Origin of the sequence: Tsukamurella sp. 1534, from assembly GCF_000312385.1 — a bacterium.
Lineage (GTDB): Bacteria > Actinomycetota > Actinomycetes > Mycobacteriales > Mycobacteriaceae > Tsukamurella.
The window spans coordinates 1,060,892-1,175,816 of sequence record NZ_HE997627.1 but is presented as its reverse complement, the minus strand read 5'-3'; the positions used below and the strand labels follow the sequence as shown (position 1 = coordinate 1,175,816).

The 114,925-nt window shown below is 71.4% G+C and carries 97 protein-coding genes, 4 tRNA genes and 1 pseudogene (2 of these 102 cut by a window edge); 46 read left to right on the top strand and 56 right to left on the bottom strand.

Going from position 1 to position 114,925, the window contains the following annotated elements:
- The 5 genes from BN39_RS17955 to BN39_RS17935 all read left to right on the top strand — a co-directional run.
- Positions 1-491: part of a PLP-dependent aminotransferase family protein coding region (locus tag BN39_RS17955; protein WP_192814871.1), annotated on the top strand (this coding region is incomplete at its 5' end). 451 nt of the annotated region lie to the left of the window's left edge; the window shows 491 of its 942 annotated nt.
- A gap of 231 nt (positions 492-722) precedes the next feature.
- A complete protein-coding gene (locus BN39_RS17950) occupies positions 723-2,765 on the top strand; it encodes an FAD-dependent oxidoreductase (RefSeq protein WP_019203830.1) in 2,043 nt (680 codons plus the stop codon).
- A 221-nt stretch (positions 2,766-2,986) separates the two neighbouring features.
- Positions 2,987-3,346: a bifunctional 3-phenylpropionate/cinnamic acid dioxygenase ferredoxin subunit gene (locus tag BN39_RS17945; protein WP_019203829.1), complete on the top strand. Its 360-nt coding sequence runs from the start codon at positions 2,987-2,989 to the stop codon at positions 3,344-3,346.
- Positions 3,343-4,500, top strand: a complete 1,158-nt coding sequence (locus BN39_RS17940) for an NAD(P)/FAD-dependent oxidoreductase (RefSeq protein WP_019203828.1) — start codon at positions 3,343-3,345, stop codon at positions 4,498-4,500. The genes BN39_RS17945 and BN39_RS17940 overlap by 4 nt, the downstream gene beginning before the upstream one ends.
- 52 nt (positions 4,501-4,552) lie before the next feature.
- Complete coding sequence (locus tag BN39_RS17935) at positions 4,553-5,677, top strand: aromatic ring-hydroxylating dioxygenase subunit alpha (RefSeq protein WP_019203827.1); 1,125 nt, start codon at positions 4,553-4,555, stop codon at positions 5,675-5,677.
- On the opposite strand, the gene BN39_RS17930 is transcribed toward BN39_RS17935, so the two are convergent.
- The 5 genes from BN39_RS17930 to BN39_RS17910 form a co-directional block, all read right to left on the bottom strand.
- Positions 5,674-6,495: an IclR family transcriptional regulator gene (locus tag BN39_RS17930; RefSeq protein WP_019203826.1), complete on the bottom strand. Its 822-nt coding sequence runs from the start codon at positions 6,493-6,495 to the stop codon at positions 5,674-5,676. The two genes, BN39_RS17935 and BN39_RS17930, sit on opposite strands and share 4 nt — an antisense overlap.
- A 98-nt stretch (positions 6,496-6,593) precedes the next feature.
- Positions 6,594-7,241 carry a sarcosine oxidase subunit gamma gene (locus BN39_RS22405; protein ID WP_019203825.1) on the bottom strand — a complete coding sequence of 216 codons (648 nt, stop codon included), beginning with the start codon at positions 7,239-7,241 and terminating at the stop codon, positions 6,594-6,596.
- Positions 7,234-10,041, bottom strand: coding sequence for a 2Fe-2S iron-sulfur cluster-binding protein (locus tag BN39_RS17920; protein ID WP_019203824.1), 2,808 nt, complete (start codon positions 10,039-10,041; stop codon positions 7,234-7,236). The genes BN39_RS22405 and BN39_RS17920 overlap by 8 nt, the downstream gene beginning before the upstream one ends.
- Positions 10,038-10,316 carry a sarcosine oxidase subunit delta gene (locus BN39_RS17915; protein ID WP_019203823.1) on the bottom strand — a complete coding sequence of 93 codons (279 nt, stop codon included), beginning with the start codon at positions 10,314-10,316 and terminating at the stop codon, positions 10,038-10,040. The genes BN39_RS17920 and BN39_RS17915 overlap by 4 nt, the downstream gene beginning before the upstream one ends.
- Positions 10,317-10,326: 10 nt before the next feature.
- Complete coding sequence (locus BN39_RS17910; protein ID WP_019203822.1) at positions 10,327-11,559, bottom strand: sarcosine oxidase subunit beta family protein; 1,233 nt, start codon at positions 11,557-11,559, stop codon at positions 10,327-10,329.
- Between the two features lie 157 nt (positions 11,560-11,716).
- Between BN39_RS17910 and BN39_RS17905 the strand changes: the two genes are divergently transcribed.
- Positions 11,717-12,409, top strand: coding sequence for a GntR family transcriptional regulator (locus BN39_RS17905; protein WP_019203821.1), 693 nt, complete (start codon positions 11,717-11,719; stop codon positions 12,407-12,409).
- Positions 12,410-12,525: 116 nt separating this feature from the next.
- On the top strand, positions 12,526-13,317 hold the full coding sequence (locus tag BN39_RS17900) for a 5'-nucleotidase, lipoprotein e(P4) family (protein ID WP_051159042.1): 792 nt from the start codon (positions 12,526-12,528) through the stop codon (positions 13,315-13,317).
- 76 nt (positions 13,318-13,393) lie between these two features.
- Here the strand turns inward: BN39_RS17900 and BN39_RS17895 are convergent, their stop codons facing one another.
- From BN39_RS17895 to BN39_RS17875, 5 genes are all read right to left on the bottom strand, one after another.
- On the bottom strand, positions 13,394-14,119 hold the full coding sequence (locus BN39_RS17895; RefSeq protein WP_019203819.1) for an MBL fold metallo-hydrolase: 726 nt from the start codon (positions 14,117-14,119) through the stop codon (positions 13,394-13,396).
- Positions 14,116-16,323: a 1,4-alpha-glucan branching protein GlgB gene (gene glgB / locus BN39_RS17890; protein WP_019203818.1), complete on the bottom strand. Its 2,208-nt coding sequence runs from the start codon at positions 16,321-16,323 to the stop codon at positions 14,116-14,118. Before glgB ends, BN39_RS17895 begins: the two co-directional genes overlap by 4 nt.
- Complete coding sequence (locus BN39_RS17885) at positions 16,323-18,323, bottom strand: maltotransferase domain-containing protein (protein WP_019203817.1); 2,001 nt, start codon at positions 18,321-18,323, stop codon at positions 16,323-16,325. Before BN39_RS17885 ends, glgB begins: the two co-directional genes overlap by 1 nt.
- A 117-nt stretch (positions 18,324-18,440) precedes the next feature.
- Complete coding sequence (locus tag BN39_RS17880; protein WP_051159041.1) at positions 18,441-20,507, bottom strand: ATP-dependent DNA helicase; 2,067 nt, start codon at positions 20,505-20,507, stop codon at positions 18,441-18,443.
- Between the two features lie 54 nt (positions 20,508-20,561).
- The gene (locus tag BN39_RS17875) at positions 20,562-21,203 is read right to left on the bottom strand and encodes a GntR family transcriptional regulator (protein ID WP_040768642.1); all 642 of its coding nucleotides are present in this window, start codon (positions 21,201-21,203) and stop codon (positions 20,562-20,564) included.
- 104 nt (positions 21,204-21,307) lie between these two features.
- Between BN39_RS17875 and BN39_RS17870 the strand changes: the two genes are divergently transcribed.
- Complete coding sequence (locus BN39_RS17870) at positions 21,308-22,555, top strand: MFS transporter (RefSeq protein WP_019203814.1); 1,248 nt, start codon at positions 21,308-21,310, stop codon at positions 22,553-22,555.
- On the opposite strand, the gene BN39_RS17865 is transcribed toward BN39_RS17870, so the two are convergent.
- A complete protein-coding gene (locus BN39_RS17865) occupies positions 22,542-23,417 on the bottom strand; it encodes a LysR family transcriptional regulator (protein WP_019203813.1) in 876 nt (291 codons plus the stop codon). The two genes, BN39_RS17870 and BN39_RS17865, sit on opposite strands and share 14 nt — an antisense overlap.
- Before the next feature lie 70 nt (positions 23,418-23,487).
- On the opposite strand from BN39_RS17865, the gene BN39_RS17860 reads away from it, so the two are divergent.
- From BN39_RS17860 to BN39_RS17850, 3 genes are read left to right on the top strand one after another with little or no spacing between them, the layout of a single operon-like run.
- Positions 23,488-23,847 carry a nuclear transport factor 2 family protein gene (locus tag BN39_RS17860; protein WP_019203812.1) on the top strand — a complete coding sequence of 120 codons (360 nt, stop codon included), beginning with the start codon at positions 23,488-23,490 and terminating at the stop codon, positions 23,845-23,847.
- A 20-nt stretch (positions 23,848-23,867) separates the two neighbouring features.
- The gene (locus tag BN39_RS22400) at positions 23,868-24,536 is read left to right on the top strand and encodes a hypothetical protein (protein ID WP_019203811.1); all 669 of its coding nucleotides are present in this window, start codon (positions 23,868-23,870) and stop codon (positions 24,534-24,536) included.
- Positions 24,537-24,580: 44 nt separating this feature from the next.
- Positions 24,581-25,747 (top strand): oxygenase MpaB family protein, encoded by a 1,167-nt coding sequence (locus tag BN39_RS17850; protein ID WP_019203810.1) that lies wholly within the window; start codon positions 24,581-24,583, stop codon positions 25,745-25,747.
- A gap of 34 nt (positions 25,748-25,781) precedes the next feature.
- Here the strand turns inward: BN39_RS17850 and BN39_RS17845 are convergent, their stop codons facing one another.
- The 12 genes from BN39_RS17845 to BN39_RS17790 all read right to left on the bottom strand — a co-directional run bounded on the left by BN39_RS17845 (position 25,782) and on the right by BN39_RS17790 (position 36,610).
- The gene (locus BN39_RS17845; RefSeq protein ID WP_019203809.1) at positions 25,782-26,918 is read right to left on the bottom strand and encodes a glycerate kinase; all 1,137 of its coding nucleotides are present in this window, start codon (positions 26,916-26,918) and stop codon (positions 25,782-25,784) included.
- 8 nt (positions 26,919-26,926) lie between these two features.
- Positions 26,927-28,747, bottom strand: coding sequence for a glyoxylate carboligase (gene gcl / locus BN39_RS17840; protein WP_040768199.1), 1,821 nt, complete (start codon positions 28,745-28,747; stop codon positions 26,927-26,929).
- Positions 28,748-28,771: 24 nt separating this feature from the next.
- On the bottom strand, positions 28,772-29,653 hold the full coding sequence (locus BN39_RS17835; protein WP_019203807.1) for a 2-hydroxy-3-oxopropionate reductase: 882 nt from the start codon (positions 29,651-29,653) through the stop codon (positions 28,772-28,774).
- Positions 29,654-30,484 carry a hydroxypyruvate isomerase family protein gene (locus BN39_RS17830; protein WP_019203806.1) on the bottom strand — a complete coding sequence of 277 codons (831 nt, stop codon included), beginning with the start codon at positions 30,482-30,484 and terminating at the stop codon, positions 29,654-29,656.
- 165 nt (positions 30,485-30,649) lie between these two features.
- Positions 30,650-32,041 (bottom strand): nucleobase:cation symporter-2 family protein, encoded by a 1,392-nt coding sequence (locus tag BN39_RS17825; protein ID WP_019203805.1) that lies wholly within the window; start codon positions 32,039-32,041, stop codon positions 30,650-30,652.
- A gap of 13 nt (positions 32,042-32,054) precedes the next feature.
- Complete coding sequence (pucL, locus tag BN39_RS17820) at positions 32,055-32,960, bottom strand: factor-independent urate hydroxylase (RefSeq protein WP_019203804.1); 906 nt, start codon at positions 32,958-32,960, stop codon at positions 32,055-32,057.
- A 5-nt stretch (positions 32,961-32,965) separates the two neighbouring features.
- A complete protein-coding gene (uraH, locus tag BN39_RS17815) occupies positions 32,966-33,310 on the bottom strand; it encodes a hydroxyisourate hydrolase (RefSeq protein ID WP_019203803.1) in 345 nt (114 codons plus the stop codon).
- Positions 33,307-33,846: a 2-oxo-4-hydroxy-4-carboxy-5-ureidoimidazoline decarboxylase gene (uraD, locus tag BN39_RS17810; RefSeq protein ID WP_019203802.1), complete on the bottom strand. Its 540-nt coding sequence runs from the start codon at positions 33,844-33,846 to the stop codon at positions 33,307-33,309. The genes uraH and uraD overlap by 4 nt, the downstream gene beginning before the upstream one ends.
- Before the next feature lie 176 nt (positions 33,847-34,022).
- The gene (locus tag BN39_RS17805) at positions 34,023-34,394 is read right to left on the bottom strand and encodes a helix-turn-helix domain-containing protein (protein WP_019203801.1); all 372 of its coding nucleotides are present in this window, start codon (positions 34,392-34,394) and stop codon (positions 34,023-34,025) included.
- Positions 34,387-34,629 carry a thiamine-binding protein gene (locus BN39_RS17800; protein ID WP_019203800.1) on the bottom strand — a complete coding sequence of 81 codons (243 nt, stop codon included), beginning with the start codon at positions 34,627-34,629 and terminating at the stop codon, positions 34,387-34,389. Before BN39_RS17800 ends, BN39_RS17805 begins: the two co-directional genes overlap by 8 nt.
- A 101-nt stretch (positions 34,630-34,730) precedes the next feature.
- On the bottom strand, positions 34,731-35,297 hold the full coding sequence (locus BN39_RS17795; RefSeq protein ID WP_019203799.1) for an isochorismatase family protein: 567 nt from the start codon (positions 35,295-35,297) through the stop codon (positions 34,731-34,733).
- Positions 35,294-36,610, bottom strand: coding sequence for a nicotinate phosphoribosyltransferase (locus BN39_RS17790; protein ID WP_040768197.1), 1,317 nt, complete (start codon positions 36,608-36,610; stop codon positions 35,294-35,296). The genes BN39_RS17795 and BN39_RS17790 overlap by 4 nt, the downstream gene beginning before the upstream one ends.
- An 18-nt stretch (positions 36,611-36,628) precedes the next feature.
- Between BN39_RS17790 and clpS the strand changes: the two genes are divergently transcribed.
- The 10 genes and pseudogenes from clpS (at position 36,629) to BN39_RS17740 (ending at position 43,533) form a co-directional block, all read left to right on the top strand.
- Complete coding sequence (clpS, locus tag BN39_RS17785) at positions 36,629-36,958, top strand: ATP-dependent Clp protease adapter ClpS (RefSeq protein WP_081586148.1); 330 nt, start codon at positions 36,629-36,631, stop codon at positions 36,956-36,958.
- Positions 36,959-37,567: a DUF2017 domain-containing protein gene (locus BN39_RS17780; protein ID WP_019203796.1), complete on the top strand. Its 609-nt coding sequence runs from the start codon at positions 36,959-36,961 to the stop codon at positions 37,565-37,567.
- A 28-nt stretch (positions 37,568-37,595) separates the two neighbouring features.
- The gene (locus BN39_RS17775) at positions 37,596-38,024 is read left to right on the top strand and encodes a Mov34/MPN/PAD-1 family protein (RefSeq protein ID WP_019203795.1); all 429 of its coding nucleotides are present in this window, start codon (positions 37,596-37,598) and stop codon (positions 38,022-38,024) included.
- The gene (locus tag BN39_RS17770) at positions 38,024-38,296 is read left to right on the top strand and encodes a MoaD/ThiS family protein (RefSeq protein WP_019203794.1); all 273 of its coding nucleotides are present in this window, start codon (positions 38,024-38,026) and stop codon (positions 38,294-38,296) included. Before BN39_RS17775 ends, BN39_RS17770 begins: the two co-directional genes overlap by 1 nt.
- 7 nt (positions 38,297-38,303) lie before the next feature.
- Positions 38,304-39,278, top strand: a complete 975-nt coding sequence (locus BN39_RS17765) for a PLP-dependent cysteine synthase family protein (protein WP_019203793.1) — start codon at positions 38,304-38,306, stop codon at positions 39,276-39,278.
- Positions 39,279-39,327: 49 nt separating this feature from the next.
- Positions 39,328-39,949, top strand: a pseudogene (locus BN39_RS17760) (rhomboid family intramembrane serine protease).
- 28 nt (positions 39,950-39,977) lie between these two features.
- Positions 39,978-40,739 carry a cyclic nucleotide-degrading phosphodiesterase gene (locus BN39_RS17755; RefSeq protein WP_040768631.1) on the top strand — a complete coding sequence of 254 codons (762 nt, stop codon included), beginning with the start codon at positions 39,978-39,980 and terminating at the stop codon, positions 40,737-40,739.
- Positions 40,740-40,840: 101 nt separating this feature from the next.
- Positions 40,841-41,623, top strand: a complete 783-nt coding sequence (rph, locus tag BN39_RS17750; RefSeq protein ID WP_019203790.1) for a ribonuclease PH — start codon at positions 40,841-40,843, stop codon at positions 41,621-41,623.
- Positions 41,620-42,252, top strand: coding sequence for a non-canonical purine NTP pyrophosphatase (locus BN39_RS17745; protein ID WP_019203789.1), 633 nt, complete (start codon positions 41,620-41,622; stop codon positions 42,250-42,252). Before rph ends, BN39_RS17745 begins: the two co-directional genes overlap by 4 nt.
- A gap of 27 nt (positions 42,253-42,279) precedes the next feature.
- Entirely contained in the window at positions 42,280-43,533 is a 1,254-nt protein-coding gene (locus BN39_RS17740; RefSeq protein WP_051159040.1) for an LCP family protein, read from the top strand.
- A 92-nt stretch (positions 43,534-43,625) separates the two neighbouring features.
- Here BN39_RS17740 and BN39_RS17735 read toward each other — a convergent pair whose 3' ends face one another.
- Both BN39_RS17735 and BN39_RS17730 read right to left on the bottom strand, forming a co-directional pair.
- The gene (locus BN39_RS17735) at positions 43,626-45,002 is read right to left on the bottom strand and encodes a hypothetical protein (protein ID WP_040768195.1); all 1,377 of its coding nucleotides are present in this window, start codon (positions 45,000-45,002) and stop codon (positions 43,626-43,628) included.
- A gap of 680 nt (positions 45,003-45,682) precedes the next feature.
- Positions 45,683-45,764: transfer RNA gene (locus BN39_RS17730), tRNA-Leu, on the bottom strand.
- A gap of 86 nt (positions 45,765-45,850) precedes the next feature.
- Here BN39_RS17730 and BN39_RS17725 point away from each other — a divergent pair.
- Together BN39_RS17725 and BN39_RS17720 are read left to right on the top strand one after the other, a co-directional pair.
- Entirely contained in the window at positions 45,851-46,330 is a 480-nt protein-coding gene (locus BN39_RS17725; protein WP_040768194.1) for a hypothetical protein, read from the top strand.
- The gene (locus BN39_RS17720) at positions 46,327-46,710 is read left to right on the top strand and encodes a DUF3817 domain-containing protein (protein WP_019203787.1); all 384 of its coding nucleotides are present in this window, start codon (positions 46,327-46,329) and stop codon (positions 46,708-46,710) included. Before BN39_RS17725 ends, BN39_RS17720 begins: the two co-directional genes overlap by 4 nt.
- Before the next feature lie 9 nt (positions 46,711-46,719).
- Here BN39_RS17720 and BN39_RS17715 read toward each other — a convergent pair whose 3' ends face one another.
- The 3 genes from BN39_RS17715 to BN39_RS17705 form a co-directional block, all read right to left on the bottom strand.
- Entirely contained in the window at positions 46,720-47,490 is a 771-nt protein-coding gene (locus tag BN39_RS17715; RefSeq protein WP_019203786.1) for an SDR family oxidoreductase, read from the bottom strand.
- Positions 47,491-47,500: 10 nt separating this feature from the next.
- Positions 47,501-48,088, bottom strand: a complete 588-nt coding sequence (locus tag BN39_RS17710; RefSeq protein ID WP_019203785.1) for a TetR/AcrR family transcriptional regulator — start codon at positions 48,086-48,088, stop codon at positions 47,501-47,503.
- Between the two features lie 106 nt (positions 48,089-48,194).
- Positions 48,195-49,970 (bottom strand): long-chain fatty acid--CoA ligase, encoded by a 1,776-nt coding sequence (locus BN39_RS17705; protein ID WP_040768627.1) that lies wholly within the window; start codon positions 49,968-49,970, stop codon positions 48,195-48,197.
- 106 nt (positions 49,971-50,076) lie between these two features.
- On the opposite strand from BN39_RS17705, the gene BN39_RS17700 reads away from it, so the two are divergent.
- Entirely contained in the window at positions 50,077-51,885 is a 1,809-nt protein-coding gene (locus BN39_RS17700; RefSeq protein ID WP_019203783.1) for a DEAD/DEAH box helicase, read from the top strand.
- A gap of 107 nt (positions 51,886-51,992) precedes the next feature.
- The gene (locus BN39_RS24020; RefSeq protein WP_019203782.1) at positions 51,993-56,228 is read left to right on the top strand and encodes an AAA domain-containing protein; all 4,236 of its coding nucleotides are present in this window, start codon (positions 51,993-51,995) and stop codon (positions 56,226-56,228) included.
- Here the strand turns inward: BN39_RS24020 and BN39_RS17690 are convergent, their stop codons facing one another.
- The 3 genes from BN39_RS17690 to BN39_RS17680 all read right to left on the bottom strand — a co-directional run bounded on the left by BN39_RS17690 (position 56,229) and on the right by BN39_RS17680 (position 58,106).
- Complete coding sequence (locus tag BN39_RS17690) at positions 56,229-57,053, bottom strand: shikimate 5-dehydrogenase (RefSeq protein ID WP_040768193.1); 825 nt, start codon at positions 57,051-57,053, stop codon at positions 56,229-56,231.
- A 70-nt stretch (positions 57,054-57,123) separates the two neighbouring features.
- Complete coding sequence (locus BN39_RS17685; protein WP_019203780.1) at positions 57,124-57,726, bottom strand: DUF3558 domain-containing protein; 603 nt, start codon at positions 57,724-57,726, stop codon at positions 57,124-57,126.
- The gene (locus BN39_RS17680) at positions 57,726-58,106 is read right to left on the bottom strand and encodes a hypothetical protein (RefSeq protein WP_019203779.1); all 381 of its coding nucleotides are present in this window, start codon (positions 58,104-58,106) and stop codon (positions 57,726-57,728) included. The genes BN39_RS17685 and BN39_RS17680 overlap by 1 nt, the downstream gene beginning before the upstream one ends.
- A 280-nt stretch (positions 58,107-58,386) precedes the next feature.
- Here BN39_RS17680 and BN39_RS23715 point away from each other — a divergent pair, with 280 nt between their 5' ends.
- Entirely contained in the window at positions 58,387-59,550 is a 1,164-nt protein-coding gene (locus BN39_RS23715; protein WP_051159039.1) for a hypothetical protein, read from the top strand.
- Here the strand turns inward: BN39_RS23715 and BN39_RS17665 are convergent.
- The gene (locus BN39_RS17665; RefSeq protein WP_019203778.1) at positions 59,525-60,337 is read right to left on the bottom strand and encodes an NAD-dependent protein deacylase; all 813 of its coding nucleotides are present in this window, start codon (positions 60,335-60,337) and stop codon (positions 59,525-59,527) included. The genes BN39_RS23715 and BN39_RS17665 overlap by 26 nt on opposite strands.
- A 330-nt stretch (positions 60,338-60,667) precedes the next feature.
- Here BN39_RS17665 and BN39_RS17660 point away from each other — a divergent pair, with 330 nt between their 5' ends.
- The 3 genes from BN39_RS17660 (at position 60,668) to BN39_RS17650 (ending at position 75,912) form a co-directional block, all read left to right on the top strand.
- Positions 60,668-69,964, top strand: a complete 9,297-nt coding sequence (locus BN39_RS17660) for a type I polyketide synthase (RefSeq protein WP_019203777.1) — start codon at positions 60,668-60,670, stop codon at positions 69,962-69,964.
- An 18-nt stretch (positions 69,965-69,982) separates the two neighbouring features.
- Positions 69,983-70,366, top strand: a complete 384-nt coding sequence (locus BN39_RS17655; protein WP_019203776.1) for a holo-ACP synthase — start codon at positions 69,983-69,985, stop codon at positions 70,364-70,366.
- 68 nt (positions 70,367-70,434) lie between these two features.
- Positions 70,435-75,912, top strand: a complete 5,478-nt coding sequence (locus tag BN39_RS17650; RefSeq protein WP_019203775.1) for a carboxyl transferase domain-containing protein — start codon at positions 70,435-70,437, stop codon at positions 75,910-75,912.
- Between the two features lie 97 nt (positions 75,913-76,009).
- On the opposite strand, the gene BN39_RS17645 is transcribed toward BN39_RS17650, so the two are convergent.
- Positions 76,010-76,450: a DUF6194 family protein gene (locus BN39_RS17645; RefSeq protein ID WP_019203774.1), complete on the bottom strand. Its 441-nt coding sequence runs from the start codon at positions 76,448-76,450 to the stop codon at positions 76,010-76,012.
- Between the two features lie 37 nt (positions 76,451-76,487).
- Here BN39_RS17645 and BN39_RS17640 point away from each other — a divergent pair, with 37 nt between their 5' ends.
- On the top strand, positions 76,488-77,252 hold the full coding sequence (locus tag BN39_RS17640) for a MerR family transcriptional regulator (RefSeq protein WP_019203773.1): 765 nt from the start codon (positions 76,488-76,490) through the stop codon (positions 77,250-77,252).
- On the opposite strand, the gene BN39_RS17635 is transcribed toward BN39_RS17640, so the two are convergent.
- The 3 genes from BN39_RS17635 to bcp all read right to left on the bottom strand — a co-directional run bounded on the left by BN39_RS17635 (position 77,245) and on the right by bcp (position 79,346).
- A complete protein-coding gene (locus tag BN39_RS17635) occupies positions 77,245-77,580 on the bottom strand; it encodes an HIT domain-containing protein (RefSeq protein ID WP_019203772.1) in 336 nt (111 codons plus the stop codon). The two genes, BN39_RS17640 and BN39_RS17635, sit on opposite strands and share 8 nt — an antisense overlap.
- 135 nt (positions 77,581-77,715) lie before the next feature.
- The gene (locus tag BN39_RS17630; RefSeq protein ID WP_019203771.1) at positions 77,716-78,861 is read right to left on the bottom strand and encodes an acyl-CoA dehydrogenase family protein; all 1,146 of its coding nucleotides are present in this window, start codon (positions 78,859-78,861) and stop codon (positions 77,716-77,718) included.
- An 11-nt stretch (positions 78,862-78,872) separates the two neighbouring features.
- Positions 78,873-79,346 carry a thioredoxin-dependent thiol peroxidase gene (bcp, locus tag BN39_RS17625; RefSeq protein ID WP_040768189.1) on the bottom strand — a complete coding sequence of 158 codons (474 nt, stop codon included), beginning with the start codon at positions 79,344-79,346 and terminating at the stop codon, positions 78,873-78,875.
- A gap of 18 nt (positions 79,347-79,364) precedes the next feature.
- Between bcp and BN39_RS17620 the strand changes: the two genes are divergently transcribed.
- A complete protein-coding gene (locus BN39_RS17620) occupies positions 79,365-79,739 on the top strand; it encodes a hypothetical protein (protein ID WP_019203769.1) in 375 nt (124 codons plus the stop codon).
- Between the two features lie 4 nt (positions 79,740-79,743).
- On the opposite strand, the gene BN39_RS17615 is transcribed toward BN39_RS17620, so the two are convergent.
- Complete coding sequence (locus BN39_RS17615) at positions 79,744-80,610, bottom strand: LysR family transcriptional regulator (RefSeq protein WP_019203768.1); 867 nt, start codon at positions 80,608-80,610, stop codon at positions 79,744-79,746.
- 123 nt (positions 80,611-80,733) lie between these two features.
- Between BN39_RS17615 and BN39_RS17610 the strand changes: the two genes are divergently transcribed.
- Positions 80,734-82,059, top strand: a complete 1,326-nt coding sequence (locus BN39_RS17610) for an NAD(P)/FAD-dependent oxidoreductase (RefSeq protein ID WP_019203767.1) — start codon at positions 80,734-80,736, stop codon at positions 82,057-82,059.
- Here the strand turns inward: BN39_RS17610 and BN39_RS17605 are convergent.
- Positions 82,000-83,220, bottom strand: coding sequence for an Ig-like domain-containing protein (locus BN39_RS17605; protein WP_040768186.1), 1,221 nt, complete (start codon positions 83,218-83,220; stop codon positions 82,000-82,002). The genes BN39_RS17610 and BN39_RS17605 overlap by 60 nt on opposite strands.
- A gap of 175 nt (positions 83,221-83,395) precedes the next feature.
- Here BN39_RS17605 and BN39_RS23710 point away from each other — a divergent pair, with 175 nt between their 5' ends.
- Positions 83,396-83,569, top strand: a complete 174-nt coding sequence (locus BN39_RS23710) for a hypothetical protein (protein ID WP_019203765.1) — start codon at positions 83,396-83,398, stop codon at positions 83,567-83,569.
- A gap of 168 nt (positions 83,570-83,737) precedes the next feature.
- Here the strand turns inward: BN39_RS23710 and BN39_RS17600 are convergent, their stop codons facing one another.
- From BN39_RS17600 to BN39_RS17590, 3 genes are all read right to left on the bottom strand, one after another.
- A complete protein-coding gene (locus BN39_RS17600) occupies positions 83,738-84,850 on the bottom strand; it encodes a GGDEF domain-containing protein (protein ID WP_159103262.1) in 1,113 nt (370 codons plus the stop codon).
- A 189-nt stretch (positions 84,851-85,039) separates the two neighbouring features.
- Positions 85,040-85,112, bottom strand: a tRNA-Lys gene (locus BN39_RS17595).
- 113 nt (positions 85,113-85,225) lie between these two features.
- Complete coding sequence (locus BN39_RS17590) at positions 85,226-86,395, bottom strand: acyl-CoA dehydrogenase family protein (protein WP_019203763.1); 1,170 nt, start codon at positions 86,393-86,395, stop codon at positions 85,226-85,228.
- Between the two features lie 72 nt (positions 86,396-86,467).
- Here BN39_RS17590 and BN39_RS17585 point away from each other — a divergent pair, with 72 nt between their 5' ends.
- Positions 86,468-86,992: a PH domain-containing protein gene (locus BN39_RS17585; protein WP_019203762.1), complete on the top strand. Its 525-nt coding sequence runs from the start codon at positions 86,468-86,470 to the stop codon at positions 86,990-86,992.
- Positions 86,979-88,490 (top strand): PH domain-containing protein, encoded by a 1,512-nt coding sequence (locus tag BN39_RS17580; protein WP_019203761.1) that lies wholly within the window; start codon positions 86,979-86,981, stop codon positions 88,488-88,490. Before BN39_RS17585 ends, BN39_RS17580 begins: the two co-directional genes overlap by 14 nt.
- On the opposite strand, the gene BN39_RS17575 is transcribed toward BN39_RS17580, so the two are convergent.
- Together BN39_RS17575 and BN39_RS17570 are read right to left on the bottom strand one after the other, a co-directional pair.
- A complete protein-coding gene (locus tag BN39_RS17575; RefSeq protein WP_019203760.1) occupies positions 88,477-88,956 on the bottom strand; it encodes a nitroreductase family deazaflavin-dependent oxidoreductase in 480 nt (159 codons plus the stop codon). The two genes, BN39_RS17580 and BN39_RS17575, sit on opposite strands and share 14 nt — an antisense overlap.
- Positions 88,957-89,015: 59 nt before the next feature.
- Positions 89,016-89,894 (bottom strand): peptidase S1, encoded by an 879-nt coding sequence (locus tag BN39_RS17570; protein ID WP_148281523.1) that lies wholly within the window; start codon positions 89,892-89,894, stop codon positions 89,016-89,018.
- 190 nt (positions 89,895-90,084) lie between these two features.
- Between BN39_RS17570 and putP the strand changes: the two genes are divergently transcribed.
- A complete protein-coding gene (gene putP, locus BN39_RS17565) occupies positions 90,085-91,584 on the top strand; it encodes a sodium/proline symporter PutP (RefSeq protein ID WP_019203758.1) in 1,500 nt (499 codons plus the stop codon).
- Positions 91,585-91,769: 185 nt separating this feature from the next.
- Here the strand turns inward: putP and BN39_RS17560 are convergent.
- Positions 91,770-91,842, bottom strand: a tRNA-His gene (locus tag BN39_RS17560).
- Positions 91,843-91,932: 90 nt separating this feature from the next.
- Complete coding sequence (orn, locus tag BN39_RS17555; RefSeq protein ID WP_019203757.1) at positions 91,933-92,532, bottom strand: oligoribonuclease; 600 nt, start codon at positions 92,530-92,532, stop codon at positions 91,933-91,935.
- Between the two features lie 33 nt (positions 92,533-92,565).
- Between orn and BN39_RS17550 the strand changes: the two genes are divergently transcribed.
- Positions 92,566-94,113 (top strand): helicase HerA-like domain-containing protein, encoded by a 1,548-nt coding sequence (locus BN39_RS17550; protein WP_019203756.1) that lies wholly within the window; start codon positions 92,566-92,568, stop codon positions 94,111-94,113.
- A 110-nt stretch (positions 94,114-94,223) separates the two neighbouring features.
- On the opposite strand, the gene cmrA is transcribed toward BN39_RS17550, so the two are convergent.
- Positions 94,224-95,030, bottom strand: coding sequence for a mycolate reductase (gene cmrA / locus BN39_RS17545; RefSeq protein WP_019203755.1), 807 nt, complete (start codon positions 95,028-95,030; stop codon positions 94,224-94,226).
- A gap of 134 nt (positions 95,031-95,164) precedes the next feature.
- Between cmrA and BN39_RS17540 the strand changes: the two genes are divergently transcribed.
- Positions 95,165-95,638, top strand: coding sequence for a DoxX family protein (locus tag BN39_RS17540; RefSeq protein ID WP_019203754.1), 474 nt, complete (start codon positions 95,165-95,167; stop codon positions 95,636-95,638).
- 50 nt (positions 95,639-95,688) lie between these two features.
- Here the strand turns inward: BN39_RS17540 and BN39_RS17535 are convergent, their stop codons facing one another.
- The 4 genes from BN39_RS17535 to BN39_RS17520 are packed head-to-tail and all read right to left on the bottom strand — an operon-like array spanning position 95,689 to position 100,168.
- The gene (locus tag BN39_RS17535) at positions 95,689-97,719 is read right to left on the bottom strand and encodes an NADPH-dependent 2,4-dienoyl-CoA reductase (RefSeq protein ID WP_019203753.1); all 2,031 of its coding nucleotides are present in this window, start codon (positions 97,717-97,719) and stop codon (positions 95,689-95,691) included.
- Between the two features lie 9 nt (positions 97,720-97,728).
- Positions 97,729-98,283 carry a PadR family transcriptional regulator gene (locus BN39_RS17530; protein WP_019203752.1) on the bottom strand — a complete coding sequence of 185 codons (555 nt, stop codon included), beginning with the start codon at positions 98,281-98,283 and terminating at the stop codon, positions 97,729-97,731.
- Between the two features lie 52 nt (positions 98,284-98,335).
- Positions 98,336-99,601 (bottom strand): oxygenase MpaB family protein, encoded by a 1,266-nt coding sequence (locus BN39_RS17525; RefSeq protein ID WP_019203751.1) that lies wholly within the window; start codon positions 99,599-99,601, stop codon positions 98,336-98,338.
- A 54-nt stretch (positions 99,602-99,655) separates the two neighbouring features.
- Positions 99,656-100,168, bottom strand: coding sequence for a hypothetical protein (locus BN39_RS17520; RefSeq protein ID WP_019203750.1), 513 nt, complete (start codon positions 100,166-100,168; stop codon positions 99,656-99,658).
- Positions 100,169-100,273: 105 nt separating this feature from the next.
- On the opposite strand from BN39_RS17520, the gene BN39_RS17515 reads away from it, so the two are divergent.
- Positions 100,274-100,347 (top strand) — tRNA-Arg (locus tag BN39_RS17515).
- A 5-nt stretch (positions 100,348-100,352) separates the two neighbouring features.
- On the opposite strand, the gene BN39_RS23985 is transcribed toward BN39_RS17515, so the two are convergent.
- Positions 100,353-100,481 carry a hypothetical protein gene (locus BN39_RS23985; RefSeq protein ID WP_256378502.1) on the bottom strand — a complete coding sequence of 43 codons (129 nt, stop codon included), beginning with the start codon at positions 100,479-100,481 and terminating at the stop codon, positions 100,353-100,355.
- A 168-nt stretch (positions 100,482-100,649) separates the two neighbouring features.
- Between BN39_RS23985 and BN39_RS17510 the strand changes: the two genes are divergently transcribed.
- From BN39_RS17510 to BN39_RS17490, 5 genes are all read left to right on the top strand, one after another.
- Positions 100,650-102,071, top strand: a complete 1,422-nt coding sequence (locus BN39_RS17510; protein ID WP_019203748.1) for a CitMHS family transporter — start codon at positions 100,650-100,652, stop codon at positions 102,069-102,071.
- A 29-nt stretch (positions 102,072-102,100) separates the two neighbouring features.
- Positions 102,101-103,732: an ATP-binding protein gene (locus BN39_RS17505; RefSeq protein ID WP_019203747.1), complete on the top strand. Its 1,632-nt coding sequence runs from the start codon at positions 102,101-102,103 to the stop codon at positions 103,730-103,732.
- Positions 103,725-104,384 carry a response regulator gene (locus BN39_RS17500; RefSeq protein WP_019203746.1) on the top strand — a complete coding sequence of 220 codons (660 nt, stop codon included), beginning with the start codon at positions 103,725-103,727 and terminating at the stop codon, positions 104,382-104,384. The genes BN39_RS17505 and BN39_RS17500 overlap by 8 nt, the downstream gene beginning before the upstream one ends.
- 55 nt (positions 104,385-104,439) lie before the next feature.
- Complete coding sequence (locus BN39_RS17495) at positions 104,440-105,624, top strand: prolyl oligopeptidase family serine peptidase (RefSeq protein ID WP_019203745.1); 1,185 nt, start codon at positions 104,440-104,442, stop codon at positions 105,622-105,624.
- A gap of 78 nt (positions 105,625-105,702) precedes the next feature.
- Complete coding sequence (locus BN39_RS17490; RefSeq protein ID WP_019203744.1) at positions 105,703-107,610, top strand: S9 family peptidase; 1,908 nt, start codon at positions 105,703-105,705, stop codon at positions 107,608-107,610.
- 12 nt (positions 107,611-107,622) lie between these two features.
- Here the strand turns inward: BN39_RS17490 and BN39_RS17485 are convergent, their stop codons facing one another.
- The 3 genes from BN39_RS17485 to BN39_RS17475 are packed head-to-tail and all read right to left on the bottom strand — an operon-like array spanning position 107,623 to position 111,697.
- Positions 107,623-108,366, bottom strand: coding sequence for a MerR family transcriptional regulator (locus tag BN39_RS17485; RefSeq protein WP_040768185.1), 744 nt, complete (start codon positions 108,364-108,366; stop codon positions 107,623-107,625).
- Complete coding sequence (locus BN39_RS17480) at positions 108,366-109,241, bottom strand: ABC transporter permease (protein ID WP_019203742.1); 876 nt, start codon at positions 109,239-109,241, stop codon at positions 108,366-108,368. Before BN39_RS17480 ends, BN39_RS17485 begins: the two co-directional genes overlap by 1 nt.
- Positions 109,238-111,697, bottom strand: coding sequence for an alpha/beta fold hydrolase (locus tag BN39_RS17475; RefSeq protein ID WP_019203741.1), 2,460 nt, complete (start codon positions 111,695-111,697; stop codon positions 109,238-109,240). The genes BN39_RS17480 and BN39_RS17475 overlap by 4 nt, the downstream gene beginning before the upstream one ends.
- Before the next feature lie 394 nt (positions 111,698-112,091).
- On the opposite strand from BN39_RS17475, the gene BN39_RS17470 reads away from it, so the two are divergent.
- Entirely contained in the window at positions 112,092-112,766 is a 675-nt protein-coding gene (locus BN39_RS17470; protein WP_019203740.1) for a slipin family protein, read from the top strand.
- Here the strand turns inward: BN39_RS17470 and BN39_RS17465 are convergent.
- Complete coding sequence (locus tag BN39_RS17465) at positions 112,747-113,151, bottom strand: MarR family winged helix-turn-helix transcriptional regulator (RefSeq protein WP_019203739.1); 405 nt, start codon at positions 113,149-113,151, stop codon at positions 112,747-112,749. The two genes, BN39_RS17470 and BN39_RS17465, sit on opposite strands and share 20 nt — an antisense overlap.
- A gap of 87 nt (positions 113,152-113,238) precedes the next feature.
- Here BN39_RS17465 and BN39_RS17460 point away from each other — a divergent pair, with 87 nt between their 5' ends.
- Positions 113,239-113,892, top strand: a complete 654-nt coding sequence (locus BN39_RS17460; RefSeq protein WP_040768612.1) for a maleylpyruvate isomerase family mycothiol-dependent enzyme — start codon at positions 113,239-113,241, stop codon at positions 113,890-113,892.
- Here the strand turns inward: BN39_RS17460 and BN39_RS17455 are convergent.
- A protein-coding gene (locus BN39_RS17455; protein WP_019203737.1) for an SfnB family sulfur acquisition oxidoreductase crosses the window boundary here: on the bottom strand, positions 113,889-114,925 show its 3' portion. Its footprint extends 151 nt past the window's final position; the window shows 1,037 of its 1,188 coding nt (coding positions 152-1,188); its start codon lies off the right edge, out of view; it ends in the stop codon at positions 113,889-113,891. The genes BN39_RS17460 and BN39_RS17455 overlap by 4 nt on opposite strands.

Below are 114,925 nucleotides of genomic sequence, written 5' to 3'. Positions count from 1 at the left end.
CCCCCGAGCGGGTCGTGTACCTGGGCACGGCGTCGAAGGCCCTCACTCCGCAGCTCCGTCTCGCCTGGGCGGTGCTGCCCGAACGGTGCCGCGGCATGCCGAACGCCGGCCACGGGTCCGGGGAGGGGGTCGACGGCACGGCGGCCGCGATGCTGGCGCACTTCATCGACTCCGGGAGCTGGGACGTGCATGTGGCGCGGGCCAGCCGGACGTACGGGGCGCGCCTCGCCGCCCTGCGCCGCGCGCTGGCGCATCACGTTCCGCGGGCGCGCGTGCTCGGCGTGGAGGCGGGCCTGCATCTCACGGTGGACCTGGGCTCCGCGCCGGCGCTCCACCGCGCCGTGGGGAACCTGGCCGCGCACGGCTACCGGGTGGCCACCGTCGCCCCGCACGAGACGGAGCGATCGGGCCGGCACGACGGTGCGCTGATGCTCTCGTTCGCGAACCTGCCGGAGACGAAGGCGGATTCGGTGGTGTCCCTGCTGCGCTGAGCGGTGCCCCCCGCGCGGGTCGGGGTGGGCGGCGCGGGGCGTCGCCGGCACGGGCCCCGCCCGTCGTCGTGGCCCGCTCGATCCGGGGTGGATCCGCCGGAATCCTTGCGCTCGGGGTGCGGCTGCAATAGTGTCGGCCACACTGATATGTCAGATGCACAGCAGAGTCTGTTCAGTCCTGACATCGGCGGCCCGCCCCGCAGGCCGCCACAGACACTCGGAGGTGATCCGATGACCGCCGGCATCGTCGACCCCCTGCGTGAGCCGTTCCGGCTGCGATACCTGACTCTGCGCAATCGCGTGGTGAGCACGTCGCACGAACCCGCGTACGCCGAGGGCGGGCTGCCGAAGGAGCGGTACCGCGCCTATCACGTCGAGAAGGCAAGGGGTGGTGTTGGTCTCACGATGGTCGGCGGCTCCGCCGTCGTCGCCCCGGACAGCCCGCCCGCCTTCGGCAATCTCGAACTCCATCGCGACGAGATCGTGCCGTGGCTGCGTGCGATGGCCGACGAGGTGCACGAGCACGGCGCCGCCATCATGTGTCAGGTCACCCACCTCGGCCGCCGGACCAGCAACTACGACGGTGACTGGCTGCCGCTGATCGCGCCGTCGCCCCTGCGCGAGCCCGCGCACCGCTCGTTCCCGAAGGTGGCCGAGCAGTGGGACCTCGACCGGATCGCGCGCGCCTACGCCGACGGCGCCGCCCGGTGCCGGGACGCCGGCCTCGACGGGATCGAACTCGAGGCGTACACCCATCTCCTGGACAGCTTCTGGTCGCCGCTGACCAATCGCGCCGGGGACCCGTACGGCGGTTCCCTCGAGGAGAGGCTGCGGTTCCCGCTGCAGGTGATCCGCGCCGTCCGCGAGAGCGTCGGCCCCGATTACATCGTGGGCATCCGGATGTCCTTCGACGAGGACGCACCGGGCGGCCTGGAACAGGACGCGGCGCTGGACGTCGCCCGCAGGCTGGTCGCGGAGGGCCTCGACTTCATCAGCGCGATCAAGGGGCACATGGCCAGCGACGAGGCGCTCTCGCGGGTGATCCCTCCGATGGGGACCCCGGTGGCGCCCCACCTGGAGCTCGCGGGCGCGGTCCGCCGGGAGCTGCGGGTGCCGGTCATGCACGCCGCCCGGATCAACGACGTCTCGACGGCCCGGCACGCGATCCGCGACGGGTACCTCGACCTGGTCGGGATGACCCGTGCGCACATCGCGGACCCGCACATCGTGGCGAAGATCGAGCGGGGCGACGAGGACCGGATCCGGCCCTGCGTCGGCGCCACCTATTGCCTCGACGAGATCTACCAGGCCCGCGACGCCAAGTGCATCCACAATCCGTCGACGGGGCGCGAGACGGCGCTGCCGCACACGGTGGACCGTGCGGTACGGGCACGGACAGCGGTGGTGGTCGGCGCCGGCGCGGCGGGCCTCGAAGCCGCGCGGGTGCTGGCCGAGCGGGGACACCGCGTCGTGGTGCTCGAAGCCGCGGACGCCGCGGGCGGGCAGCTGCTCCTGGCGTCCGCGGCTCCCCGCCGCAGGGACCTGATCGGCGTCGTCGACTGGCGGCTCGGAGAATGCGAGATCCTCGGCGTCGAGATCCGCTACGGGGTGTTCGCCGGCCCGGCCGAGGTGCTGGCCGAAGGGCCCGACGTGGTCGTGGTCGCGACCGGTGGCCTGCCGAACACCGACTTCCTGGTCGAGGGCGCCGACCTGGTCTCGGACTCGTGGGACGTGATGAGCGGATCGTTCCGGCCCTCCGGTGCGGTGCTGCTGTTCGACGACAACGGCGGGCACCCGGGGATGGACGCCGCCGAGGTCCTCGCCCTCGGCGGTGCCGATCTCGAGATCGTCACTCCGGAAAGGGTTCTCGCGCCCGATGTGGGTGGCGTGAACTATCCGGGGTATTTCCGGGTGTTCGCGGAGCACGACGTGCGGATCACGCTCAACGAGCGGCTCGTCGCCGTGCGCCGCAGCGCCGGCCGGCTCGAGGTGGACCTGTACAACGAGTACGCGCACGTCACCCGGAACCGATCCTTCGATCAGGTGGTGGTGGAGCACGGCACACTGCCGCAGGACGAGCTGTACCACGCGCTCGTGCCGGGCTCGTCGAACCTGGGCGAGGTCGATCACGCGGCTCTGCTCGCGTCGCGGCCCCAGGCGGTCGAGCGCAATCCCGGCGGCGGGTACCAGTTGTTCCGGATCGGCGACGCGGTCAGCAGTCGCAATGTGCACGCCGCCGTCTTCGACGCCTTCCGGCTCTGCCGCGTGCTCTGAGAGCCGCCGGAATCCGGCCGTGGAACGGCCCCGAACCGGAGCTACTCGTCAGTAGAAGCGAGTGGTAGAGGCGGTTTTCCGATCGATTCCGGCGTGTCGTGCGCCACCTGTTGACATCGGGAAGCGGCGTGACCCACAATTCGCCTAAGGTCGCAAACTGCGGAACTTGGTTCACATTGCGCAACACGACCGACTGTCGTCACTCCACGGAGGTCTCAGCCATGATCGAGGTCTGTCCCCTATCCGAACTCGGCCCGGGCGACGCCGTCCGCGTCGGGTCGGACCCGCCGATCGCGGTCTTCCACACCGAGGACGGCCAGGTGTTCGCGATCGACGACACGTGCAGCCACCAGGACGCGTCGCTGGCCGACGGATGGCTCGAGGGCTGCGCGGTGGAGTGCCCCCTGCACACCTCGCGGTTCGACCTGCGCTCCGGCCGGGTGGACGCGCCGCCCGCGAAGAAGCCGGTGCGCACGCACAGGGTGGAGGTCGTCGACGGGGTGATCCGCGTCGAGATGAGCACCGCGCCACCGAATCTCCCTCCGTCCATGGCGCCGCGAGAGGTGGTGGGGCGGTCATGAGGTCCGTCGCCGTCATCGGGGCGTCGCTCGCTGGGCTGTGCGCCGCCCGCGCCCTGCGGGATCAGGGGTTCGAGGGGGAGATCAGCGTGATCGGCGACGAAGTGCACCGGCCGTACGACCGGCCTCCGCTCTCGAAGGACTTCCTGCTGGGCGTCCTCGACCAGATCGACCTCGCGCTGGAGACGGACAGCGAGCCGGACGTGCGCTGGGTGTTGGGGCGCCGGGCCGTCAGGCTCGACGGTGCCACCGCCGAGATCGAGCTGGACGACGGCTCGCGTATCGCGGCGGACGGGGTGATCGTCGCGACCGGCGCGCGGGCCAGGCCGTTCGCGGGCCGCGGGCTCGCCGGCGTGCACGTGCTGCGCACCCTGGAGGACGCGCTGGCGCTCCGCGAGGAGCTTCGCCCCGGCACGCGCATGGCGGTCATCGGAGCCGGGTTCATCGGCGCCGAGGTGGCGTCGACGGCGCACAAGCGCGGGCTCGACGTCACCGTGATCGAGGCCGCGGAGGTTCCGCTCGCGGGCGCCCTCGGCGCGACCCTGGGGGCCGCGCTGGCGCGGGTCCACGAGGAGAACGGCGTGCGGCTGTCGTGCGGCACCGGCGTCGCGGAGCTCACCGGTGCCGGCCGCGTGACGGGGGTCGCCCTCACCGACGGCCGGCACATCCCCGCCGACGTGGTCGTCGTCGGCATCGGCGCCAACCCCAACGTGGAGTGGCTGCAGGGCGGGCCCGTCGAGCTGGACGACGGCGTCCGGTGCGATGCCCGCGGCGGCACCTCGGTGCCGCAGGTCGTCGCGGTCGGCGACTGTGCCTCCTGGTACGACCCGGTGCTCGGCCGCCAGCACCGCGTCGAGCACTGGACCGGCGCCATGGAACGGCCGGCGATCGCCGTCTCCACGCTGCTCAACGGCTCGTACCCGGGCATAGCCCCGGCGAAACCGCCCTACTTCTGGTCCGAGCAGTACGACAGGCGGATCCAGTTCGCGGGATACCCGCACCTCGCGGACAGCGTCGACGTCGAGCTCGGCAGCCCGGACGGGCCGAGCTTCCTCGCTGTCTACCGCCGCGAGGGCGTCGCGGTGGCCGCGCTCGGGGTGAACCGCCCACGCGAGTTCACCCGCGTCCGCCGCGGGCTCTGCCCGGTCGCGGCCTGACCGGACCACCGGCGCCGCGATCCCGGCGGCCCGCCTCACCGAGGGAGACGACGTGTCCATCATCAGCACCCCGCAGTCCAGCGTGATTCCCACGCTGGGCGGCGCCTACTACGTCGATCCGGCTGTCTTCGCCTCCGAGCAGGAGCGGATCCTCGAGGCGATGTGGTTCTGCGCCGCGCGGTCGGCCGATCTGGACCGCCCCGGCGCCTTCCGCACCGTGCAGGTCGGGCGGGAGAGCGTGATCGTGTCGCGCTCGCGCAGGGGGGAGCCCCGGGCGTTCCTCAACGTGTGCCGGCACCGCGGCGCCAGGCTGTGCACGGAGCAGTCCGGTGTGGCCGAGCGGAGATTCCAATGCCCTTACCACGCATGGACGTACGACCTGGACGGCAAGCTCATCGCCGCCCCCAACCTGACCGGGATGCCGGACATCGACCGCGTCGAGTACGGGTTGCGCGCGGTCGCGCTGCGCGAGTGGCTGGGGTACGTGTGGATCTGCCTGGCGGACGATCCGCCGTCGTTCGAGGACTCGGTGATCGGCGAGGTCGTGGACCGGCTCGGGGACGTGGACGCGTTGTCCCACTACGGGATCGACGGCCTGGCGCTCGGGAGGCGGATCGTCTACGACGTGGCGGCCAACTGGAAGCTGATCGTCGAGAACTTCATGGAGTGCTACCACTGCGCCACGATCCACCCCGAACTGACCGAGGTGCTCCCGGAGTTCGCGGACGGGTACGCCGCCCAGTACTTCGTCGGTCACGGCGCCGAGTTCGGCGCGGAGGTGGCTGGGTTCACCGTGGACGGCACGGAGGGCGTGGGCCGCCTCCCCGGGATCACCGAGGATCAGGACCGGCGCTACTACGCGATCACCGTGAAGCCGCTGGTGTTCATCAACCTCGTCCCCGATCACGTGATCTTCCACCGGATGTACCCGATGGCGGCGGATCGGACGGTCGTCGAGTGCGATTGGCTGTACCCGCCGGAGGCGGTGGAGTCGGGACGCGACCTGAGCCGTTCGGTCGAGTTGTTCCATCGCGTCAACCAGCAGGACTTCGAGGCGTGCGAGCGGTGCCAGCCCGCGATGTCCTCGCGGCTGTACCGGGACGGCGGCGTGCTGGTGCCGAGCGAACATCACATCGGGGCGTTCCACGCGTGGCTGCGGGAGCGGCTCGGCACCTAGTCCCGCGGGGGCTGCTCCCGCGCGAAATAGCCCATCCGGTGGCTGATCTCCCGTCCGGCGGTGATCACCGCGGGGGTGACCTCGGCGATCCGCTCCCGGGTGAACCGGTACACCGGTCCGGACGCGCTGAGTGCGGCCACCACGGATCCCGTGTGGTCGCGCACCGGGACCGCGACGGCGTTGAGGCCCTCTTCGAGCTCCTCGAAACTGGTGCCGTGTCCCTGTTCCTCGATCACGGCCAACTGGCCGCGGAGCAGCTTGGGGCGTGTCACCGTGTGGCCGGTGAACTTCTCGAGGGGCAGTTCCCGGATCAGTCTGTCCGCCGTCGACATGCTCTGGTGCGCCAGCAGCACCTTGCCGCTGGAGGTCGCGTGCAACGGTGTGGGGGCGCCGACCCAGTTCTGCGTCCCCACCGCGGAGGGGCCGAGCGCCTGGCACACGTTGATCGAGTACACGCCACGGATCACGGCGACGTTCACGGTCTCGCCGACCTCGGCCGCGAGGGCATCGCACACGGGCTGAGCGAGATTCGCGATGTTCTGCCGGGTGGACATGGTGGACGCGAGCCGCAGGATCCCGTGGCTGAGCCGGTACTTGCCACGGGAGTCGTTCTGCTCCACCAACTCCCGCGACTCCAATGCGCTGAGAAGCCGGAACGCCGTCGATTTGTGCACGCCGATCGCGGCCGCGACCTCGCTGACCCCCGCCTCGCCCTCGCGGGCGAGGAGCTCGAGAACGCTGATCGCCCGGTCGACGGCCTGGACGCCCCTGGGAGGGCCACCCGCCGCGCCGTCGGATCCGTTGTCGAGCTTTCCCATGGTCGTTCACTATAGGACGTGCCGCGCGCGGCACGTGCGCACCGCAGGGGCGCGGCGCCGACGCCGGACACGGCGTGATCGGGCGATCGGCGGGGCGCCTACCCGGCCCGCGCGGTGTCCGGGAACGCGAGGTGCTCGACGGCGGCGTCGGCCAGCCAGTCCAGGAGGTAGCGGGCGAAGGTCGCGCGCACGAGGATCGTGACGTCGTCCGTGGCGGTGCCTGAGCCGGATTCAGGCTCGGCTTCCGGTTCGAGTTCGGGTTCGGGTTCGGCGATGAGGATCGCGCCGGTCAGCGCGAGGGTCGTGTGCACGGCGGATCCGGGGCCGAACACGCGGGGGTGCAGGTCGATCGAGCATCCCGAGGCCAGGACGTCCCGCGCCCAGGGGGCACGCAGCCGCAGGACCGTGCGGTGCGATGTCACGTCGATCACGGCCCCCGCGTCGCCGGGAATCGCGACGGCGAGGTCCGCCGCGCACGCGCGGCCGTTCGCCGAGCGGTCGATCACCAGCCACTCGTCGGGGCCGAGCCACACCGCCACGCGGTCGCCGGAGCGCGTCGCGCGGCCCGGCCCGGGGAGCGGCGATGCCAGGGCCGCTTCTGCCGCCGGCACCGCGCCGTCCCGAGCGCGGAGCGAGACCATCGCGGCCGGGACCTCCTCCACGAGCGCCGCCGGCGCCGCGGGCAGGAGCGGAGAGACGGGGCCCAGCGCGCTCGCCGGCGCGGGCGGAGTCGGGTGGTCAGCCATCGCGGCGTTCTCCTTCGGGATCGACGAGCACGGTGCCGGTGACCTCGACCGGGACGAGGCGGTCGGCGACGGGCACGTGCAGCACCTCGCCGATCCGCTCGCGCCCTCCGCGCAGCAGCGCCAGCGCGAACGGCCGGCCGAGTGCGGCGCTGCGGTAGCTCGACGTCACGTGCCCCAGCATGGGGACGGGGGGAGGAGGGAGAACCCCGTCGGCGACGTGCTCGATGATCTGGGAGCCCTCCGGCAGAACGGTGTCCCGGTCGGTGGGCAGCAGACCGACGAACTGCTTGCGGAGGGGGTTGCGGTTCTCGACGCGGTCGAACGAGCGCTTGCCGAGGAAGTCCACCTTCTTCTTCGACACCGCCCACGACATCCCCAGGTCCTGCGGCGTCACGGTGCCGTCGGTGTCCTGGCCGATGATCGGGTAGCCCTTCTCGGCGCGCAGGACGTGCATCGCCTCGGTGCCGTACGGGGTGAGATTCAGCCCGCTGCCCGCGCCGACGATCGCGTCCCAGACCGCGAGCGCGTGCCGGCTCTCCACGTGGACCTCGTAGGCCAGTTCGCCGGAGAAGCTGACCCGGCCCAGGCGCACCGGGACGTCGACGATCGTGGCGTCCTTCCACGCCATGAATCCGAAGGCGTCGTTGCCGAGGTCGATATCGGCGATGCGGCCCAGGAGTTTCCGCGAGAGCGGGCCGACCACCGGGAACGTGGACCAGTGGTCGGTCACCGAGGTCAGGAACACCCGCAGGTGCGGCCATTCGGTCTGCAGCCACTGCTCCATCCAGTCGAGCACGGTCGCGGCGCCGCCGGTGGTGGTGAAGGCGAGGTAGTGCTCGTCGTCGATCCGCATGACCGTGCCGTCGTCGAGCACCATGCCGTCCACGCCGCACATCACGCCGTACCGGATCATGCCCGGCCTGAGCGTGCTCATCATGGTGGTGTACATCATGTCCATGAACCACGGCGCGTCCGGGCCGCGCACGTCGATCTTGCCGAGCGTGGAGCCGTCCAGGAGACCGACACCCGTTCGCACCGCGGCGCATTCGCGGAGCACCGCCGCCTCCATGTGCTCGCTCCCGACGGGGAAGTAGCGGGGGCGCTTCCACTGGCCGACGTCCTCGAACACGGCGCCCCGGGCCACGTGGCGGTCGTGGACGGCCGTGGTCCGGACCGGGTCGAACAACGCGCCCCGCGACCGGCCGGCCAGGGAAGCGAAGGCGACCGGCGTGTAGGGCGGGCGGAAGGTGGTCGTGCCGAGCTCGTCGATCGGCACGCCGAGGAGCTCGGCGGTGATACCCGAGGCGATCACCCCCGAGGTCTTGCCCTGATCGTGCGCCGTACCGATCGTGGTGTAGCGCTTGATGTGCTCCATCGACCGCAGGCCGGCCCCCACTGCCCGGCCCAGTTCGGTGACCGTCACGTCGCGCTGGACGTCCACGAAGGACGTCGCGGGGTCGGCCGCGGCGACCCGCCACAGCGTCCGCGCCGGCGCCGCGGGCGTCGCCTCTCCGAGGTCCGGTGCGTCCGTGAGGGCGCCGCGAGCGGCCTCGGCCCCGGAGCGCACGCACCCCGCGGTGTCGAGGACTCCGGCCGCGGCGCCCGCGACGGCCACGCCGGGCAGCGGGGCGCCGGGCAGGAAGGCGCCGAGCGCACCGTCGAACCGCAGTGTCCCGCGGACCTGGCTGAACAGGTGCACCGCGGGATTCCACCCGCCGCTCACGAGCACGGTGTCGCAGTCCACGGGCACTCCCGACCCCGGGCGGTCCTCCTCCTCGATCGTGGCGCCCTCGACCTCGGCGGTGCCGAGCGCCGCCACCACCACCGAGGCCGGCCGCAGGGCGATCCCGCGCTGGGTGCATCCGGTGCGGAGAGTGGGGGAGACGGCGGGACGCGCGTCGACGACGGCGACGATCTCGGCGCCCGCGTCGTGCAGTTCGAAGGCCGCGCGGTAGGCGGCGTCGTCGGTGGTGAAGACGACGGCCCGGCGGCCCACGAGCACCGCGTGGCGGTGCAGGAACTCCCGAGCGCTCGCCGCGAGCATCACGCCGGGGAGATCGTTGCCGGAGAACACGATCGGGCGTTCGTGTGCGCCGGTGGCGATCATCGTGGACGACGCCCGGATCCGCCACACCCGTTGCCGCGAGACGCGAGGGTCGGGGTCCCGGAGATGATCGGTGCGGCGTTGCAGGGCGAGCATGAAGCCGTCGTCGTAGTGCCCGAACGCGGTGGTCCGCTGCAGGTGTGTGACGTCCGGGTTCCCGTCGAGCTCCGCGGCCGCGGCGGACACCCAGTCCGTGGCCGGCCCGTCGGGCGCGGCGGTCAGCGCCCCGCCCGCCGTTGCCCGGTCGTCGACGAGGACCACCCGGTCGCCCCGGCGCGCCGCGGTGAGCGCCGCCGCCAGCCCCGCGGGGCCCGCGCCCGCCACCAGCGTGTCGCAGTGGATGTGCCGGGCGTCGTAGCGGGCCGGATCGGGTTCCGTGGTGAGGCGCCCTTGCCCGGGGAGCCCGCGCACGACGAGGCCGTCGACGAGCTCGACGGTGCTCGCGAGGAGCATCGGCTCGGGGAAGGGCCGCTCGATCTGGACCAGGCCGCCCGAGTCCTCGACCCACGCCGCCGAGATGCCGCGGGGCCGGCCCAGTTTGACGCTCGTGGCGACGGCGCGGACGCCGTTCGCGAGGAGCGCCGAGGCCACGGTGTCGCCCGGGTGGCCGCTGTACTCGGTGCCGTCGAAGGTGAAGCGGAGCGTCCTGCCCCGGTCGATGCGGCCGCCGCGCGCGGTCCGGTGCGGCGCGGTCATCGGCCGCCCGCCTGTCCGTCGCCCGGCCGGTCGACGCTCACGAACCGGTAGGTGCGGGTGTCGCGCACCGCCTCGAACCAGCGGCGGCACCCGCCGGCGTGCGACCACTGCTCGACGAATTCGCCTGCGGGGTCGGCGCGGAAGAACACGAACTCCGCCCAGCTGCGGTCGTCCAGCGCGGCGGGATCGTCGGGGTAGGCGACGCGGGCCTGCCCGCCGTAGTGGAATTCGACCTCCTCGCGGGGGCCGCACCAGGGACATTCGATGAGTTGCATGTGCGGCCTCCTAGTGGGCGACGGCGGCGGCGCCGTGCTCGTCGACGAGTGCTCCGGTGGTGAACCGCTCCAGCGAGAACGGTGCGACGAACGGGTGCGGTTCGCCGGTCGCGACGGTGTGCGCGAGGCACCATCCGATACCGGGGGTCGCCTTGAAACCGCCTGTTCCCCAGCCGCAATTGAGGTAGACGTTGTCGTACGGCGTGAATCCGACAACGGGGGAGGCGTCGGGGGTGACGTCGACGATCCCGGCCCACGAGCGCAGCAGGTGCGCGCGGGCGAAGGCGGGGAAGAGCTCGACCGCCGCGGCCATCTGCCGCTCGATGATGTGGAACGCCCCGCGTTGCCCGTACCCGACGTAGGAGTCGACGCCCGCGCCCATCACGAGCTCGCCCTTGTGCGCCTGTGAGACGTACACGTGCACCGCGTTCGACATGACGATCGTCGGGTGCACGGGTTCGAGCAGCTCGGACACCAGCGCCTGCAGCGGGTGGCTCTGCACCGGGATCCGGAATCCGAGCATGTCCGCCAGCACCGCCGAATGGCCTGCTGCGCAGAGCACGACGCGGCCCGCGTGGATGTCCCCGCGCGTGGTCCGGACCGTCGTGACGCGGTCTCCGCTGGAGGCGAATCCCGTGACCTCGCAGCCCTGGATGATGTCGGCACCCGCGCGGTCGATGCTGCGCGCCATGCCCCAGGCGACGTAGTCGTGCTTCGCGATCCCCGCCCGGGGCTGATAGGTCGCGCCGAGCACGGGGTAGCGGATGTCCTCCGAGGTGTTGACGATGGGGCAGATCTCCGCGACCCGGTCCGGGGTCACCCATTCGGCGTCGATCCCGTTGAGGCGGTTGGCCTCCACCCTTCGGACGCTGTCCCGCACGTCCTGCAGCGAGTGCGCCAGGTTGAGCACGCCGCGCCGGCTGAACAGGATGGGGTAGTCGAGGTCCTGCTCGAGGCCCTCCCACAGGCTGAGCGAGTGATCGTAGATCCGGGCGCTCTCGTCCCACAGGTAGTTGGACCTGATCAGCGTGGTGTTGCGCGCCATGTTCCCGCCGGCCAGCCACCCCTTCTCCAGGACCGCCACGTCGGTGATGCCGTGGTTCCGCGCGAGGTAGTGGGCCGTCGCGAGTCCGTGGCCGCCGCCGCCCACGATCACCACGTCGTAGGTGCGCCGGGGATCGGGCGAGTTCCACAGGAAGTCCGGGTGCTCCGGTAGGTGCGCGCCGGGGGGCTGGGCTGGCATGGGCGGCCTCTTCGTGGTGGTGGGAATGCCTGTCGCTGCTGATCCGTCAGATGGGCCATGATTGATATATCAGAACGGACATAGGATAAGCTCAGCCCGACGCACAGGTCAACGGATTCGCCGAATCCGTCCGGGGTCGCCGACGTGAGGAGCTGGGATGAGCGCGGGTGTCGAGGTCCGTCCGGAACCGGCGGGTGGGGCCACGAACGCCGACGTGGCGTACGAGCAGATCAGGGAGCGCCTGATCATGCTGGACATCCGCCCCGGCGAGCCGATCAACGACGAGCGGCTGGCCGCCGAGCTCGGGTTCGGACGCACCCCGGTGCGGGAGGCTCTCAAGCGACTCGAGCGGGACCGCCTCGTCATGGCGTACCCGCGCCGCGGCACGTTCGCCACGGGGGTGGACATCACCGACCTGGGCCACATCTCGGTGATCCGCAAGCACCTCGAGCCCGTCGCCGCGGGGCTCGCCGCCGCGGCGGCGACGGAGCGGACGCGTGCGGCGTTCGCGCTACTCGCGGACGATCTCGACTCCGCCGACCTGGGCGAGGATCGCCGCGAGATCCTGATGCGGGACGTGCGGATCCATCGCGAGGTGTACCGCGCATCGGGCAATCCCTATCTCGAGGACGTCCTGATCTGCCAGGACGCGCACGCCACCCGTATCTGGTGCCTGTTCCTCGATCGCCTGCCGCAGCTGGTGCCGCACGTGCGCGAGCACGCGGATCTCCTGCGGGCCGTCGCCGACGGTGACGTGGCGGCCGCCGAGCGGTGCGCCCTGGAGCACGTGGTCGGCTTCGAGGCCGCGATCCGCGGCGTGCTGCGCAACGAGGCCCCGGCCGGCGCGTGACCCGCCGCCGGGTTCGTGGGCTGAGAACCGCCCGTGCGCCGCACCGCGTTGTGCAAGGATTCGCCGTGCAACAGATATATCAATCCCGGTTTTTGCGGGGACGGGAGTGTGGGCGGATGCGAGGGATCAGGGCCGGGCTGGCGGCGGCGGGGGTGGTCATCGGCCTCACCGCGTGCGGCGGGGCGGCTCCTGACGGGGCGGCTCCCGGCGGGGCGGGAACGTCCGAGGCGCCGGCCGGCGGCGATTGCGCCGCGGTGCGCGAGTACGCGATGGGGCTCCGGTTCCAGCAACAGAGCGCCGAAGTGGGCGCGCTGCAACGCCAGGCGTACCGCCTGGCGACGGAGCGCCTCGACGCGGCCGTCGAGCGGGGCGGGGCCGAGAAGCCGCTCGCGGTGGTGAGCGATCTGGACGAGACCGCGATCGATAACACGCGGCTCCTGGCGAGGGACCTCGAGGACTGCCACGACTACACGGCGTGGGACACCTGGAAGGACTGGGAGAAGACGGGGAACCCCACGCTCGTCCCCGGCGCCAAGGAGTTCTTCGACCACGCGGCGTCCCGGGGCGTGGCCGTGTACTACGTCTCCGACCGGAACGAGGAGAACAAGGGGCCGACGCTCGCCACCCTGCGCGGACTGGGCCTGCCGGGTGTCGATGACGAGCACGTGCAGCTGCTGGGCCCGCCGAAGTCGGAGCGGCGGGCCGCGATCGCCGCGCACCACACGATCGCCCTCCAACTCGGCGACACGCTCGCGGATTTCGACGGCTTCTACGAGGATGCCGAGGTCCCGGCCCAGCGCGATCGGGTGTCGAGGGATCAGGCGCGATTCGGCGTCGATTGGATCGTGTTCCCCAACGCCTCCTACGGTTCGTGGCGCAAGTCCGAGCTCGCGCCGTGGCAGCCGTAGCCCGGCGCGGCCGCACCGTCGTCCGAGGAGCAGTCGTCCGGCGATTCCGCGAGCAGCGCGTCGAGCCGGGCTTCGACTAGGAGCGCGCCTGCGTCACCGCATCGGCGGGGTCCCCGTGCCACGGATCCCCGTGGCCGGGGGCCAGCACGCCGGCGTCGAGGGCCGCGATGGCGTCCAGGGTGCGCGCGGTCTCGTCGACGTCTGCACTGAACATTCCCGGGAGCAGTTGCGGCCCCGTCGAATCCGAGAGCGGATGCCCCGTCACCAGGGCGTCGCCGGTGGCCACCACCCCGCCGGGCAGGAGGTAGGCGGTGTGCCCGGAGGTGTGGCCGGGGCAGAACACGGGGACGGGCGCGCCGGGCAGGTCGAGCGGGCCGTCCGCGGCGGGGAGCGCCTGCGCGTAGGGCATCTCCACGTGCCCGAGTGCGCCCACCCGCGCCACGTCCCTGATCCACCGGAGCGTGCGCGGCCGCCACGCGGTCGCGGCCACCCGCCACGGCGCCACCTGTTCGTGCACCTCGCCGCGGGCGTGCGCCAGTTCCGCGCCGTGCGTGAACACCGGTGTGCCGTACCGCTCGTGCAGCTTCGCGGCGCCGCCCACGTGATCGATGTGCGCGTGCGTTACCAGGACCGCGCGCACGTCCTCGGGGCGCCGGCCGATCGCGGCGAGTTGCGCGATCACGCGATCCACGTCGCCCGCCCAGCCCGCGTCCACGAGCGTGACGTCCGCACCGTCGACCAGGGCGAGGGTGTTCGCGTGCGTCCCGGTGCCGAACCAGACTCCCGAATCGAGCTGGATCACGACCGGCCGTCGAAGGTGAGCCACACGGCGGAGTTCGGCCCGAGCACCACCTCGGCGGACGCGTCCCGGCCGTGCCACGACCGCGCCTCCGCGGTCACGCCGCCCATGTTGCCGGCGCCGGTGCCCGTGTACTCGGCGGAATCGGTGTTGAGGATCTCCCGCCACGCGCCCGGATACGGGAGCCCCACCCGGTACCGCTCGTGCGTGGCGCCGGAGAAGTTGTACAGGCACAGCACCACGGAACCGTCACTGCCCCAACGCAGGAAGCTCAGCACGTTGTTCTGTGAGTCGTTCGCGTCCACCCACTCGTAGCCCGACGGGGTCACGTCCTGGCTCCACAGCGCGGGGTGCGCGCGGTACGCGGCGTTGAGATCACGGGTGAGGGCCTGGATACCCGCGTGCAGCTCACTCTCCCAGCCGTCGAGGCTGTCCCAGTCCAGGCTGCGCTCCTCGGACCATTCGCGGACCTGCCCGAACTCCTGGCCCATGAACAGCAGCTGCTTGCCGGGATGCCCCCACATGTAGGCGAGCAGCGCGCGCACGCCCGACGCCTTCTGGTGCGCGTCGCCCGGCATGCGCGTCCACAGCGTGCCCTTGCCGTGCACCACCTCGTCGTGACTGATGGGCAGCACGAAGTTCTCGCTCCACGCGTACATCAGCGAGAACGTCACCTCGTGGTGGTGGAAGCTCCGGTGCACCTGGTCGCGTCCCAGATAGCCCAGGGTGTCGTGCATCCAGCCCATGTTCCACTTCATGGTGAACCCGAGGCCGCCGAGATCGGTGCGGCGGGTGACGCCCGGCCAGCTCGTGGACTCCTCGGCCACCGTGACCACGCCGGGGAAGGTCTTGTGCACGGTGGCGTTCATCTCCTGCAGGAACTCCACCGCCTCGAGGTTCTCGCGTCCGCCGTAGACGTTCGGCGTCCAGCCCCCGTCGGGGCGGGAGTAGTCGAGGTAGAGCATCGACGCCACGGCGTCCACCCGCAGGCCGTCCACGTGGAACTCGTCGAACCAGTACAGCGCGTTGGCCACGAGGAAGTTCCGCACCTCGCGCCGGCCGAAGTCGAACACGTAGGTGCCCCAGTCCAACTGCTCGCCGCGCTGGGGGTCACCGTGCTCGTAGAGCGGTGCACCGTCGAACCGGGCCAGCGCCCACGCGTCCTTGGGGAAGTGGGCGGGCACCCAGTCCACGAGCACGCCGATGCCGCGCTCGTGCAGCACGTCCACGAACTCGCGGAACTCGTCGGGCGTACCGAACCGGGACGTGGGCGCGTAGTACGAGGTCACCTGGTAGCCCCAGGAACCACCGAACGGGTGCTCCGCGACCGGCAGCAGCTCGACGTGGGTGAAACCCGTCTCGGTCACGTAGTCGCCGAGCTCCTGCGCCAGCTGCAGGTAGTCCAGCCCCTGCCGCCAGGACCCCAGGTGCACCTCGTAACAGCTCATCGGCCGATCGTTGGGAACCTGCTTGGCGCGCTCCGCGATCCACGCCGCATCGCGCCACCGGTGATGCGATTCGGTCACGATGGACGCGGTGGCCGGGGGCACCTCGGTGCGGCGCGCCATGGGGTCCGCCTTCTCGACCGGGCCGCCCGGGGTGAAGATCCGGAACTTGTAGGCGGCGCCGTCGCCGACGCCCGGGACGAACACCTCCCAGACGCCCGAGGATCCCAGGGTGCGCATGGGGTAGGACTCGCCGCCCCAGTACTCGAAGTCGCCGATCACGGTGACGCCCTGGGCGTTCGGAGCCCACACGGCGAACGAGGTACCCGTGACCTCGCCGTCGGGGGTGGTGTAGCTGCGCACGTGGGCGCCGAGCACCTCCCACAGCCGCTCGTGCCGGCCCTCCGAGATCAGGTGCTGATCCATCTCGCCCACGGTGGGCAGGAAGCGGTAGCCGTCCGCCACCACCTGGCTCCCGGTGGGGTAGAGCACCTCGTACCGGTAGTCGGCCAGGTCCGTGATCGGCACCTCGGTGCCCCACAGCGCACCGTCGAGCCGGGCCAGGGGGTGGCTCTCGCCGCCGATGACCGCGGCCACCGCGGTGGCACCGGGTTTGAGGGCGCGCAGCACCGTGCCGGTCGGGGTCGGGTGCGCACCCAGCACGGCGTGCGGATCGTGATACGTGCCCGCCAGCAGGCGCGCGGCGACGCCGGGGTCGACGGCCGCGGCGGGCGGGGTGGAACCGGTGGGGTTCTGGGTCATCATGCCTCCCGGTAGGACAGGTCCCGGCGCTTCTGCGGGCTCAGCTGGGGCAGGACGAGGATGTGCGCCACGTTGCGCCATGGTTCCAGCCGCACGAAATTGGACTGCCCCCACTGATACACCTCGCCCGACACCTCGTCACGCACGGCGAATCGTTCGTGCCAGTCCAGGCCCACCGCGGGCAGGTCCAGCCAGACGATGCCGGACTCGGCGCCGAACGGGTTGAGGTTGATCACCACGAGCACCACGTCGCCGGTCACCGGATCGTGCTTGCTGTACGCGATCAACGCGTCGTTGTCCACGTGATGGAAGTGCAGGTTGCGCAGCTGCTGCAGCGCGGGATGCCGGCGGCGGATCGTGTTGAGCGAGGTGACCCACGGCTCCAGCGATTCGCCCCGGCTCTGCGCCGCCTTGTAATCGCGCGGCCGCAGCTCGTACTTCTCCGAATCGAGGTACTCCTCGCTGCCCTCCCGCACCGGAAGGTGTTCGTAGAGCTCGTATCCGGAGTACATGCCCCAGCTCGGGGAGAGCGTGGCCGCGAGCGCGGCGCGCAGCGCGAACATGCCCGGGCCGCCGTGCTGCAGGCTCTCGTGCAGGATGTCCGGGGTGTTCACCCAGAGGTTCGGCCGGCACACGTCCGACTTCTCCGCGTGCTCCTTCGCGAACTCCTCGAGCTCCCACTTGGCCGTGCGCCACGTGAAATACGTGTAGCTCTGCGTGAACCCGGCCTTGGCGAGCCCGTACATCCGGGCGGGGCGGGTGAACGCCTCGGCGAGGAAGAGGACGTTCGGGTTGACCTTCTTGACCTCGGCGATCATCCAGTGCCAGAAGTCCGGCGGCTTGGTGTGCGGGTTGTCCACCCGGAACACCTCGACCCCGCGCTGCACCCAGAACAGAGTGACGCGCAGCAACTCCCGGTAGATGCCCACCCGGTCGTCGTCGAAGTTCACCGGGTAGATGTCCTGGTACTTCTTGGGCGGGTTCTCGGCGTACGCGATGGTGCCGTCGGGCAGCACGGTGAACCATTCCGGGTGCTCCGCGGCGTACGGGTGGTCCGGCGCGCACTGGAACGCCAGGTCGAGTGCCACCTCCATACCGAGGTCGCGGACCCGCTGCGCGAAGTAGTCGAAATCGTCCAGCGTGCCGAGTGCGGGGTGCACCGCGTCGTGGCCGCCCTCAGCGGATCCGATCGCCCACGGCGAACCCACGTCGTGCGATTCGGGGGACAGGGTGTTGTTGCGGCCCTTGCGGTTCACCGAACCGATCGGGTGGATCGGAGGAAGGTAGACGATGTCGAATCCCATGTCCGCGATGCGGGGCAGGTCCTCGGCGGCGGTGTGGAAGGTGCCGTGCACCGGGCGCCCCTCGTGGTCCCAGCCCCCCGTCGAGCGGGGGAACAGCTCGTACCAGGAGCCGAACAGCGCGCGCGTGCGGTCGACCCAGATCCGGTACGTCCTCGACTTGGTCACCAGGTCGCGCACCGGGTGCTCGTGCAGCACCCGAACCACCTCGGGATGCAGTGCGGCACCGGTCCGTTCGACCAGGCTCCGATCCGTGTCGCGGAGCGCGGCGGCCGCGGCCGCCAGCGCGGAGCGGTCCGCCTCGGGTACGCCGGGGACCGCGCGGTCCAGCAAGCGGGCGCCCACCTCGAGGTCGTTCGCCAGCTCCGCCGCGCCCTGGCCCGCGGCCAGTTTCTTCTGCACGGCGCTGCGCCACGTGCTCGCGGGATCGGACCAGCCCTCGATCCGGAGGGACCAGTAGCCCATCAGATCCGCGCTGATCAGCGCGTGGAAACGGTCCGGTTCCGCGGCGGGCGACATCCGGATCGCCGTGACCGAGCCGTCCGGCCCCGTCAGGACGACCGATGCCGCGACCGCGTCGTGCCCCTCCCGCCACACCGTGGCGGACACGGGGACGACCTCGCCGACCACTGCCTTACCGGGATATTGCCCGCACGACACCACGGGTTCGATGTCGTCGATGCCGATGCGCCCTGTCACCGGGTCAACGGTAGTCGACGTGACCCGCGCGCGGGCGGGTACGTACAGCCCCGGGCATGCTGTTCGCCGTTGGTCCTCCGGACGTTTCCGGTTGCTTCCGAACCGTTCCGGGCCCGGTCAGGTCGCGGACAGCCGCTGCAGAGCCGCGACCGCGGTGTCGCGGCTCGCCGTCTCCCAGAACGGAGGGAGGGAGGCGCGCAGGAAGCCGCCGTAGCGGGCGGTCGCGAGGCGCGAATCGAGCACGGCCACCACGCCGCGGTCCTCCGTCGACCGGAGCAGCCGGCCCACGCCCTGCGCGAGCAGCAGCGCGGCGTGCGTCGCGGCGACCGCCATGAAGCCGTTGCCGCCGCGCGATTCCACGGCCCGCTGGCGCGCCGTGAGCAGCGGATCGTCGGGGCGCGGGAAGGGGATTCGGTCGATCAGCACCAGCGACAGGGACGGCCCGGGGACGTCGACGCCCTGCCACAGGCTGAGGGTGCCGAACAGGGAGGTCGCGGGGTCCGCCGCGAAATCGCGGACCAATTGCGCGGTGTTGCCCTCGCCCTGGCAGAGGACGGGCGTGTCGATGCGCTCGCGCAGCGCCTCCGCGGCGGCCTTGGCGGCGCGGGTGGAGCTGAACAGTCCCAGTGTGCGTCCGCCTGCCGCCGTGATGAGCTCCTCGATCTCGTCGAGGAGCGCGGGCGAGGTGCCGTCGCGGCCGGGCGGCGGCAGCTTGGTCGCGACGTAGAGGATCCCGGACCGGCCGTAGTCGAACGGCGAGCCCACATCGATGTGGCTCCACTCGATCTTCGCGTCGGGCTTCTTCCCGGTGGCGAGGTCCGGGTCGCGCTCGGCCACGGCGCCGTCGCTGCGCGGCAGCCCCCAGGAACCGGCGACGGTGTCGAACGCGCCGCCCACGGCGAGGGTCGCGGACGTGAGCACGACGGTCGACTCGCCGAACAGACGTGAGCGCAGCAGGCCGCCGACGGAGAGCGGGGCGACGTACAGCGAACGGCGGAAGCCGCCGCCGCGGACGGGGACGTCGGCGGTCCACACCACGTCGCGGCGCTTGGCCTCGTCGGGCTCGTCGAACGCGGTGAGCACCCGGACGGCGGTGTCGTGCACGTCGTCCAGCGCGGTGAGCGCCGCGCTGCGGGCGGCCGCCGCGTCGGAATCGAGGTTCGCGCCGCGCGCGGGGCCGACGGCGGTGCGTACCGCCCAGGCCGCATCGCGAACGGCGGCGAGGGCGGGGCCGGCACCGTCGGGCAGCCCGAGCCAGCGCCGCGTGCCGGACGCGTCCAACAACTGGGTCAGCCCCTCCGACGCGGCCACGAGGGAGTCCGCGATCTCCTCCTCCACGAGCTTGCCCGCGCGCCGCGCGGCGGCGGCGACCGCGGGCCCGGTGAGCTCCGCGGTGGCCACCGAGGTCACCCGGTCCACCAGCTCGTGCGCCTCGTCGACGATCACGGCATCGTGCTCGGGCAACACGTTGACCTCGGTCATGGCGTCGATCGCGAGTAGCGCGTGGTTGGTGACCACCACGTCCACCTGTCCCGTGCGTTTGCGCGCCGTCTCCGCGAAGCAGTCCTGCCCGTAGGTGCAGTTGGTGGCACCCAGGCACTCGCGTGCGCCCACGCTGACCAGCCGCCACGACTGATCGGTGACGCCGGGCTTGAGCTCGTCCCGGTCACCCGTCTCGGTGTCGCTGCTCCACTCCCGCACGCGCTTCATCTCCCGCCCCAGGCGCGACGCGGCGAACGGGTCGAAGAGCTCCTCGCTATCGGGTTCCGAGGCCACCGAGCTGTGCAGCTTGTTGAGGCAGAGGTAGTTACCGCGGCCCTTGAGGATGGCGAACTCGGGCTCGCGGCCCAGGCTCTTCTTCAGCGCCTTCGCCAGGCGCGGCAGGTCGCGGTCCACGAGCTGCTGCTGCAGGGCGATGGTCGCGGTGCTCACGACCACCGTCGTGCCCGTGGTCACGGCGTGCCGGATGGCGGGCACGAGGTAGGCCAGGGATTTACCGGTGCCGGTGCCGGCCTGCACGGCGAGGTGCTCGCCGGTGTCGAGGGAGTGCGCGACGGCCGCGGCCATGCGCACCTGGCCCTCGCGCTTGCTTCCGCCGAGTGCGTCGACCGCGGTGTCCAGCAGTTTCGGCACGATCGGCGGTTCGGTCACCGCGGGGAGTCTACCGGGGCGGGGATGCGCCATCCGGCAGCGCCGCCGGGCGGTGCGTCGCCGCTCCGGCGGTGCGGGGCGGCCCGGTCAGAGGCCGGTGCCGTAGCTGTCGCGCTGGTGGTCGTCGAGGAGCCGGACGAACTCGAGCCAGTCGCCGGCGACGGCCGCGTCGAGCACGGCGCGGTGCGCGGCGAGCACCTGGTCCGGGTCGGCGGTGATCGTGCCCCGGTGGTGGGTGAGGGAGAACCGCTGCCGATCGCGCAGCCGCGCGTAGGTGGTGGTCATCGCGGAGTTCCGGGCCAGGTCGACGAACGCGCTGTGGAACCGGATCGCCGTCTCCGCGAAGGCGCCGAAGTCGCCCGAGCGCAGGGCCTGCTCCTGCTCGATCATGTTGGCCTCCAGGCGATCCGACAGCGCGCGGCGGCCGGCCTCGTCGGAGTGGAACACGCCTGCGGACTCCAGGGCCAGGCGCAGCTGGGCGGATTCGCGGATCTCCTGCGGGGAGAGTCCCTGCACCTGCGCGCCGCGCTGCGGGTAGATGCGCACCCAGCCCTCGTCCTGCAGGCGGGTGAGCGCGGCCCGGACGGGGGTGCGGCTCATCTCCAGGTCGGCGGCCAGGGTGTTCTCGCTGAGCATCGTCCCCGGCTCGTGGTCGCCGCGCAGGATCGCGTCGCGGATGCGGGCGTGCGCGCGCTCCGCCGCGGTGGCGGCGCCCTCGGCACGCGGCATGAACACTCCTTCGCTCGCGGGGGTCGTCCCCGGATCCGCCGGACCACTGGACGGTACCCCGACTAGTGGGATACAACTAGGATACAAGTAGACGGGAGCGGATCATGGCCGAGGGCGGCGCTGACGCGGACACGACGGTGCGGGAGCGGGTGCAGCGGCGCACCCTGGCGGTCGTGATGGTGGGGCAGGTGCTCGGCGGCGCCGGCCTCGCCGCCGGCGTCACGGTGGGGGCGCTGCTGGCGCAGGACATGCTGGGGACGGCGGCGATGACCGGGGTGCCGGTGGCGCTGTTCACCTTCGGATCCGCGCTCGCCGCCTACCTGGTGGGCCGTGTGAGCCAGAGGTCGGGCCGGCGTTCCGGCCTCGCGGCGGGCTTCGCCGCGGGCGGGATCGGGGCCGCGGGCGTGGTGCTCGCCGCCGCGATCGGGAGCGTGCCCCTGCTGTTCGCTTCCTTCCTGGTGTACGGGGCCGGAACCGCGACCAACCTCCAAGCCCGGTACGCCGGAACGGATCTCGCGACGCCAGAGCGACGCGCCACCGCTGTCAGCCTGGCGCTGGTCTCCACGACGCTCGGGGCCGTGGCGGGCCCGAATCTCGTCGCGCCGCTCGGCTCCCTGGCGGAACGCCTGGGGTTGCCCGCGCTCGCGGGCCCGTTCCTGCTCGCCGCCGTGGCCTACACCGCGGCCGGCGCCGTGGTGTTCGCGCTGCTCCGCCCGGACCCGCTGCTGCTGGCCCGCGCGATCGCGCCCGCGGCGCCCGCCGCCGCGGACGGCGGCGCACCGGCGGGCGTGCGCCCCGCGGCGTACCTCGGCGCGGCGGTCATGGTGATCACCCAGGTCGGCATGGTCGCCGTGATGACCATGACGCCGGTGCACATGCAGGCCCACCACCACGGCCTCGGCGCGGTGGGCATGGTGATCGGACTGCACATCGCCGGGATGTACCTGCCCTCGCCCGTCACCGGGCTGCTCGTGGACCGGGTGGGCCGGATCCCGATGGTCGTGGCGTCCGGGGTGGTGCTCGCGATCGCGGGCGTGCTCGCGGCGGTGGGGCCGGGCGAGTCCCTGTGGGCGAACATCGTGGCGCTCGTGCTGCTCGGCATCGCCTGGAACCTCGGCCTGGTGGCCGGGACCGCGCTCGTGGTGGACGGGACCGACCTCCCCGCGCGGGCGCGCACCCAGGGCGCGATCGACGTGCTCATCGCGCTGGCGGGCGCGGGCGGCGGGCTCGCGTCGGGCGCCGTGGTCGCGGCGTGGACCTTCCCCGCCCTCGGGTTCGGGGTGGCCGCGCTGACGCTCCTCGCGTTCGGCGTCGCCTTCGCCGCGTGGCGGCCCGCTCCTACCGCGGCGTGAGCCCGTCCAGGAGCGCGCGCCCCATCGACGCGGCGGCGGCGGACGGCGCGGCCCGGGTGGCCAGGGACAACTGCGTGCGGGCGGACCGGGCGAGCGCCACCGTCGCGACGCCCGCGCGCCCGCCCGCCATCGACTCCGTGAGCACGGCGGCGCCCGCCCCGCGCTCCGCGAGCGCCATCAGGGCCTCGGGCGAGTGGGCCTGGACCTGCGGCCGCACGAGGATGCGCTCCGCGGCGGCCGTGATGTCGAGGGCGGTGCGCACGCCTGTCCCGGGCGGCAGGCACAGCACCGTCGTTCCCGCCAGGTCCGCGCAGGTCACGGAATCTCCACCGGCCCAGTCGTGCCCGTCGGGCACCACGACGGCGAGCGGCTCCCGGATCAGGGTGTGACCGCGCACCCCGTCCGGGAGCGGGCGGGCGTGGGCCACGAGGGCCACGTCGAGCCGGCCCGCGGCGAGATCGGCCAGCAGATCGTCGGAGTTCCCCTCGGCGACCTCGACGGTGACCCCCGGGTGGCGGGCGCGGAAGTCGGCGAAGCCCGTGAGGTAGCCGGGGATCGTGCAGCCGATCACCGTGCCCAGCCGGACGTGCCCGCGGACCACACCGGTCAGCTCGTCCGCGGTGGCGCGGACGGCCTCGACGGCGGCCTGCGCGGCGCGCGCGTGCGGGAGCAGGGCGCGCCCCTCGGGCGTCAGGCCGACGGTGCGCCCGCCCCGGTCCAGCAGCCGGTGCCCGAGTTCGCGTTCGAGCTTCGCCACCTGTGCGCTGACGCCGGACTGGCTCACGTGCAGCGACTGGGCCGCGGCGGTGAAGGATCCGAGGTCGGCGACTGCGACCAGGTAGCGCAGCTGGTGGAGCTCCATAACCATTGATGCTAGCTCGTAGCTGATTCAGCTGTTGGACTTCTGGTGCTGGGCGGAGCACCGTGGAGTCATGACCGAGAACATGACACCCCGCCAGATCGCCGAGCTCTACTTCCAGTGCTGGGAGGCAAAGGATTTCGAACCGCTTCGGCCCCATCTCGCCGCCGATTGCGCGTTCTCCGGCGTCTTCGGCACCGCGCACGGTCCCGACGAGTTCCTCGCCGGTCTGGGCGGCATGGCGGGGGCCACCGACGCCCTCGCGGTGCGCGCCCGGGTGGCCGACGAGACCGACGTGATCACCTGGTTCGACCTGTCGATGGGCGGCGCGCCGGCCACGCCCGTGGCCAACTGGACGCACGTCGAGGGAGGGCTGATCACCGCGGTCAACGTCACCTTCGACCCGCGCGAGATCCTGGCGGCGTCGGCCTGATCCGCCGATAGGCTGGGGGCGTGACAGCACCCGACGGCCGCCGCTACAACGGGGCCTCCGCCGACGCGCGCCGCGCGGAGCGTCGCGCGAGGTTCCTCGACGCCGCGCTCACCGTGGCCGCCCGCGACGGCGCGGCCGCGGTGAGCGCGCGTTCGCTCTGTGCCGAATCGGGCCTGCACGCCAGGTATTTCCGCGAATCCTTCGATGCCGCGGGGCAGGCGCTCGGGGAGGCCTTCGACGAGGTGATCGCTGAGCTGATGCGCACCGTCGGCGAGCAGATCGCCGCAGTCCCCGCGGACGCGCCGGATCCGATCGCCGCCCGGGTGCGAGCGGGCGTACGGGCGTCGTTCGCCGCGCTCGAGGACGACCCCCGCCGGGGAGTTCTGCTGACCGGGGCCGACGGCGTTCCCGAGCTCCTGGCGCGGCGCGAGGCCCTGGTGGACACCCTCGCCGCCGCGATGGCGGCGCAGGCGCTCGAGATCCTGGACGATCCGCCGACGCCCGGGGAGGCGCTGCTGTCCGCGCGGCTCACGGCGATGGGCGCCGTGGCGCTCGGGGTCGCCACCAGGACGGGGCGGGTGGCGGCTTCGAATCGGGAGGTGGAGGAGATCATCGTCGCCTCGATCCTGGGGAACAGGAACCTCAAGGACACGTTGCGCCTGGTCAGGGGGGTGGACGCGCCGCTCTGAAGTTCTGGCTACACAGTGTGGCCAGATTGGGTTACGCTCGGGCCATGACCATCGAGACACCCCGGCGGTTCGACCGCGACCCGAAGTGGGCCGAGGGGTCCACGCGATCGCTGCGCGTGCTGCAGAAGGACCGGCGCCCGTTCACCGCGGACGAGATCGAATGGGCCCGCGCCGGCGTGGGCCGCGGCGATGAGCTCGGCAACCGCCTGGCGCGCGCCATGATCGACGACCGGGCCTTCACGATGCGCGACGTCGACGCCGCGATCGCCGCCGGGGAGACGGAGATCCCCGCGCTCCGGGGGCTGCTCGATGCGGTCGGGCCGGCGGCGACGCCGGGCTGGGTGGACCACGCGGCGTGCGAGCGCGGCGCGGCGGTGTGCCGGCGGGCGGGCTCCCTCGGCCTCGACGTGCTGGCGACCGCGTCCCTCATGACCGGCTACACCACCTCGGCCACCACCCGCCAGCTCGTCGCCACCGGGCGCCTCGTCGACGGTGTGGACCGTCGCATCCACGAGACCACGCAGTGGTGGTCCGAGATCATCGCTCCGGGCGGCGCCATGCGGCCGTACCGCTCGGGATGGCGTGCGGCCGTGAAGGTCCGGGTCGTGCACGGGCTCGCGAACACCACCCTGGAGCGCCGCGCGGACTGGGACCGCGCCGAATGGGGCGAGCCGATCAACCAGTCGGATCAGCTCGGCACCCTCGGGCTGTTCTCCACGACCTTCCTGCTGGGCGTCCGGGCGCTCGGGATGCCGGTCACCGACGCCGAGGGACGCGACGTGATGGCGCTGTGGCGGTACGTCGGCTGGCTTCTGGGCATCGACGAGGCGGTACTGCCCGCGACCGAGGGAGAGGGCCGGCGCCGGATGGTGCAGATCGGCCAGTACGCGCCGGGTCCGGACGCCGATTCCGCGGTCCTGGGCCGCGCGTTGTACGGCAATTGGGGCCGCCACGAGTACCCGGTGCTGGGCGATCTGCGGCGCAGGTTCTACCAGCGATACCTCGGCAGCCTGGAGGGCGTGTTCGCCGGACCGTCGGGACTGCGCTCGCTCGGCCTGCCGCAGGAACTGCCCTGGGCCGTGCCGGTCGCGTGGGTCAACCACGCGCCGTTCCAGCTGGCCGCGCGGGTCTCGCCCAGGGCCCGCCGGTGGGCGACGGTCCGCGGTGAGCGCCAGATCGCGGGGTGGCTCGAGCGGAACCGTCCGCGCTGACCGGGGCCCGGCGGCACGGCGGGCCCCGCGCCGATCAGGCCCCGGCGGCCCGGCCGCCGGCGCCCGCGGCGATGGCGCGCCCGATCCGGCGGAGCAGGGGAGCGGCGTCCGCCATCGACCGCGCCGGATCGGGCTCGATCTGCGACAGCGCCAGCACCCGCCGGAACCCGGCGTCGTGGACCTGCTCCGCGCTCAGCGTGGAGCGGCCGGCCACCGCGATCACGGGGACGCCGGCACGCCGGGCGGCCGTGGCGACGCCCATGGGCGCCTTGCCGTACAGCGTCTGATCGTCGAGGGACCCCTCGCCGGTGATCACCAGCTCCGCGCCGGCGAGTTTGCCCGCGAAATCGGTGATCTCGAGGACCACCTCCACACCGGGCCGGGGTGTCGCGCCGAGGACGGCCATCGCCCCGAACCCGGTGCCCCCGGCCGCGCCCGCGCCCGGGGTGTCCCGCAGGTCCCGCCCGGTGGCCTCGGCGACCCGGTCCGCCCACGTGGCGAGGGCGGAGTCCAACAGCGCCACATCGCCCGACGTCGCGCCCTTCTGCGGGCCGTACACCGCGGCGGCGCCGCGGTGACCCAGCAGCGGGTTGTCCACATCGCACGCGAGGCGGAACCGTGCGTCCCGCGCCGCGGGCAGCAGCCCGGACAGGTCCACCGACTCCGCGCCGGCCAGTGCGCCGCCGCCCGGCGGGAGCGGCGCACCGTCGGCCCCGGACACCGCGACCCCGAGGGCTTGCAGCATCCCGGCCCCGCCGTCGGTGGACGCGCTGCCGCCGAGCCCGATGAGCACGTCGCGCGCACCGTTCTCCAGCGCGTCCCGGATCACCGTGCCGAGCCCGAAGGTGGTGGACCCCAGCGGTGCCGGTACCCCGTCCGGCAGCAGCTCGAGACCCACGGACGAGGCCAGCTCCACGACGGCCCGGTCGCCCCGCCGGGCGTACGAGGCCGTGTGGGCGCGGCCCGTGGGGCCGGAGGTCGGCACGTCCACCCGGTCCCACCCGGCGGCCACGGCGGCGGCGACGGTGCCGTCCCCGCCGTCCGCGATCGGGGCGCGCAGGCAGGTCCAGTCCGGCGCGACGTCGGCGATGCCGCGCGCGAGGGCGTCCACCACCTTCTCCGCGGTGAGCGAGCCCTTGAACTTGTCGGGCGCCAGCAGCACTGTGGTCACGACCGCCCCTAGTCGAGCAGGAGCAGGGCCGTGGGGGCGTCCGTGCCGACCGTCGCGAGATCCTCGAACTCGGCCACGTTGTCGAGTTCCGTGCCCATCGCGATGTTGGTGACCCGCTCCAGGAAGATCTCCACGACCACCGGGACCTTGTGCTCACGAGCCATGGACCGGGCGCGCGTGAGGGTGTCGGCGATATCGGCCGGGTCGGTCACGCGCAGCGCCTTGCACCCCAGGCCCTCGGCGACCTTCACGTGATCGACGCCGTACCCCTTGGGCGCCAGCGGCATCGGGTCCGATCCGGTGGTGCTGTGGGCGTCGTCGGCATCGGCGTTGATGTTGTCGAAGCCCAACTGCACGCAGAAGTCCATGTCGAAGGCCCGCTGCGCCTGGCGGATCAGGCCGAGGTACGAGTTGTTCACCACCACGTGAACGTAGGGCAGGTTGAACTGCGCCGCCACCGCCAGCTCCTCGATCATGAACTGGAAGTCGTAATCGCCCGAGAGCGCCACCACGTCGGCCTGCGGATCGGCCTTGACCACGCCGAGCGCGGCCGGGATGGTCCAGCCCAGCGGGCCCGCCTGCCCGCAGTTGATCCAGTGCCGCGGCTTGAACACGTGCAGGAACTGCCCGCCCGCGATCTGCGAGAGGCCGATGGTGCTGACGTAGCGGGTGTCCCGCCCGAACACGCGGTTCATCTCCTCGTACACCCGCTGCGGCTTCACCGGAACGTCGTCGAAATGGGTGCGCCGCTGCATGGTCCGCTTGCGCTCGGCGCAGTCCGCGACCCAGGCGGAGCGGTCCGCCAGGGTGCCCGCGGCGCGGCGATCCCGGGCCACGGCGATCAGTTGGTCGAGCGCGGCGCCCGCGTCGGAGACGATGCTGTAGTCCGGCGGGAAGACGCGGCCGATCTGCGTGGGGTCGATGTCGACGTGCACGAACGTCCGGCCCTCGCGGTAGGTGTCGAGACCGCCGGTGTGCCGGTTGGCCCAACGGTTCCCGATGCCCAGGACGAAGTCCGAGGCCAGCATGGTCGCGTTGCCGTAGCGGTGCGCGGTCTGCAGTCCCACCATGCCCGCGGCGAGGCGGTGATCGTCGGGAATCGTGCCCCAGCCCATGAGGGTGGGGATCACCGGGACGTCCAGCAACTCCGCGAGTTCCACGAGCCGGTCCGAGGCGTCGGCGTTGATGATGCCGCCGCCCGCCACGATGAGCGGCCGCTCCGCGGCCGCCAGCATGTCCAGCGCCTTCTCGGCCTGCGCGCGCGACGCGGCGGGACGGTGCACGGGGAGCGGTGTGTAGGTGTCCGGGTCGAACTCGATCTCGGCGAGCTGCACGTCGATGGGCAGATCGATGAGGACGGGACCGGGCCGACCCGAACGCATGAGGTGGAAGGCCTGGGCGAACACGCCCGGGACCTGGGCGGGCTCCAGCACGGTCACGGCCATCTTGGTGACGGGCTTCGCGATCGACGCGATGTCGACGGCCTGGAAGTCCTCCTTGTGCAGCCGGGCGACGGGGGCCTGGCCGGTGATCGCGAGGATCGGGATGGAATCGGCCATCGCCGAGTACAACCCGGTCACCATGTCCGTGCCCGCGGGGCCCGAGGTGCCGATGCACACGCCGATGTTGCCGGCCTTCGCTCGGGTGTAGCCCTCGGCCATGTGCGAGGCGCCCTCGACGTGCCGGGCGAGCACGTGGCCGATGCCGCCGTGCGCCCGCAGGGCGGCGTAGAAGGGGTTGATCGCTGCTCCGGGAACGCCGAACGCCTGTGTGGCGCCCTCCAGTTCGAGGATCTTCGCCGCGGCTTCGGCGGCACGCATACGAGCCATGTCTGTACTCCAGGGGGTGAGGGTCTAGCGGGTGCGCCCGGACAGGCGCTCGACGCCCTGCAGCAGGGCGGAATGGTCGAGGCCGCCGTCGCCGTTGGCGCGGGCGGAGGCCATCAGCTGTGCGACGACCGCGCCGAGCGGCGCGACCACGCCGGCCTCGCGGGCGGCCGAGGTGACGATGCCGAGATCCTTGTGGTGCAGGTCGATCCGGAAGCCGGGCTCGAACTCCCGGTCCAGCATCTTCTGCGCCTTCTGGTCCAGGACCGCCGAGCCGGCGAGACCACCGCCGAGCACGCGGACCGCGGCGTCGGTGTCCACGCCGTAGGCCTCCAGGAACACAACGGCTTCGGCGAGCAGCTGGATGTTCCCGGCCACGATCAGCTGGTTTGCCGCCTTGACCGTCTGGCCGGAGCCGTTCGGCCCCACGTGCACGATGGTCTTGCCGACCACGTCGAGCACGGGCCGCGCCGCTGCGAAGTCCTCGGGGGAACCGCCGACCATGATGGAGAGGGCGGCGTTCACGGCGCCGGCCTCGCCGCCGGACACCGGCGCGTCGATCAGCCTGAGGCCCTTGGCCTTCGCCTGCTCCGCGAGATCGGCGGTGACATCGGGACGGATGCTGGAGAAGTCGATGATCAGGGCGCCCGCGGGGGCGTTGTCGAAGACGCCGCCCTCGCCCGCGAGCACCTGCTGCACATCGGGCGAGTCCGGCACCATCACGGCGACGATCTCCGCATCGGAGACGGCCTCGGCGATCGAATCGGCGGCGCGTCCGCCCGCGTCGACGAGCGGTTTCACGCGCTCGGGGCTGCGGTTGAACCCGGTCACGGTGTGGCCGGCCTCGGCCAGGTGCACGGCCATGGGGCTGCCCATGATTCCGAGACCGATGAAGGCGATGGAGCTCATCTACTGATCCTTTCCGGAGGTCGAGAAGGCGGCGCCGCTGCGCTGGGACGCCGGCAGCCAGGCGAACGGATCCGGCTGGGACTGCTTGTATTCGAGGCCGACGTAGCCGGTGTAACCGACGTCGGCGAGGTGCCGCAGGTGTGCGTCGAGATCGAGGTCGCCGGTGCCCGGTTCGCCGCGGCCGGGGGCGTCCGCGATCTGTACGTGGCCGATCGAGGACGCGTGCGCGTCGATGGCGGCGGCCACGTCGTCCCCGTTGACCTGCAGGTGGTAGAGGTCGGCGAGCAGCCGCAGGGAGTCCGTGCCGTGGTCGGTGCGCACCCGGTCGATCACGCCGGCGGCGTCGGCGGCGGTCTTCAGCGGGTACAGGGGCGCGCCGCTCACGGGCTCGATCAGCACCACCGCGCCGATCCGCGCCGCGGCGGCGCCCGCGGCGGCGAGGTTCGCGGCTGCGAGCTCGTCCTGCTCCTCGACGGCCACGCCGTCGATCCTGTTGCCGTACAGGGCGTTGAAACCCGGCGTGCCGAGGCGCTCACCGATCCCGACGGTCACGTCGATGTTGTCCCGGAACTCGGCGGCGCGGCGCGGATCCGACAGGATCCCGCGCTCCCCGGCGGGCATGTCGCCGGCGGCGAAGTTGAGACCGCTCAGCCGGACCCCGGCGTCCTCGACGGCGCGGACGAAGGCGTCCACGTCCCGATCGGACGGGACGGCCGAATCGAACGGCCACCAGAATTCGACGGCGTCGAATCCGGCGTCGCGCGCGGCCCGCGGCCGGGACAGCAGGGGTATGTCGGTGAGGAGGATCGAGCAGTTGACCGTGTACTTCATGGAGTGCTCCTTCGGCGACGGGGAGGGGCGTCGCGGAGGTCTGGCGAGGGGAACGATGGGCGGGCGGTGGCGTGCACCGCGAAAACTTCCGCAGATTGGAAAGTTCTATTCCGCACAATGGAATTATTGCAAGTGACGGCGGTCACGTCAAGGGGTCGGACCGACCTACTTCTCGTCCGCGCCGGCCGGGGAGTTGCCGCGCTCGTCGGGCGCGGCGGCGAACACCGAGACGTCCGCCCGGTTGCCCGCCTTGACCTCGTTGAACAGGACGTTGAGCACGACCGCGACGACGGCGGCGGCGCAGATGCCCGAGTGCATGATGGTGCCGACCGTGGTGGGGAACTCGTCCCAGAACTTCGGTGCGGCGACGGGCACGAGCCCCATGCCGATCGCCGTCGCGACGATCACCATGTTGAGGTTTCCGTCGTAGTTCACCCGGGACAGCGTGCGGATGCCGCTCGCGGCGACGGAGCCGAACAGAACCAGGCCGGCGCCGCCGAGGACGGGGTAGGGGATCGCCGCGACGACGCGGCCCACGACGGGCAGCAGGCCGAGGAGGCCCAGGATGACACCGCCCATGGCCACCACGTAGCGGCTCTTGATCCCCGTGAGGGCCACCAGGCCCACGTTCTGCGCGAAGGCGCTGCAGGGGAAGGCGCCGAACAGCGGCGCGACGGCGGTGGACGCCATGTCGGCGCGCAGGCCGTCGGCCACCCGCCTCCGGTCCACCGGCGTGCCCACGATCTCGCCGATGGCGAGGATGTCCGCGGTGGTCTCGGTCATGATCACCAGGATCACGATCGTCATCGAGACGATGGCGCCGATCTGGAACGTGGGTGTGCCCCAGTGCAGGATCGGCGGCACCGCGAAGAACGGCCCGTCGCCCACCTTGGAGAAGTCGACCCGGCCGAGCACCGCGGCCACGGCGGTGCCGAGCACGATGCCGATGAGGATCGACAGCCGGGAGATCGCGCCCTGGAAGACGCGGCTGATCACCAGGATGATGAGCACCGTGAGTCCGGCCAGGCCGATGTTCGCCATGGAACCGAAGTCCTTGGCTCCCTGACCGCCCTGGGCCCAGGTGAAGGTGACCGGCAGCAGCGAGAGCCCGACCACGGTGATGATCGTGCCCGTCACGACGGGCGGGAAGTAGCGCACGAGCCGGGCGAAGACCGGCGCTATGGCCAGGCCGATGAGGCCGGCCACGATGATCGCGCCGAAGATGGGGCGCACCCCGCCCTGGTTGCCGATCGCCACCATGGTGGACACGCTCGCGAACGAGAGGCCCTGGACGATGGGTAGTTTCGCGCCGAACGGACCGATCCCGATGGTCTGCAGGATGGTGGCGAAGCCGCTGACGAACAGGCCCGCGGTCACGAGCAGTCCGACGTCGGTCGCGGACAGGCCGGCCGCCGTGCCCACCACCAGCGGCGGGGCGATGACGCCGCCGTACATCGTGAGGATGTGCTGGAGGCCGTAGACCAGGAGGCGGCCGAACGGGAGCTTCTCGTCCTCGGGGCGCGCGGGCGCCGCCGAGTCGGGAGGGTGCGTCGTCATCTCCGCTCCCTCCTCAGCAGAATCCGGGGACGCCGTGCCACGCCGAGCCCGCGTCGGAGGCGTCGTCGCGGACGACGCTCGCCTCGATCAGGCCGTACGGGCGATCCGCCGCGATGAAGACCTCGCCGGGGTTCTCCACGTCGAAGGGCGAGAGATCCACCAGGAAGTGGTGCTTGTTGGGTGCGGAGAACTTGATCTCCGCGACTTCGGGATGCTGTTCGAGCACGGCCTCGCCCATGCCGTAGAGCGTCTGCTGGAGTGCCTTGCTGTGGATCTCGGCGAAGCGCTGGAGCATGATCGCGCGGATCGAGTCGAACGACTTGTCCCAGTCCACCTCGGTGTGGTCGTAGCGCCATTTGGCGACCAGCGACGTGGCGAGGATCCGGTCGTCGGTCTCCTGCAGCGTCGTGTACTTGTCCTTGAGGAAGCCGTGGAACTCCGACCCGGTCGACTTGAGCAGCGTGAGGTCGTGGATGCCCGAGACCACGTGCGCGCGCCGGTCGCTGCCGCGCCCGTCCACGTTCACGACGGTCGAGCGCACGCCGCCGCCCGAGCGGACGAAGGCGTGGTCGTGGCCCGCACCGTCGACCTGGATGCGGTCCCACGGGTACTCGTGCACCTCGATGCGCGCGCCGTCGGCGTTCGGGGTGGAGTCGATGAAGTGGCCGCCGAGCGTGAGGGCGTAGTCCTCGATCGCGCCGACGCCCTTCTCCTTGGCGAAGCAGAAGGCCGTGTTCTTCTGGGTGTCGGTCGGCAGCACCGCGGCCTGGTCGCCGCTGATGTGCGCGTCGGTGAAGTCGCCGCGGAGGGCGGAGGAGACGTTGAGGTCGCGGATGCTGTGCCGCGCGGTGTCGCGGTGGATCCGCACGACGCGGTTCTCGGCCTTGCCGTACTGGTTGGGGCCCAAGTGGATCGCCATGATGGTCAGCTTCCTTTGTAGGAGGAGTAGGAGAACGGGCTGAGGAGGAGGGGGACGTGGTGATGCGGGATCGCACCGTCGTGCTGGACGAGGAGGAACGTGATGGCCACCTCGGGGAAGAAGTTCGCCTGGCCGGTGGCCGCGGCGTACGCGGCGGTGTCGAACGTGAGCCGGTAGGTGCCGGCGCAGAGGTCGTCCGGGCCCAGATCGCGGACCCGGCCGTCGTCGTCGGTGACGGCCTCGGCCAGCACCGTCGGCGGGCCCGGGGAGAGCCGTTCGAACCGCACGGGGACCCGCGCGGCGGGCCGGCCGAGCGCGGTGTCCAGGACGTGGGTGGTGACGGTGCTCATGACTGCCTTCCGTTGAGCGGTTCTGCCTGTGGGAGTGCGTCCTCGGCCTCGAGTACCCGCGCCAGCCGGCGCAGCGCGATGCCGCGCAGCTCGCCCGCCACCTCGCGCGCCTCGGACTCCGGGTCGTTCTCGAGGCGCCGGTGCAGCGATGCGAGGACGGTGGCCGCGTCGAGTCCGGCCGCGTTGATCAGGAAGACGCGGTCGAACCGCTCCTCGTACGCGCGGTTGCCCTGCAGCAGAGCCTCCTGGGTCGCGTCGTCGGTGGCGACGCTCGACTGCTCCCTGCGGGACCAGGCGGCCTCCGTCGAACGGCCTCCCGCTCGCTCGCCGATCCGCGGGTGGGCGGCGAGCGCTCGCGTCACGTCGTCAGCGGCGAAGCCGTTCGCGGCGGTCCCGGCCGTACGGAGGGCGGCGTCGATACTCGGATACGGGCGTGCCGCGAGCACGGTGTCCGCCCACGCCGGCACGTCGCAGCATGCGAGGAGGGTCGGCCGGAGTTCGGCCGCGACCGCGGAATTGAACTCATCGAGGTCCATTTGACCTGCCTTCTTTCGGTCTGCGGAACAAAACTTCCACTAGTCGAAGGATGACATGTGACCCCGGTCACGTCAACACTTTGTTGAAAATCGGCGGCTGCCGACGTCTCGCGGCCGGGTCTGCCACGGGTGCGGGCGACGTTAGCGGACCGGCCGCGACGGCGCGCGGCGAGCGGTCAGGCGCGGATCCGGTTGAGGTAGTTGTAGACGGTGAACCGGGTCACGCCCAGGGCCTCGGCGACCGTCTCCGCCGATTTCCGGTAGGCGAACGCCCCGCGCTCCTCCAGAAGGCGCACCGCGCGCTGCTTCTCCTGCCGGTCGAGCCCCTTGAGGGGGCCGCCCAGCTCGTCCGCAACGCCGGTCAGCAGCGATTCCAGATCGCCCGCCGACGCCGTTGCGGACGGCAGGCGGACCCCGCCGACGGTGCTGCCCTCCCACACCAGGGGCACGTCGCCGCCGCGCATCTCCTCGGGGGCGACGATCCGTCCCTCCATCCGGTCGACGAGTTCGCGTACCGCCTCGACCAGCGGATGCGCACGCTCAGTCATCGGACCGGTCGATCTGGATCGTGATCCGGGTCGCGCCGTTCTCGAACGCCGCCGCCAATGCCTCGCGGAGCGCGTCCAGCACCGCTGCGGCGTCGCCGTCGACGGACGTACCCAGCGGCCCGAAGTCGTGCGCCACTCCGGCGGCACGAACCGCTTCGACGGCGTGGACGGCGTGCGTGGGCACCTCGCCCTCGCCGTGGAAGGGCTCCGAGGTGAATTCGGCGGTCAAGCGCATACGGGCAGCGTAACCCCGGCCCGGCGCCGAGGCCGTGGCCCGGCCGCTCCCCGGGGCGGATTCCGCCGCGCCGAGGTGGCGACGGCCCACACGGACGGCAGTCAGACCACGGTGATCCCCGCGGCGACGAACTCCGCCAGGGCGGCGCGGGTGGAATCCGGTGCGACACCGGCGGTGTAATCCGCGAGCACGCGCACCGTGAGGCCTGTTGCGACGGCGTCGAGCGCCGTGGCACGCACGCAGTGATCGGTCGCGATCCCCACCACGTCGACAGATGTGATCGAATGCCCGGCAAGCCATTCCGCGAGTGCGGCCCCGTCGGCGTCGTGGCCCTCGAAACCCGAGTACGCCGCCGAATAGGCGCCCTTGCTGAACACCGGGACCCGCAGCGGCAGCCGCAGGTTCGGGTGGAACTCGGCGCCCGCGGTGCGCGCCCGGCAGTGCACCGGCCAGGAGTCCACGAAATCCGGTGCGGCGGAGAAGTGCGCGCCCGGATCGATGTGCCAGTCCCGGGTGGCGACCACGGTGGGGTAGGCCTCCAGGAGGTCGTCGTGGATGCGCCGCGCCAGCCGCGCGCCGCCGTCCACGGCGAGGGATCCGCCCTCGCAGAAGTCGTTCTGCACGTCCACCACGACGAGCGCGGCGCCCCGGCCGCCGCCGGCCGTCACGAGTTCGCCTCGTAGCGCGTGGGAACCGCGGGCTCGCCGTGCGAGAGGCCGAGGCCCTCCCACGGGAGTGAGACCAGCGCCGTGCGCAGGTGCGCGCGAGCGTCCTCGAGGCCGGGCAGGCCGTCCACCTCGGTGCCGCCCCGCACCATCGGGATCTGCAGCTCCGTCGGCGTGAGCCGGGCCGGCACCGCCGGCGTACCGCCACGCGGGTAGAGCACCTCCTCGACGATGGTGCCGGTGCTCTTCGCCAGGCGCACGGCGCGCTTCTCGCCGCCCAGGGTCTCCTTGTGCGAGCTGCGTTTCGCGACCGGCAGCCCGTCCACCTCGACCAGCTTGTAGACCATCCCGGCCGTGGGCGCTCCCGAACCCGTGACCAGCGAGGTGCCCACGCCGTACACGTCGATCGGTTCGGCCCGCAGGGCGCCGATCGCGTACTCGTCGAGGTCGCCCGAGACCACGATCTTCGTCCCGGTGGCGCCCAGCTCGTCCAGCTGGGTGCGCACCTGCCGGGTGATGATGCCGAGGTCGCCCGAGTCGATCCGCACGCCGCCCAATCCGGGGCCGGCCGCCCGCACGGCCCGGTTCACGCCCTCCGTGATGTCGTAGGTGTCCACCAGCAGCGTGGTCCCCGGCCCCTGCGCGGCGACCTGGGCGGCGAACGCCCCCTCCTCGTCCGGCCCGTCGGCGCCCGTGTGCAGCAGGGTGAACGCGTGCGCCGCCGTACCGCCCGACGGGACGCCGTACGTGCGGGCCGCCTCCATGTTCGAGGTCGTCGCGAACCCGGCGATGTACGCGGCTCGCGCCGAGGCGACGGCCGCCTGCTCGTGCGTGCGGCGCGTGCCCATCTCGATCAGCGGACGCCCCGCCGCCGCCGACACCATGCGCGCGGCGGCGGAGGCGATCGCGCTGTCGTGGTTGAGGATCGAGAGGAACAGGGTCTCCAGCAGCACGCCCTCGGCGAAGCTGGCGCGAACCGTGAGGATCGGCGATCCGGGGAAGTACAGCTCGCCCTCGCGGTAGCCGTCGATCTCCCCGGTGAACCGGTAGTCGGCCAGCCAGGCCAGGGTGTCCGGGTCCAGGAAACGCTCGGCGATCGCCAGCTCGTCGGGACCGAACCGGAACCGGGACAGCTCGTCGAGCACGCGGGCCGTGCCGGCCACCACGCCGTACCGCCGGCCCGCGGGCAGGCGCCGCGCGAACACCTCGAACACGCATGGTTTGTGCGCGGTTCCGTCGCGCAGGGCGGCGGCCAGCATGGTGAGCTCGTACTGGTCCGTCAGAAGCGCGGAACTCCCTCTTACATCCACGGTCACACTGGGTACCCTAGAACCATGAGTGACAGCAGCGCAGCCGCCCCGGGTACCCCGGGCGTGAGCGGGCAGCCGGGCTCGGCGGCGGTCCTCGAGCGCAAGACCCAGGAGGCGGTCGACAAGCCCTGGGTCACCGTGGTCTGGGACGATCCGGTGAACCTGATGTCGTACGTCACGTTCGTGTTCCGGAAGCTGTTCGGCTACAGCACCGCCAAGGCCAAGGAGCTGATGATGCAGGTCCACACGGAGGGCAAGGCCGTGGTCTCCTCGGGCGACCGGGACAAGGTCGAGGGCGACGTCCGCAAGCTGCACGCGGCCGGGCTGTGGGCGACGATGCAGCGCGACAGCTGAGTGCGTAACTGGCAGGCGAAGCGAGGCGTACGCGGCGATGTCCGCTTCGTCTCGAAGATGGATGCCGAAGAGGTCGGGCTGGTGCACTCGCTCGTGGGGTCGCTGCTCGAGCTCCTCGACGAGCGGGAGGACAGCGCCCCGCACGACGACCTGGCGGAGCTGACGGGGCTGCGCACCGGGCACTCCGAGCCGCCCGCGGAGAGCGTGCTGCGGCGCCTCCTCCCGGACTTCTACAAACCGGGTGCCGACGCCCCGGGGGCGAAGGACGCCCCGTCGGGTGAGTTCGCCCGAGATCTCAACGGCGCGCTCCGCTCGCTCAACGAGCCCGAGGTGATCGACGCCAAGCGCGACGCCGCGCAGACGGTGCTCGCGACGCTCCCGGACGGGTCGGGCACCGTCTCGCTCACCGAGGAGGAGGCGCGGGACTGGTTGACCTGCATCAACGACCTGCGCCTCGCGCTCGGGACCCTGCTCGGGATCACCGCGGACCAGCCTGACGGGCCGGCCTCCGAGGACCCCGCCCGCGCCGGCCACGTCGACGTCTACCACTGGCTCTCCGCCATGCTCGACGTGCTGGTCTCGGTGATGCTGGACCGCGAACCGGAATAGGGCCCGGCCCGGCGCGGTTGTTCCGGACGTGACCGAGACCGGCCTGCACATCCGCCGCGACCTGGTGGACGCGATGATCGCCCACGCGCGTCGCGATCACCCCGACGAGGCGTGCGGCGTGATCGCCGGACCCGAGGGGGCGGACCGCCCCGAGCGCCTGATCGAGATGATCAACGCCGAGCGCTCGCCCACGTTCTACCGCTTCGACTCCGGCGAGCAGCTGCGCGTGTGGCGCGGCATGGACGACGCCGACGAGGAGCCCGTCGTCATCTACCACTCGCACACCGCCACCGAGGCGTACCCCTCGCGCACCGACGCGAAGTTCGCGTCCGAGCCCAACGCGCACTACGTGCTCGTCTCCACCCGCGACGAGCTCGGCCCCGACGCCGAGGTGCGCAGCTACCGCATCGTCGATTCCGTGATCACCGAAGAGCCCGTCCACATCCTGGAGGTCTGATGTCCGTCACCGTGTCCATCCCGACGATCCTGCGCCCGCTCACGGGCGACCGGAAGCGGGTGCCCGCCGACGGCGCCACGCTCGGCGCCGTCATCGAGGACCTGGAGACCCGGCACGCCGGGCTCAAGGACCGCCTGATCGCCGACGGCCGGCTGCACCGGTTCGTCAACGTCTACGTCGACGACGAGGACGTGCGGTTCACCGGCGGCCTGGACACCCCCGTCGCCGACGGCGGCACCGTCACGGTGCTTCCGGCCGTCGCCGGCGGATAGGGCCCCGGTGGCCAGGTTCGACTCGCTGCTCGACTCCCTCGGCGGGACGCCGCTGGTCGGGCTCCCGCGCCTGTCGCCCCGCTGGGACGAGGGCGACGACGGTGCGCCGCACGTCCGGCTGTGGGCCAAGCTCGAGGACCGCAACCCGACGGGATCCGTCAAGGACCGCCCGGCGCTGCGGATGATCGAGGAGGCCGAGCGCGACGGCCGGCTGCGGCCCGGGGACACCATCCTCGAACCCACGTCGGGCAACACCGGGATCAGCCTGGCGATGGCCGCGAAGCTCAAGGGCTACCGCCTCGTCTGCGTGATGCCCGAGAACACGTCGGCCGAGCGCCGTCAGCTGCTCACCATGTACGGCGCGGAGATCATCCCGTCGCCCGCCGCGGGCGGCTCCAACCGCGCCGTCGCCGAGGCGAAGACGCTCGCCGCCGAGCACCCGGACTGGGTGATGCTCTATCAGTACGGCAACCCCGCCAACGCCGCGGCGCACTACGCCGGCACCGGGCCCGAGCTGCTGGCCGACCTCCCGGAGGTCACCCATTTCGTCGCGGGCCTCGGCACCACGGGCACGCTCATGGGCACCGGCCGGTATCTGCGCGAGCGCGTCCCGGGAGTGCAGATCGTCGCCGCGGAGCCGCGGTACGGCGAACTCGTGTACGGGCTCCGGAACCTCGACGAGGGCTTCGTCCCCGAGCTGTACGACGAGTCCGTCCTCGACCGACGGTTCTCGGTGGGCGCGTACGACGCCGTGCGGCGCATGCGGCAGCTCATCGACGACGAGGGGATCTTCGCCGGCGTCTCCACCGGCGGAGTGCTGCACGCGGCCCTCGGTGTGGCGAACAAGGCCCTGACCTCGGGTGATCGCGCTGATGTGGCGTTCGTGGTGGCCGACGGCGGGTGGAAGTATCTGTCGACCGGCGCGTACGACGGTAGCGTGGAAGACGCGGAAGAAGCCCTGGAGGGCCAGCTCTGGGCGTAGGCGAGGAGGCCGCCATGACGATGTCGAAGCCCGACGGGGCGCCGTCGAAATCGGTGGGGGCCCGGATCGTCGGGAACAACCTCGGGCGGGCCGCGATCACCGTCGCCGTGTTCGTCGCCGCGCTGTGGGCGATCGAGGGGGTCGACACCGTGCTCGGCAACTCGCTCGACCACTGGGGCATCGAGCCCCGGGAGGGCGGGGGACTGCGGGGGATCGCGATGGCGCCTCTGCTGCACGGCGGCTGGTCGCACCTGGCCGCGAACACCGTGCCCGCGCTCGTCCTCGGCTTCGTCGGCCTGGCGGCCGGCGCCGGCCGGTTCATCCTGGCCACCGCCGTCATCTGGGTCTTCTCGGGTGTGGGCGTGTGGCTCACCGGCGCCGACAACACCGTCGTCGTCGGTCTGTCCGGCGTGCTGTTCGGCTGGACCACCTACCTCGTGCTGCGCGGCCTGTTCACGCGGCGCCCGCTAGACCTGATCGTGGGGCTGGTGCTGGCGGTGATCTACGGCGGCATGCTGTGGGGCGTCCTCCCGGGGCAGGCCGGGGTCTCCTGGCAGGCGCACCTCTGGGGTGCGGTGGGCGGCGTCCTCGCCGCGATCCTGCTGGGACGCCGTCGTGGCGGGAGATCGAGATCGGTCGATTCCCGTCAGGTCGGCGCGATCGCCTCATGACGATCGCGGATCTGGCAGCATGAGCGGCATGCGACTCACCATCCTCGGGTGTTCCGGCAGCGTCGGCGGTCCGCAGGCGGCCTGTTCCGGATATCTCCTGCAGGTGGACGGGCACGAACCCGTGGTCATGGATTTCGGGCCCGGGGTGCTGGGTGAGCTGCAGCAACGCGTGGATCCGAACGAGGCGACGATCATGCTGTCGCACCTGCACGCGGACCACTGCCTCGACGTCCCGTCCCTGCTGGTGTGGCGCCGGTATCACCCGACGCCCGCCACGGGCCGCGCCCGGCTGATCGGTCCGGCGGACACGCCCGAGCGGATCGGCCGCGCGTCCGCCGAGACCGCGACGATGCTCGACGACGTCTCCGACACCTTCGACTTCACTCCGTGGACGGAGGGGGAGGACCACGCGATCGGTGGGTTCACGGTGCGCCCCTTCCGCATGTTCCATCCGCCCGAATCGCACGGACTCCGGATCACCGCGCCCAGCGGGCGCGTGCTGGCCTACACGGGCGACACCGGGGTGTGTGACAACCTCGTCGAGCTGGCCCGCGGCGCGGATGTGCTGCTCGCCGAGGCCAGCTGGACCCACGACCCCGAGAATCGCCCGCTGGGCGTGCACCTCTCCGGATACGAGGCGGGGCAGGCCGCGGCGGACGCCGGAGTCGGGCGTTTGCTGCTGACCCACATCCCGCCGTGGACGTCCCGGGAAGAGGTGCTCGCCGAGGCGCGGTCCGTGTACGACGGTCCCGTCGCCGCGGTCACCAGTGGCGACGTCTTCGAGATCTGACGGAGGCCCCGCCTGTTCCGCGCCGCGCCGACGGTGCTCCGTCGGCGTGCCGACGATCGGGCCCGCTCGCTGCGCTCCGGTCGCAGGGATAGGCTGGGGCCGTGAGCAGACGCGCAGACGGTAGGGCCGACGACGAACTCCGCCCGGTCACCATCACCCGGGGCTTCACGCAGAACCCCGCGGGCTCGGTGCTGGTGGAGTTCGGAAACACGAAGGTGCTGTGCACCGCCAGCGTCGAGCTGGGTGTCCCGGGGTGGCGCCGCGGCTCCGGTCAGGGCTGGCTGACCGCCGAGTACGCGATGCTGCCCGGCGCCACGCACGAGCGCAGCCGCCGCGAGTCCACCAAGGGCAAGGTCGGCGGCCGCACCCACGAGATCTCCCGCCTGATCGGGCGGTCCCTGCGCGCCTGCATCGACCTGGCCGCGCTGGGGGAGAACACGATCGCCATCGACTGCGACGTGCTCCAGGCCGACGGCGGCACCCGCACCGCCTCCATCACCGGTGCGTACGTCGCGCTGTGCGATGCGGTCACCTACCTCGGTGCCGCGGGCAAGCTCAGTGACCCGCAGCCCATCTCGTGCGCCATCGCCGCGGTCTCCGTGGGCGTGGTCGACGGCCGCGTGCGGCTGGACCTGCCGTACGAGGAGGATTCGCGCGCCGAGGTCGACATGAACGTGGTCGCCACGGACACCGGCACCCTCGTCGAGGTGCAGGGAACGGGCGAGGGCGCCACCTTCGCGCGCACCACGCTCGACTGGATGCTGGACTCCGCGGTCGCGGGCACCGAGAAGCTGTTCGCGGTGCAGAAGGAGGCGCTCGCCGCGCCGTACCCCGGCGAGCTGCCCGAGGCCGACGGCGAACCGAAGAAGAAGTTCGGGCAGTGAGCCCCGCCTCCCGGGTTCTGCTCGCCTCGCGGAACGCGAAGAAGCTCAACGAGCTCCGGCAGGTGGTGGCCGACGCCGGCATCGACGGGATCGAGATCGTCGGGCTCGACGAGGTGGCGCCGTTCGAGGAGCTCCCCGAGGACGCGCCGTCCTTCGAGGGCAACGCGCTCATCAAGGCGCGGCAAGGCTTTCGCGAGGCGGGGATCCCCTGCCTCGCGGACGACTCCGGGATCTGCGTCGACGCGCTGAACGGGATGCCGGGCGTCCTCTCCGCGCGCTGGTCCGGCCGGCACGGCGACGACCCGGCCAACACGGCGCTGCTCCTCGCGCAGCTCGGCGACGTCCCGGACGAGCGCCGCGGCGCCGAATTCGTCTCCGCGTGCGCCCTCGTCGGCGGCGAGGGAGATGCCGGCGAGGTCACCGTGCGGGGCACCTGGCGCGGCGTGATCCTGCGCGCCGAGCGCGGTGCGGGCGGCTTCGGCTACGACCCCGTGTTCCTGCCCGATGGATCGGACCGCACGGCGGCCGAGATGGAACCCGGCGAGAAGAACGCCGTCAGTCACCGCGCCCGGGCGCTCGCGCAGCTGGTCGAACCGCTGCGCGCCCTCGCGGCGCGCGTCCCCGAGTAGGCGGTGCGCGCGCGGTAACGTCGACGCGTGAAGCGCAGACCGTCGGGGTTCCGTGGTGGCCGGGTGGCCCTCACGTTGCTGTCCGTCCTCGTTCTCGCGGTGACCGGAACCATCTGGTGGAGTACCAATCTGGTGATCGGCGGATTCGACGTCTCGCGCGCACTGGCTGAGGCCAAGGTGGCGAAATCCACGGGCGGGGCGGCGAACATCCTGGTGATGGGGCTCGACAGCCGCAAGGACCGCAACGGCGACGATCTGCCCGCCGACGTGCTCCAGCAGTTGCACGCGGGCGACGGCAGCAACGGCGGGTACAACACGAACACGCTGATCCTGCTGCACGTCCCGGCTGACGGGAAGAAAGTGGTCGCCTTCTCCATCCCGCGTGACGACTACGTCTCCCTGGTGGGCGTGAAGTCCCGGGAGAAGGGCAAGATCAAGGAGGCCTACGGCCTGCGCAAGGCCGAGGTCGCCGATCAGCTGGCCGCGCAGGGCGTCAGCGGCCGCGACCTCGAGGAGCAGAGCCGCGAATCCGCCCGCGCCGCCACCCTCGCCACCGTCGAGCGGCTCGTGGGCGTGCCCATCGACCACTTCGCGGAGGTCAGCCTCGTGGGGTTCTACGACCTCGCTAAGACGCTGGGCGGCGTCGAGGTGTGTCTGAACAACCCGGTGCGGGACGGCTATTCGGGCGCCGCGTTCCCCGCGGGACGGCAGAAGCTCAACGCCGCGCAGTCGCTAGCCTTCGTGCGCCAGCGTCACGGCCTCGCCGACGGCGACCTCGACCGCACGCACCGGCAGCAGGCGTTCATCGCGGGCGTCATGGTGCAGCTGCAGAAGCAGGGCGTGTTCTCGGACGTGCGGAAGCTGCAGTCGCTCATCTCCGTCGCCCAGCAGGACGTGGTGGTGTCCGACGGATGGGACCTGGAGCAGTTCGCGCGGCAGGTGGGTCAGATCGCCGGCACCGACCTCACGTTCACGACGCTGCCCGTCACCGGGTACGCGAACGTCGGGGATCAGGCGGTGAATCTCGTGGACGCCAAGGCGATACGAGCCCAGGTGCAGAAGGCGTTCGGCCAGTCGATTCCGGACCCCGCGGACGAGGAGGAGTCCACATCCACCTCGCCCGCCGCGGACGCGCCGAAGCAGGTGGGCTACACCGAGGCAGCGGCCCCGGCGACCACGTCGGCACCCGCGACCACGCCGGTCGGCCCCACCGTTGCACCGGGGCCCACACCCGACGCGGGCACCACCCTCCGCGGCGGCGAGATCCCCTGCGTGGACTGATCTGTCGCGGCCCCGGTCCGCACGCGGTGACCGCCCGAGACGACAGCGGCCGCCGGACTCGTTGAGTCCGGCGGCCGCTGTCGTTCGATCGGTCAGGCGGCCTCGTCGGCGGCGGCGGTGTCGCCGCCCGCCGCGTCCGAGGGCGCCGACGCCGCGTCGTCGGCCTGGGTGGACGGGGCGCTCGACTCGGTCGTGGGCTCCGCGGAGGGCTCGGGGGCCGGGGCGCTCTCCGCCGTCGCCTCTGATTTCGCCGCGCTGTCCGATCCCGACGGCGTGGTCTCGACCGAGGCGGAGGGCGCCTCGAAGTCGGTCCCCTTCGGTCCGACGCTCGCGCTGCCGGTGTCGACGGTGGCGGTGGTCGTCTTCTCGGCGTCGCCGGTGGAGACGCTCGCTGCGGGGCCCTCGACCGACGCCCCGTCGAGCCCGGCGTGCGCCGAACCCGGGTCCACGGAGAAGCTTCCGGAGCTGCTCCCGGACTTCACGTCGCCCGTGACCTCGGGAGCATCGACCGTGACGCCGCCCAGGCCCACGGAGGCCGTGCCGGCCGTGGTCGAGAGTCCGCCGGAGGCGAGCGGGGTCGTGAGGCCGGCGTCCACGGTCGGCGTGGTCAGGACGAGGTTGCCGTCCTTGACCCCCACGCTGCCGGTGGTCAGCGCGAAGGTCGTACCGAGGCCGAAGGCGTCGAGGTTCAGCCCGAAACTGGGGCCGGTCAGGACGAACGTGCCCTCGCCGAACGCCAGGCTGCCGGGGGAGAAGGTGAAGAGCGCGTTCCCGAGCCCGAACGGTGCGGTCGCGGAGATCGACGCGGCCGGCGTGAAGGTGGTGACGCCGTTCTCGCGCGTCGACGCCAGCCAGAAGTCGGTGTCGAGCGCGCTGCCGAACGGCCCTGCGATGCCGGTCTTGTTTCCCACCACGCTGCCGATGTTCGCCTTCGTGAGCACTGACAGGTCGCCCGTGTTCTTGACGGTGAGCATGTTCGACAGGTCGTCGAATGTGAAGAGCAGCCCGCCGTAGAAGTCGTTGTTGATGCTACCGAGTCCGAACGGCGCGGTGATGCCGTTCTGTTGGTGGATGATCTGGCCGATCCACTGGTCTCCCGGGGCGTGAGGTGGGAAGAAGTCGAGGTCGCCGGGCATCGGCTCCGTCATGTACCCCGGTTTCGTCGTCGAGTTGGTCATCGGGAACAGCCCGCCGAGAGGCGAACTGTTCCAGCCCTTCACTCCACCGGCGAGTTGGTCCTGCACGGCCGGGATCAGGATCAGGGGGAGGGCGCCGGGCACCGTCGGGAGGATGCCGATGAGCGTCTGCGGTGACTGCTTGAGGATGTTCGAGATGTCGAGCGGATTCCCGCTGTAATCGGAGTCAGCGGGATCGGCGGCACTGGCGATCCCGGGGGTGCCGGCGGTCAACGCGGCGGTCGCCGCGATGGCGCCGGCGGCGACTGCGGCTCGCCGCTTGGAACGGGTCAACGTAGTAGGGGCTGAATGACGAGCCATGAGTCCTCCGTCTAGAACGAACGATGTGGGGAAGTGCATCCCGCAGACGCAGGCTACTGGCGAGTAGTGCAATTCATGGCGCTTTTCGATTGCGATTCCAGTGCGATGACGGTGCGATAAAAAGGTTCTTCGGATAACGATCCACGAATGGTTACTACGTGGTGCGAATTATCATACATCGGATGTTTACGGACGTTCGCGTCAGTCGGCGGCGTTCGAATTTAGGGATCGCAACGCACAGCAGAAGGTCGCCCGATCTGCTGGTCCCCGCAGTTATCGGGTGGTGAACAATGCGGGGCCGAGGGGAAGGGTGTGCGAACGCAACCATTTTCGCAGGCATCACACTGGGGTTTCGTCCCATGTATCTGGGCTGGACGGCGTGGATTGCGCACGCTTCGGTCGCCGTGAACGTGATCTCGACAATGCGAAGAAACGGAGCGGATCGAACGGCGTATGCAAAGCAACAACCACGAAGGTTGCGATTAGCTGGAGTGGACGCGACCGTGGGTGAGTCGTATCACGACGGACTGTCGGGGGTGGCTGAGGTCGCTTGTGGCTCGAGCCTCTGCGGGCTACGTCGAGGAATATATTATCCCGAGGAACGGACATAAGGGGCGGCGGGGTCGCTAAGGCTTCGACTCGAGGTCGAGAGGTGCGCCCGGGGAGACTTGAACTCCCACACCCTGAGGTACTGGAACCTAAATCCAGCGCGTCTGCCAATTCCGCCACGGGCGCATCCGGCAGCGACGTCCCGCCCGCTGCGGCGCAGGTCACGATACCGCTATTCGGACACCGGCGCCGGGACGGGTACCGTCGGGGGCGTGAAACGCCGTCGCCATCGCCCCGCGCTCATCGCGTTCGTGGTGATCGCCGCGGCAGCGTGCCTGGTGCTCGGCTGGTGGCAGTGGGGCCGCTTCGAATCCAGCTCCGGCACCGCCCGGAACCTGGGCTACGCGATGCAGTGGCCGCTGTTCGCCCTCGCCTTCCTCTGGGCCTACCGCCGGTTCGTCCAGCTGGAGGACGAGGCCGAGCTCCAGGAGGAGCTCGCCGCCGAGGAGGCGGGTGCCGCGGGCTCCGGCGAGCCGGCCGCGAGCGCGCCCGTGGCGGAGGCGCTTCCGGGGCACCGGCCGACGGCACCGTCGGCCGCCGTGACCGCGCTCCCGGAGGGCTTCCTGCCGGCCCGCCCGACGGCACCGTCGGACACCGGCACGGCGCCGGACGACCCGGCGCACGACGAATACAACCGCCTGCTCGCCGATCTCGCGGCGAGCGACCGCACCCCCTCGGAGGAGAAGCAGTGACCGACGCCCCCACGCCGACCGCGCAGCAGTTGGCGGACAAGCGCCGCACCCAGGTCAAGGGCGCCCTCGGCCGCTACCGGTTCATGGCCAACTTCACCGGTGTCTTCCTGCTCATCCTGTGCGCGGAGGTCATCTACAAGTGGGTGGTCGTGAAATTCTGGCTGACCGACCTCACCGTGCCCGGTTGGATGGATGCGATCGGCTTCATCCACGGTTGGGGTTACGTCATCTACCTCGGCCTCGCTGCGGACCTGGGGATCAAGGTGCGATGGCCCGCGAAGCGCTTCGTTCTCACCCTGCTGGCCGGCACGATCCCGTTCGCCTCCTTCTACTTCGAGAAGAAGAACACGGACGAGATCCGCGCCCAGTACGACCTCTGACCGCGGCGGTCAGACGGCCTTGAGCGTGCCGCCGTCGGCGATGTAGTCCACGCCCGTGATGTTCCCGGCCCGGTGTGAGGCGAGGAACGTGATGAGCGCCGCCGTCTCCTCGGGTTCGCTGAGCCTGCCGAGCGCGATGGACATCGCCTCCGGGACGGTGACGAGGAAGTCCTCGACTGTCACGCCCTGCTGCGCCGCGAGTCTCCCCGCGTATCCGTCGGGGTCCGACCAGTTCCCGGTCCGGGTCGGCCCGGGGGACACGGTGAGCGCGCGCAGACCGCGGTCGCCGAACTCCTCGGCGAGCGCCTTGCTCAGGTTGGTCAGCGCCGCCTTCGCCGCGCCGTAGTCGACGGGTTGGTAGGCGGCGCGGGCGCCGATCGACGAGACGGTGATGACCACGCCCTCGCGGTCCAGGAGCGAGGGCAGGAGGGCGCGGGTCACGCCGACCGTCGCGAACAGGTTGAGCTCGAACGTCGCCCGCCAGGTCGCGTCGTCGATGTCGAGGAACCCGGCCGCGTCCATGCTCGCGGGGAGCGCGGCGCCGATGTTGTTGACCAGCACGTCCACCGGGCCCACGCGCTCGGCGAGCCGCGCGGCGGCGTTGGGAGCGGTGAGGTCCAGTTCGACCGACGTCACGCCCGGGACGTCGTCGGGGAACGGCGACCGTGCGACGGCATACACCTGGGCGCCCTCGTGTGCGAGGGCGAGTGCAGTGGCGCGGCCGATGCCCTTGCTGGCGCCGGTCACGACGGCCCTCCGGCCGGCGAGTTCGAGATCCATCTCTGCTCCTTCAGTCGGTTTCGACGGCGCGCATCGCGGCGTCGGTCAGCGCGGCGAGGCGCTCTTCGGACGGGTCGACGCGCGCGAGCACGCGGATGCCGTTCGTCGTGGCGACGAACAGGTTTCCCGCCGCCGCCGGGTCGACGCCGGCGGCGATCTCGCCGGCGCGCCGTCCCTCGTCGACGACCGCGGCGAACGCGGCGGCCTGGCCGTCCAGGATGCGCCGCAGCAGCGCGCGCACGGCGTCGTCGTCCTGGGCGCGCTCGATCGCCGCGTTCGTGACGAGGCATCCGCGCCGCTCGGCGTCGTCGAGGGAGAGGCGCACCACGTGGTTCAGGGCGGCGCGCAACCGCGCTGTGGCCGGCTCCGGTCCCTCGAGGATCGTGAGCACCTGTCGGGACTGCTCCTCGGCGTAGTGCTCGAGTGCGCGCCGGTACAGGTCCGCCTTGGTGTGGAAGGTGTTGTACAGGCTGCTCCGGGAGATTCCCATCGCCGTCTCGAGGTCCGCGGGGGAGGTGCCGGCGTAGCCGTGACTCCAGAAGGACTCCGTCGCGGCGTCCAGGGCGTCGGCGGGATCGAACTTCCGGGGGCGGGCCATGCGGCGACGGTATCAGTTATGTACCTCAAGGTCCATAACTGGATGTGGAGACGAAGGCGCCGGCCCGACCAGCAGGTCGGACCGGCGCCGTTCGCGTTCCGCGGGGTCAGCCGTAGATGGCGGCCACCTGATCGGCGTGCTTGTCCATCACGACGTTCCGCTTCACCTTGAGCGTCGGCGTCAGCTCGCCGCCCTCGATGGTGAAGTCGGTGTCCAGCACGCGCCACTTCTTGATCTGCTCGGCCTTGGACACCAGGGAGTTCGCGGTGGCCACGGCGGAGCTGATCTCGGCCTGCAGCGTCTCGTTCGCCGCGGCGTCCTTGATCGACATCTCCGGCAGGCCGTGCGAGGACAGCCAGCCCGGCAGTGCCTCGGGGTCGAGGGTGATCAGCGCGCCGACGAACGGCTGCTTATCGCCCACGAGCATCGCCTGGGACACCAGCGGGTGCTGGCGCAGCGCGTCCTCGGTCTGCGCCGGCGCCACGTTCTTGCCGGCGGCCGTCACCAGGATCTCCTTCTTGCGGCCGGTGATCGAGAGGTAGCCGTCCGCGTCCAGCGAGCCCAGGTCGCCGGTGTGGAACCAGCCGTCCTGCAGGGCCTCCGCGTTCGCCTCGGGCAGGCCCCAGTAGCCGCCGAACACGACGGGGCCGCGCAGCAGGATCTCGCCGTCGTCCGCGATCGCCACCTCGTTGCCGGGGACCGGGCGGCCGACGGTGCCGATCCGCTGCTCGGTCGGGGTGTTGCAGGTGATGGCCGCGCTGGTCTCGGAGAGGCCGTAGCCCTCGTACACCGTGACGCCGGCGCCGCGGAAGAAGTGGCCGAGCCGGGCGCCCAGGGGCGCGCCGCCGGAGACGGCGCACGTGCAGTTGCCGCCCAGCGCCTCCCGCAGCTTCGAGTAGACGAGCTTGTCGAACAGCGTGTGCTTGAGCTTGAGCACCAGACCGGCGCCGCCGGCGTCCCGGGCCTTGCTGAACTCGATCGCGGTGTCCACGGCGGCGCCGAAGATCTTGCCCTTGCCGCCCTCCTCCGCCTTGGCGCTCATCGTGTTGTAGACCTTCTCGAACACGCGCGGCACGCTGAGGATGTAGGTGGGCTTGAGCTCGCCGAACAGGCCCGTCAGGTTCGACAGGTCCGCCGTGTGCGCCACCCGGATCGAGTGCTGGACGGCCGCCACCGAGATCGCGCGGGCGAAGATGTGCGCCAGCGGCAGGAACATCACCGTGCTGGCGTTCTGCCCGGCCATCTTGTCCAGGCCCTCGTGGATCGCGTCGTACTCGCTGAGCAGGTTGTCGTGGGTGAGCACGACGCCCTTCGGCTTCCCGGTGGTGCCGGAGGTGTAGACGAGCGTCGCCTCCGCCTTGGCGTCGACGGCGGTGGCGCGCGCGAGGTAGTCCTCGCCGGTGACGGCGGCACCCTCCGCGGTGAGCGCGTCGATCAGCCCCTCCTCGATGACCCAGACCTGCGTGCCCGCGGGCACGCCGTCCGCGATCCGGTCGGCGGTCGCGCGGGTGTCGGTGATGAGGGCGATCGACGCGGAATCGGTGAGGATGTGCTCGACCTGCGCCGCCGAGTTCGACTCGTACACCGCCACCGTCGAACCGCCGACGGACCAGTTCGCGTAGTCGAGGAGCGCCCACTCGTAGCGTGTCGGGCTCATGATCGCGATGCGGGTGCCGGCCTCGACGCCGCGCGCGATCAGCCCCTTGCCGGCCGCGGTGATCTGCTCGTTGAACTGGGCGGCCGTGACGGGGGACCAGCCGGAGCCGGAGGGGCGGAGGAACAGTTCCGTCGACGGTGCCGAATCGGCCAGGGTGCGGACCCTGGTGGTCAGGTTGTCGGACGGTGCGTGGGTCCGGGTCGGTTCCGTGGCCTCGATGCGCAAGTTCTTCTCCTGGTGCAGATAGTGGACTGCCCACAACCTATCGGAGGATGTCCGAATCCGATAGTGTTTCGCGTGCGTGGCATAGACCGCATATGCTGGGGAAACAATGTCTGAAGATTTCGGTGCCGAACGCACCGCCCCCGCCGCCGTCACCCCCGACGAGCAGGCCGGTCAAGAGAACCCCGAACCCGTGACCTTCCTCGATCTCGGCATCGACGAGAAGGTGCTGCGCGCCCTCGCCGAGGTGGGCTACGAGAACCCGTCGCCGATCCAGGCCGCGACCATCCCGCCCCTGCTCTCCGGGAGCGACGTGGTGGGCCTCGCGCAGACCGGCACCGGCAAGACCGCCGCATTCGCCGTGCCGGTGCTCTCCAAGATCGACGGGGGCAGCCGCAAGCCGCAGGCCCTCGTCCTCGCGCCCACCCGCGAGCTGGCGTTGCAGGTCTCCGAGGCGTTCGGCAAGTACGCCGTGCACATGCCGAACGTCACCGTGCTGCCGATCTACGGCGGCCAGAGCTACGGCGTCCAGCTGTCCGGGCTGCGCCGCGGCGCGCAGATCATCGTCGGCACGCCGGGCCGCGTCATCGACCACCTGGAGAAGGGCACGCTCGACCTGTCCGAGCTCGAGTTCCTCGTGCTCGACGAGGCGGACGAGATGCTCACCATGGGCTTCCAGGAGGACGTCGAGCGGATCCTCGCCGACACCCCGGAGTTCAAGCAGGTCGCGCTGTTCTCCGCGACGATGCCGCCCGCGATCCGCAAGATCTCCAAGAAGTACCTGCACGATCCGGTCGAGGTCACCGTCAAGGCCAAGACCGCGACCGCCTCGAACATCACGCAGCGCTATCTGCAGGTGGCTCACCAGCGCAAGCTCGACGCCCTCACCCGCCTCCTCGAGGTGGAGGAGTTCGACGGGATGATCATCTTCGTCCGCACGAAGTCGGCCACCGAGGAGCTCGCCGAGAAGCTGCGCGCCCGCGGGCACGCCGCCGCCGCGATCAACGGCGACATCGTGCAGGCGCAGCGCGAGCGCACGATCGGCCAGCTCAAGGACGGCAAGGTCGACATCCTGGTCGCGACCGACGTCGCCGCCCGCGGGCTCGACGTGGAGCGGATCAGCCACGTCGTGAACTACGACATCCCGCACGACACCGAGTCGTACGTGCACCGCATCGGCCGCACGGGCCGCGCCGGCCGCAAGGGCGACGCTCTGCTGTTCGTGACGCCGCGCGAGCGGCACCTGCTGCGCGCCATCGAGAAGGCCACCCGCCAGCCGCTCGCGGAGATCGGCCTGCCCTCGGTCGAGGACGTCAACGCCCACCGGGTCGAGAAGTTCGGCGAGTCCATCACGGAGAACCTCAGCAACGATCACCTGCAGATGTTCCGGCGGCTCATCGAGGACTACGTGGGCGCCAACGACGTGCCGCTCGTGGACGTGGCCGCGGCCCTCGCGCTGCAGTCGCGCGACGGCGCCTCCTTCCTCCTCAAGCCGGATCCGCCGGAGCGCGAGCGCAACAGCCGCGACCGGCGCGACCGCGACGGCAAGGACTTCGGCGACCGCGGCCGGGGCCGGCGCGACCGGGAGGACCGCGAACCGTCGGTGCACCGGAAGACGGGGCGCCCCATGGCGCCGTACCGCATCGCCGTCGGCAAGCGCCAGCGCGCCACCCCGTCGCAGATCGTGGGTGCGATCGCCAACGAGGGCGGTCTCCGGCGCAGCGATTTCGGGCATATCAGCATCCGGCCGGACCACAGCATCGTCGAGCTCCCGGACGATCTGCCCCGCGACGTGTTCGATGCGCTGGAGCGCACCCGGATCTCCGGACAGCTGATCAACCTGGAGCCGGATACCGGTGCGCCCGCGGGACGGCCGTCCAGCGGCAAGCAGCGATTCCGGGCCGGCAGGAAGCGGTGACGAACTGTCGGGGGCCCGCACGCATGCATTAACCTCTAGTCAAGGTGTAGTCCGACCGGTCCGCACCCAGCGTCGGCAGGCGCCGACCCGACAGACTCGAGGAGCACATGACCGCCGCAGGTGAGCAGGGCGAGCCCGTCGACGGGGTCCCCGGCCGTCGCGACCGGGTGGTCCGCCTCCTGCGTTACCTGGACGAGCTGATCCGGTCCCGCTCGGTGCTCGCGCGCGACCTCGACGACCACCTCGCCGTGCTGCCCCTCACCGGCGACGGTGCGCTCACCGAGGACTGGGACGCCGACGCCCGGCCCGGCGCCACGATCTTCACCGTGCCGCGCGATGCGGAGACCGATTCGCCGTACGCCCGGCTGCTGCGCGTCTACGACGAGCTCAACGACCACCCCGAGTCGGTCGAGCTCGTGCTCGCCTCCGGGCTGCTCACCGCCCGCGACGGCGACGTCGGCGTGCGCGCGCACCTGCTCACGCAGCCCGTGCTGCTGGAACGCGACCGTCGCGGTAGGCGGCTGCGGATCGTGCTGCCCCGCGATTCCGTCCCCCGCGTGGAGGATTCGCTGTTGCTGGCGGGCCTGCCGTCGTTCGACCTGTCGGGGTCCGCCGCGCTGCAGTCCGAGCTGCGTGAGACCACTCGGACCGTTCTCGACCCCGCCGCGCGGGAGTTCACCGAGAAATGGCTGGGTTCGACGTCCAGGGACGGGGGAGCGAGCATCGATTTCGCCCCCGCGCTCGTGCTGCGCACCCGCGGATCGGCGCCGCTGCTGAACTTCTACGACGCCATGAAGGCCGACGTCTCCGATCCCGAGCGGCCGGTCCCCGTGGGGCTGGCACAACTGGTGGAGGCCGTGAGCACCGAGGAGCGGCTCAAGCTGCTCGTCGACTCGGGCGCGATCAGCCCCGAGGAACTGCTCGACGAGGCGTACTACGTGCTGCCGTCCAATGTCGAGCAGCGGGACATCCTCGCGCACATGGGTTCCGACACCGGCGTCGTGGTCGAGGGCCCGCCCGGAACGGGCAAGACCCACACCATCGCGAATCTCCTCGCCGCGCTGCTCGCCAAGGGGCAGCGCGTGCTCGTGGTGTCGGAGAAGGCGCAGGCGCTGGCCGTGCTGGAGGAGAAGCTGCCGCCCGAGCTGCGCCAGCTGGTGGTGGCCGTCACCGACGTCACCAAGGACGGATCCGCCTCCCTCGCAGCGTCGGTCACCGAGATCGCCACCCGCAAGTCCACGTACTCCGAGGCACTCGCCGACGCCGAGCTGCGGGACCTGCGCGCCAAGCGCGACCGCGCGATCGCCCGCCGCGAGGATCTGCTCCGCGAGGTGTGGGCGCTGCGGACCGCCGAGACCGAGGAGTCCGACTGGCTCTCGTCCGCGTACTCCGGCAAGCCCGCCGCGATCGTCGCCCGGGTCCGACGGGACGCCGACCGCTACTCCTGGCTGCCGGGCCCCGTCGACGGTGCGGTCCCGCCCCTCGACACCCGCGAGTTCGACCGTCTGCTCGCGCTGTTGCGCCGCAACGACGACGTGTTCTCCCGGCGGCTCGCGCACAGCCTGCCCGACCTGTCGGAGGAGGTGCCCGACGTCGACGAGCTCGAGCGGCTGTGCGCCGTGCTCGTGGACTCGCCGCTCAACGACTCCGCTGTGGCGGGCGGCGCGCTGGCGCACATCCTGGGCGGCATCGACGCCGATCAGCTCTCGGTGATCCGGGCGCGCGCCGACGTGATCAGCGAGCTCGTCGACCGCGTCCGCCGGTTCCCGCCGTCCGCGCAGATCCTCGCGGAGGACATGCTGATCGGCGATCGCGCGCACCTCGCGTCGCGGCTGGTCGGCATGGAGGAGCAGCTCACGCGTGCCCGGGACACCGACGACGCACTCGGCGGCACCGCGGTGGAGCTCAGTGACACCCCCGACGCCAACGATCGTGCCGCGATCGACCAGTACGCGAAGTACCTGGAGGACGGCAACGAGCCGAAGAAGCGTTTCCGCAAGCCGGAGCAGAAGCAGTTCGAGGAGACGGGCCTCGGCATCGTGGTCGACGGCGAGGCGGGCGCCGGCGCGGCGCACCTGCGCGCCGCCGCCGACCACCTCCTGATCGAGGACACCATCGGCCGGATCGGCGATGTGCTGCGGGCCCTCGGACTCGAAGCCCCGCAGACGGATCCGACCGGGGCGGTGGCCTCCCGCAGCCGCTCCGAGCGGCTCAGCCAGGCGGGCGACCAGTTGCTCCGTGCGCGCACCGTGACCCGGCTGGTCACCGAGCGCGACCGCCTCGTCGCGGACATGCAGCGGGTCTCCTCGCAGGCGCCGCGCCCCAAGGACCTCGAGGAGACCGACCGCGTCGCGCGGCAGGTCGTCGCCATCTCGGCTGCGGCCGGGGCGCGGGAAGCCCACAGCCGCCTCGATGCGGTGCGCGTGCGCGTGCAGGAGATCGTCGAACGCGGACCGTCGCCCGAGGGTGACGCGATGGTCGCGGCCCTGCGCCAGTACCGGTTCGGCCCGATCCGCGACGCGCGGCGCGCCTGGGAGAGCGCCCGGTCCGACCGCGACGATCGCGGAGCGCTGGACCTGCTCGCGCTGCGCCTGCGCACCAAGGCGCCGACCCTGTTCGATCAGCTGGCCCGCACCGCCGACGACCCCGCCTGGGACGAGCGGGTGCCCGAGCTGGGCGCCGCCTGGTCCTGGCGCCGCGCCGTCATGTGGGCCGCGGCCCGCGTCCATCCGGACGACGACGCCCAGGTCGAGGCCGATCTGCTCGCCGCGGAGCAGGACGTGGCGCACTACACGACCCGTATCGCCACCGCGAGCGCGTGGCGGCAGTGCCTGCGCCGCATGACCTTCGACGAGATCCAGGCCCTGCACGCGTACCGGGACCACGTCGCCTCCATCGGCCGCGGGTCCGGCCGGCACGCGGAGCGGTTCCGGGTGGCCGCGCGCGAGGCGATGCGGCAGGCCCAGTCCGCGGTACCGGCGTGGATCATGCCGATCTCGCAGGTGGTCGCGTCGATCTCGCCCGAGCCCAACGCCTTCGACGTGGTGATCGTCGACGAGGCGAGCCAGGCCGACATCACCAGCTCGTTCCTGCTGTGGCTCGCGCCGCGGGTGATCGTGGTGGGCGACGAGAACCAGTGTGCGCCCTCGTCGTTCACGGGCGTCAACCTCGACGACGTGTTCGCGCGGCTGGACGCCCAGCTCTCCGACATCCCGCCGTACCTGCGGGACTCGCTGACCCCGCGGTCGAGCCTGTTCACCCTGCTGCGCACCCGGTTCGGGCACACCGTGCGGTTGCGCGAGCATTTCCGCTGCATGCCGGAGATCATCGACTTCAGCTCGCGCCAGTTCTACTCGGACGCGCCGCTGATCCCGGTGCGCCACTACGGTGCCGACCGCCCGACGCCGTTGCACCTGACGCAGGTGCCGCAGGGCCGCGTCGAGGGCGAGGGCGCCCGGATCAGCAACCCGACCGAGGCGCAGGCCATCGTCGACCAGCTGATCCGCTGCTTCAAGGACCCGCTGTACACGGGCCGTACGTTCGGCGTCATCGCACTGCAGGGCCAGGGGCAGGTGGACGAGCTGTACCGCCGACTGCGCGAGTCGATCGATCCCGACGAGTGGGACGCCCGCCGCCTCCGGGTCGGCACCCCGCCCGATTTCCAGGGCGACGAGCGTGACGTGATCATGCTGTCCATGGTGGTCTCGCCCGAGTACCGGTTCCGTGCGCTCACCGGGCGCGACTTCCAGCGCCGGTTCAACGTGGCCGCCTCGCGCGCCCGGGATCAGCTGTGGCTCTTCGCCTCCGTGACCGAGGAGGACCTCAGGCCGAACGACCTCCGCGCCTCGATGCTCCGGTACGTGACCCGCGCCGATGTCGAAGTGGCACAGCCCATGCCGGCCGACGTCCCCACGGACCGCCGGGTCGAGCCCTTCGACAACCTCTTCGAGCAGCAGGTGTTCGTGCGGCTGCGCGACATGGGCTATCACGTCAATCCGAAGGTCGCCGTGAACAACCGCGTCATCGACCTGGTCGTCACCGGCGAGGACGCGCGGCTGGCCGTCGAGTGCGACAGCGCCGATTTCGCGTCCACGCCCGAGCAGGCCCGCTCGGACATCGAGCGCGAGCGGGAACTGCGACGGTGCGGCTGGGAGTTCGTCCGCGTCCGCGAATCCGTGTTCGCCACCGACGCCGACGCCGCGATGTCGGTGGTACTGCGGGCGCTCGACCGCCGCGGCGTCCGCCCGCTCACCCTGCAGCGCTCGCTCACGGTGGGGGAACGCGCCGACGACGGGGACGTCGAGGTCTGGGAACCCGTGGGCCTCGACATCGACACCGAGTGATCAGCTGCGGGAGAACTCCGACGCCCGGCGCACCAGATCGGCGTCGGGCGTGACCCCGGTGTAGAGCGCGAACTGCTCCGCGGCCTGCAGGGCGATGACCTCGGCGCCGGTGATCACCGTGGCGCCCGCGGCCCGCCCCGCTCGCACCAGCGGTGTCTCGGGAGGCATCGCGACGACGTCGAAGACGGTGTCGGCCACCTCGATCAGCGCGGCGGGGAACGACAGGTCGTCGGCGGCGGGCCCGCCCGCCATCCCCACCGGGGTGGCGTTGACGAGGACCCGCGCACCGTCGGGCGCGGCGGTCGAGTGCCGGAAGCCGTACTGCTCGGCGAGGGCCGGTCCCGCCTCGGGATTGCGGGCCACCACGGTCACGTCGGTGCAGCCGTGATCGCGCAGCGCGGCGACGACCGCCTTGGCCATCCCGCCCGAACCGTTCACGGCCACCGGCAGACCCGGGTCCACGGCGTTCGACGCCAGCAGCGACGCCACCGCCGCGTAGTCGGTGTTGTACGCGTGCAGCACCCCGTCGACGTTGACGATCGTGTTGACGGAGTCGATCGCCGCGGCCGACGGCTCCATGACGTCGATCAGTTCGATCACCGCCTCCTTGAAGGGCATGGAGACGGCGCAGCCGCGGATCCCGAGCGCGCGCACGCCCCCGATGGCGGCCGGGAGATCGGTGGTGGTGAAGGCCTTGTACAGGTAGTCCAGGCTCAGTTCGCGGTACAGGAAGTTGTGGAACCGCGTCCCGATGTTGCTGGGGCGCCCGGACAGCGACATGCACAGCACGGTGTCGCGGTTCGGCATGGCGATCGATGCACTCATGGGCACTCACCCTACGGACGGGAACCGCGTCGCGTCCGGCCTGCCGCGAATGCGATGGGGTGGGCTGAGTTCAGGGTGCTTTGCTGATGGCGAGCGATGCGAAGGCGATGGCGCGGTCGCATTCGGCTGTGAGGCCCGGGGAGGGTGTGGTCGCCGCTGCGTTGGTGGTGACGATGGATTCATCAGATCGGAATGCTACGACGCAGTCGTCGAATCCGCTGGCGACGGCGATGGTGCGGCCGTGTGCGGTGCGGTCGGGTTGCCAGGTTCTGCTGCTCATCTTCTTCTTGTACTGGTCGAGGGGCATCTCCAGCCCGACGATCTGTGAGTATTGAGTGCCGCCGCGGGCGGAGGTGTAGTCGAATGCTCGCCAGTGGCAGCCGCGGTAGTTGGCGGAGTCGATTTGTGCTGCGTCGGTGATGGTGGCGGGGTTGATGTCGAGGGCTTGGAGTTCGGGGTCGGTGTAGGCGCTGCAGGGTTCGAAGGTGGTGCCGTCGGTGCGGTCGTTGGTGCGGTTCTTGATGGTGGGGGTGAAGGGCAGTGGTTTGGCGGAGGTGCGAGGTATACCGGCGGCTGTGGGGTCGCCGGGAACGCTCACTGCGCAGCTCGTGACGGTGCAGGAACAGGTGATCAGCACCAGTGATGTGGTGATTGAGAGCGCGCGGGAGCGCATCAGCTGCCGATCAGCCGGTTGATGCTGGCCTCGTTGGCGCCCTCGGTGCGAAGGATTTGTCGGCCGATCTCGCGGTACGCGGCGGCGATAGACCTCGCCTCGGCGGCCTGCGCCTTGAATGTTCTCGACAATGATCGTTCGTGGTCGACAGCCCCAAGGCGGATATTGAATGTAGCTGCTTCACCTTCCACTGTCGGGCCCAGGTTGTTCTGATCGCCGACGTCACGTAACCCTCCAGCAGCCGCGTCGAGGCGGTCTGCGTGGCGGTCGAAGGCTTTGGCGAGTTCCTCCTGGGGGTTGCCGTTGGAGACCATGGTGGGGCGGTCTTTGATCGCGTCGTGTGCGGCGTCGATGATCTGGGCCAGTTCGCCGTCTGCCATCGCGTGCTCCTGTCGTCGGCGCGGTGCGGAGGTTCGTGCCTATGAATTGGACGCATCAGCTCGGCGTTCGGTTCCCTCGAGTACGAACTGGGAACCGCACGCGGGGCTGGTGCGTCCAATCGGTATGGAGGGATTCCGAGACATCGGTGGCACGGACTTCGGGCGTATGTCGGCATCGGAGATCCGAGCGATAGCGAGGGCGCTGTCGAGCGCCGGTCTCGATGCAGATTCTCGCGCCGTCGGCCATGCGGGAACGACGCACGCGCAGAGTGTCGCCGAGTTGGAGCGCGACATCGCCGCCGTCGAGCCGAGGTGGACCGGCGACGCGGCGGCGGCGAGTTTCACGCAGGCCAGAGGGTTCGTCTTCACCTCGTACCCGGTCGCCCAGGAGGCGGCGCGGACGTCGCGGCAATTGGCAGCGCTGTCCGCAGCCGCTGGCGCGACGACTGAGAAGTTCAGCAACCTCAAGGACCCGGGCTTCGAGATCCGGGACCTGAAGTTCTGGGATCCGCACAACGACAGCGTCGGCGGTGAAGTAGCGGCGGAGCTACGCGCCACCTACACGGTGCCGGTGCAGTCGGACGCCAGCACGATGCCGCTGGGCCAGGCGGTATCGAAAGTCCCGTTCTCGATGCCGCCCCCGGGCGTCGGCGGCACCGAAGGCGGCACCACCGGAGTCGGTGTCGGGGGTCTGGGCGGCGGGTCGGGGGACACGGGGACGGAATCGGGCGCCGGCGCGAGCGGAGTAGGGGAGTCCGGCGACGGCACCAGTGAGGACGGCACCGTCGGCGGTATCGATGACGGCACCGGTGCTGCGTCCGGCGAAGGCGCGGCGATGACGGGCGCGGCGGGCCCCGGGACGGGACAGCAATCGGGGGGCACGCCCACGTCGGGCATCGGCACCGGCACGAATGGAGCCGCGGGCGCGGGAGACCTCGCCGGCGCGGCGCCGGACTCGTCGCTCACGGACGCGGCACAGGACGACCCTGCGACGCCGGGCTCGGGGTTCGGGGATCAATCGACGGTGGCGCCGCTGCTCAGCCCGGCCTCGGCCGTCACGGGCGGGCGGTCCGGAGGCAGCGTCGGAGGCGGGTTCGGCGGCGGCGCCGGGGGAGGCCTTTCGGGTGGCGGGCGTTCGGCTTCGCCGCTGGGCCTGCGTCCCGACGCGGCGGCGTTGCGCTCCACCGCGACGGCTGCGCCCGGCACGGGTGCCGGCGGTGGCGCGCGCCCCTCGTCCGGCGGCGGATACGGCGCGCCGGGCGCCGGGGCGGGGCAGCGCGGTCAGAACGACGGCAGGCACCGTGTGCCCGGCTACCTCATCGACAAGAAGAACGGCGAGGAGATCGTCGGCGGACTGCCGCTGGTGGGCCCCGGCGTGATCGGTCAGTGGAAGACCGACGGTGCGCCGGAACCTCCGGCTAAGGGCGGGCCGCGCCCGCGTTGATCGCGGCCACCAGCGCGGGCAGCGCTGTGGCGGCGGTCGCCCGCCAGGTGACGGACGCGTGCCGGCTCAGCGGCGTGACCTCCGGGTTGATCTCGATCACCGGGATGCCCGCCTCGAGCGCCGTCTCGGGCAGGCGCGCCGCCGGGTAGACGAGGTTGGACGTTCCGACCACGAGGACCACGTCGGCCGCGAGGACCGCGGCCTCGGCGCGGCCCCACGCGTCCACGGGCAGCGGCTCGCCGAACCACACGATCCCCGGCCGCACCAGGGACAGGCAGTGCATGCACGTGGGCGGGTCCACCCGCAGCTCCGGGCTGGGCTCCTCGCCGTCCCGCACCCGGATCTCCGCGTCCGACCCCAGGTAGGGCGTGCCGCAGTGCTCGCACCGCGGGGCGAACAGGCTGCCGTGCAGGTGTGCCGCGACCCGCGAACCGGCCCGCTCGTGCAGGTCGTCGACGTTCTGCGTGACGATGGAGACCGAGCGGCTGGACGCGAGCTCGGCGAGGGCGATGTGCCCGTCGTTGGGGTCCGCCCGGCGGGCGACGTGCGCGCGCCACAGGTACCAGCCCCACACCAGCGCGTTGTCCTGCGACCAGGCGTCGACCGAGGCGATCTCCTCGGGGTCGAACCGCTCCCAGAGCCCTGTCTGCGCCTCGCGGAAGGTCGAGATCCCCGACTCGCGGCTCATCCCGGCGCCGGTGAGGACCGCGATGTCGGCGCCCGAGCGGACGAGCTCGGCCACGGCGTGCGGGACGGCGACCTCGGCGGGGCGGTCAGAGGGCTGCATACCGGGCTGCATCGGCTCAGACTACCGACCGGCGACGGGCCCATGGAGCGACCGCGGCCAGGTAACGATTCGATAACAACTGCTACTGAGCGGAAACTTACGGAAAGGCGCTCGCGGGGCTGCCAACCAGCATTGATTCACGCGTGTATTGGCACCGGAATACACCCGTGAATCGCAATCAATAAGCTACTCGCCGGTATACCCGGCGGTTACATTCGTGCACGTCAGAGGCGTCGTCGATCCTGTGGTCTCATGGGATACGGATTTTCCGCGGGCCCGCCGCGGACGTGCCGTGATTTCGGTGCGTAGCGAGCTGATCCGAGGAGATTCATGACCGTCGACGACTTCGTCACCGCGAACGCCCGCACCGCCAAGAGCCCCCGAAGCAACGATGCACTCGTTGACCGCTTGGCCGCGGGCGAGCAGTACGCACTCGTCTTCGGCGGGCAGGGCGGCCCGTGGCTGCCCGGGCTCGTCTCGTTGCTCGAGCAGACCGGCCTGGCCGACGATCCCGAGTACCGCGAACTGTTCGACGGCTTCGTCGCGCACGCCGAGAGCGTGCTCGAGCCCGTCCGCGCCGAGCTGCTCCGCGCGCAGGCCGTCACCTTCGACCCGATGCGCTGGCGCGACGCCTCCATCGCGGCCTCCGAGGCCGAGACCCCCGATGAGGACGGCGACGAGGGGGCCCAGGGCCCGGCCTCGCGGCGCCCCCTCGCGCCGCAGGTCGACGGCGCCGTCTACTCCGTTCCCGGCGTCCTGTTCGCACAGCTGATCGCGCTCTACGGCCTCGAGGCGCAGGGCCTGGACCCGTGGGACGTCCCGCCGGTCGCCGCCATCGGCCACTCGCAGGGCCAGCTGGCCGTCGACGCGTTCGCCTCCCGCGGCGACGAGGGATCCCTGCTCGCCATCGCGCGCCTCATCGGTGCCGCCGGCCGCGTGGTCGCCCGCCGCAAGGGGCTCGTCGCCCTCGGCGGCGCCACCCCGATGATGTCGGTCTCCGGCGTCCGGCAGGACAAGCTCGAGAAGCTGCTCGCCGATTTCACGGCCACCGTCGCCTTCGACGCCTGCGGCCCCGTGCTCGCGGTGCGCAACAGCCGCACGTCGTTCGTGCTCACCGGCACCCCGAAGCTCCTTGCCGGCTTCCGCGAGTTCTGCGAGTCGGTCGCGGAGACCGAGGAGAGCCAGCGCAAGGAGAAGCTCACCGGTGGCGCCGCGTTCGCCCCGAAGTTCGAGGACGTCGCCGTCGACATCGGCTTCCACCACCCGGCTCTCGCCGACGGCGTGGCGCTCGCCACCGAGTGGGCGCAGCGCTGCGGCCTCGACGCCGAGACTGCGGCGCGGCTCGCAGCGGCCGTGCTCGTGGAGCCCGTCGACTGGGTCGCGGAAGTGGACGGCGCGATCGGCAAGGGCGCGCGTTGGCTCATCGACCTCGGCCCCGAGGACATCGCCACCAAGCTGTCGGCCGCGCCCGCGCGCGGCCGCGGCGTGGGCCTCGTGCCCGCCACCACGCTGCGCGGCGCGCGGAACCTGTTCTCGCCCGGCGGCGTTCCCGAGCTGCCGCAGGCGTGGTCGGAGTTCTCGCCCCGCCTCGTCACCCTCCCGGACGGTCGCACCGTGCTGTCCACCCGGTTCACCGAACTCACGGGCCGCAGCCCGATCCTGCTCGCCGGCATGACCCCGACCACCGTCGACCCGGGCATCGTCGCCGCGGCCGCGAACGCCGGCCACTGGGCCGAGCTCGCGGGCGGCGGCCAGGTCACCGAGCCGATCTTCGCGGACAACGTCGAGAAGCTCACCGCGCTGCTCGAGCCCGGCCGCGCCGCCCAGTTCAACTCGCTGTTCCTCGACCCGTACCTGTGGAAGCTGCAGTTGGGCGGCAAGCGGATCGTCCAGAAGGCGCGCGCCGCCGGCGCCCCGCTCGACGGCGTGATCATCACGGCCGGCATCCCCGAGCTGGAGGAGGCCACGGCCCTCGTCGAGGAGCTGACCGAGGCCGGCATGCGCTACGTGGCGTTCAAGCCGGGCACCGTCGAGCAGATCCGCCAGGTGGCGCGCATCGCGGCGGAGGTCCCGCAGTACCCCGTCATCGTGCACGTCGAGGGCGGCAAGGCCGGTGGCCACCACTCGTGGGAGGACCTGGACGAGCTGCTGCTCGTCACCTACGCCGAGCTGCGTGACCGCAACAACGTGGTGCTCGCCGTCGGCGGCGGCATCGGCACGCCCGAGCTCGCCGCGGAGTACCTCTCGGGCGAGTGGTCGCGCAAGCACGGCGCCCCCGCGATGCCGGTCGACGGCATCCTGGTCGGCACCGCGGCGATGGCCACCCTCGAGGCGACCACGTCGGCCGACGTCAAGCGCATGCTCGCCGACATCCCGGGCACCCCGGACTGGATCGGCGCCGGCCACGCCGGCGGCGGCATGGCCTCCGGCCGCAGCCAGCTGGGCGCCGACATCCACGAGATCGACAACACCGCGTCGGCCTGCGGCCGCCTCCTCGACGAGGTGGCCGGCGACGGCGACGCGGTCGCCGAGCGGCGCGACGAGATCGTCGCCGCGATGGCCGGCACCGCCAAGCCCTTCTTCGGCGACGTCGACACCATGACCTACGCCCAGTGGCTCGAGCGCTATCTGGAGCTGTCGGTCGGCACCCGTGAGCAGGCCGCCGCCGCCGACCCGAGCGTGTTCGGCGACTACGGCTGGCTGGACATCACCCACCAGGACCGTTTCCTGTCGATGCTGCACCGCGCCGAGGCCCGCCTGGCCGCCGAGGACCGCGGCCCCATCGAGACCGCGTTCGCCGACGTCTCCGCCACCGACGACGCCTACGCCGCCCTCGACGGGCTGCTGCAGCGCTACCCGGAGGCCGCGCAGACGCGCCTGCACCCGGCCGACGTTCCGTTCTTCGTGTCCCTGTGCCGCACCCCCGGCAAGCCGGTGAACTTCGTCCCCGTCGTGGACAAGGACGTCCGCCGCTGGTGGCGCAGCGACTCGCTGTGGCAGGCGCATTCGCCGCGGTACTCCGCCGACGAGGTGTGCATCATTCCGGGCCCGGAGGCCGTCGCCGGCATCACCCGCGTCGACGAGCCGGTCGGTGACCTGCTGAACCGGTTCGAGTCCGAGCTCGTGCGCCGCCGCGTCGCCACGGGGGAGACCGCCGAGGCCGTGGCGGGCCGCCGCGTGGTGCCCGGCGTGGAGTCGATCGCGCTCGCCCGGGCGCTCGCCGCCACCAACGTGCTGTGGGCCGGACGGCTCGTGCACAGCCCGATCGCCCGGCTCGGCGCCGGCAGCAGCTGGAGCGTCGAGAACGACGCCGACGGTGCCGTCGCCCGGCAGCCCGAGACCGGCGCGCGCCTGCGCGCCACCGGCCCGAACTCGGTGCGCCTCGAGATCCCGATCTCGGGCACCGAGCTCGTCATCCCGATCTCCGTCCCGGACAGCTGCGCCGACGGCGGCGTGCCCGTCGTCGAGCTGGACGACGCCGCCGAGGCCATGTCGAAACTGGTCGCCCTGGCGGCGGCGGGTGACCTCCCGGCCGTGACCGACGGCAGCGCGACGGTCGACTTCGCGTTCACCGCCGCCGACGCCGCGGACCACGCGGCGATCACCGCGGACAGCCTGCCCACGGGCCTCTCGGCCCTGTACGGCGACGAGCAGCTCGCCGTGCCGGACGCCTTCGTCGGCCTGTGCTGGCCCGCGTCCTTCGCCGTGGTCGGCGCCGCGAAGACCGCCGAGGGGCGGCCCGTGGTCGAGGGCATGCTCGACCTGGTCCACCTGGATCACGCGATCGAACTGGCCGCGAACCCCGAGCCCGGCGACTACCGCGCCACCGCGACCCTCCAGGACGTGACCGCGACCGAGGTCGGCACCGTGGTCACCGTCGGCATCGACGTGCGCGCCGAGGGCGCCGACACGGCCGCGGTCACCATGACCGAGCGTTTCGCGATCCGCGGCCGCACCGGCGACGCCGAGCTGTCCGATCCGGAGGCCGCCGGCGGCGCCCGGGGCGAGACCGCCACCGAGACCCCGCGCAAGCGCCTCCGCCAGGCCGTCGTGAGCGCCCCGCAGGACATGAGCGGCTTCGCGGCCGTCTCCGGCGACCACAACCCGATCCACACCTCGAACGTCGCCGCGAGTCTCGCGGGCCTGCCCGGCCCGATCGTGCACGGCATGTGGCTCTCGGCCGCCGCCCAGCAGGTCGCGTCCGCGTCCAACGGCGACGTGATGCACCGCAAGATCCGCGGCTGGACCACCCGCTTCCTGGGTATGGTCCTCCCCGGCGACGAGGTCCAGTTCACCGTCGAGCGGGTCGGCATCGACCGCGGCGGCGAGCTCCTCGAGATCACCGCCCGCGTGGGCGACGACCTCGTGATGGCCGCGACCGCCGTGGCGTTCCCCGCCGTCACCGCGTACGTCTTCCCGGGCCAGGGCATCCAGGGCAAGGGCATGGGCCTGCCGCAGCGCTCGCGCAGCAAGGCCGCCCGCGAGGTCTGGGACGAGGCGGACGCCCACACCCGCGAGAACCTGGGCTTCTCCATCCTCGCGGTGGTCCGCGACAACCCGCTGTCGATCCGCGCCAACGGCACGGTCTACAGCCACCCCGACGGCGTGCTGTACCTGACCGAGTTCACCCAGGTCGCGATGGCCACCGTCGCCTGCGCGCAGCTGGCCGAGCTCAAGGAGATCGGTGCCCGAGTCGACGAGCCGATCATCGCCGGTCACTCGGTGGGCGAGTACAACGCGCTGGCCTCCGCCGGCGTGCTGCCGCTCGGCACCATCCTGGAGACGGTGTTCCACCGCGGCCGCATCATGCAGGGCCTGGTCCCGCGCGACGAGCAGGGCCGCAGTCCGTACGCCATGGCCGCCATCCGGCCCGAACTGTTCGAGGTCGACGACGCGGACCTGACCGACTGGGTCGAGGGCACCCTCGAGGGCGCCGATGAGTTCGCCGAGATCGTCAACCTGAACCTGCGCGGCGCGCAGTACGTGGTGGTCGGCAACGAGGCCGGACTTGCCGCGCTGGAGAAGGCCATCGCCGAGCGCACCGGCAGCCCCAAGGCCTTCCAGCAGGTGCCCGGCATCGACATCCCGTTCCACTCGTCGGTGCTCCGGGACGGCGTCCCGGAGTTCGCAGCGCGCCTGCAGGAGCTGGTACCCGCCGAGTTCGACTACACCAAGCTGGTCGGCAAGTACCTGCCGAACCTCGTGGCCCGCCCGTTCGAGCTGACCGCCGACTTCGCGGTCTCCATCCTCGACGTGGTGCCCAGCGAGCCGGTGCGCGCGCTGGTCGCCGATTGGGACGCCGCCGCGGCGAACCCGATGGCCACGGCCCGCACGCTGCTCATCGAGCTGCTCGCATGGCAGTTCGCCAGCCCGGTCCGGTGGATCGAGACGCAGGACCAGCTGCTCATCGACACCGATCACGGCGGGCTCGGCGTGGAGCGCTTCATCGAGGTCGGCCTGGCCTCGGCGCCCACCCTGGCGAACCTCGCGAGCCGCACGCTGGCGCTGGCCTCGTACCAGCGCGCCGCGGCCACCGTGCTCAACGCCGAGCGCGACGCCGCGAAGGTCTTCGCCACCGACGAGGACGTGCCCGAGGACGAGGCCGACACCGGGGCCGAGGAGGCTTCGGCCGCACCGGCTCCCGCGGCCGCCGCCCCCGCGCCGTCGGCCGCGCCCGCGGCACCGTCGGGCGGCCCCCGACCGGACGACCTGTCGTTCGACGCCGCGGACGCGACCCGCGCGATGATCGCGATCTGGACCAAGATGCGCCCGGATCAGCTGGAGAAGACCGACACCATCGAGACGCTGTGCGACGGCGTGAGCTCGCGCCGCAACCAGCTGCTGCTCGACCTGGGCTCGGAGCTCAACCTCGGCGCGATCGACGGTGCCGCGGAGGCCGACCTGCCGACGCTTGCCGGCACCGTCACCAAGCTGGCGCGCACCTACAAGCCGCTCGGCCCGGTGCTCTCGGAGACCGTCGGCAACCAGCTGCGCAAGCTGCTCGGTTCCACCGGCAAGCGCCCGAACTACATCACCGAGTACGTCACCGGCACATGGGAACTCGGCCCGGGTTGGGCCCAGCACACCGTGCTCGCGCTGGCCACCGGCACCCGTGAGGGCGCCTCGGTCCGTGGCGGCGACCTCGCGACGCTGCTCGACGGCCCCGTGTCCAACGCGGCCGCCCTCGACGCGCTCATCGACCGCGCCGTGGTCGAGGTGGGCGCCGCGCAGGGCGTGACCGTGGGCAAGCCGTCCGCCGGCGGAGGGGCCGGCGGCGGTGCCACCGTGGACGCGGCGGCGCTCGCCGAGTTCACCGGCGCGATCACCGGGCCCGACGGCGCGCTCGCCGCGTCGGCGCGCACCCTGCTGCGCAAGCTGGGCCTCGAGTCCGAGGAGGGCGGCCTGCCCGAACTGGACGACGAGTCGCAGCGGCTCGCGGACCTCATCGCCACCGAGCTCGGCGACGACTGGTCGAGCGCCGTGGCCCCGGCCTTCGACAAGAACAAGGCCGTGCTCATCGACGACCGCTGGGCCAGCGCCCGCGAGGACCTGCTCCGCGTGTGGAACATGGACCCCTCGACGTTCCCGACGTACAGCAAGCACATCCTGGAGACCGCGAAGGGCGCCGGCCCGGTGCTCGTGGACCAGGCCCGCTGGTGGGAGAAGAAGGCCACCGCCGCAGGGCGTCCCGAGCACGCCCGGGCGTACGCCTTCCTCGCCGGCCTCGCCGAGTCGACCCCGGAGCCCGGTGTCTACGCCGGCGAGGTGGCCGTGGTCACCGGCGCCTCCGCGGGATCGATCGCCGCCGCGGTCGCCGCGCGCCTGCTGGCCGGCGGCGCGACGGTCATCTGCACCACGTCGCGGCTGGACGAGAAGCGCCTGAACTTCTTCAAGGAGCTGTACCGCACCAGCGCCCGCACGGACGCCGCCCTGTGGGTGGTGCCCGCCAACATGGGCAGCTACGCGGACGTCGACGCGCTGGTCGAGTGGATCGGCGAGCGCTGGGCCGAGACGGTGGGCCCGTACACGACGGTGCACAAGGAGGCCCTGGTCCCGACGCTGCTGTTCCCGTTCGCCGCGCCGCGGGTCTCGGGCGACATGGCGGACGCCGGGCCGCGCGCCGAGCTGGAGATGAAGATCCTGCTGTGGTCGGTCGAGCGGCTCATCGCCGGCCTGGCCGCCGTCGGCAAGGACACCGACCTCGCGTCGCACCTGCACGTGGTGCTGCCGGGCTCGCCCAACCGCGGCATGTTCGGCGGCGACGGGGCGTACGGCGAGGCCAAGGCCTCCCTGGACGCGTTGGTCACCCGTTGGAACGCCGAGAAGTCCTGGTCCGACCGGGTCACGCTGGCCCACGCCATCATCGGCTGGGTCCGCGGCACCGGCCTGATGGGCGGCAACGACCCGCTGGTCGAGGCCGTCGAGGCCGAGGGTGTGCGCACCTGGTCCACCTTCGAGATGGCCGACGAGCTGCTCGCCAACGCCTCCGCCGAGGCGCGGGCGCGGGCCGAGCAGGCGCCCCTGTTCGCCGATCTCACCGGCGGCCTGGGCGGCGTGAGCCTGGACATGAAGGCGCTGGCCGACCAGGCGATGGAGGCCCGCCTCGCGGAGGCGGCCGAGGACGACGAGGAGGGCACCATCGCGGCCCTGCCCGGCGCCCCCGTCGCCACGCTCGCCGAGCCCGACTGGGGCACCGTCGAAGCCCGTCCCGAGGACATGGTCGTCGTGGTCGGGGCCGGCGAGGTCGGCCCGTACGGCAGCTCCCGGACCCGGTTCGAGATGGAGGTCGACGAGCGGCTGTCCGCGGCCGGCGTCGCCGAGCTGGCATGGGTCACCGGCCTGATCACGTGGGAGAACGACCCGGAGCCGGGCTGGTACGACGCCGAGTCGGGTGAGCTCGTGCCCGAGGCGGAGTTGGCCGACAAGTACCACGACACGGTCGTCGAGCGGTGCGGTATCCGCGAGTTCAGCGACGACGGCGACATGATCGATCAGTCCGCGCCGCTGCTGGTCTCGGTGTTCCTGCCCGAGGACATGTCCTTCGTGGTGGCGAACGAGACCGAGGCCCGCGCCTTCGTGGACGCCGACCCGGAGAACACGGTCGCCACCTCGATGGAGACCGGCGAGTGGCAGGTGACCCGCAAGGCGGGCACCGAGATCCGCGTGCCGCGCCGTACCAAACTGCTGCGCAGCGTGGGCGGCCAGGTGCCGGACGGCTTCGATCCCACGCACTGGGGCATCACCCCGGAGATGATGGAGTCGGTGGACCGGCTGGCGCTGTGGAACCTCGTGGCCACCGTCGACGCGTTCATCTCGGCGGGCTTCGAGCCGGCCGAGCTGATGCAGTACGTCCACCCGGCGCACGTGGCCAACACGCAGGGCACCGGCATGGGCGGCATGAGCTCGATGCGCGATCTGTTCGTCAACACCCTGCTGGGTGAGCCGAACCAGAACGACATCCTGCAGGAGGCGCTGCCGAACGTCGTCGCCGCGCACGTGGTGCAGAGCTACGTGGGCAGTTACGGCGCGATGATCCACCCGGTCGCCGCGTGCGCCACCGCGGCCGTCTCGGTCGAGGAGGGCGTCGACAAGATCAAGGTCGGCAAGGCCATGTTCGCCGTCACCGGCGGCTTCGACGACCTGTCGATCGAGGGCATCACCGGCTTCGGCATGATGCAGGCCACCGCGGACAGCGAGAAGATGCTGGCCAAGGGCATCAGCCCGCGCCGCTTCTCCCGCGCGAACGACCGCCGGCGGTCCGGCTTCGTCGAGGCGCAGGGCGGCGGCACGATCCTGCTGGCCCGCGGCGACGTCGCGGCGCGGATGGGCCTGCCGGTGCTGGGTGTGGTCGCGTGGGCGCAGAGCTTCGGCGACGGTGTGCACACCTCGATCCCGGCGCCGGGTATGGGCGCGCTGTCGGTGGCCGCGGGAGGCGCCGAGGCGCCGATCGCCCGCAGCCTGCGGCAGCTGGGCGTCGCGGCCGACGACGTGTCGATCATCAGCAAGCACGACACGTCGACCAACGCGAACGACCCGAACGAGGCGCAGCTGCACGAGCGCATCGCCGAGTCGATCGGCCGCAGCAAGGGCGCACCGCTGTTCGTGGTGTCGCAGAAGTCGCTGACCGGTCACGCCAAGGGCGGCGCGGCGGCGTTCCAGCTGATCGGCATGTGCCAGATGCTCAACGAGGGCGTCATCCCGCCGAACCGCAGCCTCGACTGCGTGGACGACGAGATGCGCAAGTACCCGCACCTGGTGTGGCTGCGCGACACCGCGCGGCTGGGGCAGGGATTCACGGCCAAGGCAGGCCTGCTGACCTCGCTCGGTTTCGGTCACGTCTCGGGTCTCATCGCGGTCGTCCACCGCGACGCCTTCCTGGCGTCGCTGGACCCCGAGACCAGGGCGGCGTACCTGGCGGCGGCGCGCGAGCGCGAGGTCGCGGGGCAGCGGGCGGTCCTGTCGGCCATGTGCGGTCGCTCGGACCTGTACCGCAAGCCGCCGGCCGGCCGGCGGTTCGGCGCGGATTCCTCGTCGTCGGCCACGGACGCCCGGGAAGCCGAGTTGCTGCTGGACGACGACACCCGGCTCGGTCCCGACGGCACGTACTGCGCCGGCGGGTGCAGCTAGGCGGATAGGCTTCCCGCCATGGCCGTGGTGGGGATCGGGATCGACGTGGTGCACGTGCCCGGGTTCGCGGAGCAACTGGCGCAACCCGGGACCACGATGCTCTCGTCGTTCAGTCCCGCCGAACGACGGGACGCCGACGGCGACGTCCGTTCCCTGGCCGCCCGGTGGGCGGCCAAGGAGGCGGTGTTCAAGGCGTTCTCGGCGGGCTACTACGCGCAGCGGCCCGCAGAGAAGGAGATCGGTGCGCGGGAGGTCGAAGTGGTGTCGGACGCGTGGGGGAGACCGGCCGTGCGGGTGCACGGCCGGATCGCCGACGACCTGGGGCCGGAGGCGACGATCCACCTCTCGCTCACCCACGACGGCGATACCGCGGCGGCGGTCGCGGTGATCGAGAAGACTTAAGAAGAGCGCGGCGGGCCCGCCACGGCGGGCCCGCTTCGCACCTGTTACAGCCGAAAGGGAACAAGCGAGTGTTCAGCCGAATCGCCATCGTGAACCGGGGCGAGGCCGCGATGCGCCTCATCCACGCGGTCCGCGACCTGGCCGCAGAAACCGGACAGCAGATCGAGACGGTCGCCCTGTACACCGACGTCGACCGCACGGCGACGTTCGTGCGCGAGGCGGACATCGCGTACGACCTGGGCCCGGCGGCTGCACGCCCGTACCTGAATCTGGAGCTGCTGGGGCAGGCCCTCACCGAGACCGGCGCCGACGCGGCGTGGGTCGGCTGGGGCTTCGTCGCCGAGGACCCCGCCTTCGCCGAGAAGTGCGCCGAGGTCGGTGTGACCTTCGTCGGCCCGAGCGCCGACGCGATGCGGCAGCTGGGCGACAAGATCGGCGCCAAGCTCATCGCCGAGGAAGTCGGCGTCCCCGTCGCGCCGTGGAGCCGCGGCCCGGTGGAGACGCTGGAGGAGGCCAAGACCAAGGCCGAGGACATCGGCTACCCGCTGATGCTCAAGGCCACCGCGGGCGGCGGCGGTCGAGGCATCCGCAAGGTCACCTCGTTCGAGGAGCTCGAGGACGCCTACCTGCGCACCCGCGAGGAGGCCGAGCGTGCGTTCGGCAGCGGCGTCGTGTTCCTGGAGCGCCTGGTGACCGGCGCCCGGCACGTGGAGGTCCAGGTGATCTCCGACGGCGAGACGGCCTGGGCGCTCGGCGTGCGCGACTGTTCGGTGCAGCGCCGCAATCAGAAGGTCATCGAGGAGTCGGCGTCGCCGGTCCTCGGCGAGGAGCAGGTGAAGCGGCTCAAGGAGTCCGCGGAACGGCTGGCCGTGCGCGTGGGGTACCGCGGCGCCGCCACCGTCGAGTTCCTCTACCATCCGGGCGACGATCTGCTCGCCTTCCTCGAGGTGAACACCCGCCTGCAGGTGGAGCATCCGATCACCGAGGTCACCAACAGCTTCGACCTGGTGCGCGCGCAGCTGCACGTGGCGTCGGGCGGCAAGCTCACGGGTGAGCCGCCGGTGGAGCGCGGGCACGCCATCGAGGCGCGCCTGAACGCGGAGGACCCCGACCGCGACTTCGCGCCCGCGCCGGGCCGCATCGCGCTGCTCGACCTGCCCGCGGGCCCCGGTATCCGCATCGATACCGGTGTCTCCCAGGGCGACACCATTCCCGCCGACTTCGACTCGATGATCGCCAAGGTCATCGCGTACGGCAAGGACCGGGACGAGGCGCTCGGGCGCCTGCGCCGCGCCATGAACGAGACCCGCGTGATCATCGAGGGCGGCGCCACCAACAAGAGCTTCGTGCTCGACCTGCTGGGCCAGCCCGAGGTGATCGACGGCAGCGCCGACACCGGCTGGATCGACCGTGTGCGCGGCGAGGGCCGGCTGGTCGCGGACCGGCACACCGCGGTCGCGCTGGCCTCGGCCGCGATCGACGCGTACGAGGACGAGGAGCAGATCGAGCTGCAGCGCCTGCTGACCACCGCGTCGGGCGGCCGCCCGCAGGTGCAGCACGAGAGCGGCCAGCCGCTCGATTTCAAGCTGCGCGGGTCGAGTTACCGCGTGCGGGTCGCCCGCATCGGCGGCAATCGCTTCCGCCTCGTCATCGAGAACGGCGCCGAGACCCGCACGGCCGACGTCGATCTCGAGCGTTTCGACAACCACACCGGCCAGGCCGTGGTCAACGGCGTCCGGTACCGGCTCACCACCGGCACGCACGGCCCGGTCCACGTGGTCGACGTGGACGGTGTCACGCACCGCGTCAGCCGCGACGAGGGCGGCGTGGTCCGCTCGCCCGCGCCCGCGCTCGTGGTGGCCGTGCCGCTCGCCGTGGGCGACGAGGTGGAGGCCGGTGCCCCGATCCTCGTGCTCGAGTCGATGAAGATGGAGACGGTGCTGCGCGCGCCGTTCGCCGCCCGCGTCAAGGAGTGCGCGGTCACCGTCGGCAGCCAGGTCGAGGCCGGCGCGCCGCTGTTGCGCCTGGAGCCGATGGGCGACGGTGACGCCGGCGACGCCGCCGCGGTGGAGACCGTGCCGCTGGACCTGCCCGAGGTCACCGTCCGTCGCGGCGCCGTCGAGCGCGCCGCGGCCGGGCGGGAGGGCCTGCGCAGCCTGCTGCTGGGCTTCGACGTGGACCCGGCGCACGAGGGCCGCCGCCTCGACGACTACCTCGTGGACCGCGTGGCCGCGGAGCTCGAGGGCGCCGTCCCGACGGCCGAGGAGCTCGCCCTGGTGGGCGTCTTCGCCGACCTGGCGGAGCTGGGCCTGCGGCGCCCCGTCGGCGGCGACGACGAGGTGCACAGCCCCCGCGAGCACTTCCACACCTACCTGCGCAGCCTGGACGCCGACCGCGCCGGCCTGCCCGACTCCTATCGGGCGAAGCTCGCGGCCGCGCTCGGCCACTACGGCATCACCGAACTGGACCGCACCCCGGACTTGGAGGGCGCGGTGTTCCGCGTGTTCCTGGCCCAGCAGCGGCCCAAGGCCGGTGTCCGCGTGATCACCGCGCTGCTGCGCAAGTGGCTGCGCGAACCCGCACCGTCGGCCGAGCAGGGCGGTGACGCGCGCGCCGTGCTGGAGCGCCTCATCGACGCCACGCAGTCGCGCTACCCGGTGATCGCCGACCTCGCCCGCGGCGTGGTGTTCGCCTGGTTCGGGCAGCCGCTGCTGCACCGCAACCGCGAGGGCGTGTACTCGGCGGTCCGGGAGAGCCTGGCGCATCTGGACGAGAACCCGAGCGCCGCCGACCGCGCGGACCGGATCGCCCAGATGGTGCGCAGCACCGAACCGCTGGTGCTGCTCCTCGGCGAGCGCCTGACCCCGGGCGTGCAGCGCGACAACAGCGTGATGCTCGAGGTGCTCACCCGCCGCTACTACGGCAACAAGGGCCTGTCCGACGTGCGCACCCAGCAGGTGGACGGCACGACGTTCGTCGTCGCGGAGCGCGACGGTGCGCTGCTGGCCTCGGCCGCCGTGTCGTACGAGCAGCTGGGCGACGCGGTCGCGGGCCTCGCGACCGTGGCCGACGGCGCCGCCTCGGTGGACGCCGACATCTACCTCAGCTGGGAGCAGCAGCCGGAGGACCAGGACGCGATGGTCGCGGCCTTCGACAGCGTCCTGTCGGGGCACCCGCTGCCCGCGCAGGTGCGTCGCGTGACGATCACGGTGGCGGGGAGCGGCGGCGCGGTCATGCACCACCACTTCACCTTCCGTGCCGGCACCAACGGCTTCGGCGAGGACCGGTTGATCCGCGGCCTGCACCCGTACATCGCGCAGCGCATGCAGCTCGAGCGGCTCCGCCGGTTCGACCTGACCCGGCTGCCCTCGTCGGACGACGAGGAGGTGTACCTGTACCGCGCCGTGGCCAAGGACAATCCGGCCGACGACCGGCTGGTGGCGTTCGCACAGGTCCGCGACCTGGCGGCGGTGCGCGATCGCGAGGGCCGGATGCTGGCCCTGCCGACCGCGGAGATCGCCCTCGCCACGTGCGTCGACTCGATCCGGCGGGCCCAGGCCGGCCGTCCGTCCACGAAGCGGCTGCCCACCAACCGGATCGTCATGTACATCTGGCCGCCGGTGGAGCTCAGCGACGGTGAGCTCGAGGCCCTCGTCGGGCACATCGAGGCCACCACGGTCGGTGCCGGCCTGGAGGAGGTGCTGCTGATCGGCCGCCGCCGCGATGCGGAGACCGGGCAGCTCACCAAGACCGAGGTGCGGGTGTCGTTCAGCCCCACCGGCCGGGCCGAGCTGCAGATCGGTGAGCCCACGGAGGACACCGTCGAGCCCATCGACGGATACCGGCAGAAGGTGCTGCGCGCCGCGAGCCGCAACACCGCCTACCCGTACGAACTGACCGGCGCGCTGGGCGATTTCGTCGAGTACGAGCTGGCCGAGGGCGATATCGCCGACGTGCTGGTGCCCGCGGAGCGGGCGAAGGGCCGCAACACCGCCGGCATCGTGGCCGGCGTCGTCTCCACGCCGACCGACGACTACCCCGAGGGCGTCAAGCGCGTTCTGCTGCTGGGTGATCCGACCAAGTCGCTGGGCGCGCTGGCCGAGGCCGAGTGCCGCCGGATCATCGCGGCGATCGACCTCGCGGAGCGGATGCAGGTTCCCGTCGAGTGGTACGCGCTGTCCGCGGGCGCCCGGATCTCGATGGACTCCGGTACGGAGAACATGGACTGGGTGGCCGCGGCGCTGAAGAAGATCGTCGAGTTCACGCAGGAGGGCGGCGAGATCAACATCGTGTCCGCCGGAATCAACGTGGGCGCGCAGCCGTACTGGAACGCCGAGGCCACCATGCTCATGCACACCAAGGGCGTGCTGATCATGACTCCGGAGTCGGCCATGGTGCTCACCGGCAAGCAGTCGCTGGACTTCTCCGGCGGCGTCTCGGCCGAGGACAACTTCGGCATCGGCGGGTACGACCGGATCATGGGCCCCAACGGCCAGGCGCAGTACTGGGCCCCGGACCTGGTGGGCGCGCACAAGATCCTGATGGAGCATTACGCGCACACCTACATCGCTCCGGGCGAGGACGCGCCGCGCCGCGCCGCCACCACGGACCCGGCGGACCGCGACATCACGGAGTACCCGCACGTCCTCGCGGACAGCGACTTCACCACGGTGGGCGACATCTTCTCCTCGGAGAAGAACCCGGATCGCAAGAAGCCGTTCGACATCCGCACCGTGATGCGCGCGCTGTCCGATCAGGACCACGAGGTGTTGGAGCGCTGGGCGACGATGGCCGACGCGGAGACCGCGGTGGTGCAGGACGTGCACCTCGGCGGCATCCCGGTGTGCCTGTTGGGCATCGAATCGAAGTCGGTTCCGCGCCTGGGCTTCCCGGCAACGGACGGCCCGGACACCTACACCGCGGGCACGCTGTTCCCGCAGTCGTCGAAGAAGGCGGCGCGAGCCATCAACGGCGCCAGCGGCAACCGCCCGCTCGTGGTGCTCGCGAACCTGTCCGGGTTCGACGGTTCGCCGGAGTCGCTGCGCAAGCTCCAGCTGGAGTACGGCGCCGAGATCGGCCGCGCGATCGTCAACTTCGACGGCCCGATCGTGTTCTGCGTGATCTCGCGCTACCACGGCGGCGCCTTCGTGGTGTTCAGCAAGCAGCTGAACTCCAACATGACGGTGCTGGCCATCGAGGGCTCGTTCGCCTCGGTGCTCGGCGGTGCCCCCGCCGCCGCAGTGGTGTTCGCCGGCGAGGTGAACGCGCGCACCGACGGCGACTCCCGCGTCAAGGAGCTGGAGGCGCTCGTCGCGGAGGCCAGCGGCACCGAGCGGGCGGCGCTGGTCGCCGAGCTCGACGAGGTGCGCAGCTCGGTCCGCGCCGAGAAGCTGGGCCAGGTGGCGTCGGAGTTCGACGCGGTGCACAGCATCCGTCGCGCGGTCGAGGTGGGCTCGGTCGACGAGATCGTCGCCGCCGCCGATCTGCGCCCGAAGATCATCGCGGTGATCGAGGCCGCCGAGGCGAAGAAGGCCGCCGAGAAGTAGATCGGGGGACGTACGCGAGGGCACCGTCGGGAATCCCGGCGGTGCCCTCCGTGTCTCTCGCACACACGGACCCCGCGACCCGGCTCCGCCGGGGCTCCTAGCCCCGGCGCTCCGCCCGAGCGACGGCGGCCGCGTGCGCCTCGCCCAGGAGGCCGATGGCCAGGCCGACCGATCGGGGGCCCGGCGTCACCACGGCGACCCAGCCCTGCCGGGCGTACAGGGGGTGCGGGATCACGCGGTCCGCCGTGGCGTAGTCGTCCTCGTCGGGGGACACCAGCTCGCCGAACCGGGCCCGCCCCACGTGGATGTTCAGCCGGAAGCGGCCGGGGCCGCCGAGCTCGGACAGCTCGTCACCCGGGTAGTCCTTGGTGACGATCGTCGCGAACGGCTGGCCGCGTTCGGGGATCCGGCCGTCGGGGGAGTGGTAGAAGAAGTGGTCGCCCCAGGCGACCTCGGGGAACTCGCTGCCCGGTGCGGGTGCCAGCTCGACGACGTCCTCCAGGGCACGGGCGTGATCGATGATCTCCTGCATACTCATGGTTGAAGTATGAGGTTGAAGTGCTTACGGAGGGTTCGTGGCGGAGCGCGTCGGGTCGGGCACAGCACAGGTGTCGTCGGCGACCGGGTACAGCCTCCAGCAGATCCGCGACCTGGAGGCGGCGGGAGTCCTCGCCCCGGTGCCCCGCGCCCCGAACGGGTACCGCGTGTACTCGGACGAGCACGTGCGTGACCTGCGCGCCTACCGCGACCTGGCGGCGGCGGTGGGGCCCGTCCGGGCGCGGTCCGTGTTCCGCGGGGTGCGGGCGGAGGGGGCCGACGCGGCGGTCGCCCTCGTGGCCGGCCTGCACGAGGAGCTCGCCCGGGAACGCGAGCAGGCGCTCGCTGCGCGCGCGGCCCTCCGTGCGGTGCGCGGTGAAGCGGCAGTCGAGGCCCCGCCGGCGCCGGGAGACGACCTCACGATCACCGAGCTCGCCGGGGCGCTGGGGGTGCGCGCGTCCACGCTGCGGTTCTGGGAGCGCGAGGGCCTGCTCATGCCGTCGCGTTCGGCGAGTCCCGGTGCGGCGCGGCGGTATCCGGTTCCGGAGGTGCGGATGGCGCGGATCGTCGCGGAGCTGCGGGGTGCGGGCTACCGGATCCCCGATGCCCGACGGGCCGTGATGGCCCTGCGGGAGCTGGGCGACGGGGCGTCCTCGGAAGCGGCCCTCGACGCACGGATCGCGGCGATAGGACGCCGACAGCTGGCCCTGCTGCGCGCCGGGGCCGTCCTCGCCGCGGTGATCGAGGGCGGCCCGGGGCCGGATGCGCTCGACGATCGTCGCGCTGGTCGAACGGCTACCTGAGCTGCGGCCCGGCGTGGACGTGGAAGTGCAGATGTTTGGAATCCTGGTAGTCGCCGAGGTTGGTAGCGACGGAAGCGGATCCGGCTCGACCGACGATGTCGGCCGCTACAGCCTGGACGACCAGAAGAAGGTTCGTCGCAAGGTCCCCAGGCTCCAGTTCCAGCAGTGATGAGACGTGCTGTTTGGGTACAACGACCACGTGGATCTGCCAGAACGGGCGGGTGTGCTCGAAGGCCAACACTGAGTCGTCCTCGTGCGCCACGACCAGGTCACGCCGCCTCGGAATGGCGATGTCGCAGTAGAAGTCGGTGCCCATGTAGTCAGCCACAACCCGAGCGTAGGGGTGCGCGGGTCGAGCGCTGGCTGATTCCGTCCACCGCGGACGCGCTGTCCGCAGCGGACGGAATCCGAGGGCTTCGCGGCCGCCGCAGCGCCGCCGTGACCCGCCACCCGCGACGATCAGCTACAGCTGCAGATCGCGGCCGATGATCTCCTTCATGATCTCCGAGGAGCCGGCCCAGATGCGCGTCACGCGGGCGTCCATCCACGCGCGGGCGGCACGGTATTCGCGCATGTAGCCGTAGCCGCCGTGCAGCTGCACGCAGCTGTCGAGCACCTGGTTCTGGATCTCGGCGGACACGTACTTGACCTTGGCGGCGTCGATGGCGGTGAGCTTGCCGTCGGCGTGCGCGGCGACGGCCTGGTCCACGTAGGCCTGCGCCATCTCGATCTTCGTCACGAGGTCGGCCAGCAGGAACTTGTTGTGCTGGAACGAGCCGATGGACTGGCCGAAGGCCTTGCGCTCGCGCGCGTACTCGACGGTCTCGGCCAGGATCTGCTTGGCGTGCGCCACGTTCGCGACCGCCGAGCCGATCCGCTCCTGCGGCAGCTTCTCCATCATGTGCACGAAGCCGCGGTCCACCTCGCCCACGAGGGCGCTGGCAGGCAGCCGCACGTCGTCGAAGAACAGCTCGGCGGTGTCGGCCTCGGGCTGGCCCACCTTGTCCAGCTTGCGGCCGCGCTGGAAGCCCGGCAGCGAGGCGTCCACCACGAACAGCGAGATGCCGCGGGCCCGCGCCTCCACGTTGGTCTTCGCGGCGATCACCGCCACGTCACAGGTGTAGCCGTTGGTGATGAACGTCTTGGAGCCGTTGAGGATCCAGTCGTCGCCGCTGCGCACCGCCGTCGACTTGAGGGCGGCCAGGTCGGAGCCGGCGGAGGGCTCGGTCATGCCGATCGCGGCCACGGCCTCGCCCGAGGCGATCTGCGGCAGCCACTGCTGCTTCTGCTCCTCGGTGCCCAGCTTGACGATGTACGGGGTCACGATGTCGAAATCGATGCCCACCGAGCTGGCGAAGGCCATCGAGACCGCGGCCAGTTCCTCCTGCGCGATGGCGTTGAAGCGGTAGTCCTCCGCCTCGCCGCCGTCGTACGCCTCCGGGATCTCCAGGCCCAGGACGCCCTGCTCGCCGAGGCCGCGCCACACGTCGCGGGCGATCAGCTTGTCGTCGATGTACTGCTCGGCGTTCGGCAGCACGTTCTTCTGCAGGTAATCGCGGACGGCGGAGCCGAACTGGCGGTGATCGTCGGTGTAGATGGTGCGGTCCAACTGGGGTCCTCTCAGAGTTTCAGGTCGCGGCGCAGCTTGGCGACGTGGCCGGTGGCGCGCACGTTGTACTGCGCGACCTCGATCTTCCCCTCCGCGTCGATGACGAACGTCGACCTGATCACGCCCGTCACGGTCTTGCCGTACATCATCTTCTCACCGAAGGCCCCGTACGCGGTAAGCACCTGCTTATCCGGGTCGGAGAGGAGCGGAAATGTGAGCGAATCGCGCTCGGCGAACTTCTTCAGCTTCTCCGGCTTGTCCGGGGAGATGCCCAGGACCGCGAGGCCGGCCTCGCCGAAATCGGCCAGATTATCGCGGAAGTCGCACGCCTGCTTGGTGCATCCGGGCGTCATCGCGGCGGGGTAGAAGTACAGGACGACGCGCTTGCCGCGGTAGTCGGACAGGGAGACGGGGTTGCCGTCCTGGTCCGGCAAAGTGAAAGAAGGTGCACTAACATCGGGCTCCAGTCGCGAAGAAGTAGTCATGCGGTTACCGTATCGGTCATGGCCACACAGGACGAGACCCCCGGTCGGGGTCGCACGCGCATCCGCAACCTCGCGAGCGCGGCGATGAACGCGGACGTCACCATCGATCAGGCGACCGCGATCATCGACGGACTCGGCGACACCATGCAGCGCATGGACGCCACGATGTCCGACTTCGATTCGACCCTCGTCCGGATGAACCGCGACCTCGACGAGTTCGAGTCGCTCATGGCGGCGATCGCCGCCACGGTCGCGCGCACCGATGCGGCGATCACCAAGGTCAACGCGCTGCTGGACGTTCCGACCGCGGCGCTCGGCGTGGCGGGAAAGGCGATCGCCGGGCCGGTGGACACCGTCGGCGCGTTGAGTCGTCGGTTTCTGCACCGGGACTGACGTCTCAGCTCCGCCGGTACCCGTTCGATAGCCCGACGAGGAGCTCCGCGATCAGGGGATTCGGCGTCGCGTCGGTGCGCAGCACCGCGGAGACCGGCAGCGTGAACGCCGCCGCCCGTCGGGTGACGATCCCGGGCTGGCGCGGGTCCTCGTAGAGCAGGGTCCACCCCTCCGGGTGGGTGATCAGTTCGAACGCGACGGGGTGCCCGTCGCGGATCTCCGGGCCGAGCCGTACCGCCAGGCCGTCGGCCGCGAACACCTTCTGAACGAGCCGGTGCAGCAGCACCTGCTCGTGCACGGGCGGGAGGAGGAGCGGGTACTCCGCCAGCTCGGCGGCGGAGGGCGTACGGCCGAGCGCGGCGAGCGGGTGCCGCTCGGAGAACGCGATGAGCGGGTGATCCACCCAGAGTGGTTCGAGGTAGAGGCCGGGTTCGTCGACGGTGCCGCGGACGAGCGCCAGATCGGCCTCGCCGGAGTCGACGGCGGCGATCCGCTGGGCGAACGGTTTGATCAGGAAGTCGATCTCCGATCCCGGGTGCCGGTCGCGGACGGTCGCGATGGCGCCCAGGGCCGACCGTGCGAAGGACATGTTGGCCGCGAGCCGGATGCGGTCCGGGCGGGGCCGGACCGCATCGGCCGCCTCGTCCCGGAGGCGGAGCAGCTCGCGGGCGCGGGGGAGCAGCGTCTCGCCGGCCTCGGTGAGCGCGACGTGCCGCCCGGCGCGGGTGAACAGCTCCGCGCCGAGCTCCTTCTCGAGCGTCGCGATCTGATGGCTCACCGCCGACTGGGAGACGAAGCACCGCTGCGCGGCGCGGGAGAAGCCGCCGCTGTCGGCGACCGCCACCAGGTACTCGAGCTGCCGGAACTCCATTCCGCCATTATATGAACAGAACAGATGGATCGCATCGAAAAGTCAGTGGTGGACCACGTTGAAACGGGCGAATCCATCGGGTTACCTGGTAATAGACCAACCGTCAGAGAGAAGGAGAAGGTCATGCGCAGCACCCACGTCGTGGTGATCGGCTCGGGCTTCGGCGGCCTCGCCGCCGCGAAGCAGCTCGCCAAGTCGGGTGTCGAGACCACCCTCATCTCGGCCAACGGCGAGCACCTCTTCCAGCCGCTGCTGTACCAGGTGGCCACCGGCGTCACCGAGGGCGAGCGGATCGCCCCGCCGATCGCCGAGGTCCTGCGCCGGCGGCGCACCGTCGACACGATCACGGGCTACGTGACCGCCGTGGACGCCGAGCGCAAGGTGGTCACCTACGCCACCGCCGACGGCGTCGACGAGATCGCCTACACCTACCTGATCGTCGCCGCGGGCGCCGCGCAGGCGTACTTCGGCCACGACGAGTGGGCCGACCGCACCTTCGCCCTGAAGACCCTCGACGACGCGACGGCACTGCGGGCCCGGCTGCGTGCCGCGTTCGCGGCTCCCGCCGACAGCCCGGAGCGCACCGTCGTGGTGGTGGGCGCCGGCGCCACGGGCGTCGAGGTCGCCGGCCAGGTCGCCGAGCTCGCACGTCGCCACCACCGCGGCGCGGAGGCCCGCATCCACCTGGTGGAGGGCGCAGCCGATGTGCTGCCGTTCTACGGCGGGAAGCTCTCGGCGTACACCCGCGCCACCCTGGAGAAGGCGGGTGTCATGGTGCACACGGGCACCTTCGTCACGGCCATCGAGGACGGCGTCGTCACGGTGAAGGACGGGGCCGGCGCCGAGCGCGACATCGCCGCGGGCACCGTCGTCTGGTCGGCCGGCGTGCGCGCCACTCCGCTGGCCGGCGTGATCGCCGAGGCCACCGGTTGCGAGACCGACCGCGCCGGAAGGCTTCTCATCAACCGCGACCTCACCGTGGGCGGCCGCGCCGACGTGTTCGCGATCGGTGACATGACCGGCCTCGGCGCCCTGCCCGGGCAGAGCCCCGTCGCGATGCAGCAGGGCCGGCACGCCGCCGACATCATCCGCGGCGTCACGGGACCGGGCACGCACTTCCGCTACCTCGACAAGGGCAGCATGGCCATGATCGACACCCCGCACGCGGTGGTCGAACCGCCGCTGGGCCTGCCCAGGCTCACCGGGCTGATCGCGTGGGCGGGGTGGCTCGCCGTGCACCTCTACTACCTGGCGGGCATGGCCAACCGGGTCGCGGTGCTCCGCGACTGGCTCCGGGCCTTCGCCGGCGACGCCCGCCCCGGTTTCGCCGCGAACGGCGGTGCGCCCCAGGCGGCCCCGGCGGCCCCCGCCGCCGAGGAGCGGGTGGCGTCAGCCGACCTTGGCGTTGCCGGCCTTCCAGACGGACCACGGAACGTTCCAGTCGCCTAGTCCGTCGGCGCCGGCCAGCGTCTCGCCGGTCGTGTCGGAGACCTTGACGATGTCGCCCCGTTTGGTGTTGTCCATGAACCACTTCGCGTTCTCGGGGCTCACGTTGAGGCAGCCGTGCGAGACGTTGCTGACGCCCTGCTGGCTGATCGACCACGGGGCGCTGTGCACGTAGATGCCGCTGTAGGACATCTGCGTGGCGTAGTCCACCAGGGTGCGGTAGCCGTTGGACGAGTTCACGGGGACGCCGTACGTGGAGGAGTCCATGATCATCTGCGGGCGGTGATCGCCGATCAGGTAGGTCCCGTTCGGGGTCGCGTTGTTGGGCTCGCCCATCGACGTGGGCATGGTCTTCTCCAGCTTGCCGTTGCGCGTGACGCGGATGATCTTGTCCTTGTCGGAGACGGTCGCGATCACCTCGTCGCCCACGGTGAACCGGGTGGACTCGTCCTTCTGGCCGAACGTACCGTTGCCCAGGTCCACGCCGTAGATCTTCACGTCCACGTTCACCTTGGTGCCGGGCTTGAAGTAGCCCTCCGGGCGCCACCGCACCTCGGACGGGCTGATCCAGTAGAAGGCGCCCTCGACCGCGGGTTCGGTGGTGACCTTGATCGCGCGCTGCGCGGCGACACGATCGCCGATCCGCTCGTCGAACTTCACGCCGACGGTCTGGCCGACGCCCACCGTCGAGTTGTCGGCGGTCGTGAAGTACGCCTGCGCGAGGTTGTTCGGCGACTCCGTCGAGAACGTCTCGTTGGCCACGTTGACGCCGCCGATGCCGTTCGCCTCGGCCCGCAGCTTGTACTGCTTGTTGTAGCCCAGCGGTTCGGTGTTGTTCCAGGAGCGGCCGTCGTCGGCGAGCTTGCCGGCCACCTCCTTGCCGTCGGGGTTGGTCATCGTGACCTTGGTGAGCGTGCCGCCGGCCACCGACACGCGCACCGGGACGCCGGGTGCCACGCTGACCGCGCCGTCCTTGACGGTGGAGGTGATCTGCGGGCGCAGCAAGTCGAACAGGGGAGTGGAGTCGGTGATCTTCTGATCCTCGGGCGGGAGGGGCAGCGCGTCGTTGGCGGAGCTGGAGCATGCGGCCACCAGCACCGTGGTCAGGATCGCGGCCACCACCGTGGTGAGGACGCGACGGGACACGGGGGGACGGATACGCATACTCACTCCACGGGGGTTACGACGCCTCACGGCACGACCGATTGCGCCCGATTCTAGCCGGGGCGGGCCGGGCAGGGCGAACCGGTACCGTGCCCCTATGAGCAGCGGTGACGATGGTGACGGTCGGGGCGGATCAGGCGAACGCAAAGGGCCTTGGGGTGACCGGGGTTACAACATGCTGGCCCTGTGCATCGGCCTGGGTGTCGTGTTCGGGGCGGTGGTCGGATCGATGCTGTTCGACAACACCGCCATCGGCGTCTCGTTCGGCATCGCGCTCGGCGTCGCCTTCGCCGTGCCGCTCGGATACGGGGCGGGCAAGGACGACGAGGACGACGACGAGGGCGCCTGACGTCCCGGGCTCGACGGTGCGTGGGTGAGGCCTGGGGAGAAACGCTGCGGGGGAGCAGGTGAGGGGGTCGCTCCCCAGGCCGTCCTCATAATACCTTCGTCACGCTAATAAAAGAACCCTTTACTCCGCCGCGCTCGCGCAGGCCGCGTCGCCTCCATACGACCGGTGTCATGCCTCGTAGACGACCACAGCATTGCCGGTGAGTTTCGCGCGATACATGGCGGCGTCGGCCCGCAACAGGAGCTGCGGTAGCGACGCCGCGGTGATCGCCTCGTGCGACACGCCGATGCTCAGGGTGCACCGGCGACGCTCGCCCGGGGGCGTTGAGGACTCGTTCGCGACGTGGCGGATTCGTTCGGCCAGGTCGACGATCTCGCCCGAGTGATCGCAGAACGCCAGGACTGCGAACTCGTCCCCGCCGAGACGGCCGACGTACGCCTCGGCGGCGGCGGTCGCGTAACCGATCATCTCCGCCGTCTCGAGAAGGGTCGCGTCACCGGCGACGTGGCCGTGCACGTCGTTGACCGTTTTGAAGCCGTCGTGGTCGATCATGATGATCCCGACGTGGCACAACCTTGGACGCCTCCGCTGATACCGCGTGATTCGCGAGCTCGACAACCGGTAGAACCCTCGCCTGTTCAGGGTGCCGCAGAGTCCATCGGTGTCGGCGGCGACGGCGTCCTGCGACATGAGAGCCATTCCGACATAGACGATCCCAGGCAGTACCACTGTCACGATCACGAGTATTCCGATGTCGGTGACCGTGGTCAGCATCCCTGATTCGGTCAACAGGCGGGGCGCGAAGTACACGATCGCCGAGATCGCGATAGTGGCGTGCGCGAGGCTGGCCGCCACCGGGAGGACGGACGCGGCGAAGGTCGCGGTGAGGACTATGGCCATCGCTCCGACGGCACCGGTCCCTGCTGACTCCTGGGTCGTGCTCACCAGGACGATCGACAGGCAGCAGGTGAGGACGAACGCGGCTGCGGCCGGTAGGGCGGGCGGAGGTCCGGTGAACCAACGGACGCACCAGAACAGGCCGATCGCCGCGCCCGCCGAACGGATCACGGTGACGGATGCGCCGCCGCCGGGGTCGGCAACGATCAGAGCGGCGGCCGCTGCTCCGAGCGCCAGCGAGGTCAGCGCGATGGCGATCCGGAACCCGCGCAGCAGCCTTCTCGACGCGAGGTATCCGATCCGCGCCTGATAGTCCGGTCCGGCGTGCATCCATCGAAGGGGTGCGTGCGCCGACCCGCTCCGGCCGGCGCTCATATCTGCCATGGCAAACATTGTCTGGTATCTCGTCGCAGCGCGGGACCCGCCCTGCCGATTGGGAGGACCGGCCTTCGCCTGCGAGGTTCCCGACGGTTCGTGGCTTTCACGGGCGATTCGGGGGGCACGAGTGGCGATCGAGGTACGCCGGAGAAGCATGAAACCCCTTCCGACCAGTGTCGAAAGGGGTTTGCGCTGTGCGCCATCAGGGACTCGAACCCCGAACCCGCTGATTAAGAGTCAGCTGCTCTGCCAATTGAGCTAATGGCGCGTACTCGCCCGCTCGCGGGGCTTCCCGCTCGCTTGCGCGCTGAAGAACTTTAGCAAGCGGCGCGCGGAAAAGTGAAATCGGCTGCTCAGGGGGTGTATCCGGCGCCGAGCGGATCACCGGAACGCGTCGAGACCCGTCAGTTTCTGGCCCAGAATCAGGGTGTGCATCTCCACGGTGCCCTCGTAGGTGAGCACGCTCTCCAGGTTGTTCGCGTGCCGGATCACGGGGTACTCCAGCGAGATGCCGTTGGCGCCGAGGATCGTGCGGGCCGTGCGGCAGATCTCGATCGCCTCGCGCACGTTGTTGAGCTTGCCGATCGAGACCTGTTCGGGTCGCAGCCCGGCGGAGTCCTTGAGCCGCCCGAGGTGCACGGCGAGCAGCACGCCCTTGACGTACTCCAGTGTCATATCGGCCAGCTTCTGTTGCGTGAGTTGGAAACCGCCGATCGGCCGGCCGAACTGCTCCCGCTCCACGGCGTACCGCTGCGCGCACTCCAGCGCCGTGCGGGCGGCACCCATTGCGCCCCAGACGATGCCGTACCGCGCCTCGCTCAGGCACGACAGCGGACCCTTGAGGCCCCGGACGTCGGGGAAGGCGGCGGACTCGGGGACGCGCACACCGTCGAGCACGAGCTCGGAGGTCACGGACGCCCGCAACGATATCTTGTGCCCGATGGTGTCGGCGGCGAAGCCGGGGGAGTCGGTGGGCACGGCGAAGCCGCGGATCCCCTCGTCGGTCTGCGCCCACACCACGGCGACGTCGGCGACGGATCCGTTGGTGATCCACATCTTCCGGCCGTCGAGGATCCAGTCGGTGCCGTCGCGACGGGCGCGGGTGCGCATGTGCCCGGGATCGGATCCGTGGTCGGGTTCGGTGAGGCCGAAGCAGCCGACGGTCTCGCCGGCGGCCATACCGGGCAGCCACCGCTGCTTCTCCTCCTCGCTCGCCCAGCGCCAGATCGCGAACATCGCCAGCGAGCCCTGCACCGAGACCATCGACCGCAGGCCGGAGTCGCACGCCTCCAACTCCATACAGGCGACGCCGTATTCGCTCGCGGTCATGCCCGCGCAGCCGTAGCCCTCCAGATGCATGCCCAGCACGCCGAGCGAGCCGAGCTCGCGCATCAGACCGCGCGGATCGTCGAGGGTCCCGGCCTCGAACCAGCGCGCGACGTGCGGCTCCACCCGGGCGGCGCACAGCGCTCGCACCGAGTCCGCGATCTGCCGCTCGGCGTCGGTGAACAGCCCGGCCAGCCCTGCCAATTCATCGGGATGCGTCGTCATGGGACCTCCTGCCGGACACCCTAGTGCCGCGGGCGCTGGCCCCGGGTGTGAAGCTCATGCTTAGGTGGGCACATGACCGTCCCCGGAAGCCCCGCCGAAACCGGCGCCGACGAGGTGCTGCGGCCGCCCGCACATCAGGTGTCGCCCAAAGCCAAGACGTGGTGGGCGGTGCGCGCCGCGATCCCGTGGATCATCGTGATCCCCGTTCTCACCGTCGGCGTCGCGGTGATCCCGGCCGTGCCGTGGTTCGTCGCCGCGTTGCTCCTCGTGGTGCTGCTCGCGGCGGCGGGCGCACACCTGTACGTGATGCCGCGGTTCCGGTACGCGTTCCACCGCTGGGAGGTGAACACCGTCGCGGTGTACTCCCAGTCGGGGTGGCTCACCCGCAACCGCGTGCTCATTCCCATCTCGCGGGTGCAGGTGATCGACACCGTCGGCGGCCCGCTGGAGCGCTCCTTCGGCCTCTCCACCGTCACGGTCACCACGGCGTCGTCGGCCGGTACGGTCCGCATCTCCGGACTTCCCACGGAGGTGGCGCAGTCCATCGCGGCCGGCCTCACCGTGAGCGCGGCGGGGGACACCGATGACGCGACCTGACGAGGAGAACTGGAACCGGCTGTCACCGTGGGGGATCGGAACCCGCGTCGTCAAAGCCGTGCCGTCGCTGATTCCCGCGCTGATCGGTGTGTTCTTCCTCGGGCGCTCGGTGGGCCCCGTCGTCGCCGTCGTCGCCGGCCTCGTGATCAGCGCCCTGGTCGGCTTCCTGCCGTGGCTCACCACCCGCTGGCGGGTCACCGAGGACCAGCTGGAACTGCGCCGGGGGCTGGTTCAGAAGACGTCCGCGACCGCTCGCAGGGACCGGATCCGGAGTGTTGACGTGACGGCGGGCCCCATCGAGCGGGTGCTCAAGCTCCGCAAGGTCGAGGTGGGGACCGGTGTGGGAGGAAAGGATTCGGCTCTCGTCCTCGATCCGATCCCCGCCGACGTCGCCGAACAGCTCGGCCGGGATCTGCTGCGTCGCAGCCCGGTCGCGGAAGCGCCCGCGGATGACGTCGATCCCGGGAGCGCGGCGCCCTCGCAGGAGGAGATCACGGAAGAACAGCTCGCGCGGTTCCGCCCGGCGTGGATCCGGTTCGCGCCCTTCTCCCTCACGGGATTCGCGGTGGTGGCCGCCGGCGTGGGTATCGGCTTCCGCATCGTCGACGATGCGGGCCTGCAGGAGCGCGGCTCCGAGCTCGCCCAGTCGTGGTTCTCCCAGCTGCTCGACCTGGGACCGGCGGTCATCGCGGTGGGCGCGATCGTGCTCCTGGTGGTGCTGTCGGTCCTGGTGTCCGTCCTGTCGTACGTGGTGGCGTTCTGGGGCTTCAGCCTGGTCCGCCGGTCCGACGGTGCGCTGCACATCCGCCGCGGCTTGATCTCGACCGTCGCGGCCACGATCGAGCGCAAGCGGGTGCGCGGCGTGCAGGTGCACGAGCCGGTGCTCATGCGCGTCCCGGGCGGCGCGAAGCTGCGCGCGATCGCGACGGGCACGGACCGGAATCCGATGCTGCTGCCGCCCGCCCCGCGCGCCGAGGTGCTCGCCGTCGCGGACGACGTGCTCGAACGCGCCGGCGCCACGGAGCTGCCGCTCGTGCCGCACGGCCCGGCCGCCCAGCGGCGCAGGCTGACTCGCGCCCTGCTCGCCTCCGTGATCGTCGCCGCCCCGCTCGTCGTGGCCGCGGTCCTGCTGCCCGGGTGGTGGGCGGCGCCTGCGCTCGTCGTTGCCGCGGTGGCACTCCTGTCGGCGCCGGTTCTCGCCCGGATCCGCTACCGCAACCTGGGCTCGGCGGCCGACGGCGAGCTGGTGGCGATCGGCGCGGGCACTGTGGCGCGCACGCGCACACTCCTCGAGTACGACGGGGTGATCGGTTTCGTCACGTCCGAGACGCTGTTCCAGCGCCTGGCGGGCGTCGGCACACTGACGATCGCGACCGCGGCGGGGGCGTCGAGCGCCGTCGACGTGACGATGCAGCGGGCCGCGGCGACCGCCCGCGGGATCGACGCGGAGATCGTGGCGCCGTTCCTGGAGCCCACTCGGGGGATCAGCGGGGACTGAGCCGGTACAGCTTGATCCGGCGGTTGCCCGCGCGGACCACGTAGTCGTCGTAGGCGGGCCACACTTCGACGATCGCCGGCCACAGCCGTTTCCGGTCCGACTCGGACATGCGCTTGGCGCGCACCGGGATTCGCCGGGTGCCCAGCAGGACTTCGGCGTCCGGACTGGATTCCAGGTTGTACGACCACGCGGGGTGGTGCTGCTGCCCGAAGTTGGACGCGATCACCACGAAGTCCTTCCCGTCACGCACGTACAGCAGTGGCACCGAGCGGGCCACGCCGCTGCGCCGCCCCACCGTGGTGAGGGTCAACTGGGGGAGGAGCGCTTCCGGGACCAGGTGCACGTGTCCGCGGCTGAGCCGGGTGACCGCCTTGTCGAGCGGCACCGTCGCCCGGATCGCACGCGACACCGCGGGATGGCGCCCCAGCTGCAGCATCCGGGACTTGAGGGATTCCGCCGTCGTCATGGCGGAATTGTACGCAGTGCGCACGGGCGCCGGGCGGCGAAACGCCCGGCGGCGGACCGTCAGCGCGTGGCGAGCTGCGCGCCACCCGCCGATCGGAGCACCGCGTTGAGCGAGTAGTACTGCGTGAGCCGCTGGGTCACCGCGCCCGATTCACGGTCGGTGAGGGTGACCGCGTCGGTGATGATCCCGAGTGCCGCGTTGTCGGTGGTGCGGATCAGCGGGCCGCCGCTGTCGCCCTGGACGGTCTGGATGTCGGTGACGACCCAGTCGTTCATGACCTTGGTGACCTTGCCGCAGGCATATCCGTTGACGGACCCCAACTGGCACACCGGATCACCCGGCCGGGCGGTGCCCACTGTCCGCGGCGCGATCCGCGGCGACGACGCGAGCAGTTTCACCTGCGGGTCGGTCAGCCGGAAGGTCGCCCAGTCGGGCTGGAACGGGTCGGTGGGGGAGAAGTGGCCCGGGCGCTTGGGGTCCTCTTCGACCTTGGGCGACGCGGACTGGACCACCTCGCCGACGATCCACTTCTTCACGCCCACCGGCTGCTGCGGGGCGCCGCAGTGGCCGGCGGTGACGCCGAGGCGCTCGCCGTTCGGTGCGGTCACGGCGAATCCCATCGTGCACTGCAGCGATTCGAAGCGTCCGCCGCCGAGGGACCGCTGGAGGATGTCGATGCGCTCGCCGGGCGCGACCGAAGTGGGGGCCGGGTTCTTCGTCGGGGCCGCGGGGGCCTGGCTCGACGGTGCCCCGGGCGCGCCCGGCTTGGGGGTGCCGGGCTTCGGGGCGGCGGGCTTGGGGGAGGGCGACGGTGCCGCGGGGGTCGACGGTGCCGCGGCGGCGGTCGCCGGCATCATCACGGCGCCGGATACCGCGATGGTGACCACTCCGATCGTCCAGCGTCGAAGTGCAGCACCGGTGCGCGTACCGTCGGCCAAGATCTAACCCCCCGGGTCGTGGTCGTGAGTTCGGCGCGCGTCGTAAAGCGCCGCAGAAATGTGGGCCCGAGCCTACCATTTCGGCTTGGACGATCTCGACCGAGATCAGCGCGCCGAAAAGGGTTTCGATACGTGCACTCCGAGTGCACCAACGGCGACCCTCGCGGCCGGAACTTCAAGGGAGACACCCGTGTCGGACCAGACGTACCAGACGATCGCAGTGACCCTGTACTTCGCCGCCATGCTGTGCATCGGGTGGGTGGCCTACACCCGCACGCGTGACAGCCTCGACGACTACATGCTCGCCGGGCGCGGCCTCAAACCGTGGGTCGCGGCGCTCAGCGCGGGGGCCTCGGACATGTCCGGCTGGCTCCTCATGGGGCTGCCCGGCGCGGTGTACGCCAAGGGGCTCGTGGAGGCCTGGATCGCGATCGGCCTGACCGTCGGGGCATGGCTGAACTGGAAGTTCGTGGCGCCCCGGCTGCGCTCCTATACGGAGGTCGCGGGCAACTCCATCACGATCCCCAGCTTCCTGGAGCACCGGCTGCGCGATCAGTCGCGGTCGCTGCGCATCGTGTGCGGCCTGATCATCCTGATCTTCTTCACCTTCTACGTCTCCAGCGGCATGGTGGCCGCGGGCAAGTTCTTCGACAGCACCTTCGGGGTCCAGTACATGCACGGGATGCTCATCGTCGCGGTCGTGACCATGATCTACACCCTGTTCGGGGGTTTCCTCGGGGCGACCCTCACCGACGTGGCACAGGGGTTGCTCATGCTGGCCGCGCTCGTCGCCGTTCCGATCGTCGCCCTGATCAACGTGGGCGGACCGTCGATCACCATCGACACGGTCGAGAAGGTCAACCCGGACTTCTTCAGCCTGTTCGCGGGCGGCACCGCGCTCGGGATCATCTCGGCCGCCGCGTGGGGGCTCGGCTACTTCGGCCAGCCGCACATCATCGTGCGGTTCATGGCGCTGCGGACGCCGCAGGAGGCCACCACGGCCCGTCGTTTCGGGATCGGCTGGATGGTGGTCTCCGCCGTCGGCGCGATCGCGACCGCGTTCATCGGCATCGCCTACTTCGCGCTGAACCCCGAGCGCGCGCCCAAGGATCCGGAGACGGTGTTCCTGGTGCTCGCGCAGATCATGTTCCACCCGTTCGTGGCAGGACTGGTGCTCGCGGCGGTGCTGGCCGCGGTCATGTCCACGATCTCCTCGCAGCTCGTGGTCTGCAGCTCGGCGCTCGTGGAGGACCTGTTCAAGATCTTCGCCGAGCGCACCGGCCGCGCGCCGACCATCAGTGACGCGATGTACGTGCGGCTCGGCCGGCTGGGCGTGCTCATCGTCGCTGTGATCGCCGTGCTGCTCGCGATCGACCCGTCGGACAGCATTCTGGACCTCGTCGGCTTCGCGTGGGCGGGCTTCGGCGCCTCGTTCGGGCCGGTGGTGATCCTGTCCCTGTTCTGGCGCAAGCTGACTCACGCCGGTGCACTCGCGGGCCTCATCGTGGGCGCGGCCGTCGCGTTCATCTGGGGCCAGTGGCCGCCCGTCGACCTGTACGAGATCGTCCCCGGCTTCATCGCCAACGTGATCGTCGCCGTCGGCGTGAGCCTCGCGACCTACAAGGACGACCCGTCGGTGGACGAGGAGTTCGACCGCGCCGCCGCCCTCGCGGCCAAGCAGCCCGCCTGATCCCGCGAGGGGCGGCGGCGCGAGTCGAGAACAGGCACGCCGTCCGGCTGGTTGCCCAGGCCTTCGGCGCCGGTCGGAGCTTGTCGCAGGTGGAGGGGGCGCTGACGGGTCTGGTGATGAGTGTGGCGATACGAAAAAGCCCGGCCTGTCAACGCGGACGTTGAGAGACCGGGCTTTTCATCCGGGGTGGATGACGGGACTCGAACCCGCGACAGCCAGAATCACAATCTGGTGCTCTACCAACTGAACTACACCCACCAGGTGCCTGGGATCGCCAGGCTCGGAGTACTTTACCCGACGTCGTATATCGAAAGCGAATCGGTATCGTCGCAGCCCTGACCTGCGGCGTCAGGCCGGGCCGAGCTCCTCGGCCTTCTGTGCGATCTCGTCCGTCGAGGGGCCGGGGGCGGGAACGAAGGCGGTGCTCCGGTAGTACTTCAGCTCCCGGATCGACTCGCGGATGTCGGCCAGCGCGCGGTGCGCGAGGCCCTTGTCGGGCTGGCCGAAGTAGATCCGCGGGTACCAGCGGCGGCACAGTTCCTTGATCGAGCTCACGTCGACCATCCGGTAGTGCAGGAACTCGTCCAGCTCGGGCATGTCCCGGGAGATGAAGCGCCGATCGGTGCCGATCGAGTTGCCGGCCAGCGGCACCGTCCGCGCGGTGTCGATGTGTTCCCGCAGGTAGGCCAGCACGGCCTCCTCGGCCTGACGGACGGTGACCGTCGATGCGCGTACCTCCTCGGTGAGCCCGGACTTGGCGTGCATCTCCGTCACCACCGGCGGCATCGTGGCCAGCGCGAGGTCGTCCGCGTGGATCACCAGGTCCACCCCCTCACCCAGGATGTTGAGGTCCCCGTCGGTCACCAGGGCGGCGATCTCGATGAGCTTGTCGGAGGTCAGATCGAGGCCGGTCATCTCACAATCGACCCACACCAGTTTGTCGTCCACGCGCGCCAGCGTATCCAAGCTAGGGTTTCCCCCGTGACTGACAATGCGAACTCGCCGGCCCAGACGATCGCGGCCGGCTACGAATTCTCGGGCCCGGCGCTGGAGCTGGGCACCGTCCTGGTGGACGGCACCGTCGACCCCGCGGCCAAGGTGCGCATCCCGCTGGCCATGATGAACAGGCACGGCCTCGTCGCGGGCGCCACCGGCACCGGCAAGACGAAGACGCTGCAGCTCATCGTCGAGCAACTGTCGGCCAACGGCGTCCCCGTCGTGCTCGCCGACATCAAGGGCGACCTGGCGGGCCTGTCCAAGCCCGGCGAGGCCAACGACAAGACGGCGGCCCGCGCCACGGACACCGGCGACGACTGGAAGCCCGCGACCGTACCGACCGAGTTCGTGTCGCTGGGCACCGGCGGGATCGGCGTGCCGATCCGCGCCACCGTGTCGGCGTTCGGCCCCATCCTGCTGGCGAAGGTCCTCGGCCTCAACGCCACCCAGGAGTCGGTGCTGGGCCTCATCTTCCACTGGGCAGACCAGAACCAGCTGGAGTTGCTGGACCTCAAGGACCTGCGCTCGGTGATCGCCTACCTCACGTCCGCGGAGGGCAAGGCGGACCTCGAAGGCATCGGCGGCGTCAGCAAGCAGACCGCGGGCGTCATCCTGCGCAACCTCGCCAATCTCGAGGCCGACGGCGGCGACACCTTCTTCGGCGAGCCCGAGATCGACATGGGCGACCTGCTCCGCACCGCGGGCGGCCAGGGCGTGGTGACCCTGTTCGAGCTGGGGGAGCAGGCGGCGCGGCCGGCGCTCTTCTCGACGTTCCTCATGTGGATCCTGGCCGACCTGTTCGAGTACCTGCCCGAGGCGGGCGACCTGGACAAGCCCAAGCTCGTGTTCATCTTCGACGAGGCCCACCTCCTGTTCGCCGACGCCACCAAGGCGTTCAAGGACCAGGTGGAGCAGACGGTGAAGCTGATCCGCTCGAAGGGCGTGGGCGTGTTCTTCTGCTCGCAGCTGCCCACCGACATCCCGAACCCGGTGCTCAGCCAGCTCGGCGCCCGCATTCAGCACGCCCTGCGCGCCTTCACCCCGGAGGACCAGGCGGCACTGGCCAAGACCGTGAAGACGTATCCGACGTCCAAGGCGTACAAGCTCGACGAGGCACTGACCAGCCTCGGCATCGGCGAGGCGATCGTGACGGTGCTCTCCGACAAGGGCGCGCCGACGCCGGTCGCGTGGACCCGGTTGCGGGCGCCCCGTTCGCTGATGGCCGCGATCGGCGACGATGCGGTCCGCTCCGCCGCGCAGGCGTCGCCGCTGTGGGGCAAGTACTCCCAGACGGTCGACAACCTGTCGGCGTTCGAGAAGTTGTCGCAGAACGCACAGCAGGCACAGCAGGAGAATGCGCCCGCCGAGCAGGCGCCTCCGCCGCCGCCCGCGCCCAAGAACGAGGAGGAGGAATCCTCCTGGGTCTCCGACATGATGGGCAACCCCGCGGTGAAGTCCTTCCTGCGGTCCGCGGCGTCCAGCGCCGGACGTGAGCTGTCCCGCAGCATCTTCGGAACCAAGCGTCGCCGCTGAGCCTCCCGCCGCTACAGAAATCGCCGCTCGCCCCGCACATGTACGGGGCGAGCGGCGATTTCTGTAGCGCGGTGACCCGTCACAATCCGGCAGGTCGGAGTGCTCCCTGGCTACTCGCCCGCGAGCTTCTTGTACATCTGCCCCACGATGGGCGCCATGATGCGTCGCGGGGTGTAGAAGCCCGCCAGCGACATTCCCTTGGAGAGCAGGCCCGGAACGATGCGCATCTGATTCTTCTCCAGCGCATCGATGGAAACCCGAGCGGTGTATTCGGTGTTGACCCAGAGGAATTCGGGAACGACCTTCTCCACGGTGGAGCGATCCTCGGGATCGGGCAGCTCGGTGCGCACGGGGCCGGGCGCGAGCAGCGTGACATGCACGCCGAGGGGCTTGACCTCGCCGCGCAGCGATTCGGAGAAGGTGTTCGCGAACGCCTTCGAGGCGGCGTACGTGGCGTTGTTCGGGATCGGCATGTTGCCGGCCGCCGAGCCGGTGATGAGAACGCCGCCGGCGCCGCGCTTGACCATCTGGGGGAGCACGGCCAGCGTGAGATCGTGCACGGCGTTGGCGTTGAGTTCCAGCTGTGCGCGCTCGTACGCGGGGTCGAGGTCGATCACCTTGCCGAACGTGGCGGTCCCCGCGTTGTTGCAGAGGATCGAGATCTCGCGGCCGGCGAGCTCCTTGCACAGCTCGTCGCGTGCGGCCTGGTCGGAGAGGTCCACGCCGCGGACCTCGGCCTCGACGCCGAACTGCTCGCGCAGCGTTGCGGCGAGTTCCTCCATGGGGCCGGTGCTGCGGGCGACGAGGATCACCGAGTGGCCACGACGGGCGAGCTCCGTGGCCAGGGCCACGCCGATGCCGGAGGAGCCGCCGGTGACGACGGCGCGGGCGGACGAATTGGGTGCGGGTACTGGCATGGGTCCAGATCGTATCGGAGCAGCGCGGCGGGTTTCGATCGTGCGGGACCTGGTGTGACGCGTCCTCGAGTGGCGGCGGTCCACCGTGTCGTTTAGGTTAGCCTCACCATTTCTGACCGAACAAAGGTGGAACCATGACTCGCTGGGCGCCGTACTACCTGTCCGCCCTCCGCATCGTCGTCGGCGTGCTGTTCGCGCTGCACGGCGCGGCCACCTTCTGGGGCTTCCTGGGCGGCCACCGGGCGAGCCCCGAGATCTTCGCGTGGCCGAGCTGGTGGGGTGCCCTGATCCAGCTGGTGGGCGGGCTCCTCATCGCCCTCGGCCTGGCCACGCGTCCCGCCGCGGTCATCGCGTCGGGGTCCATGGCCTACGCGTACTTCTTCTTCCACGCGGGAGACGGGCTCTCGCCGCTCGCGAACGACGGTGAGCTCTCCGTCCTGTACTGCTGGGTGCTCCTGCTGTTCGCGTTCACGGGTCCCGGCCCGGTCGGCCTCGACGCGGCGATCGGCCGGCTCCGCGGCAGGGGCGTCGCGCGGGACGCCGGGGCCGGGAAGGAGTCACCGTCGGGCATCGCGGACGAGCGGGATGCGGCGGAGTCGACCGTGTGACGATCGCGATCCGCCGCACCCCGGCCGGCGGCGACGCCCTGACGTAGGCGTCAGAGCGCCGCGGCCACCTCGGTGCCCTGCCGGATCGCGCGCTTCGCGTCCAGCTCCGCGGCGAGCGCGGCGCCGCCGATGACGTGTGCCTTGACCCCGCGCTCGGCGAGGGCGTCGTCGAGGCCGCGGACGGATTCCTGCCCGGTGCACAGGATCACGGTCTCCACGTCGAGCACCCGGGCGTCCTTGTGCTCCTCGCCGAAGGTGATGTGCAGGCCGGCGTCGTCGACCTTCTCGTAGTTGACGCCCTTGAGCTGCTCCACCTTCTTCATCTTCACCGAGGCGCGGTGCACCCACCCCGTGGTCTTGCCCAGTCCGATGCCCTGCGGGGTCGACTTGCGCTGCAACATGTACACCTTCGACCGGGTCGACGGTGCCGGGTCCGGCTTGGTCACGAAGCCGGGCACGTCGCCCTGGCGGGTCACGCCCCATTCGGCGTTCCACTCGTCGAGGTGCAGCGTGGGGGACTTGTCGGTGGTGACGAATTCGGCCACGTCGAAGCCGATCCCGCCCGCGCCCATGATGGCCACGGTGTCGCCGATCTCCTTGGCGCCGCTGATCGCCTCGGCGTAGGTGATGACCTTCGGGTGGTCGACGCCGGGGAACGACGGGACGCGGGGCACCACGCCGGTGGCGATGACGACCTCGTCGAACTTGCCGGCCAGGTCGTCGACGGTGGCCTCGGTGCCGAGGTGCACGGTGACCTGGTTCCGGTCGAGCATCGTGGTGTAGTACCGGATGGTCTCGGTGAACTCCTCCTTGCCGGGGATCTTCGCGGCGTAGCCGAACTGGCCGCCGATCGCCTCCCCGGCCTCGAAGAGCTCCACCTTGTGCCCGCGCTCGGCGGCGCTGACGGCGGCGGAGAGGCCCGCGGGCCCGGCGCCGACCACTGCGACGCGCTTGGCCGAACGGGTCGGCGCGAGAACGAGATCCGTCTCCCGGCCCGCGCGGGGGTTCACGAGGCACGACACCTTCTTGTGCACGAAGGCGTGGTCGAGGCAGGCCTGGTTGCAGCCGATGCAGGTGTTGATCTCGTCGGTCCGCTCCTCGCGGGCCTTGTTCGCCCACTCGGGATCCGCCAGCAGGGGCCGGGCGATCTGCACCAACTGGGCGTCGCCGCGCTCGAGGATCTCCTCCGCGGTGCCGGGCATGTTGATCCGGTTCGCGGCACAGACCGGGATGTTCACGGCACGGGTCACGTCCGCGGTGAAGGCGGCGAACGCGGCCCGCGGCACCGAGGTCACGATCGTGGGCACACGGGCCTCGTGCCAGCCGATGTCGGTGTTGAGGATGTCCACCCCCGCCGCTTCCAGCTTGTGCGCGAGGGAGAGGATGTCGTCACGGGTCTGGCCCTCGTCGACGAAATCCGCCATGGACAAACGGAACACGACGATGAAGTCCTCGCCGCAGCGCTTCCGGATCTCCTTGACGATCTCCACGGGGAAGCGCTGCCGGTTCTCCACGGAGCCGCCCCACCGGTCGGTGCGCTTGTTGGTACGCGCCGCGAGGAACTGGTTGATCAGGTAACCCTCGCCCCCCATCACCTCCACGCCGTCGTATCCGGCCCGCTGCGCGGTGCGCGCCGCGTTGCCGAAGTCCTTGATGGTCTTGCGCACCTCGAGGTCGTGCATCGCGCGCGGCTTGAACGGGTTGATCGGGGCCTTGATCGAGCTGGCCGACGCGCTGAGCGGGTTGTACGAGTAGCGGCCGGCGTGCAGCAACTGCATCGCGATCTTGCCGCCCTCGGCGTGCACCGCGTCGGTGACCTTCCTGTGCAGGAGGGAATCCAACGGGCTGGACATCTTCGCGCCGGCGGGCAGCAGCCATCCGGTGATGTTGGGGGAGTAGCCGCCGGTGATGATCAGGCCGACGCCGCCCTTGGCGCGCGCCGCGAAGTAGGCGGCGAGTTTGCCGATGTCCCACGGCATGTCCTCGAGACCGGTGTGCATGGAACCCATCACGACGCGGTTCTTCAGCGTCGTGTGGCCGAGGTCGAGTGGTTCGAACAGGAGCGGGTACTTGGCTGACATGGCTGATCCTTAATCGGCTGATGTGGGGCTGGGGCTGGGAAGGGCGGCGAGCACCTCGTCGAGCCAGTCGACGGTGCCCTGCTCGGAGAGCACGCCGCCGCGCAGCACGAGGTACTGCTGCAGCTCGGCGCCCGAGAGCGCGTCGGGATGCGGGTAATCGCGGCTCTCGAACGACCGGAACAGCTCGGCGCGCTCGGCGTGCAGCGCGCGGATCCGGTGCACCTCGGCCCGTAGGTCGGGGAGGTCCGACGGTGCGGCCCCCCGGATCTTGGTGGCGAGCTCGCGGCGGTCCCCGGTGTCGGTGCCGGGGGTGCGGATCCACTCGGAGAGCGTCTTCCGGCCGGTGTCGGTGATCGAGTAGACCTTCTTGTCGGGCTTGCCGTCCTGCGCCTGTTCGACGTAGGTGACCAGCCCGTTCTCGGTCATCCGTCCCAGCGTCTTGTAGATCTGCTGGTGGGACGCGCGCCACCAGTGCCCGATCGACCGGTCGAACCGCCGGGTGAGCTGGTACCCGGTGCCCGATCGCTCGCTGAGGGACACGAGAAGCGCATGTTCGAGGGCCACGCTTCGACGCTACCGCGCATCTAGTTGCTATGCAACTAGATGCTTATGCAGGTCAGCGGCGGAGATCTCCCGCCTGGAACGCCGTCTCCTCGTTCCCCAGGGCCCACGCGTGCCAGCGCTCCCACGCCGCGACGGACCGCCGCTGCCACGCGCGGTCCACCGCGGGGCTCACGTGCCGGGCTGCCTCGATGCCCGCGATCACGGGGAAACGCGCCGCGAGATAGATCACGCCGGCCGCGGAGGGTGGAAGGCGGAACCGCCGCCGGTTCCACGGCAGCATGAACAGGCGGGTGTGCCCCGCCTGGACGGTGGCGTGCCACCGCGCGCGGATTCGGTCCCGCCGGGCCTGCCCGGGCTGGGGTGCGAAGGCGGGGACGAAGGATTCGACCAGTTCGCTTCCCGCCGAGCCGGAATCGTGCGATCGGGCGGCGTCGAACATGTACAGCAGGCGCAGGCCGTCGGTCACCGTTCGCGGGTAGATCGCGTCCGTGCGGACGCCCAGCAGGTGGCCCAGGTATCGGTTGAAATGCAGGGCGGCGCGGATCTCGGCGGGAGAGGTGAGGTAGCCGAGCGCGTACAGGCCGCTGGCCGGGCCCACGCTGCCGCCGAGGAGCGTGAGCAGCATCTCGGCCTGGCTGATCGGCAGGCCCCAGCGCTCGCCGTCCCACTCGGGGTGTCGCTGCACACCGCGCCGCACCGATACGTGCATGATGCGCACCCGCATCGACAGGGACCGCCCCAGCGAGCCCGGCGTGAGCAGCGCGCCCGGGCGGCTCACCTCGATCCACCAGCGGCTCGTCTCCAGGAACCGGTGCAGCGCGGACGCGCCCGCGTAGCCACCGGAGAGCGAGAGCGGTACGGCGAGCGATCCCTCGGTGTAGGTGTCCAGCGTGCCGGCGTTGCCCACGGCACCCAGGTCGTAGCCCCACCGCCGCCACACCGCGGCGCCCTCCTCGATGAGCGCGGGGTCCACCCACTCGGGCACGGTCTCGAACTGCGCGAACAACTCCCGCGCCGCGGCCGCCGAATCGGGCTCGAGCGGGTGGTCGGCCAGGGCCGCCTCCACGCCGTCGCGCAGCGCGTCGTCGACGAACGCCCGCGTCGCGTCGGGGCCGAGCGGGCCGTACGTGGTCGCACCCACGAATCGCTCCGCTTCGGGGTCTCCGACGGTGCGCAGTCGGGCGAACTCCTCGGCCACCCCGTCGGCGGGGAACAGGTCGAACCCGGTCGCGCGCAGGACCGCGTCCCGGATGCGACGGTGCGGTCCCGCGCCGTGTGCGGTCGTCCAGCGGAACGCGGTGGGCGCTGCGTGCGTCATGAGCCCACCGTAGCACTATTTGACAACAATCGTTGTCACCTGGTGTCGGGCCCGTCAGCGGAGGTCGAAGGTGTTGTCGGGCCGGAGGGTGAAGCCGTGCTCGCCGGCCGTGCACGAAAGCTCCGTGGGGGTCTGCGCGCACCGCACGCCGTCCACGGCGACTGCGGCGCCGGCGGGGAGTGCCGGGCCCCGTTCGTAGACGTAGAACCCCTGCTGCACCTGTTCGACCTGCGCGGCGGACTGCGGGCTCGCGGTGAGGACCTGCTGCCGGCCGGTGACCTCCCAGCACCCGGCGGTGGGCGTGCCTGGCGTGGCCTCGTGCCGGGGCAGGATCGCGCACCACGCTCCCCACGGCGTCGTGAAGCTGAGCGCGCCGCCGGTTGTGCGGTACGGCGCGGGATCGGTGCCCGACGGGGCTGCGGTCGAGGAGCCGGCCGCAGGTGAAGCGGCCGTGCTGGGCTCCGGCGATGGGGCTCGGGAAGGTTGCGGGTCCTGTCCGCAGCCTGCGAGAAGCCCGAGGGCGGTGGCCGCGGCGGCGACGGCGGCGATCCGGTGGAATCCGTGCATGATGTGCTCCGTCCAGGAATTCGTGCCTCGAACAGCACATCGCGCCGCCGCACCGCCGTCGTTACCCGGGTGGGGTGCCTGTCTTAGAATGACCTGCGCACCACTGCCTCCGTAGCTCAGTTGGATAGAGCAAGGGCCTTCTAATCCCTAGGTCGCAGGTTCGATTCCTGCCGGGGGCGCACGATCACGGCCAATCGCACGTCACCGCGTCCTTGAAGGCGACGCACGTCGTCTTGCTCTTCTCCGTCCCGTACTCGTTCTGCCATGTGACCACCTCGCCGCCCTCGGGGCTCGCCCACGGTTGCCACGTCATCAGGCCGTTCAGGAGGAGCCCGGCGAACACGATGAGCGCGGGCAGTACGCCCGGGCGACGCGCGAAACGCGCAGAAGTGTGAGTAAGACGCACAAGCGCGCGCTGTGAACTCCGTCACCCCCATGCTCCTCGTGTCACCACGACCACTGATCCACGAGGAGAAAGCCCATGCTGACAGTCCTGGGACTGACCATGGTCGCGGCGTTCATGGTCGTCATCATGACCCGCCGCGCGACACCGATCGTCGCCCTGATCGCCGTACCGGTGGTCTTCGGGCTCCTGGCCGGAGCGGGCACCGGCATCGGCAAGATGATCACCGAGGGCATCAAGGACCTCGCGCCCACCGCCGCCATGCTGTTCTTCGCCATCATCTTCTTCGGCGTGATGATCGACGTGGGGCTGTTCGATCCGGTCGTCCGCGCCGTCGTCCGGCTCGTGGGGGAGGACCCGGCCAAACTGGTGCTCGGCACCGCGATCCTCGCGGGCGTCGTCTCGCTCGACGGTGACGGCTCCACCACGTTCATCGTCACCACGTCGGCGCTGCTGCCGCTCTACCTCAAGCTCGGCGTCAGCCCGGTGGTCCTCACCGTGGTCGCGGGCCTCGCGAACGGCACCATGAACATCCTGCCGTGGGGCGGCCCGACCGCTCGCGCCGCGGCCGCGCTGAAGATCTCGCCCTCCGACGTCTTCGTCCCGATGATCCCGTCGCTCATCGTGGGCATGATCGTCGTGCTCGCCTTCGCCTGGCACCTGGGCCTCATGGAGCGGAAGCGCATCGGCAGCATCGTGATCCGCGACCGAGTCCTCGCCGGTGCGGGTGCCGGCGGTGGTGCCGACGCGGACGTGCCCGCCACCGTCGGCACCGGCTCGGGCGGCACCGACTCGGGCGGGACCGGTGCGGGAGGGGCCGATGTTCCTGCCACTGGCTCCGCCGACGGCGACAGTGCCCTCACCCCGATCTCGGGCGGCCTCGGTAACCCGAAGTTGCTGTGGTTCAACGCCGCCCTGACCGCCGCACTGCTGGCGGTGCTCACCCTGGACATCCTGCCCATTCCGGTGCTGTTCATGATCGCCGCCGCGATCGCGCTGGCCGTGAACTTCCCGCGGGTCGCGGATCAGCAGGAGGCCATCACCCGGCATTCGAAGTCGATCGTCTCGGTGGTCGGCATGGTCTTCGCCGCCGCCGTCCTCACCGGAGTGTTCAAGGGCACCGGCATGGTCGAGGCGGTCGCCACGTGGGTCACCGGCATCATCCCCGAGTCCCTCGGGCCGCACCTCGCCGTGATCACCGGCATCCTCTCGATCCCGTTCACGTTCCTGATGTCCAACGACGCCTTCTACTTCGGGATCCTGCCGGTGCTGTCCGAGACCGCGGGCAACTACGGCATCTCCGCCGCGGAGATGGCCCGCGCCTCCATCACGGGCCAGCCGTTCCACATGCAGAGCCCGCTGGTGCCCGCCATCCTGTTGCTCGTCGCGCTGGCCGGTGTCGGCCTGGCCGACCACCACAAGAAGGTGCTCTGGCGCGCCGCCGTCGTGTCCATCGTGATGCTCGTCGTCGGCGTCCTCCTCGGCCAGATCCCGTTCTGACCGCGCCGAGAGGTGACTAGGCTGAGGGAATGCCCAGGCTCAGGCTGCGCACGCAGATCCTCCTGCTCCAGGTGGTGATCATCATCGCGAGCCTGGCAGCCGGTTTCGGCATCGTGCTGCACCGCGTGCAGACGGACACTCGCGGCGAGTACGGCCGCCGCGCCCAGGCCATCGCGGAGACCGTCGCCTCGGACACGGACGTCCGAGCGGCGGTCGCCGCGCAGTCCGCCGCCCGGCGGGATGGCCGCCCCGCCGCACAGCCCGAACTCGCCGCGGCGCCGGTGCAACGGCAGGCCGCGAGCATCACGCAGCGCACCGGCGTCCTCTTCGTCGTGATCGCCGACGACGAGGGCTACCGGATCGCGCACCCCGATCCGTCGCTGCTGGGCGAGAAGCTCAGCACCGACCCGTCGACGGCGTTGTCCGGCGAGGTCCAACTCGTCGAGGAGAGCGGGACCCTGGGGCCGTCCGTCCGCGCCAAGGCCCCGGTGTTCGCCGCGGACGGCACGGTGGTGGGGCTCGTGAGCGTCGGCGTCTCGACGGTCACGGTCGACGAGGCCGCGCGGAAGGCGCTGCTCCTCCTGGTCGGCCTGGCGTCGCTCGCCCTCGTCGTCGGCATCATCGGGTCCGGTCTCCTCGCCCGACGGTGGCGGCGGCTCACCCTGGGGCTCGAACCCGAGGAGATGGCCGAACTGATCCGCGAGCAGGACGCGGTGCTGCACTCGGGTTCTGAGGGGGTCATCGCGTTCGACGCCGACGGGATCGTCACCGTGATCAACGCGCGGGCACGCGAACTACTCGGCGTCACCGCCGATCCGGGGACGCCCCTCGCGGACCTCGGTCTCACGGAACGGGTCTCGGCCGTGGTCGCGACCCCCACCGAGAAACCCGTCGCGGCCGCCGTCAACGAGCGGGTCGTCCTGGTCGCCTCCCGGCGCGTGCTCCGCGCCGGCACCGACCTGGGCACGGTCCTGACGGCCGTGGACCGCACGGACATCGAGTCGCTCACCCGAGAGCTGGACTCGGTGCAGGCCATGAGCTCGGCGCTGCGCGCCCAGCGGCACGAGTCGGCGAACCGTGTGCACGTGGTGGCGGGGCTGCTCCGGGACGGCCGCACCGAGGAGGCAGTCAACTACCTCGACGAGATCGCGGGCCGGGCCGGGATCGCCCCGGTCTCCGGCCTCGACAGGCTCGACGAGCCGCACCTCAAGGCCTTCGTCGCGGCGAAGGCCGCCCGCGCACACGAACGCGGCGTCACCCTGTGCGTCGGGAGCGACACCGCGCTGGTCGGTGTCCTCACCCACCCCGTGGACACCACGACGCTCGTCGGCAACCTCCTCGACAACGCCATCGACGCCGCCGCCGAGGGGCGGGAGCCCCGCGAAGTCGAGCTCGACGTGCTCCGCGACGGCCACGACCTCGCGATCGTCGTGTCCGACACGGGCCCCGGCTTCGTCGTGGACGACCCGTTCGCCGAAGGCGTCAGCACCCGTACCGATCCGACGGTGCCGGGCGGACGCGGCCTGGGGCTCGCGATCGCCCGGCAGGTGGCCCGCGGCCACGGCGGCGACGTCACCGTCGTCTCCCTCGGCGGTCCCGCCTCCGACGAACCCACCGCAGTGATGGCCACCCTCCCCGAAGGAGTACGCGACGATGACTGACGACCTCCGAGTCCTGGTGGTGGACGACGACTTCCGCGTGGCCGCGATGCACGCGAAGATCGTCGACACCATGCCCGGCCTGCAGACCGTCGGCTCCGCCCGCACGGTCTCCGAGGCGCGCGCGATCGCCGCACGGGAGAAGGTGGACCTCGCCCTCGTGGACGTCTACCTCCCCGACGGTTCCGGGATCGACCTGGTCCGCGAGCTCCGCTGCGACTGCTTCATCCTGGGGGCGGCGGACGACGCCGCCAGCGTCCGCGCCGGATTCGCCGCGGGCGCCCTGCAGTACCTGATCAAGCCGTTCCCCGCGACCGAGTTGGCCCGCCGCATCGGCGGATACACGGCGTACCGCCGCATACTCGACGGCTTCGAGGTGACCCAGGACCAGGTCGACGCCGCGGCCTCGGTGCTGCGGTCCGAGCGGCCCGGGGCCAAGCGCGAGGACGGCGGGTCCGTGACCGAGCGCCGGATCGTGGACGCGCTGCGCTCGGCGGACCGGCCACTCCTCGCCGACGAGATCGCCGAACAGGTCGGCGTCTCCCCGGCGACGGCGCGCCGGTACCTCGCCGACCAGGTGCGGGCCGGAACGCTCACGATGGCACTGCAATACGGCTCGACGGGCCGCCCTCGGCAGCGTTACGCCCTGGCCTGAGAGCAGCGAAGCGAACACCGCGCCGGAGGACCTCCGGCTCGATACGATCCTCTCCATGAGGATCAATCGCCTGATCACGTCCGGCCTCGCGGTGCTCGCCGCCACCGCGGTCGTCGCGGCCCCGGCCGTCGCGACTCCTGACCAGTCCGGGCTCGACGCGGCGGACTACGCCGGGCCCGTGCCGTCCCAGGGCGGGAAGCTCATCAGGTCCGTGCCGCTCGCGGCCGGTCTGTCCCTTCCCGGCGCCGCGAGCGCCAAGCGGGTGCTGTACTCCACTACGGACCAGCACGGCCGGCCCGCCACCAGCACCGGCGCGATCTTCACCCCGCAGGGCACCCCGCCCGCCGGTGGCTGGCCCGTGATCGCCTGGGCGCACGGCACCGTCGGGCTCGGCGACGCGTGCGCCCCGTCCGCGAACCCGCGTTCGGCGCGCGACTCCGAGTACCTGGGCCATTGGCTCAAGCAGGGCTACGCGATCGTCGCATCCGATTACGCGGGCCTGGGTACACCCGGCCTGATGAGCTACCTCAACAGCGTGGCCACCGCGCACAGCGTGGTCGACTCCGTGGTCTCCGCGCACGGCGACGCCTCGCTGCGGCTGTCGAAGAAGTGGGCCGTTGTCGGACAGTCCCAGGGCGGGGCGGCCGCGGTGAACAGCGCCCGCTGGGCATCCGAGTTCAGTGCGGGCAGCGGCCTCGACTACCGCGGCGTGGTCGCGACGGGCACCCCGTACAAGATCGAGGAGATCATCAAGAAGGCGGGCCCGAATCTCACTCTTCCGCCGGGCCTCGGCTCCGCGGCCACCGCGTACACCGCGTACATCCTGGCAGGGTTCCGGGAGGCGAACCCCGGCCTGAACATCGATTCCGTGCTCAGCCCGCAGGGCCGCGACGCCGCCGCCAAGGCGGAGGTGCAGTGCTACGCGCAACTCAGCGACTCCCTCTCGGGGGTGCGACCCACCGCCTACTTCACGAAGGACCTCGGCACTCTGCCCGGCGCGGCCGAAGCGGTCGACCGGTACATGGGTACGCCCACGTCGGGCTACGACAGGCCGGTGTTCCTCGGCGTCGGACTCAAGGACCGCGACGTGCCCGTACAGTCCTCGATCGCGTTGGCCGCCGCGCTCCGCAAGAGCGGCACCACGGTGGAACTGCACCAGTACCCGGAGGCGGATCACAGCGGCACCGTCATCGAATCGATGAAGGATTCCACCCCGTTCCTGGCCCGGATCTTGAAGTAGGCGTGCCGCGCGCTTGACCGTGCCGCGACGGCATGGTTTCTGCTGGGTGTCGGCAACCGAGCAGAAGGAGCACACGCCATGCCCGAGAACCCGGCACCCGACAGCCCACCCCGCCTCATCACCGTCGAGGAGTTCTTCGACTCCCCGGTCCGCGCGGGCGCGCAGATCTCGCCCGACGGGACGCGCCTGGCGTTCCTGGCCCCGCGGGACAACCGGCTCAACGTGTGGGTCGAGGACCTGGACGGCGACGAACCGGCCCGGTGCGTCACAGCCGATTCCACGCGCAGCGTGCAGATGTACCACTGGACCGACGACCCGCGCTGGCTGCTGTACCTGCAGGACCGCGGCGGCGACGAGAAGTGGCACCTGCACCGCGTCGACCTCGACGACCCCGACGCGCCGGCGGTGGACCTGACCCCGTTCGACGGGGCCATGGCCCTGCTGATGGACCTGCCGCGGTCGCGGCCGGGCACCGTGGTCGTCGCCCTCAACAACCGCCAGGTGGAGGAGTTCGACGTCCACGAGATCGACATCGCCTCCGGCGAGATGACGTTGCTCGAACGCAATCCCGGGAACGTCGCCGGCTGGATCCCCGGCCCGGGCGGCGAGCTGTACGCGTCGGTGCAGAACGACGACGGTGACATCGAGATCTGCCGTTGGGACTCCGCCGCGCGCGAACTGAACCGGATCGCCCTCTACGACGGGGCCGACTACCCGCTGGGCATGTTCCCGGTGATCGCCACGCCGGACGGTGGCGGCCTCTGGCTCGGCTCCAACCGCGGGTCCGATCGCACCCGGCCCGTGCGCCTGGACGTCGAGACGGGCGAGGAGACCGAGGTCGACTCGCATCCCACTCTCGACCTCGACACCACGGGCCTCGTCTCGCCCGTGCTCCCGTCGCCGCTGATCCTGGACCGGAAGACCGGGGAGCTGCTGGGGGTGCGGTACCTGGGCGAGCGGCAGGACATCCACGCGCTCGACCCGGGCTTCGGCGACGTGCTCGCGGCGCTGCAGGCACTCTCGGACGGGGACGTGGGCGCCCTCTCCTCGGACCGCGAGGGCCGGCGCTGGGTGGTCTCGTTCGTACACGACCGGGACCCGGGCGCCACGTACTTCTACGACCACGCGACGGGGGAGTCGCGGCTGCTGTTCCGCCCGTTCCCGCACCTGGAACCCGAACTGCTGGCGCCGATGTCGCCGGTCACCTTCGCCGCTCGCGACGGGCTGCCGCTGCACGGGTACCTCACGCTGCCCGTCGGGGTGGAACCGGTGGGCCTGCCCCTGGTGCTGCTCGTCCACGGCGGCCCGTGGCACCGCGACAGCTGGGGCTACGACGGGGCCGTGCAGCACCTCGCCAACCGTGGATACGCCGTGCTGCAGGTGAACTTCCGCGGTTCCACCGGCTACGGCAAGGCGTTCACGAAGGCGGCGATCGGGCAGTTCGCCGGCGCGATGCACGACGATCTCATCGACGCCGTCGACTGGGCGGTCGAGCGGGGGTACGCGGACCGCGACCGGGTCGCGATCTTCGGCGGCTCCTACGGCGGGTACGCGGCCCTGGTCGGCGTCTCCTTCACCCCCGATGTGTTCGCGGCCGCTATCGACTACGTGGGCATCTCGAGCCTGCCGAACTTCATGCGCACCCTGCCCGAGATCGCGCGCCCGTTCCTGGCCAACAACTGGTACCTGTACGTGGGCGATCCGGCGGATCCGGCGCAGGAGGCCGACATGCTGGCGCGCTCACCCATCTCCCACGTCGACCGCATCCGCACGCCGCTGTTGGTGGTGCAGGGCGCCAACGATCCCCGCGTGGTGCAGGCGGAGAGCGACAACCTGGTGGAGGCGCTGCGGGCGCGCGGCGGCGATGTGGAGTACATGATCAAGGCCGACGAGGGACACGGGTTCGTCAACCCCGAGAACACCATTGACATGCACCGCGCCGCGGAGCGGTTCCTCGCCGAGCACCTCGGCGGGCGCACGGAGTAGCCTGCGGCGGCCCTACGGCCGGCCGCCGCGCTCGTCGAGGAGGCGACTGAGCCGCACGAGGACGTCCCGCTGCGCGGGGTTGTAGAGATCCCGCATCGCCTCGCCCAGGTTCCGGGTGAAGTACCGTTCACCCCGGGGCGCCTGCTCGGTGGCCCTACGGACGGACTGATTGTTCTGCAACAGAGCGACGGTCGACGGGTACATCCGCTCGGCGAGCTCCTGGCGGGCGTCCTCGTCGGCGTCGGCGGGCAGCGCGTCGAACGCGGGCGCGGGGTCCGTCGCCGGGTCCTGCCGCGCCGCGTAGCGCAGCATCTCCGCGTACGCGTCGACACCGGACGGGCCGAGCAGGCGGGTGGCCACCACCACGAGAGAGCGGTCCGCGTCGGACAGGTCGCCCGCGAGGCCCGCGAGCTCCGGCGGCAGATCGGTGGGCAACGCCTCCTCCTGCAGGGCGGCGAGCTCGTCGCGGATCTGCTGCATCCGGTCGATGGACTCGGCGAGCTCCGCATCGAGCGCCTGCACGGCGTCGGCGGTGAGCGTCTCCAGCTCTCCCATCTCGGCGATCTGCTGGAGCGAGAAGCCCAGCTCGGAGAGGCGCTTGATCCGCACCAGGCGAAGAAGGTGGTCCACGCCGTACTGCTTGTAGCCGTTGCTCTGCCGCACGGGCTCTGCGAGCAGTCCCACGTGGTGATAGTGCCGCACCGCCCGCACGGTGGTTCCCGCGAGATCCGCCAACTGCCGTGTACTCCAGGCCATCAGCTCACGACGTCCTTGGTGCGGAAACCGCGCACGGCGAGTGCGAGGAAGACCACGGCGATGCTCACCGAGAGGGCGATGCCCTGCGCCATCCCGGCCCACTCGATCTGCGGCTGCAGCAGGTCGGTCCACGCGTACTGCCAGTGCGCGGGCAGCACCACCCGAAGGCTCCCGAGCGCGGTCACCTGGTCGAGCACGCTGCCGATCACCGTCAGCCCCACGGCGCCGCCGACCGCCGCGAGCGGCGCGTCGGTGCGGGTCGACAGCCACAGGGCGAGCCCCGCGGTGGCCAGCTCGGACCCCAGGATGAAGGCGGCCGCGAGCAGCAGCCGCCACAGCGCGTCGCCGGGGGCCAGCGGGACGCCGGTCGGTGACTGCATCGGCGCCCACCCGTAGGCGAGAGTGCCGGCCAGGAGCGCCACGGCGGTGAGCAGCGCGATCGATGCGACCGACAGCAGGAGGGCGACGATCGCCTTGGTGAGCAGCAGGCGGGTGCGCGGCACCGGGGCCGCGAGCAGGTACCGCAGCGACGACCAATCGGCCTCGGAGGCCACGGCGTCGCCGAAGAACAGGGCCACCGGGATCACCAGCAGGAAGCCCGTTCCGGCGACCAGCACCGTCGCAGTGAGGTTGAGGCCCGACGCGGTCGCCACGTCGAACAGCGACGGGCGGCCGTTACGGCGCCCGTCGTCGTCGGTTCCGACCGCCAGCGCCACGATGAGCACGATCGGCAGCGCGGCCAGCAGCCCCGCCATGACCAGCGTGCGCCGGCGGCGCAGCTGGCGCGCCAGTTCCACCCGCACCGTGAGGGTGCGGTTCGGTGCGTACCCGGGCGCGGCACCGTCGTGCGCCGTCACCGAATCCCGCGTGGTCATTGGTCACCACCCGTCAACTGGAGGAACGCCTCTTCGAGGCTCTTCGACCCGCCGGACTCTCCGGCCCGGACGATCTCGTCGACGGTGCCCGTGGCGAGCAGCAGCCCGCGCCGCAGTACCACGACGTGCGTGCAGGTCTGCTCGACCTCGGCCAGCAGGTGGCTGGACACGATCACCGTGCGGCCGGTCTCGCCGTAGCGCACGATGGCGTCGCGCATCTGCAGGATCTGCGACGGGTCGAGGCCGTTCGTCGGCTCGTCGAGCACGAGCACGTCGGGGAGTCCGAGCATCGCCTGCGCGATGGCCAGCCGCTGGCGCATGCCCTGCGAGTAGGTGCGCACGGGGCGCTCCAGTGCGGTCCCGAGATCGGCGATCGCGAGCGCCTCGTCCAGGTGCGCGTCCTCGGCGGGCCGTCCGGTTGCGCGCCAGTACAGTTCGAGGTTGGCGCGGCCGGTGAGGTGGGGCAGGAAACCGGCGCCCTCGACGAACGCGCCCACCCGCGACAGGACCGGTGCGCCCGGCCGGATCGTGTGGCCGAACACGCGGATCCCACCCTCGTCGGGCGTGATCAGCCCCATGAGCATGCGTAGCGTGGTCGTCTTCCCCGCGCCGTTCGGTCCGAGCAGGCCGACCACCTGGCCGCGCTCGACGCGGAACGTCACGTCGCGCACGCTGTAACCGTCGCCGCCGGAGTACTTCTTGGACAGGCCCGTGATCTGCAGGGCCACGTCCGCGAGCTCCGGGTCGGCGGGAACGACGGTACGCCGCCCGCCCGTGAGCACCAGCGCCGCGGCGATGGCGAGGGCGGCCGCCGGGAGCGCCCACACCCACGTCGGGAACGGCGCGGGTGCGGTCACGAGCCCCGGCACCTCGGGCACCGTGAGCGGGCCCGTCACCGAGACCGTGTGGGATGCAGGGGCGTTCGGCGTCAGGTACGCGAGATCGGTGGTGGAGAGCGTCACCCGCATGCGGTGGCCGGCGGCGAACTCGTGGTCGATCACGGGGAGCCGCAGGGGGACGGTCGCGCTGCCGCGCTCGATCGGGACGCGGATCGGCGCGGCCAGCTGCTGCGGCAGGCTCTGCCCACCGTCGGGGCCCACGTCGTAGAGCTTCGCGAACAGCACGGCCTCGGGCGCGAACGAGTCGATCCGCACCGTGATCGCCGGGCTCCCGGTGACGGTGACGTTCTGCGTCAGCGGCGCGGAGTCGAACGACGCGGACTGCGCGGGGAGATCCCGCGAGAGGCCCGCAGCGCCCAACAGCGCGCTCGCGGGGCCCGTACCACCCAACCCGGGCACGCTGGAGATCGCGGGGGGCGCGCCGCCCGGCGGGTTCTCGACGGACTGCGGCGTGCCCTCCAGCGCGACGGTGCGCGTGACGCTCCCGTCGATACCCGGGTACTGGTCCGTGCTCGACGAGCGGATGGTGCGCTCGCCCGTCTCCGCGTCGAAGCCGCCCGGACGACTCACCTGGAACGCGGGCAGCGCCGGCGCCCCGTCGTCGCCCTTGAGGTACCGGTCGAACCAGGCCAGTGTCCGCTCGTTCACCCGGGCGTCCTCGCGGTTGCCCCCGTCGTGGCCGCCGGCGATCCAATCCATCGCCACCGGTGCGCCGTTCGCGGCGATCCGCTGGGCGGCGGCATCGGACTGGTCGAGCGGGAACAGCGAATCCAGTTCGCCCTGGGCCAGGTAGGTGGGTACCCGGATGGAGGCGCCGACCGAGGCGGGGCTGCGCGCGGCGAACAGCGCGCGGTCGGCTTCCGTGACCTGTCCGCCCTGTGCGAGGCGCGTGTACATCTCGCAGACGGCCGGTTCGAACTTCGCGCAACCGCCGCCCATGGCGAACAGGATTCCCGCCCACTGCTTCTTGTAGACACCGCCGGGCGAGAGCGCCTTCTCGAGGTCCCAGAAGGTGATCCGCGGGGCGATGGCGTCCACCCTGCGGTCGTGGCCGGCGAGGAGCAGCGCGAGCGCGCCGCCGTAACTGCCGCCCGCGACCCCGACCCGGGGGTCGCTGGGGCCGTCCGTGCGCACGCCGGGCCGGGCGGCCAGCCAGTCCACCAGGCGGCCGGCGTCGGCCACCTCGGCCTCGGGGGAGTCGAGCCCGATCAGCCCGGTCGACTTCCCGAACCCGCGCGCCGTGTAGGTGAGCACCGCGTAGCCGCTGCCGGCCAACTGTTCGGCCTCCGCCCGCACGTCGTCCTTGGAGCCGCCGAAGCCGTGCGCGAGCAGGACCGCAGGGGCGTCGCCGGTCGCGCCCGCCGGCGCGAAGAACGAGGTGTCCAGCCGTACCCCGGCACCGTCGAGCATCTGGTCCGTGCGCTGGACCGACGGTGCGCCGCGCCCCGCCGGTCCGCAGGCCGCGAAGACCCCGAGAAGGAGGGCGACGGCGGCGAGGGCCGCGCCGACCAGGAGGGGGCGCCGAGGGGCGCCGCGCAGGGTGCGGTTCGGTGGCACCCGACCAGGATAGGTGCGCAGGAGGCGTGCTCGCCGTACGCGGATCGCGCAGACGGTGAAAAAGCCGTTGCGCTGGGCCGTCGTCCGCTGCGATCGTGGATCACGGCACCGAGTGGGGGAGCGGCCGGAGCGGTTCTACCGCGACCGGTTCCGCGCGTTCGATCCCGCCGGACCCACCAGTGGCACGGCCCTCCTGGGGCTCAGAGGGTTCGACTCCCTCGTCCGCCGCGCCGCCGGGCGCGCGGGCGGTGACCGGTCCTGCGGTGCCCCGGCCGGGATCCGGGGCACCCCGCCGTCACCGCCCGCCCGGCGGCGCGGTGTCACATGCCAGACTTCCCGCCGGCGACCGCTGGTGGACAGTGCCTTCGGGCCACCACATGAAAGGAGATCCGCCATGTCGGTTTTCAGTGCTGTTCGCGGCCGCCGGATCGTCGTGCCGGTGGGTCGTCAGGGCCTCGAATACCGCGACGGCGTGGTCGCGCGGGTCCTCGGGCCGGGCGCGTACCGCGTGCGCCGGCCCGAGTCTCTGATCCTGGTCACGGTCGCCGAGCGACTACTGGCGATCGCGCCGCAGGAGATCGTGACCGCCGAATCGGTCCCGGTCCGGGCGTCGATGACTCTGCGCATCAAGGTCGTCGATGCTGTCGCCTACACCGAGCGCGCCGCCGATCCGGACGCGGTGGTGTACCTGGCGGCGCAGGTCGCCCTGCGGGAAGCGCTGGGCGGCAGTGCCGTCGAGGATCTGCTGCGCCGGACCGACGCGGTCGACACCGAGGCGATCATCGCCCGCGTGGCGGAGTCCGGACGCGGGGTCGGCGTCGAGGTTCTCGCCGCCGTGGTGAAGGACGTGATCGTGCCCGCGGAGATCCGCGCCGCGTCGATCGGGCTGCTCACCGCGAAGGCGCGCGGTCTCGCGCGGCTCGAGGAGGCCAGGGCCGAGACCGCGTCGCTGCGCGCGCTGGCGAACGCCGGGCGGATGCTCGAGGCGTCGCCCGCGCTCGCTCGCCTGCGCATGATCGAGGCCGCGCCGCCGGGCGCGAAGATCGTGTTCAGCGATACGGATCGGTGATCTCGCGGAGCTTTTCGAGCGCGCGCCGGAGCTCCCGGTAACCGGTGGGGCCGAGGTGGTCCGCCCATTCCTGCTCCATGCGGGCCACCTCGGCGTTGGCGACCTCCGCCACCTCGGTGCCGCGCGGGGCGAGCCGGATCAGGCGTGCCCGCCCGTCGTCGGGGTCCGGAACGCGTTCGACGTAGCCCGCGCTCTCGAGCTGATCCACCAGGAATCCCGCGGTCTGCTTGGTGACCTGTGCCTGTTCGGCCAGCTCGGTGAGGCGCGTGCCCGCCGGTCCGATGCGCTGGCCGATGCGTGCCTGCGCGAGGGTGATGTCGGTGTAGCCGGCGTCCCTCGCCGCCTGCATCGCGCGGTTCTCCATGGCGCGGTACGCGACGAACATGAGGATTCCGGTCCCTGTCTCCACTCTTGCGATGGTACAAGAATCTGACTAAACTGGTCAGAGTGGCTGACTAAGCTGGGGGTGGTCATGGACGAGAACCAGGCGTGGGGCGTGATCGCGGCGCAACGGCTGCGCGTGGCCGACCTCCTCGATTCGCTCACGGCCGAGCAGTGGTCGGCGCCCTCGCTGTGCGCCGGCTGGGCCGTCACCGACGTGGCGGCACACGTCGCCTCGGTGCCGCGACCGATGCCCGCCGGGGCGATGGTGTCGGCGGCGTTCCGTGCGCGCGGGCGCCTGCACGGGATGATCGACCTGCTCACCCGGGAAGCGGGCCGGCGCTACGGCACGGAATCCGCCGCGATGCTTCGTTCCGACGCGGCGTCCACGGCCCTGCCGAAGCTCACGAACTGGCGGAACATCCTGTTCGACACGCAGATCCACGCGCTGGACATCGCCCGCCCGCTGGGGCTGGAGATGGAGGTCGACCGCGCGGCGGCCGCTGTCGGGGCGGACCGCATCTGGAACGTCGGCTTCCTGTTCGGCGCGCGGAAGCGGTACGACGGTCTCTCGTTCCGGGCCACCGACGTCGACTGGTCGGCCGGCCGTGGAGATGAGATCGCGGGCCCGGTCGCCGATCTGCTCCTGGTTCTCAGCGGCCGTCCTGCCGGCCTGGACCGGATGACGGGCGACGGCGTGGAACAGGCCAGGGACCGGCTGGGTGCGAGCGCCGTCGGCGCCTAGAGGACGCCGTGCAGGGGCGGGTCGATCCGCCCGAGCGTGTGACGGCCGAGGTGCCACACCTTGTATCGCACGGGGTCGTGCAGCGTGTGTGTACGGGCATCGCGCCAGAACCGGTCGAGCCCCAGATCGCCTCCCGCGCTGCGAGTGCCGCTCACCTCGAACAACGCGGCGGGCACCTCGGTGGCCGCCCGGTCGGCGAGGGCCTTCGCCGTCGCGACCGCGAGTGAAGCCTCCGCCGCGTGTACGGGGTCGGGCTCGACGAACGCCGAGTCCACCGCCGCCGCGGCCACGGTGAGCGCAGCCTCCGCCGCCCGCACCGTGACGGTGAGCTCGCCGAACCGCTGGATCAGGAGCGGATCGTCCTGCGCCCTGTCGACCCCCGCCTCGAACCAGGGCCGGGACCGGGTGCGCACGAACTCCGCCGCCGCGTCGAGCGCACCGCGGGCGATGCCGGTGTCGATGGCGGCGTGCAACAGCTGCGCGAAGGCGCCGTAGCCGGTCGGCTCGGTCACCGCGGCGGAGCGGGCGATCACCGCATCGCCCGGTACGGCGACATCGTCGAATCGGACCGTGCCGCTACCGGTGGTCCGCTGCCCCAGTCCGTTCCAGTCGTCCACGATGGTGATGCCGGGGGTGTCCGCCGCGACGAACGCGATGAGCTGTTCGTCGGTGTCGGCGTCCCGCGCCAGCACGGCCAGGATGTGCGCGAACGGCGAACCTGTGCAGTAGAACTTCTCGCCCCTCAGCCGCGCACCGTCGGGAGTCCGGGTGAGTGTCGTGGCGATGTCGGCCACCGTTCTCCCGCCCTTCTCGGATTGCGCGTTGGCGATCCGCCCCCCGTCCAGTACCCGTTCGAACACGCTGCGCTGCAGATGTTCCGGCGCGGCCAGGCGCAACGCGGTCAGATAGACGTAGTGGCTGTGCGGGATCTGGGCGAGCGACGAATCGACGGTGGCGAGGATGCGGAAGACCTCGGCGACCGCGGACGGAGGGAGGTCGGGGCCGCCGAACCGCACCGGGACGGTGAGGGCGA

Bases quoted from the DNA above. Each gene is read 5' to 3' on its own strand.
- BN39_RS17950 (WP_019203830.1), top strand. From the start codon at position 723: ATGACCGCCGGCATCGTCGACCCCCTGCGTGAGCCGTTCCGGCTGCGA.
- BN39_RS24020 (WP_019203782.1), top strand. From the start codon at position 51,993: ATGACCGCCGCAGGTGAGCAGGGCGAGCCCGTCGACGGGGTCCCCGGC.
- BN39_RS17860 (WP_019203812.1), top strand. From the start codon at position 23,488: ATGACCGAGAACATGACACCCCGCCAGATCGCCGAGCTCTACTTCCAG.
- BN39_RS17870 (WP_019203814.1), top strand. From the start codon at position 21,308: ATGGCCGAGGGCGGCGCTGACGCGGACACGACGGTGCGGGAGCGGGTG.
- BN39_RS17940 (WP_019203828.1), top strand. From the start codon at position 3,343: ATGAGGTCCGTCGCCGTCATCGGGGCGTCGCTCGCTGGGCTGTGCGCC.
- BN39_RS17505 (WP_019203747.1), top strand. From the start codon at position 102,101: ATGCCCAGGCTCAGGCTGCGCACGCAGATCCTCCTGCTCCAGGTGGTG.
- uraH (WP_019203803.1), bottom strand. From the start codon at position 33,310: ATGAGCACCGTCACCACCCACGTCCTGGACACCGCGCTCGGCCGGCCC.
- BN39_RS17805 (WP_019203801.1), bottom strand. From the start codon at position 34,394: ATGACTGAGCGTGCGCATCCGCTGGTCGAGGCGGTACGCGAACTCGTC.
- BN39_RS17920 (WP_019203824.1), bottom strand. From the start codon at position 10,041: ATGACCGCGCCGCACCGGACCGCGCGCGGCGGCCGCATCGACCGGGGC.
- BN39_RS17535 (WP_019203753.1), bottom strand. From the start codon at position 97,719: ATGTCAGCCAAGTACCCGCTCCTGTTCGAACCACTCGACCTCGGCCAC.
- BN39_RS17915 (WP_019203823.1), bottom strand. From the start codon at position 10,316: ATGCAACTCATCGAATGTCCCTGGTGCGGCCCCCGCGAGGAGGTCGAA.
- BN39_RS17905 (WP_019203821.1), top strand. From the start codon at position 11,717: ATGAGCGCGGGTGTCGAGGTCCGTCCGGAACCGGCGGGTGGGGCCACG.
- BN39_RS17490 (WP_019203744.1), top strand. From the start codon at position 105,703: ATGCCCGAGAACCCGGCACCCGACAGCCCACCCCGCCTCATCACCGTC.
- BN39_RS17540 (WP_019203754.1), top strand. From the start codon at position 95,165: ATGACTCGCTGGGCGCCGTACTACCTGTCCGCCCTCCGCATCGTCGTC.
- BN39_RS17580 (WP_019203761.1), top strand. From the start codon at position 86,979: ATGACGCGACCTGACGAGGAGAACTGGAACCGGCTGTCACCGTGGGGG.
- gcl (WP_040768199.1), bottom strand. From the start codon at position 28,747: ATGGCTCGTATGCGTGCCGCCGAAGCCGCGGCGAAGATCCTCGAACTG.
- BN39_RS17945 (WP_019203829.1), top strand. From the start codon at position 2,987: ATGATCGAGGTCTGTCCCCTATCCGAACTCGGCCCGGGCGACGCCGTC.
- BN39_RS17600 (WP_159103262.1), bottom strand. From the start codon at position 84,850: ATGGCAGATATGAGCGCCGGCCGGAGCGGGTCGGCGCACGCACCCCTT.
- uraD (WP_019203802.1), bottom strand. From the start codon at position 33,846: ATGGACCTCGATGAGTTCAATTCCGCGGTCGCGGCCGAACTCCGGCCG.
- BN39_RS17465 (WP_019203739.1), bottom strand. From the start codon at position 113,151: ATGTTCGTCGCGTACCGCGCCATGGAGAACCGCGCGATGCAGGCGGCG.
- BN39_RS17755 (WP_040768631.1), top strand. From the start codon at position 39,978: ATGCGACTCACCATCCTCGGGTGTTCCGGCAGCGTCGGCGGTCCGCAG.
- BN39_RS17620 (WP_019203769.1), top strand. From the start codon at position 79,365: ATGGCCACACAGGACGAGACCCCCGGTCGGGGTCGCACGCGCATCCGC.
- BN39_RS17830 (WP_019203806.1), bottom strand. From the start codon at position 30,484: ATGAAGTACACGGTCAACTGCTCGATCCTCCTCACCGACATACCCCTG.
- BN39_RS17825 (WP_019203805.1), bottom strand. From the start codon at position 32,041: ATGACGACGCACCCTCCCGACTCGGCGGCGCCCGCGCGCCCCGAGGAC.
- BN39_RS17685 (WP_019203780.1), bottom strand. From the start codon at position 57,726: ATGCGCTCCCGCGCGCTCTCAATCACCACATCACTGGTGCTGATCACC.
- BN39_RS17645 (WP_019203774.1), bottom strand. From the start codon at position 76,450: ATGAGTATGCAGGAGATCATCGATCACGCCCGTGCCCTGGAGGACGTC.
- BN39_RS17910 (WP_019203822.1), bottom strand. From the start codon at position 11,559: ATGCCAGCCCAGCCCCCCGGCGCGCACCTACCGGAGCACCCGGACTTC.
- BN39_RS17590 (WP_019203763.1), bottom strand. From the start codon at position 86,395: ATGACGACGCATCCCGATGAATTGGCAGGGCTGGCCGGGCTGTTCACC.
- BN39_RS17665 (WP_019203778.1), bottom strand. From the start codon at position 60,337: ATGCAGCCCTCTGACCGCCCCGCCGAGGTCGCCGTCCCGCACGCCGTG.
- BN39_RS17470 (WP_019203740.1), top strand. From the start codon at position 112,092: ATGTCGGTTTTCAGTGCTGTTCGCGGCCGCCGGATCGTCGTGCCGGTG.
- BN39_RS17520 (WP_019203750.1), bottom strand. From the start codon at position 100,168: ATGCACGGATTCCACCGGATCGCCGCCGTCGCCGCCGCGGCCACCGCC.
- BN39_RS17930 (WP_019203826.1), bottom strand. From the start codon at position 6,495: ATGGGAAAGCTCGACAACGGATCCGACGGCGCGGCGGGTGGCCCTCCC.
- BN39_RS17770 (WP_019203794.1), top strand. From the start codon at position 38,024: ATGTCCGTCACCGTGTCCATCCCGACGATCCTGCGCCCGCTCACGGGC.
- BN39_RS17700 (WP_019203783.1), top strand. From the start codon at position 50,077: ATGTCTGAAGATTTCGGTGCCGAACGCACCGCCCCCGCCGCCGTCACC.
- BN39_RS17575 (WP_019203760.1), bottom strand. From the start codon at position 88,956: ATGACGACGGCGGAATCCCTCAAGTCCCGGATGCTGCAGCTGGGGCGC.
- BN39_RS22405 (WP_019203825.1), bottom strand. From the start codon at position 7,241: ATGGCTGACCACCCGACTCCGCCCGCGCCGGCGAGCGCGCTGGGCCCC.
- BN39_RS17485 (WP_040768185.1), bottom strand. From the start codon at position 108,366: ATGGCCTGGAGTACACGGCAGTTGGCGGATCTCGCGGGAACCACCGTG.
- BN39_RS17605 (WP_040768186.1), bottom strand. From the start codon at position 83,220: ATGCGTATCCGTCCCCCCGTGTCCCGTCGCGTCCTCACCACGGTGGTG.
- BN39_RS17655 (WP_019203776.1), top strand. From the start codon at position 69,983: ATGGCCGTGGTGGGGATCGGGATCGACGTGGTGCACGTGCCCGGGTTC.
- BN39_RS17880 (WP_051159041.1), bottom strand. From the start codon at position 20,507: ATGGCGCATCCCCGCCCCGGTAGACTCCCCGCGGTGACCGAACCGCCG.
- BN39_RS17680 (WP_019203779.1), bottom strand. From the start codon at position 58,106: ATGGCAGACGGCGAACTGGCCCAGATCATCGACGCCGCACACGACGCG.
- BN39_RS17610 (WP_019203767.1), top strand. From the start codon at position 80,734: ATGCGCAGCACCCACGTCGTGGTGATCGGCTCGGGCTTCGGCGGCCTC.
- BN39_RS17710 (WP_019203785.1), bottom strand. From the start codon at position 48,088: ATGGCCCGCCCCCGGAAGTTCGATCCCGCCGACGCCCTGGACGCCGCG.
- BN39_RS17865 (WP_019203813.1), bottom strand. From the start codon at position 23,417: ATGGAGCTCCACCAGCTGCGCTACCTGGTCGCAGTCGCCGACCTCGGA.
- BN39_RS17835 (WP_019203807.1), bottom strand. From the start codon at position 29,653: ATGAGCTCCATCGCCTTCATCGGTCTCGGAATCATGGGCAGCCCCATG.
- BN39_RS23710 (WP_019203765.1), top strand. From the start codon at position 83,396: ATGCTGGCCCTGTGCATCGGCCTGGGTGTCGTGTTCGGGGCGGTGGTC.
- BN39_RS17715 (WP_019203786.1), bottom strand. From the start codon at position 47,490: ATGGATCTCGAACTCGCCGGCCGGAGGGCCGTCGTGACCGGCGCCAGC.
- BN39_RS17660 (WP_019203777.1), top strand. From the start codon at position 60,668: ATGACCGTCGACGACTTCGTCACCGCGAACGCCCGCACCGCCAAGAGC.
- BN39_RS17690 (WP_040768193.1), bottom strand. From the start codon at position 57,053: ATGAGTGCATCGATCGCCATGCCGAACCGCGACACCGTGCTGTGCATG.
- bcp (WP_040768189.1), bottom strand. From the start codon at position 79,346: ATGACTACTTCTTCGCGACTGGAGCCCGATGTTAGTGCACCTTCTTTC.
- BN39_RS17900 (WP_051159042.1), top strand. From the start codon at position 12,526: ATGCGAGGGATCAGGGCCGGGCTGGCGGCGGCGGGGGTGGTCATCGGC.
- BN39_RS17480 (WP_019203742.1), bottom strand. From the start codon at position 109,241: ATGACCACGCGGGATTCGGTGACGGCGCACGACGGTGCCGCGCCCGGG.
- BN39_RS17615 (WP_019203768.1), bottom strand. From the start codon at position 80,610: ATGGAGTTCCGGCAGCTCGAGTACCTGGTGGCGGTCGCCGACAGCGGC.
- BN39_RS17495 (WP_019203745.1), top strand. From the start codon at position 104,440: ATGAGGATCAATCGCCTGATCACGTCCGGCCTCGCGGTGCTCGCCGCC.
- BN39_RS17500 (WP_019203746.1), top strand. From the start codon at position 103,725: ATGACTGACGACCTCCGAGTCCTGGTGGTGGACGACGACTTCCGCGTG.
- BN39_RS17510 (WP_019203748.1), top strand. From the start codon at position 100,650: ATGCTGACAGTCCTGGGACTGACCATGGTCGCGGCGTTCATGGTCGTC.
- BN39_RS17850 (WP_019203810.1), top strand. From the start codon at position 24,581: ATGACCATCGAGACACCCCGGCGGTTCGACCGCGACCCGAAGTGGGCC.
- BN39_RS23985 (WP_256378502.1), bottom strand. From the start codon at position 100,481: ATGACGTGGCAACCGTGGGCGAGCCCCGAGGGCGGCGAGGTGGTCACA.
- pucL (WP_019203804.1), bottom strand. From the start codon at position 32,960: ATGGCGATCCACTTGGGCCCCAACCAGTACGGCAAGGCCGAGAACCGC.
- cmrA (WP_019203755.1), bottom strand. From the start codon at position 95,030: ATGCCAGTACCCGCACCCAATTCGTCCGCCCGCGCCGTCGTCACCGGC.
- BN39_RS17585 (WP_019203762.1), top strand. From the start codon at position 86,468: ATGACCGTCCCCGGAAGCCCCGCCGAAACCGGCGCCGACGAGGTGCTG.
- BN39_RS17460 (WP_040768612.1), top strand. From the start codon at position 113,239: ATGGACGAGAACCAGGCGTGGGGCGTGATCGCGGCGCAACGGCTGCGC.
- BN39_RS17875 (WP_040768642.1), bottom strand. From the start codon at position 21,203: ATGCCGCGTGCCGAGGGCGCCGCCACCGCGGCGGAGCGCGCGCACGCC.
- clpS (WP_081586148.1), top strand. From the start codon at position 36,629: ATGAGTGACAGCAGCGCAGCCGCCCCGGGTACCCCGGGCGTGAGCGGG.
- BN39_RS17525 (WP_019203751.1), bottom strand. From the start codon at position 99,601: ATGACGCACGCAGCGCCCACCGCGTTCCGCTGGACGACCGCACACGGC.
- BN39_RS17800 (WP_019203800.1), bottom strand. From the start codon at position 34,629: ATGCGCTTGACCGCCGAATTCACCTCGGAGCCCTTCCACGGCGAGGGC.
- glgB (WP_019203818.1), bottom strand. From the start codon at position 16,323: ATGACCCAGAACCCCACCGGTTCCACCCCGCCCGCCGCGGCCGTCGAC.